We start from the raw sequence: 115343 nt of genomic DNA, 5'->3' as shown, positions 1-115343 counted from the left end.
ACCCCAGCCCGCAGCACCCGGCTCCTGCAGGCCATGCTCGCGCCCGGCCACCAGCCGCGCGCGGAACTGGTGGAGTGGATGACGCTGGTCGCGCGTCACTCCCGCTCCAGCGGAGCCCCCGGGACGGCCGACCTGCCCTCGCGAGCGGTTCCCCGACTGGTCGCCACCGGCGTGCACGACACGTTCCTGCCACCGCGACGATTCGCCCCTGTCGTCCGCGCAACGCTCGGTACCGGCCTGCACGTCATCCCCGACGCCGGCCACCTCGTCGTCGAGGAACACCCCGACCGTCTGGCGGCCCTCGTATGAGCCGGAACCCCGGCCACGACGGCCACGACGGCCTGCCCGCCATCGCCGTCCTCGGCGGGTGGCATGAGCTCGCCGTTCGGGGACTCGCTCTGGAAGCCGACTCGTTCAGCATCAGCTACATCGTCACCCCGACGCTGCCGCAGTCCGTACTGCTCGCCCTCGACGCGGAGGACGACCTCGGCAACACGTACGTGGACTGGGGCGGCGTCTACGACACTAGCCCGGACCGCCGCCGCACCCAGGGCACCATCACCGCCCGCCCTGCACCCCCGCCCACCGCACGCCATCTCCAGGCAAGGCTCACCTTCCTCAGGGACGGCGAGGAGTTCCCGTACGACCTCTCCCTGGACCTGTCCTGAAGCGGGGCCCTACCTGAACTCGGCCAGCCGGGGGCGCAGGCCGAGGAGGGTCAACCCGGCCACGAGCAGCAGCGCCGCGCCGGCCGCCGGGGCCAGCGTGGTCAGCGCCTCGCGTCCCTTGTGGACGGCCCGGTCGAAGTACCGCTGGTTGATGGCGGTGACCTGGTCCAAGGCCTTCATCCATTCCCCGAAGTGGGCGTTGGACGTGTCGGGCGCCCAGCCGACGCAGAACACCGTGGCCTCCTGCGTCTTCCCCTCGGTCACCAGCCGCCGGAAGGTCCGGTCATCGCGCTGGTAGACGGCGTACGCCTCGACGGTCTTCTCGGCGGCGTCCCGCTCCCCCGCGAAGGTGATGTTGTCCAGCTCGCGCCGGTACTCCCCGGTGAACTGCTTGTCGCTGTTGTTCTTCCGGTACGCGGCCCAGGTCTCGTCGAGTCGGCGGTCGTAGGTGGCGAGTCCGGCGCCCGCGAACCCGTACAGCTGCTGTGACTTGTCGAGGAAGGACCGCTCGTACCTGGGCCGGCGGTCGGGGTCCAAGAGGTAGCGGCTCTCGTCCGCGTTGGCGTCGTAGCCGATCGCCTTGGACCGCGACAGTGCGATGACTGAGTCGAACGAGTCCCGTCGAGCCACCTTCATCTGCTCGTAGTTGATCGCGAGCAGTTGCCCACCACACAGCACTGCGACGACCGCGCAGAGGGTGGCGGCGATCAGTCCCGGGTTGAAGACCCTGTGGAAGCGGCGGGCGAGACCGATCTGGAGCAGGACGAGCGCTGCGACCAGCAATACCCCGAGGACGGCTTCAGCGGTCCGCTGCACCGTGAGGTCGCTCCTCGCCGCATCGTACTGCCGCTCGTACACGTCGTTGTTGGCGTCGACGAGCTTGCGTGCCTCCGGCAGCAGCCGGTCTGCGAGAAGGTCGGTCGCGGCGCGGTAGTCCTCCCGGGCGGCGTCCTTCCCGCCGGGGTGGCTGTCGTTCTCCAGCGCCCGCCCGATCAGCTCCTGGTAGTGCGCGAAGTCGTCGGTGAGCCTCACGACGGTCGCCTCTGTGGCCGGGTCGCCCTCCGAGGCGGCGCCGAGCGTGCGCAGCGAGCTGCTGATGGTCTGCTGAGCGTCCTTGTAGAAGCCGTTGGCCTTCGTGTAGGACTCGTCCAGGCGGCCCGTGCCGGAGCCCGAATCACCACTGGAGAGGAGGATGTTGGCGGCCTGCGCGTCCATGTCGTTGAGCGCGAGGTTGAGCTGGGTCGCGGAGATGGTGCGGGGCACGTCACGCTGCGCCGTCTGGTTCCAGCCGGCGGCCGCTCCAGTCGCCGCGACCACGAGCAGAATCAGCAGCCCCGTGGCGAGGAAGTACGCACGCCGCGCGGGCGAGGCGCAGCCGGCCGGGCAGGGTGCCCCAGTAGCGATCGGCGAGCCGACGGGTCGGCCGGGCGATCCACACAGTGAGGGGAGTCCGTCGCCGCGCCCTTCCTCCCTCCGGTTCGTCTCCTTCACCCGATCCAGTGGCCATCCAGCCTGGAACGTCCGGTACGGGGATCTCCGCGGAAGATTCCGGGGCCCCCGCTCCCTGACTGGTCTCGGTACCGGCGGTGATCGTCACACGCCCCTCCAGCCTCACACCCGGGCGCTCGTACGCCCCGCGTGCAGGCCAGCATCAGGCTCAACTGTTCGAAACAACCGGCACGTTGACGACACTCATGCGCAGAAAGATCGGCATTTTGACGGGCCCTCGATGGCACCCCGATTCCGCACTCCGGAGACGTCGGCACCTCGCCGCCATGGGCCCGTCAAAAAGCCGCGCCACGGCGTCAGTAGTTCGTCAGGGTTCGGCTCGGACTGCTCCAGCCGCCGTAGCGTCGTCCTCATGGGACGACGCTTCACACTGGCTGCGACCGGTGCGCGTGCCGAGCGCGCGAACCCTGCTGGACCGTGGGTATACGACATCCACTGGGCAGGTGAGAGACGTACGGCGATCCGCGCCGCCTCCCTGCTGTTGGCGACCCTGCTCGTGGTGGACACGGGCGTCGGCTACCTCAGCCTTCCCCGCGCCGCCCTGTGGACCGGTTTGGCCGCCCTCTTCTTCTTGATCCTGCTGCCGCCCAAGGTCTTCGCGCGTCCCGGCCTGCTGACCGTCCGCGGAGTGCTGGTCGAGCACAGCGTCCGTACCGATTCCCTCGTCTCGGTCCACTGGTTCGACGGCGTGGCCCAGCGCATGCTCCTGCGGGACGTGGATGGCAGCGTGGTCGAGATCGACCCCACCGTCCTCACCCGCAATCCTGCTCTGTGGCGGCGTCTCGACGCGGACACCGTCACGTCGCTCCAGCGTGGCACGCTGGTGTGCGGCGCGACCGCCCTGCACCAGCTTGCAGAGCGCATCGACCGTGAAACGGCGCGGACGGTCTTCAAGGTCTCCGGCTTGCACTGACCGGTGCTCGGGCACCGGGTGCTCCAGGGCCATTTGCCGACCACTTCGTCCTTCCATCCGGGATCATTCGGCGGCGTCCTCATGCTGCGCGTGCACGGGCCGGGCTTTCTGCGCCTACGCTCCGGCCGTGTTCAACGTGACGGGTCTGCTGAAGCGTCTTGTGATCGGCCGGGCGATGCGCAGCGAGGAGCTGGGCGAAACCCTTCTGCCCAAACGCCTCGCGCTCCCGATCTTCGCCTCCGACCCGCTGTCCTCGGTGGCGTACGCCACGCAGGAGATCCTGCTGGTGCTGACGCTGGGCGGCCTCGCCTATCTGCACTTCACGCCGTGGATCGCGCTGGCGGTCGTGTTGCTGATGACCGTGGTGGTGCTCTCGTACCGGCAGGTCGTGCACGCGTACCCCAGCGGCGGCGGATCGTACGAGGTCGCCTCCACGAACCTGGGGCCCTCCGTCGGTCTCGTGGTGGCCGCCTCGCTGCTGGTCGACTACGTGATGACGGTGGCCGTGTCGGTCGCCTCGGGCGTGGACAACATCATCTCGGCGCTGCCGAGCCTGGCCGAGCACCGGGTGGGAATCGCGGTCGGCTTCGTCGCCTTGCTGACCGCGATGAATCTGCGCGGCGTCCGCGAATCCGGGCGGGCCTTCGCCACGCCGACGTACCTCTTCATCGGCGGCGTGCTGATCATGGTGGGGACGGGACTCTTCCGCTACCTGCTGGGCGACGCCCCGGTCGCCGAGAGCGCCGCGTACGGCATCGAGCCGGACCCCGCCGACGCGGGCCTGGCAGGGTTCGCCCTGCTGATGCTCGTGCTGCGCGCCTTCTCCAGCGGCTGTACGGCCCTGACCGGCGTCGAGGCGATCTCCAACGGCGTGCCGGCCTTCCGCAAGCCCAAGTCCGTCAACGCGGCGAAGACCATGCTGGCCATGGGCGCCATCGCCATCACCATGTTCGTGGGCGTCACCACCCTCGCGATGGTCGCCAAGGTGCACATCGTCGAAGACCCCTGCCGGCTGACCGGGCTGGCGGACTGCGAGGCGTACACCCAGCGCACCGTGATCGCCCAGCTGGCGGCCTCCGTCTTCGGCGGCTCGGACAGCTTCGGCTTCTACTTCATGCAGGCGGCGACCGCGCTCATCCTGATCCTGGCGGCCAACACCGCCTACAACGGCTTCCCGCTGCTCGCCTCGATCCTCGCCCAGCACCGCTATCTGCCCCGGCAACTGCACAACCGCGGCGACCGGCTGGCGTTCTCCAACGGCATCCTGGCGCTCGCGACCGTCGCCGCAGTGCTGCTGTGGGTCTACAAGGCCAACGTCACCGACCTCATCCACCTGTACATCCTGGGCGTGTTCACCTCCTTCACGCTCTCCCAGCTCGGCATGGTCCGGCACTGGAACCGCGAGTTGCGCACCGAGACCGACCCGGCGGTGCGCCGCAGCCATCAGGTCGCCCGGTCCGTCAACGGCCTCGGCGCCTGCGTGACCGGCCTGGTCCTGGTGATCGTGCTGGCCACCAAGTTCACCCAGGGCGCCTGGCTCGCCGTACTCGCCGCGCTCGTGCTGTGGGTGATGATGCGTGGCATCCGGCGCCACTACGACCGTACGGCGGCCGAGCTGACCGTCACCGATCCGCGAAGAGAGCTGGCACCACCGCCCCGGGTCTTCGCGATCGTGCTCGTCTCCACCATCCACAAGCCGACCCTGCGGGCCTTGTCCTACGCACGGGCCTTCCGCCCCAACCACCTGGAAGCGCTCACCATCTCCGTGGACCGTGAAGCGGCGGAGTCACTGAAGCGGCAGTGGGAGGAGTACGGGATCGAGATCCCGCTGAAGATCCTCGACTCCCCATACCGCGAGATCACTCGTCCCGTCGTCGAGTACGTCCGCTCGATCCGGCGGGAGAGCCCGCGTGATGTGGTGGGCGTCTTCATCCCCGAGTACGTCGTCGGCCACTGGTGGGAGAACCTCCTCCACAACCAGTCCGCGCTGTGGCTGAAGAGTCGACTGCTCTTCACCCCGGGCGTCATGGTCACCAGCGTCCCGTGGCAGCTGACCTCCTCTTCGCACGCCGACCACCCCGCGGCCCGCGCCCCGGGCTCCGTCCGCCGCGGAGAACCCACCCGGAATTCCGAGACCCCGCGGTAACTGCCTCGTGCCCTCACGTCACCCGGTCCGGGCTCCCGTACGAGGTCACGCAGCCTCTCCCCTGGCGAGCGTCAGACGGCGAGCGGGGCCGGTCGCGTAGTGGACGTATTCGCGGGTCAGGCGGAAGCCCGCCGACCAGGCGAGGAGGCGGCTTGGGCGGTTGTCGCGGGAGCAGGTCCAGCTCGGCGTACGGCCGCGGGCGGCGATGTCCTGGCACAGGGCGGTGACGCAGGCGAGCGCGAGGTGTTGCCGACGGTGGCCGGGGTCCGCGAGGGCGGCGACGTCCTCGTAGCCGCTGCCGAGGAAGTACGTGCAGGCCACCGAGAGGGCGCGGCCCCGGTGGAAGGCTCCCCAGCCGAGGCCGGAGGCGGCGAGCTGCTCCGGGCCGCCCCAGGTCCTGTGGATCCAGGCCGCCTCGGGGCCGAGAGCGACGAGTGCCGGCGCGTCCTGCGGGGTCAGCCGGCGCACCGTGATCCCGGGTGCCGGGCGGGCGGCCAGGGCAGGCGCCCGGTGTACGTAGACCATGCGCTCCCACGGATCGACGCGCGCGAACGCGCCCCCGAGGGCGGGCAGGAAGCGGGCCGGGGCCTCGATGTAACTGCCCGCGAAGGGAGCGAGGGCCTCGGGAGACAACACACCAGGCTCTCCTCGCAGCAGGACGTGATCCCCGCTGGAGACCGCCACGACCCGCGGGTCCACGGCACGGTCCGCCCACCACTGACCGGCACCGGTGGCGAGGACGTGCTCGGGGAGGGCCGCGACGCCCGGGGCCCCGCCGGGGAACCAGCGGGCGAGGGCGGGGAGACGGGTGGGAAGGAGCTGGATCACGACGGATGCCGCCTAGGTGGAAGGGAAGAGGTGCGGGGGCGGCCCGGGACGGTGGGCCGCCCCCGCGGGGGAACCAGCGCGAGCGGGAAGGCGACGCTGGCCGGCCTTGCGGCCGTGGTTGGCTTTGTTCGGGCGTCGGGCTTGCGCCCTCAGGCAGAGTGGCCGACGAGCACGTCAGCGAGCTTGTTCAGCCGCTTGACCGTGCGCTCCTCGGTCGCGCCGGAGGCGGGCTCCATCCGCTCGCTCCGGTCGTAGTAGGCCCCGTTGACGATCTCGACGGCTGGGTCGCACAGCCTCGCGACGTGGGCGGCCCCCTCGGACGGCGTCGCGCCTTCGTGTCCGTACAGCGGCCTCAGGGCGGTTTCGCACACGCCCGGGTTCACGGAGACGGCGGTCACACGCGGGTCGGCGGCGAAGACCGTGAGCGCCAGCTGCGACTGCGCGTACGCGGCGAGGCGGGAGTAACGGCGGGTCCGGTTGGGGTCGTTCCACATGATGGAACCGGTGCGGTGCATCGAGGAGGAGACGTTGACGACGCGGCCGCCCGGGTCGGTGGTCAGTACCGGTTCCAGCAGGTTCGTCAGCAGGTAGTGGGCGAGGAAGTTGACCTGGAAGGCGAGCTCGTTGCCGTCCGGGGTGACGGTGTGGCGCTCCGGCGCCGCGACGGCGGCGTTGTTGACCAGGACGTCGAGGTGCGGGTACCCGGCGGTGATCCGGTTCGCGAGTCGCTCCACCTCGTCGAGGTGCGCGAAGTCCGCCGCACACGGGCGCAGCATGTCCGCGTCGACGTCGGCGGTGGCGATGAGGCGGTCCACAGCTGCCCGGGCCTCCGCAGGGGTACGGCCGTGGAGGAGCACCGTCGCACCGCACTCGGCGAGCCGGCGGGCGGTCTCGTAGCCGATGCCGGAGGTGGCGCCGGTGACCAGGATGGTACGGCCGGACAGGAAGGAAGACATGAGTGGTTCCTGGGGAAGGGCACGGCGGCCGCCCGTTGCGGGAAGCGGCCGTGCGGTGAAGGTGAATGGGTATCGCGTACGGGCGTCAGCACGCCCGGCGGTACGCAGTGATCACGGCCGGGCCACACATGGACGGGCCGGGAGTCAACGGGTGCTAGCGCACCGGAAGGTGAGCAGGGCACTTCGCCGGCGGCACCGACGTGATCCCTGCACGGCTCCGCCATGACGGTGGCCGGTCATCGTGACGCTGACCAATGTTCACGTCATCCATCCAACCGGCGTGCGGCTGTGGGCTCAAGAGCCCTGATGGCCCTCTGACGAGCCATTGACGGACTTCAGCCGAGGCCGGGGACGGTGGACACCACCAGGTCGATGAGCTTGATCCCGACGAAGGGCAGGACGAGGCCGCCGAGCCCGTAGACCGCCAGGTTGCGACGCAGCAGGTCGTGGGCTGAGGCGGGCTTGTAGCGGACGCCGCGCAGGGCGAGCGGGATGAGAGCCACGATGATCAGGGCGTTGAAGATGATCGCCGAGGTGATGGCGGACTGCGGGCTGTGCAGGCCCATGATGTTGAGGGCTCCGAGGCCAGGGTAAGCCGACGCGAACATGGCGGGGATGATCGCGAAGTACTTCGCGACGTCATTCGTGATGGAGAACGTGGTGAGCGCGCCTCGGGTGATGAGGAGCTGTTTGCCGATCTCGACGATGTCGATGAGCTTGGTGGGGTTGGAGTCGAGATCGACCATGTTCCCGGCTTCCTTGGCGGCCGAGGTTCCGGTGTTCATCGCCACGCCCACATCGGCTTGCGCGAGCGCCGGGGCGTCGTTCGTGCCGTCGCCCGTCATCGCTACGAGCTTGCCGCCGGCCTGTTCCCGCTTGATCAGCTCGAGCTTGTCCTCGGGGGTGGCCTCGGCCAGGTATTCGTCGACGCCTGCCTCGGCGGCGATTGCCCTGGCCGTCAGCTCGTTGTCCCCGGTCACCATGACCGTGCGGATCCCCATGGCGCGCAGCTCCGCGAAGCGCTCCCGGATGCCGTCCTTGACTACATCCTTGAGGTGGATGATGCCGAGGACGCGCGGCCCGTCCCAGTCGTGCACGGCGACCAGCAGGGGAGTGCCCCCGGACTCGGACACGGTGGCCGACCATGCGACGGCTTCCGCCTGCACGGTCCCACCGCGCATCGCCACCCAGTCGCAGACTTGAGCAGTTGCGCCCTTGCGGATGGCACAGCCGGCGCCGTTGTCCCAGCTCAGGTTGATCCCGCTCATCCGGGTGCGGGCGCTGAACTCGGTGAAGCGGGGGTTACTGAGGTCCTCTTGGGCGGCCGGCTGGAGCCCATACTGGCCGGCCAGGGCCACGACGGAGCGGCCTTCGGGCGTTTCGTCGGCAAGGGAGGACAGCTGCGCGGCGTCCGCGAGCTTGGTCTGATCGACGCCGGGGAGCGGGATGAAGGCAGCGGCTTCCCGGTTGCCGAGGGTGATGGTGCCGGTCTTGTCGAGGAGGAGGGTGTTCACGTCGCCAGCCGCCTCGACCGCTCGGCCGGACATCGCGAGGACGTTGCGCTGCACCAGGCGGTCCATGCCGGCGATGCCGATTGCGGAGAGCAGGGCGCCGATGGTGGTGGGGATGAGCGTGACGAGGAGCGCCACCAGGACGGTCGTCGACTGCGCGGCGCCCGCGTACGCGGCCATCGGCTCGAGGCTGACCACGACCAAGATGAACACAACGGTCAGGGCGGCCAGCAGGATGTTCAGCGCGATCTCGTTCGGGGTCTTCTGCCGGGACGCACCCTCGACCAGGGCGATCATCCGGTCCAGGAAGCTGTTCCCGGGGCGCGAGGTGACCCGTACGACGATCGAGTCGGACAGGACCGTCGTACCGCCGGTCACTCCGGACCGGTCGCCACCCGACTCCCGCAGGACCGGGGCCGATTCACCGGTGACGGCCGACTCGTCCACCATGGCGGCCCCGTCGACCACGTCCCCGTCGGCCGGGACCAGTTCACCCGCCTCGACGAGGACGAAGTCGAAGGGCTGGAGCTCGGCCGGAGTCACCGCCTCGGTCTCGGCCCGGCGCAGGTTCGCCCCGTAGGTCCAATGGTTCAGCCGCAGCGCGACCGTGTCCGTACGTGCCTTGCGGAGCGACTCCGCCTGCGCTCGCCCCCGGCCCTCCGCGACCGCCTCGGCCAGGTTGGCGAACAGGACCGTCAGCCACAGCCAGACGCTGATCACCCAGGTGAAGACGGACGGGTGGATGAGCGCCGAGAGCGTGGTCAGGACGGATCCGACCGCGACGACGAACAGCACCGGCTTCTTCACCAGCTCACGCGGGTGGAGCTTGTGGACCGCCTCGCCGACGGAAGCTGCCAGCCGCTCGGGCTCCAGCATGTTCGCCTGCCCGGAGCGTTTGCGGGACGGGCGGGTAGGCGGTGTCCGCGGCGGGGTTCCGAGGCCTGGAGGAACGTGCTGCGCGGCGGCGCGAGGCATGAAGGGACCTTCTCAGTGGGATGTGGGATCGACTGGGCCACCCGGCCGGGTGGGCAGGGGTGCGGGTGAGGGGTGTCGCCGCCGGGGAATGTCACCATGGACCCCCTCGGCCGTCACGTGAGCATGGCTCCCCGGCGGCGCAACAGGCAGGAAACTACTGCCCGCTCGGGGGGTAAGACGCATACAGGCCAGGGAATTGGCACCTTCTTGATGGCAGCGCACGAGAAGTGTCAAACCACCATCAAGGGCACGTCAATGTGCGTCGGCAGTGACGCGGAAGCGCAGTCGGCAGATCACGGCGTCGGTGTCGCGGCGGACAGCGTGGGCCACAACCGCGCCGCGCTGGTTCTGCAGCAGCCGCTGCCAGAGACGGGCGGGTTCGGTCTCCGGAATGAGGACGGTCACCTGCGCGTCCGGATGGCTCCGGACGAGCTCCCGCACATAGCCGGACACTGGGCGGCCGAGGGAGCGCGTCTCCGAGGGGAGTTCGATGAGGTCGACGCCGGGATTCCACAACTCCCAGTCACGCCGGATGGCTTCGGCGCTCTGACGGTCCTCAGGTGTGGGGTGGGTGACGGTGACGGCGAGGACTTCGTCGCCGAGGGAGCGGGCGGCGGTCAGGGCCTGACAGGTCAGTCGGGACAGACCGGAGACGGGGACCACGACCAGCGAGTGGGCCCGGTGCGGGGGCTGCGGGACGCGGCCGAGTTCGAGGCGTTCGCCGATCTCGGTGTACGCGCGGTGGACGCGTCCGAAGCCGAGGACGATCAGCGGCAGCGCGAGCACGATCAGCCAGGCGCCCTCGGTGAACTTGGTGGCGGTGACGACGACGGCCGACACACCGGTCAGCAGGGCGCCGAAGCCGTTGAGGGCGGCCTTGGCCTGCCAGCCCTTGGGCCGTTCGCCGTACCAGTGCCGGACCATGCCGACCTGGCAGATGGTGAAGCCGACGAAGACGCCGATGGCGAAGAGCGGGACGAGGGTGTTGGTGTCGCCGCCGGAGAGAACGAGCAGAACGGCCGATACGAGTGCCAGCCAAACGACCCCGTGCCGGTGCACCTGGCGGTCCGCCTTGAGGGCGAAGACGTGCGGCAGGTGGTTGTCGCGGGCCAACAGGCTCATCAGCACCGGAAGCCCGCCGAAGGAGGTGTTCGCGGCGAGCGCCAGCAGCACCATGGTGGCGAACTGGACTATGTAGAAAGCAGCGTTGTGCCCAAAGGACGCGTCCGCAAGCTGGGCCAGGACGGTGACGCCCTCAACGGGCTGTAGGTGGAAGCGGCCGATCAGCACCGACAGCCCGATCAGCATGACGCCGAGCAGCGCACCGAGAGCCACCTCGGTGCGCTGGGCCCGGCGGGCAGCCGGGGCACGGAAGGACGGCACGGCATTGGCCACGGCCTCGACGCCCGTCAGGGCCGAGCAGCCCGCGGCAAAAGCCTTCAACAGCAGCAGCGCGCCGACGCCGGTAGCGCCCTCGCCGAGCGCGGAGGCATGTCCGGCCGCGGAGGCGGTGCTGACCGGGCCGTCGCGGAAGAGACCGACCGTGATCATCGCCAGGATCGACCCGACGAAGAGCGCGGTCGGTACGAGGAAGGCCTTGGCGGAGTCCACGACCCCGCGCAGGTTCACGGCGGTCACCAGCACCAGGACCGCGAGGCAGATCCAGACCCGCTCCCCGTGCAGCCCAGGGAAGGCCGAGGTCAGGGCGGCGACGCCGGCGGTGACGGACACCGCGACGTTCAGCACGTAGTCGAGAATGAGCGAGGCGGCCGCGACCAGGCTGGTGCGCCGGCCCAGATGCCGCTTGGCGACCGCGTACGAGCCTCCCCCGTCCGGGAACGCTGCGATCACCTGCCTGTACGAGGCAACCAGTACCGCGAGCAGGGCGGCGATGGCCAAGGTGACGGGGAGGGTAAAGCCCATGCCGTAGGCACCGGCCGCGGCCAGGACCAGGACGACCGCCTCGGGCCCGTACGCCACGGACGCCATCGCGTCGAGCGACAGCGCGGCGAGGCCCTGGAGGGCAGTCAGCTTGTGCCGGTCCCCGGCCCCGGAACCGCCGGTATCAGGAGGCTCCTCCTGGGCCGACCCCTGAGTGACCGTGGTCGGTTCTCCTGCGTGCATGGCCATTTTTCGCCGATCCCTCCGAATGAGCAAAGTCAGGACAGCGTCGGAGCCGTAGGGGTCGGCCGCCAGCACCCTTGGCGCATTTCATACGACCGCCCCCGCACTCTTCACGTGTTCCATACGTATGGGCGCTTGCGGCGTAAGGGGTCCGTCAAGAGGGGCTGCCTCGCGTTGCCCCGGCTCCGCGGAGATGCATGCTTGATCTGGGCGGAACATGCCTGACCAGGACGAAGAGGAGAAGCTACTGATGAACGCGGAGAACGTGGTCGGCCTGCTCATCGCCCTCGCGCTGCTGGGCTATCTCGTGGTCGCTCTGATCAAGCCCGAGAAGTTCTGATCGGCGCCCTGCATCACGATCGGCTTGTCCGGACGGGAGGCCTCAGATGTCCGGGTACTGGTTCCGGCTCCGCGACCGCGTCGCCTTGGTGGCGGCCCTCGTGGCCCCCTTCTTGGTGGCGCTCGTCCTCGTGCCTTTCCGTGCGGGTCTTTCGGCGACGAACGAGGCGCTGATCCTGGTCGTCGCGGTGGTCGCGGTCGCCGCCATGGGCAGCCGCGCAGCGGGTGCACTCGCCGCGCTCTCGGCGGCCGCGTGGTTCGACTTCTTCCTGACCGAGCCCTACCAGCAGTTCGCCATCTCTGACCGTGCGGACATCGAGACGGCTGTCCTGCTGCTCGTCGTCGGCTTGATCGTCTCGCAGCTGGCCGCGCGTGCACGCCGTCTCCAGGCGGTCGTGGTCACCGACGCCGCGCATCTGTCGAGTCTCCAGGGAACCGCTCGGCTGGTCGAGGACGGCGGCACACCGGAAGCGGTGGTCGAGTACGTGCGCCGGGAGCTCGTCGGGCTGCTGGGTCTGCGCGGCTGCCGCTTCGAGTACGGGACCCTGATCGGGCACCTGCCGCGCCTGGAGCACGGCGGCGGCCTGTGGCTGCGCCGCCCGGGCCGGATCACCGAGTACGCCGACTGGCCGGACGGGGAGACCGAGCTGCGGGTCGTCGGAGGCGGCCACTACTACGGCCGCTACCTCCTCGACCCGCACCCTGGCCGCCCCCTGCCGCCCGAGGAAGCCCGTCTGGTGGCCGTCGCGCTCGCCGCCCAGGCCGGCAGCGCCCTGGACTCGGCCGGCCTGTCCCACCAGGGCTGACCGGGTCCGACAGGCCCATTCCCGTAAGAGTGGCGTTAAGGGTTCCCGTGCGCCCGTATGGACCCCGTCAAGGTGTCTTAACACCCGGCTGAAGACACGGTTATCTCGTCATCGGCCGTCTGGCCGATTCTTTTCCTTCCCTCTTCATCCAGGAGCTCACGGTGGCCGATCTGGCCTTCGTCGTCACCACGGTCGCGGTCTTCGCGTTGGTGGCACTCATCGCCCGGGGGGTGACCAAGCTGTGAACGCCGAAAACATCATCGGCCTCGTCGTGGCCGTCTCCCTGCTCGGATACCTCGTCCTCGCCCTTGTGTACCCGGAGAGGTTCTAGCCACCGATGAGTCCCGTTCTCGCTGGTGTGCTCCAGCTCCTCGCACTGATCGCCGCGCTCGCACTGGCCTACCGCCCGCTGGGCGACTACATGGCCCGCGTCTACTCCTCCGACAAGCACTACAAGCCGGAGAAGTGGATCTACAAAGCCATCGGCGCCAATCCGAGCGCCGAGATGCGCTGGCCCGCCTACCTGCGCGCCGTCCTCGCCTTCTCCGCCGTGAGCGTCCTCTTCCTCTACGCCCTCCAGCGGGCCCAGGGCATCCTGCCCGGCTCGCTCGGCTTCGTGGCGATCGACCCGGACCAGGCCTTCAACACCGCCGCGTCCTTCGTGTCGAACACGAACTGGCAGTCGTACTACGGCGAGCAGGCCATGGGCCACGTCGTACAGACCGGCGGCCTCGCCGTGCAGAACTTCGTCTCCGCCGCCGTCGGCATGGCCGTCGCGGTGGCCCTCGTACGGGGCTTCGCGCGCTCCCGCACCGGGGAGCTGGGCAATTTCTGGGCCGACCTGGTCCGCGGTGTCTTCCGTATCCTGCTGCCGATCTCGGTGATCGGCGCGATCGTCCTGGTCGCGTGCGGTGCGATCCAGAACTTCGCCGGGATCCACGAGGTCGGCCAGTTCATGGGCGGCTCGCAGCAGTGGAACGGCGGGGCGGTGGCCTCGCAGGAGGTCATCAAGGAGCTGGGCACCAACGGCGGCGGCTACTTCAACGCCAACTCCTCGCACCCCTTCGAGAACCCCAACCCGTTCTCGAACCTCTTCGAGATCTTCCTGATCCTGCTCATCCCGTTCGCGCTGACCCGGACCTTCGGCCGGATGGTCGGAAACCTGCGCCAGGGCTACGCGATCCTCGCGACCATGGCCACCATCTGGCTCGGCTTCGTCGCACTGATGATGTGGACCGAGTTCGCCGGTAACGGCCCGGCATTCGACATCGCCGGCGGGGCGATGGAGGGCAAGGAGACCCGCTTCGGTATCGCCGCGTCCTCGATCTTCTCCGTGTCCACGACCCTGACGTCCACGGGTGCCGTCAACTCCTTCCACTCCTCCTTCACCGGTCTCGGCGGCGGCATCCAGCTGCTGGGCATGCAGCTCGGTGAGATCGCGCCCGGCGGTGTCGGTTCCGGCCTCTACGGCATGCTGATCATGGCGATCATCGCGGTGTTCATCGCCGGCCTGATGGTCGGCCGCACCCCGGAGTACCTGGGCAAGAAGATCGGCACCCGTGAGATCAAGTTCGCGGCCTGCTACATCCTCATCACGCCCGCCCTGGTGCTGGGCTTCACCGCGGCGGCGATGGCGCTGGACACGCCGGCCAACTCGATGACCAACACCGGGGCGCACGGCTTCTCGGAGATCCTGTACGCCTACACCTCGGGCGCCAACAACAACGGCTCCGCCTTCGCCGGCCTGAACGCCGACACCCAGTGGTTCAACAGCACCATCGGCATCGCCATGCTGCTGGGCCGTTTCCTGCCCATGGTCTTCGTCCTGGCCCTGGCCGGCTCGCTGGCCGAGCAGAAGCCCGTCCCCGAGACGGCGGGCACCCTGCGCACCGACAAGCCGCTCTACACGGGCCTGCTCGTCGGCACGATCCTCATCGTCACTGGACTGACCTACTTCCCGGCCCTGGCGCTGGGTCCGCTCGCCGAAGGGCTCGCGTCATGAGCACCACCACCCCCACCCGCGCACCACACGAAGACATCCCGACAGGTCACAAGCCGGCCGGGCGGGTCGGCGGCGGTCTCTTCGACCCCAAGCAGCTGCTGAAGTCCTTCCCCGACGCGATCCGCAAGCTCGACCCCAGGATCATGATCAAGTCGCCGGTCATGTTCGTCGTCCTGGTCGGGTCGGTCGTCACGACCGTCCTGGCGATCAAGGATCCGACGGACTGGTTCGGCTGGGCGATCACCGCCTGGCTGTGGCTGACCACGATCTTCGCCAACCTGGCCGAGGCGGTGGCCGAGGGCCGCGGCAAGGCCCAGGCAGACACGCTGCGCAAGGCCAAGACCGACTCCGTCGCCCGCCGCCTCACCAAGGACGGCAAGAGCGAGGAGCAGGTGCCCGGCGCGGAGCTGCGCATCGGTGACCTGGTGGTCTGCGAGGCCGGGGACGTCATCCCCGGCGACGGTGACGTCGTCGAAGGCGTCGCCTCGGTGGACGAGTCCGCCATCACGGGCGAGTCCGCCCCGGTGATCCGTGAGTCCGGTGGCGACCGCAGCGCGGTCACCGGCGGTACGAAGGTGCTGTCCGACCGGATCGTCATCAAGATCACGACGAAGCCGGGCGAGACCTTCATCGACCGCATGATCGCCCTCGTCGAGGGCGCGGCACGGCAGAAGACGCCCAACGAGATCGCGCTCAACATCCTCCTCGCGTCCCTCACGATCGTCTTCCTGCTCGCGGTCGTCACCCTGCAGCCGTTCGCGATCTACGCGGATGCCAAGCAGTCCATGATCGTGCTCACCGCCCTGCTGGTCTGCCTCATCCCCACCACCATCGGCGCCCTGCTCTCCGCCATCGGCATCGCCGGCATGGACCGGCTCGTCCAGCGCAACGTCCTCGCCATGTCCGGGCGTGCTGTCGAGGCGGCCGGAGACGTCTCCACGCTGCTGCTCGACAAGACCGGCACCATCACCCTCGGCAACCGCCAAGCCTCAGAGTTCGTCCCCGTCAAGGGCACCACGGCGGCGGAGCTCGCCGATGCCGCCCAGCTCTCGTCCCTCGCGGACGAGACGCCCGAGGGCCGCTCCATCGTCGTTCTGGCGAAGGAGAAGTACGGCCTGCGCGAACGCCACCAGGGCGAGCTGGCGCACGCCGAGTGGATCCCGTTCACCGCCCAGACCCGCATGTCGGGTGTGGACGTCGACGGCAAGCAGACCCGCAAGGGCGCGACCGGCTCGGTCGTCGCCTGGGTCAAGGAGCAGGGCGGCCGGGTTGCCGAGGACGCGCAAGCGCTCACGGACCAGATCTCCCAGGCCGGCGGCACCCCGCTGCTGGTGGCGGTCAAGGACGACAAGGGCGCCCGTGTGCTGGGTGTCATCCACCTCAAGGACGTGGTCAAGGAGGGCATGCGCGAGCGGTTCGACGAGCTGCGCCGCATGGGCATCAAGACGGTCATGATCACGGGTGACAACCCGCTGACCGCGAAGGCCATCGCGGAGGAGGCCGGTGTCGACGACTTCCTCGCCGAGGCCACCCCCGAGGACAAGATGGCCCTCATCAAGCGGGAGCAGGCCGGCGGCAAGCTCGTCGCCATGACGGGCGACGGTACGAACGACGCCCCCGCGCTCGCGCAGGCCGACGTCGGCGTGGCCATGAACACCGGCACCTCGGCCGCGAAGGAGGCCGGGAACATGGTGGACCTGGACTCCAACCCCACCAAGCTCATCGAGATCGTGGAGATCGGAAAGCAGCTCCTCATCACCCGGGGCGCTCTGACCACGTTCTCCATCGCCAACGACGTCGCGAAGTACTTCGCGATCATCCCGGCCATGTTCGCGGTGGTCTACCCGGGCCTGGACAAGCTCAACATCATGGGCCTGTCCTCCCCGAACTCCGCGATCCTCTCCGCGGTCATCTTCAACGCGCTGATCATCATCGCGCTCGTACCGCTCGCCCTCAAGGGCGTCCAGTACAAGCCGACCAGCGCCGACAAGATGCTCCGCCGCAACATCGGGATCTACGGACTCGGCGGCCTGATCGCCCCGTTCATCGGCATCAAGATCATCGACATGCTCATCACCCTCATCCCCGGAATCGGCTGATCACGCGATGAACAACTCCGTATCCAGCACCCTCCGCCTGATCGGCGCCGGCCTGCGCGCCCTGCTCGTCCTCACGGTTATCTGCGGGGTCATCTACCCGCTCGCCGTCACCGGGATCGCCCAGGCCCTGTTCAACGACAAGGCCAACGGCTCCGAAATCAAGGACAAGAGCGGCCAGGTCGTCGGCTCCTCCCTCATCGGGCAGAGCTACAACCTGCCCAAGCAGAACCCCGACGACGCCGAAGAAGCGGTCAAGCCGGACCTCAAGTGGTTCCAGCCCCGCCCCTCCAACGGTCTGGGCAGCAACAGCGTCAACATGCAGTACTCGCTGATCCTGTCCGGCGCCACCAACCGGTCCGCCGACAACGGCGCGGTCAACGGCAAGTGCACCAAGGACGCTGACGAGGGCACCCTCTGCGCCCAGGTCATCGCCGCCAAGGACGCCGTCGTCACCGACAACTCCACCGCGGACTACAAGGTCAACCCCGAGGACGTGCCGGCCGACGCCGTCACCTCCTCCGGCTCCGGCCTGGACCCGGACATCTCCCCGGAGTACGCCAAGCTCCAGATCCACCGGGTCGCCGAGCAGAACAAGCTCGACGTCAAGCAGGTCGAGAAGCTCGTCGCCGACCACACCACCGGCCGGACCCTCGGCTTCATGGGTGAGTCCCGCGTCAACGTCCTCGAGCTCAACACCGCCCTCAAGGCACTGACCAAGAGCTGATGATTCCCGTAGCAGGGGTCCGGAGTCGGCGGGACGTGGCTCGTTCGCGTCCCGCCGGCTCCGCCCCGTACCCATTGAAAGAGGAAGGCCCCACACCGATGATCAAGGTGCTGGTGGTGGAAGACGATGCTCAGCTCGTCCGCGCACTCAAGATCAACCTGCAGGCGCGGAAGTTCGAGGTGGAGACGGCTTCCGACGGAGGGAGTGCCGTCAGACTTGCCGCTGCCCGCAAGCCGGACGTCATCCTCCTGGATCTCGGTCTGCCGGACATGGACGGCATCGATGTGATCAAGCGTGTCAGGGAGTCCAGCAGCGTACCGATCCTCGTCCTCTCCGCCCGCCACACTTCCGAGGAGAAGATCCTCGCCCTGGACGCGGGCGCCGACGACTACGTCACCAAGCCGTTCAGCATGGACGAGCTCCTCGCGCGCCTGCGGGCCTCTGTCCGCCGCCGGGAGATCCCGGCACCCGCCGACGCGGTCTCCGTGGTCACGACCGACGAGTTCACCGTCGACCTGATCGCGAAGAAGGTCAGGCGGGGCGATCGCAGCGTGCGCCTCACCCCGACCGAGTGGCACCTCCTGGAGATCCTTATCAGCAACCCCGGCCGGCTGATCAGCCAGCGACAGCTGCTGCTCGACGTGTGGGGGCCCACGTACTCCGAGCACACCAACTACCTGCGGGTCTACATGGCCCAGCTGCGCCGCAAACTGGAAGCGGACCCCTCGCACCCGAGGTACCTGATCACCGAGCCCGGCATGGGCTACCGCTTCGAGGGATGACGTCATGGGACGCGGCAAGTTTCGGATCTACCTGGGCTCGGCCCCCGGCGTCGGCAAGACGTACGCGATGCTCTCGGAGGGCCACCGACGGGTGGAGCGCGGCACCGATGTCGTCGTCGCCTTCGTCGAGCATCACAACCGTCCGCGCACCGAGGTGATGCTGCACGGCCTGGAACAGATCGCACGGCGCGAGATCGAGTACCGGGGCAGCACCTTCACCGAGATGGACGTCGACGCGATCCTCGCGCGGCGCCCCGCCGTCGCGCTGGTGGACGAGCTCGCACACACCAACGTCCCCGGCTCGCGCAATGCCAAGCGCTGGCAGGACGTGGAGGAACTCCTCCAGGCCGGCATCGACGTCGTCTCCACCGTCAACATCCAGCACCTGGAGTCCCTGGGCGACGTCGTCGAAACCATCACTGGCGTCCGTCAGCGCGAGACGGTCCCCGACGAGGTGGTCCGGCGGGCCGACCAGATCGAGCTCGTCGACATGTCCCCGCAGGCCCTGCGCCGCCGCATGGCCCACGGCAACATCTACAAGCCCGACAAGGTCGACGCGGCCCTGTCCAACTACTTCCGCCCGGGCAACCTGACCGCCCTGCGCGAACTCGCCCTGCTGTGGGTCGCCGACCGCGTGGACGAGTACCTCCAGGAGTACCGGGGCGAGCACAACATCCGCTCCACGTGGCAGGCCCGCGAACGCATCGTCGTCGGCCTCACCGGCGGACCGGAGGGCCGCACCCTCATCCGCCGCGCCGCCCGCCTCGCCGAGAAGGGCGCCGGCGGCGAGGTCCTCGCCGTCTACATCGCCCGAAGCGACGGACTGACGGCCGCCTCGCCGAAGGAGCTCGCGCTCCAGCGGACGCTGGTCGAGGACCTCGGCGGCACGTTCCACCACGTCATAGGCGACAACATCCCCGACGCGCTGCTGGAGTTCGCCCGCGGGGTCAACGCCACCCAGATCGTGCTCGGCGTCAGCCGCCGCCGCTCCTGGCAGTACGCCTTCAGCCCCGGCGTCAGCGCCACCGTCGCACGCGAATCCGGACCCGACCTCGACGTCCACATCGTCACCCACGACGAGGCCGCCAAGGGCCGCCGCAGCCTGCCCGTCGCCCGCAGCGGACGGCTCGGCCGCTCCCGCCTCATCTGGGGCTGGATCGTCGGCATCGCCGGTCCCGCGCTCCTCGCGCTGCTCCTGAGCCAGGTCGTCCCCGAGCTCGGGCTCGCCAACGACATGCTGCTCTTCCTCACCTTCACCGTGGCGGCAGCACTCCTGGGCGGTCTGCTCCCCGCCCTGGCTTCGGCGGCCTTCGGGTCGCTGCTCCTGAACTACTTCTTCACGCCGCCGGTCCACAAACTCACCATCGCCGACCCCAAGAACATCGTCGCCATCGCGATCTTCGTCGGGGTCGCCGTCTCCGTGGCGTCCGTGGTCGACCTGGCCGCCCGCCGCACACACCAGGCAGCGCGACTGCGCGCCGAATCCGAGATCCTCTCCTTCCTGGCCGGCAGCATCCTGCGCGGCGAGACCGCCCTCGACGCCCTGCTGGAGCGAGTGCGCGAGACGTTCGCCATGGATTCCGTGGCACTGCTGGAGCGTGGCAGCGAAGTCGACCCGTGGACCTGCGCGGGCAGTAAGGGCACCGGTCCGGTCAGCCGCCCCGAGGACGCCGACGTCGACATGCCGATCGGCGAGAACATGGCGCTGGCCCTGACCGGCCGGGTGCTGCCCGCCGAGGACCGCCGCGTGCTCGGCGCCTTCGCCGCCCAGGCCGCCGTCGTACTCGACCGCCAGCGACTGGTCGGCGAGGCCGAGGAGGCCCGTCGTCTGATCGAGGGCAACCAGATCCGCACCGCGCTCCTGGCCGCTGTCAGCCATGACCTGCGTACTCCGCTGGCCGGGATCAAGGTCTCCGTCACCTCGTTGCGCTCCACCGACGTCGACTGGTCCGAGGAGGACCGGGCCGAGCTCCTGAAGGGCATCGAGGACGGCGCCGACCGCCTCGACCATCTGGTCGGCAACCTTCTCGACATGTCCCGCCTCCAGACCGGCACCGTCACCCCGATCATCCGGGAGACCGACCTCGACGAGGTCGTCCCGATGGCCCTGGCCGGCGTACCCGATGACAGCGTCGACCTCGACATCCCCGAGACGCTCCCGATGGTCGCCGTCGACCGCGGCCTGCTGGAACGGGCCGTCGCCAACATCGTCGAGAACGCCGTCAAGTACAGCCCCGGCGGCCAACCCGTCCTCGTATCCGCGAGCGCCCTCGCCTACCGCCTCGAACTACGCGTCGTCGACCGCGGACCCGGCGTCCCCGACGAGGCCAAGAACCGCATATTCGAGCCCTTCCAGCGGTACGGAGACGCACCCGCCGGCGCCGGCGTCGGGCTCGGCCTCGCGGTCGCCCGGGGCTTCCTGGAAGCGATGGACGGCACCTTGACCGCCGAGGACACCCCCGGCGGCGGGCTGACGATGGTCATCACCCTGCCCGTCAAGGACGGGGTGCAGCCGGGACTCCCCCATCTCCCGGCCGACGCCACGACCTGACCCGGCCGGCCCGCGCCTTCGGGGACGGACTCACCATCCGGGGTCGGGAGTGGCCGGGTCAGCCCGACGTGCCGGGTGGGGCTGGACGCCGGTCATCAGGACGTCCAGGCCCCGCCGGGTCGTCGCGAGCACGACCCGGTCGCCGGCCCGCAGGACGCGGCCGTGCGGCGGGCGCCAGTCGAAGCCGGTCTCCCGCGGCAAGTACAGACCGCCCAGCGTGTCCGAAGAGGAAGTCGGACGGTACGCCGCCGAGCCCTCCGACGAACCCACCGCCAGCACGCGCCATTCGTTCCGCTTGAACGCCTCGTGGATCGAGAACCCCTCCAGCTCGGGGTGCCCGCCCACGTCCACCACAGTGAACAGCAGCACCCCGCGCTCGACCGGCATCACGCCCAGGACGTGGCGGCCCATCATCGCCGCCGCGAACGAGGGCGCCGCCAGCGCCGACACACTGCGGCTGCGCGTCGGCGCGTGCGGATACGAGGCGCGCAGCGTGTGCGAGACGGTGGCCGCGAAGTCGTCGTCGTAGAGCCGCATGACCACCCTGATGTCCGGATTGGCCTCGCGGGCGGCCATCACGATGTCCAGGTTGGCGCTGTCGTCCCTGCTGAGCACGAGGAGCGACTTCGCCCGCCGGATCCTCGCCAGGTCGAGGACGCGCGGGTCCGTGGCGTCGTCCAGGAGCAGAGGGACGCCGAGTTCGCGGGCACGGGCGACGCCGCGTGCCCGCGGGTCGCGTTCGATGACGACCACCTTGTGGTGGGTGGTCCGCAGCCGACCGAGAACCCGCGTGCCGATCTTGCCGAGGCCGACCAGGACGATGTGGTCGCCGAGGGTCTCGGTGGGCGGGTGGGCGGCGGCAGCGGTCCGGAACGCCTCGCTGGCGTTCATCGTCGCGGCCACGACGAGGGGCAGTACTGCCAGCCCGACGAAACCGGCGACGAGTTGGAGCACCCGGCGCGTCGGCTCCTCGTCCGTCGCGGGGTCTCCCATGGTGAAGATGTCCAGCATCGGCAGATAGACCGCCTTCCACAGCGGTATCCCGTCGACCAGCGTGAGCGTGGCGAGCGACAGCAGCACCACGACGGCGGCGAGGAGTCCGAAGACGGACATGACCTCGCGCGAGACGAAGACCTTCCAGGGCAGTTGCGTGAGCCGGTCACGGAGCCAGCCGCCCGGCCTGCGCGCGTCGGCCGGTGCCTCCGGGACCTGGTCGTGGGTGACCTCCTCCAGCATCAGCCGGCCCTGAGTGAACTGCCGGTGGTACGAGGTGACCGTGTCCGGGAGGAGCTGCGTGCCGTCGGCACCGGGAGTCTCGGCGCTGTCCTGGCTGCGCGGATCGTCTCGGTCCGTCCCTGAGAAAACCGCCAGCGTGGCGAGGTCCGAGGCGTGCGGCGCCTCGCCCGCCGGACGCACCACACCGCGGAACACCTTGCCGTCGACCTGGAGGGTGTGCCCCTGGCCGAGCGCGGCGGCCGCGACCAGCTCGGGCACGGCAGTGTCGGCGTCGGAGAGCACGGTGGTGGAGGCGTCGACGAATCCTTCCTCCAGGTCCGGGGTGCGAGCGGCAACGGCACGGTCCAGGAGTTGTTCCAGGTGACGGCCGCGCTCACGGTGGTACATCCGGATGACCAGCCGGATCGACGGGTTGATGCTGCGGGCGAGCAGCGCGGCCATCATGTTGGTCTGGTCGTCGCCGTAGGTGAGGGCGAGCGCGGCGGCCCGCTCCACCCCCGCCGCCCGCAGGGTCTGATCATCGGGGCGGGCCGAAATGATCAGTTCCACGGGCGAGTGCGGGTTGTGGTGCAGTGCGTCGATCTCCCCACCGTGCTCATCACGACGGGACGGCAGCACCACCGTGACGGTCTCACCGCACACGGCGTCGAGCTCGACCGCGAGCCGACGGGCCAGGCCGTCGTCCCCGCAGATCACCATGTGCTGAGAGCGTGGAGCAACATACGGCAGTAGAGGGATAGTTGAGGTCACATCTGATCAGAATGGATCGGCTGCGCCACGGTTGCACTCGCACGCGAGTTCGCCGTCAATGTTGCGTATGTAAGCGATGCCGGGAGGGAATGGCGGGCCGGCCGGACGATGTCCATGACGACGGGAGACCATCGCCACGGCTGTGGTCGGCGCCCATCAGCCAGGCCCCACAGCACGCCCTGCGAGGGGCGGAGGAACGCCGGGCAGCGACAGGGTCATGGTCAGGCCGCCTCCCGGGGTGTCCTCGGGCGTCAGCGTGCCGCCCATCGCCTCGGTGAGTCCCCGGGAGAGGGCGAGCCCGAGCCCGACGCCCGTGGTGTTGTCGGTGTCGCCGAGGCGCTGGAACGGCACGAACGCGTTCTCGCGGTCCGCCTCGGGGATTCCGGGCCCACGGTCGACGACCCGGAACTCCACACGGTCGTCGAGCGCGCTGGCCGTCAACAGAACGCGCTGTCCAGGTGGGGTGTGCCGGGCGGCGTTGCTGAGCAGGTTGGCGACCACGCGCTCGAGCAGAGGTGGGTCGGCCAACACCGCAGGGGCCTCTTCCACGCTCCGGATGTCGATGACGGGCGCATCGGCGGGCATCCCGTCCAGTGCGGCGGGCAGCACTTCCATCAGGTCCGTGGCTCGTAGGTCCAGCTTCAAGGCCCCGGCCTGCAGGCGGCTCATGTCGAGGAGGTTCTCGACGAGGCGGTTGAGCCGGGCCATCGACTCGTCGGCGGTGGCGAGGAGTTCACCCCGGTCCTCCTCGCTCCACGCCACGTCACGGGCGCGCAGCGATGCGATGGCGGCCCAGCCGGCCGCGAGGGGGGTGCGTAGATCGTGGCTGACCGCCGCGAGGAGGGCTGTACGCATCCGGTCGGCTGCCTTGACGGGTTCGACCTCGGCGGCCGCCTCGGCCAGCCGGGCCCGTTCGACCGCGACCGTGACGTGCGCGGCGAAGGCTGCCAGGACACGCCGGTCGGAGGCGGACAGCGGACGCCCCCGCAGGACGAGATACCCGCCCTGGCCCACCGGGACACACACGGACGAGGTGTTCTCCGTGGCCGATTCGGCGGTGAGCTCGACGGAGTCCATGGCGAAGGTCTCCCTGGTCCGTTCGAGGAGCGCGGGAACGGCCTGGTCCCCCCGCACGATGGAGCCGGCGAGCGAGGAGAGCGTCTCCGCCTCGGCCGTCGCCCGGGCGGCCCTGCGCGACAGCCGCAGCGACCGGTCGATCGTCGCGGCGACGGTCCCCGCCACCACCGCGAACACCACCAGCGCGAGGATGTTGTTGGGCTCGGCGATCGTGAACTCGCCGACCGGCGGGATGAACCAGTAGTTCAGCAGGAGCGAGGCCGTCACGGACGCGACGAGGGCCGACACCACTCCGCCCACGCAGGCCACCCCGACCACCGTCACCAGGAACAGCAGCGCCTCACTGGTGAGGTTGAGGCTGCCCCGGGTCTGATCGAGTAGAAGGGTGAGCGGGAGCACGAGACCCAGTACCGGTCCGGCGATCAGGCGGGAGTTCGGCAGAGTCCGCCGTCGCGAGGGCAGCAGTCTTCCGTGTCCCGCCCGTTCGTGCGTGACCATGTGAACGTCGATGTCCTCGGACAGTGCGACGATCGTCTCACCCGTACCCCGCCCGGTGAGGAAGCGCTCTACGCGACCGCGTCGGCTCGTACCGATCACCAGCTGGGTGGCGTTCTCCGCGCGGGCGAACTCGGTGAGCGCCGTGGGCACATCGTCGCCGACCAGGGAGTGGTAGGTGCCGCCGAGGCTTTCGACCAGCGCGCGCTGGCGGACCAGCGCTGAAGCGGACGCTCCCGCGGCCAGGCCGTCACTGCGCGCTATGTGCACGGCGAGGAGGTCACCGCCCGCCGAGCGGGCGGCGATCCTGGCCGCCCGCCGGATGATCGTTTCTCCCTCGGGTCCGCCGGTGATGGCGACCACCACCCGTTCCCGGGTCTCCCACACTCCCCCTATGCCGTGCTCGACGCGGTACTTCTGCAGTGCCTCGTCCACGCGCCCGGCCACCCACAGCAGCGCCAGCTCCCGCAGCGCGGTGAGGTTTCCGACCCGGAAGTAGTGGGACAGGGCCGCGTCGACCTTCTCCGGGGCGTAGATGTTCCCGTGCGCCATGCGCCGTCGCAGCGCCTCGGGCGCCAGGTCGACGAGCTCGATCTCATGAGCCCGGCGCACCACTTCGTCCGGAACGGTCTCGTGCTGCCGGACCCGGGTGATCTTCTCGACGACGTCGCCCAGGGACTCCAGATGCTGAATGTTGACGGCCGTCACCACGTCGATCCCCGCCGCGAGGAGCGCCTCCACTTCCTGCCAGCGCTTGGCATGGCTCCCACCGGGAACGACGGAGTGGGCCAGTTCGTCGACGAGCGCCACCTCGGGCCGCCGTTCCAGGACGGCCGCCAGGTCCATCTCGGCGTACAAGCCTCCCCGGTACGTACGTTCCACGCGTGGCAGGACCTCCAAGCCGGCCAGCTTCTCCTCGGTCAGGCGGCGTCCGTGACACTCGACGAAAGCCACGACCACGTCCGTACCCCGGTCCGCCCGCCGCCGCCCTTCATCCAGCATCCGGTACGTTTTGCCCACGCCGGGGGCCGCCCCGACAAAGACTTTCAGTCTTCCGGGCCGGACAACCGCCTCCGCCACGTCACGTGCCTCCTCACGCCGAAGAACGCCCCGGTCCACGAAGGGGCTCCCCTGAGTGGCAGAGGCACACAAGTCCTGCTCACGCACATCATCGGGCGAAATTCCGCCGGATCGCGGTTGAGCGCGAGCACATTGACGCTGTCCTGACACAGTCCATGCGGATATGGTGAAGGCGGTGTGCCGGGAAGTCTGGTCGGCGTGACGGGTCACGTGGCCCCGATCTCGATTCCAGGGGTCCAAGGGGCGGCATGCGCAGCGTTGGTACGGTCTTGTTTCTCGTCGTCCTCGCCACCCTCGTCGCGACTGGTGCGCGCCGCTGGCGCATACCGGCTCCCTCCTTGCTCGTCGTCGCGGGCCTCTTCGTCGCCCTGCTGCCCGGGGCCCCCGAGATACACATCACCCCGGAGATCATCGGCCTCGTCGTCCTGCCGCCCCTGCTGTACGCCAGCGCCGAGGAGCTGTCGTGGCGCGAGCTGCGTGCGGTGTGGAAGCCGGTGTCCGTGCTCGCCGTGGGTCTCGTACTGGCCTCGGCCGCGGTGGTGGGATTCGTGGCCTCCGCGCTGACTCCCCTGTCCTGGCAGATGGCGCTGGTCCTCGGGGCTGTGCTCGCGAGTACCGACCCGGTGGCGGTCACCGCGCTCGGCCGGCGGCTCGCGCTGCCGCCCAGGGTCCAGGTCATGGTCCAGGCCGAGAGCCTGTTCAACGACGCCACCTCCCTCGTCCTCTTCCGGGTCGCGGTGAGCGTTGCGATCGCCTCCTCCGCGGTCTCCTGGGGCAGCGCCGGCAGTGAGTTCGCCCTGCTTGCCGGAGGCGGCACCCTGATCGGGGCCGCGATCGCCGGCGTCGTGATGCTGATCCGGCGCCGCATCGAGGACCCGGTCCTGGAAACGGTGGTCGCGCTCGTCACCCCGTACGCCGCCTACGTCCTGGCCGAGACCGCCCACACGTCCGGCGTCACCTCCGTGGTCGTGGCCGGCGTCCTCGTGGGCGGCAGCGGCGATCGCCTGACCAGCGCACGCATCCGCCTCCAACTGCACGCCGTCTACGGCACGGTGGTCTTCCTCCTCGAAAGCGTGGTCTTCAGCCTGATCGGGCTCTCCCTGCCGGGCCTGATCCGCGAGCTGGGCGACGAGAACCGGCTCTGGCCGGTGTACGCACTGGCCCTGGCCGGCACCGTCATCACGGTACGGGTCCTGTGGATCTTTCCGCTCTCCGCCCTCCTCCAGGGGAAGAACGGGAAGGCCAAAACCAACTGGCGGATCCCCGCCGTCCTGTCGTGGGCGGGAACCCGGGGTGTCATGCCTCTCGCCGCAGCCTTGTCCATCCCCATCGCCGCTGCGGACGGATCTCCGCTGGCTCAGCGCCCTTTGGTGCTGGTCCTGACCTCGTCCGTCGTGGTCGTCACCCTCGTCGTCCAGGGCTTCACCCTCGCCGCGGTCGTCCGCCGCTCGGGGATCGGCCTCGAACCGGATCACACCGAACGCGAGGAGGTCGGCGCGCGACTGAGTCTGGCCGAAGCGGGTCTGCGCCGGCTGGACGAACTGTCCGGGCTCGAGGCCGCACCCGAGGCGGTACTCGATCGACTCCGTCGTGCCCTGCAAGCCCGCCGCGACCACGCCCACGACAGGCTCGGCGACGACGAGGGGCCGTACGAGTCCGCCGACCAGGTCTACCGACACCTGCGCCGCGACCTGATCAATGTCGAGGCCGCTGAACTCCGGCGCCTCTACGACGACCACCACATCAGCGACACCACCCGCCGACAGCTCCAGCGCACGCTCGACCTGGAAGAGGCACGGCTCTCCGACCTGTGAAAGACCCTCCACGAATAACCGCGTCAACATCGCATCAATATTCCGGAAAACCGCGCGGGAGCCCCTCCAGCGGAGAGACGGGGAATCGGCCATCTCACCCATCCGGGGCTCTTGCCGCTGCACGGCGAGACAAGGCCTGCAGGAGCGCTGCCTGGAAGGTCTCCGTTCTGCCGCGTGTTCCGCCGATTCGGTGTCCTCAACGGGAACCGGCCATCCGATCCGGCCCTATTGCAGCGCCAGGAAGCGGATCCATAGCCTGATGGCGCATCGAGAGTCCCTTTACTCGAACCCCGCTCGAACCGAATGAGTCGGCAGGGGAAGGCTCGCACAAGCCGCGGAAGGGATCACCATGAGCATGCGCAGTACACGCCCTTTACTTTCTCTCTATCGAGCCATTTACACGGCAGGCGTCGTCGCCCCTCTCATGGCGGCAATGCTCGCGTTATGGTTCGGCCTCAGCCGCCCGAGCTGGACCGGGCTGATCATCGCGGCGGCTCTCATCGGACTCCTGCTCTTCATCGCACGAAGGCGCCTGGCGGAATTCCGCTCATTGCATCACCTGCCGGGGCCGAAGCCTTCGTTCTTTCTCGGGAACACGGTCGACCTGTTGGCCGGCGGGCACGGCGGCCGGCACGAAACGCTCCAGGCCCTGCACGCCGAGTACGGGCCCATCGTTCGACTCCATTTGGCGTGGGGAAGCTCCCCCTTCGTGTCGCTGTCGTACGTGTCCCCCAACCTCTACAAGAAGGACCTGGACTCGCACCGTCGGGCCGACCGCACTGTGCTGGCCCGCAGCCTCATGGGTGTGGAGGGAGGCGAGCTGCACCGTTCCCGCCGGCAGGTGATGTCACCGTCCCTGACGAATCGCCGCGTCGCGGAACGGGCTTACGTCCTGAAGGACGTGTCCAGCGTGTACGTGGACAAGTGGAAGCACGTGGACGAGACGTACGACGGCCTGCAGTCCGACCTGCGCGACTGGAGCGTGAACTGCCTCAGCGCCTTCCTCTTCGGTGACGACTGGCATGTGCAGGCGGATCTGCACGAGTACCACCGCGCGCTCGGCGCCATCGAGGAAGAGGTGAGCTTCCGGGCGTTCCACCCGTTCTTCGTCAGGTGGATCTTCCCGAGGCGGCGGCGCCGGGTCAGGTCCGCGTATCGCCAGGTCGCCGTCGTCCTCGGCGCGGTGATGAGCCGCCGCGAGCAACGCGTTCCCCCCTCCTGTCCGGCACACCAACGGCCGGACGACCTGCTCGACCGGCTGACGCAGTCGCCCTGGTCATCCGAGGACCGCGTCGAAGAGATGATGTCCCTGGTGCTCGGCGGCGCCGATCCGATGTCCTACGTCCTGTCGCAGGCGCTGGTCATGCTGTCCCTGGATCCGCACGTGCAGGAAAAGGCGCGCAAGGCGATCGAGGCGGCCCCTCCGGAGGACGGCGACACCATCCCGGAGCCTTACGTCCGAAACATCGTCTACGAGACGCTGCGGCTCTTCCCGCCGGTCCCGTTCAGCGCGAAATTCACGAACGACCTGACCCTGGAGGAAAGAGGCGGGAACATCCCGCCGGGCACGGTCGTCATGTGGATGAAGAACGCCATCGGAAAGAATCCGAGCATTTTCAGCGAGGCGGACCGCTTCAACCCGGACCGATTCTCGGCAGACAGTACAGAGCACGACACCATCAACGATTTCCTTCCCTTCGGCGCCGGCCCTCGGCACTGCATAGGAAACCGGCTCGCCGAGCAGCAGTGCGCCGTCATGCTGACCGAGATCCTGAAGAACTTCTACGTCGTTCCGGACGAGAGCATCGAGGTGTCGTTCCACTCGACGATCTCCGTAGTGCCATCGGCCGTGCCGGTCAGGCTGGTCGAGCGCTGAAAGGATCCGATATATGACAGAGACTGGCAGGTCCGCACCGATCGCTCTGCATCGCGCCGAGGGTGAGGGAGAGGCGCTTTGGTTTCTTGATTTCCTTGCGACGGTCAAGGGTTCGTCGGCGGAAATGAACGGGGCGGCGTCCGTCATCGAACACCTCGGCCGGCGCGGTTCAGGCTCGCCACTGCACGTGCACCACAACGATGACGAGTGGTGGTACGTACTCGATGGGGAGATGGCCTTCTGGGTGGCGGGCCAGGTCATTCAGGCAAAGACCGGGGCTTTCGTCTACGGCCCCCGCCATGTGCCCCACACGTTCCTCGTGACCTCTGACGAGGCCAGGTTCCTCCATGTCACGGAGCCCGGAGGATTCGACGGGTTCACGCGTTCCCTCGGGAGGCCCGCGCGCGCCCTGGAGATTCCGTCGGAAGAGATCGCCCCGCTGGACCTTGAGCGGCTGCCCGCCATCGCCGCCGAGTACGGAATCGAGGTGCTCGGACCTCCCGGCATCCCGACCGCGATCCCCGACTTCGGACACCAGAAGGAGACCCCGTGACCATGCCCTCACCGCTCTCGGACCCGTCCATCGTGCCCGACCCCTATCCCGTCTACACCGACCTCGCTCAGCGCGAACCGGTCCACTGGTCCGAAGGCCTGAACGCCTGGGCGGTCATGAAGTACGCCGACTGCGCCGCCGCGCTGAAGGACCCCAGGCTCAAGGCCGAACGGATGGAAGAGGTGCTGGACGTGAAGTTCCCGGGCCAGCCGCTGCCGCCCGAAAGCATCTACCACCGGTTCACCAAGAACGTCATGATGTACACCGACCCGCCGCGTCACGACGCGCTCCGCAGGTCCACGCAGGCGGGCTTCACCCGCGCCGCCCACGAGCACTACAGCCAGGTCATCGAGCGCGTCGCGACCGACCTGGTCGCCTCGGTCCCCGTCCGCACCAAGGAGATCGACGCGGTCTCCGCTCTGGCCGCCGAGCTCCCCGTGCGCTCGGCCGTACGAGCCTTCGGTGTGCCGGAGGAGGACCTGGACTTCGTCATACCGTGCGTGGACACCCTCATGACGTACTGGTCCGGGCCCCAGGACCAACCGGTGCAGCTCGACCGTCTCCTCGAACTCCTCACGGACCTGCACACCTACGCGTCGGAGCTCGTCGAGGGCAAGCGCGGCAAAGTCGTCCCGGACACGGTCATCGCACGCCTCGCGGCCGCCCAGGACCACCTGACCGAGACCACGCCGGAGCAGACGGTGCACCAACTCGTGCTGCTCTTCATCGCATTGTTCGCCCCCACAACACCAGGCTCCCTCAGCAGCGGCATGCTCTCCTTCGCCCACAACCCGGATCAGATCGCCCGCTTCCTGGCTGACTCCGCATGCGTCGACAACACGGCGAACGAGGTCGTCCGCTACAACGCGTCCAACCAATTCACCTGGCGCGTCGCGAAGACGGACGTCGAGGTGGCCGGCGTACGCATCGGGGCGGGGCAGAGTGTCGCCCTCTTCCTGGGCGCGGCAAACCGGGACCCCGGCGTGTTCGAGCGGCCCGGCGCGTTCGATCTCGACCGGTCCAACAGCGCCAAGCATCTGTCCTTCGGCCTCGGGCTCCATTCCTGCCTCGGCAGGCAGATCGCCAACCTGCAGCTCAAATGGTTCTTCGTCGCACTACTCGCACGCTTCCCCGGCATCCGGCTGGCCGGCGAGCCCACCTGGAACCCGAACCTCGAATTCCGGTCCCTGCAGTCGCTGCCTCTCAGGCTCAGCTGACGGGAGCCACCCCGGCGCCCCCCGCCTCATGCGAGGAAACCGTGAACTCCAACGCCCTTCCCACCCTCACGTCCGCCCACCCTGCCACCGCCTCGGGACCTGACGGCATCGCTGTCACGGACCGGGACGAGGCCGAGGAGTTCCTGCGCCAGTTCCATGCCGAGCATCCCCGCCAGTCCGTCCCGCTCGACCGGCGCCTCCACCAGGTGCGGGCCGCCATCGACGACGCGGGCACCTACCGCCACACCCCGGGCGAACTCGCCTTCGGTGCCCGCGTCGCGTGGCGCAACTCCAGGCGCTGCATCGGCCGCCTGTACTGGAACAGCCTGCGTGTCCTGGACCGCCGCGACGCCACCCATCCGGAAGAGATCCACCAGCACCTGTGCGAACACCTGCGCCAGGCGACCAACCTCGGCCGCATCCGCCCCGTGATCAGCGTCTTCGCCCCCGACACACCCGGCCGACGTGCCCCCCGGGTGTGGAACGACCAGCTCATCCGCTACGCCGGCCTCCGCCGCGACGACGGCACGGTACTGGGCGACGCGGCGTACGTGGGCTTCACCGAGCTGGTGCGCAGGCTCGGCTGGCAGGGTCCCAGTGGCCCTTTCGACGTACTGCCCCTGGTGATAGACACCGCTGATGACAAGCCCCAGCTCTTCGACCTGCCGCGGGATCTGATCCTGGAGGTCCCCATCACCCACCCGGACTGTCGGCGAATCGACGATCTGGGCCTGCGCTGGCACGCCGTACCGGCCATCTCCAACATGCGCCTGCGGGTCGGCGGCATCGACTACCCGCTCGCCCCGTTCAACGGCTGGTACATGGGCACCGAGATCGGCGCCCGCAACCTCGTCGACGAGGACCGCTACAACCTGCTGCCCACCGTCGCCGCCTGCCTCGGCCTGGACACCAGCAGGGAGAGCACGCTGTGGCGCGACCGCGCACTGGTCGAACTCAACGTCGCCGTCCTGCACTCCTTCCATACCGCGGGCGCCCGGATCAGCGACCACCACACCGAATCCCGCAACTTCCTCACCCACCTGGGCAAAGAACAACGCCACGGCCGCTCCGTCCCCGTGGACTGGAGCTGGATCGTCCCCCCGGTGTCAGGCGGCATCACCCCCGTCTTCCACCGCTACTACGACGACGCCGACCAGCGCCCCAACTTCTACCCCGACGACCGCGAGCCTGACGATGCGTCAGGCCAGGACGGGTGCCCCGTTCGACATTGACCCAGGCCGTTGACTCAGAGGTCGACCACCTCGGATCCGGGGAGCACTGGATTTCAGCGCAATGGCGAGGCCAGCGAGATAGTGCACCGAAGGCACGGAGATCCCTCGGCAACGGAAGACCACGACCACGCGCATCACCCAGCACCAGGGCTCCGTCGTTCTGGCTGAGCATCCGGTTTGATCACGTGATGCCCCAGGGCGACGAGTGGCGGACGACGTCGCCAGAACGACGGTGCCCTGAGCCGGCACCACGCGGGAAGGCCACACCGCCTCGACGTCAGTTCCGCGTCAGCGCCCCGCCCAGGAGGCGTCAGGACTGCGTCAGGGCCCTATCGCGCACGCCTAAGATGCCGTTCGCTGGTGAGGTTGAAGTCCTCATGAGGGGTAAGGGCGAGTACGGGTGAGTACCGAGACTGTCGTAGGCATCGTCATCGCAGTGAGCCTGGTCGGATATCTCGTCCTGGCATTCCTCTTCCCGGAAAAGTTCTGAGCAGTCGGTCCCAGACGCGGTGGCCTTGCGGCCGGGCCTGGGGCGCACTGCCTGCCAGCCCCAAGAACCGCACCTCCCTTCGCCGGGCTGGCCGGGCGCGGCGACGGCGCTGGGGCCGCCACCTGAGCACCTCCTCAATCGGGGAATTCCGGGCATGGGCGATGGCGTGCCGCGATCACTGGTCCAAAGGGTTCATCCGGCGGGTATACCCTGCTCGACGGCCTATGTCCCGCGCGTACCGAAAGGCAGGTGAGACCCACGATGTGTGGTGAACCTCCTAGTCGCACGCCGCGGGACGCTGCCACGACCTGCCCCTAGGCGGATCGGAAGGCGGTGTCAGCGGCGTGCCCTCGTGCATCCCCAACGCCTTCTCCTCCCTGCCTGCCGAAGGACTCCGTCGTGTCCGAGCGTCGTCACCTGCGTGCCCTGCGCGCGTTCAAGAAGCCCGCCAAGCGCCCCTCCCAGCCCCGCCCTGCCGCCGAGCAGCGCGGACCGGCCGCCGCGGCCGAGCCGCAGGCGGTCCGCGAGTCCAGCGTGATCACTGCCGCGATCTACCGCGACGGAGTCCGCACCAGTACCCATGACTCGCTCGCCGAGACCTTCGGCAAGCTTCGCGAGGAGGACGGCGGGATGGCCTGGATCGGCCTGCACCGGCCGACCGAGGCCGAGCTGCTGTCCGTCGCCGAGGAATTCGACCTGCACCCCCTCGCGGTCGAGGACGCCCTGGAAGCCCACCAGCGGCCCAAGCTGGAACGCTACGGCGACACCCTGTTCGTCGTCCTGCGCGCCGCCCGCTACCTGGACGACGCCGAAGAGGTCGACTTCGGCGAGCTGCACATCTTCGTCGGACCCGATTTCGTGATCACTGTCCGCCACGGCGCCGCCCCGAACCTGGCCGCTGTCCGGCGTCGCATGGAGGACAGCCCGGATCTCCTCAAGCAGGGTCCCGAGGCCGTGCTGTACGCGATCCTCGACGCGGTCGTCGACGACTATGCGCCGGTGGTGGTCGGCGTGGAGAACGACGTCGACGAGATCGAGACCGAGGTCTTCCGCGGCGACCCGAAGGTCTCCCGCCGCATCTACGAACTCTCCCGGGAAATGGTGGAATTCCAGCGCGCCACCAGACCGCTGATCAGGATCCTGGAAGGGCTGACGGCCGGATTCGAGAAGTACGGCATCGACGAGGAACTGCGCCGCTACCTGCGCGACGTCGCCGACCACGCCACCCACGTCACCGAGCGCGTCGACGGCTTCCGCCTCGCTCTACAGGACATCCTGGCCGTGAACGCCACGCTCGTCACCCAGCAGCAGAACGAAGAGATGAAGCAGCTGGCCCACGCCAGCCACGCCCAGAACGAGGAGATCAAGAAGATCTCGTCCTGGGCGGCGATCCTCTTCGCACCGACTCTGGTCGGCACGATCTACGGCATGAACTTCGAGACCATGCCCGAGCTCAAGTGGGCCGTCGGCTACCCCTTCGCCCTGGCCCTCATGGGTGTGGTGTGCCTCAGCCTGTACGTGGTCTTCAAGCGCAGGGACTGGCTCTGAACCCGTAAGGAGGGAGATCAGCTGTGCGCAAGCACCTTCCGAAGCTGTTCGTCGCCGCGATCGCGTCCTGGATCGCGTTCATCGTGATCTGGATCTACCTCAGCGGATAGGGTCTCGCCCTCCCGGTCGCCCGGCGAGAGCGGGTCAGAGCCAGCCGTTGCGGCGGAAGCCCCGGTGGATGACGAAACAGGCGACGGTGATGACGCCGAGGACCAGGGGATAGCCGTAGGTCCAGCGCAGTTCGGGCATGTGGTCGAAGTTCATGCCGTAGACCCCGCACACCATCGTCGGCACGGCGATGATCGCGGCCCAGGCCGTGATCTTGCGCATGTCCTCGTTCTGGGCGACGGTCACCTGCGCGAGGTGGGCCTGCAGGATGGAGTCGAGCAGCGCGTCGTAGGAGGCGATCTGTTCCGTGGCCCGGGTCAGGTGATCGGCCACGTCACGGAAGTAGGCACGGATGTCCGGCTCGATGACGGGCATGGGCTGGGTGGCGAGCTGCTGCAGCGGCCGGTCCAGCGGCGCCGCGGCCCGCTTCAGTTCCAGCAGCTCCCGCTTGAGCTGGTAGATCCGGCCCGCGTCGCCCCGGCCGCTGTGATCGCTGAAGACGGCGGTCTCCACGGCGTCGATATCGCTCTGCACCGCGTCCGTGACGGCCAGGTAGTCGTCGACCACATGATCCGCTATGGCGTGCAGGACCGCGGCCGGCCCCTTGACCAGCTGCTCCGGCGTGGCTTCGAGAACCTCCCGCAGCGGGCCCAGAGAGCCGTGCCCACCGTGCCGGATCGTGATCACGAAATCCGCGCCGACGAAGGCCATCAGCTCGCCGGTGTCCACCACCTCACTGGTGGCCGTCAGCTCCCCGTGCTCGACGTAGCGCACGGTCTTGAAGACCGCGAACAGCGTGTCATCGTACCGCTCCACCTTGGGCCGCTGATGCGCGTGGACCGCGTCCTCGATCGCGAGCGGGTGAAGGCCGAACAGCTCGGCGAGGCCGGCGAACTCCTCCTGGTCCGGCTCGTGCAAACCGATCCAGACGAATCCGTCCCCCGACTTGCGTACCCGCCGCAGGGCCTCGTCCGCCTCGCAGTCACCGTGCTGCCGTACGCCGTCGACGTAGACCACGCAGTTCACGACCGCACTGCCCAGCGGCGACCGCGCCGGGTGGCTGAGGTCCACGGCACGCCGGTAACTGCGGCGCACCGCCTGACGGATGTTGCTGAACATCGACACTACGACTCCTTCGGCGGACCACCGGCCAGTCTGACGCCACGCGGAAGACCTTCCGACCGTCACGGAACGTGTTCGGCAGGGAAAGCCCGACAAGGTATCAAGCGTGGGCGGAGTCCGGCCTCGAACAGTGGACAAAGCCACCCTCCGCACCAGGGCTGCAATCTGCCACGAGAGGCGACTTTCCACTAATGACGATCCGTCAGAAATCCAGTCGGGCAAGCGTCGAGCGAGCGTCAAGATATCACCTGTAACGCCCACAACGCACATAATGCGCACCGACAAACCTGCAGGTCAGGCACCCTTCGCCAACGGCTCCAGGATCGCCACGCACTCCATGTGGTGCGCCATCGGGACAAGTCGAGGCATCCGATGCATGGGAGCTCCGTCGAAGCTGACGCCCAGTGCCGCCCAGTGACGGTCGTGGGTCCTACATGGGGGGTGACAATGACGCACGGTTCCCCCTCCGGCTTTCCCCCTCCGGCTTCCACTCGAGGCCGCAGCGAACCGTTGGTTGCGCCCCTGGGCGGAGCAAGATCCGGGCCAGCTACGGGCCAGCACCGCACGATCGACGACGGATCCCTCTATTTTGCCTGGTCAGGAGCGGCATGGTGCGTGTACCACCAGCACTCGAAGAACTTATTAGTAAGTTATTCCCCCAAGAAGATCGGCTTCTTCTAAACTTTGAGCACGGTGCCTGACCTGCGCAATAGGCAGGTCAGGCACCGTTCCCTGGTCCCGGGACGCCACAGAAGTCGGGTGATTCCAGAGTTCACTTTCCTCCGGTATCCCACGTCATAGAGAAGATCCGGGCCATGCGCGGGCCAGCGCGATCGCCGTTCCACCGCACATACCAGCAGACACAGGCCGTCTTCGCTGCCCGCACTGACCTTGAATGCGTGATGTCGGCCTCGTCGGGGTCAGCTCTCCATGCTCAGGCCGGTTCCCGCCAGGCATCCGCCGACCAGGTGTGGTCGGTACTGGATCTGCTTGCGGCTCCGTTTCACGGCTTCGCCAGCTGGTCAAGGTTGGCGGCAGCGAGGTTGCCGACCATGCCCAGAAGCAGAGCGCGAACCCGGTGGTGGCCAGGGCCAGCACGGCTCCCGGCCGATGCTCCGCCAGGCTCCGGCTCCGTACGTCGGTTCACGGGTCGTCCTCCTGACGCAGATGCGGCCTGAGACCCGTACGTACGTCTCCTCCGGCCGCCCGCACTGATGGTCCCACCATGCCGCGAGACCCTGGCGCCGGACACGGGACGAACAGTCCCGGTCGGGGACCGTTCGGCGCTGCCGTCTCCTGACCCGGCGCCGGCCGAGCCCGCCGACGCATCGAGCCGGACGCCGGCTACGGCTCCAGTTCGATGCCGACCTCCGGCGGCCGGTGGAGCGTGTTGTGGACGGTACAGCCCGAGGCGACGGCGAGGAGACCGGCGCGGCGCCGTTCGGGCAGTTCCGGGGGCGGCACGATCACGATGCGTACGGTGGCCACCCGGGCGGGACGGTCGGCGGCCATCGTGAACTCCGTGCGCACCCGCAGTCCCTCGCGCGGCAGGCCGTGGCGGAGCAGGTAGCGTCCCGCGTAGAAGGCGACGCACGTGGCCAGCGAGGCGGCGAACAGCTCGGTTGGCGTGGGTGCGGTGTCCTTCCCGCCCGCGTCCACGGGCTGGTCGACCAGGATTCGGTGGCCGCGGACGGCGACGGCGTACGCGTCGCCTTCGACGTGGACGACATCGAGCCGGTGCGCTTCCTCCGGCCCCTGCGTGGCGCTCTTCTCCCGTGCCGTGTCCGTCATGACCGGACCTCGCTTTCGGCTGACTGCCGCCACTGTGGACCCACGGCCGGCCTCCGGGCATGGGCCCTTCGGGTCCCCATCGGGCCCTGTCGGGCCCTGTCGGGCCCTGCCGGGCCCCTCACGCCGTGTCGGCTGGAACGGGACGCTGGAGACCACGCCCAGCTGGACGCGTGCGACACGCCAAGGAGACACGCCACGACTGCCCGGGTCTGGACGAATCCCAAGGAAAGCCTCGGGGCGGCCGTCTGGGCGTCGGGACCTCCCGGCAGCCGGTCGTCCTCCTACGGGCCGACGGCGCGGAGCCCGGCACGCGGATGCACGCACCACAGTCCGAGACGTCCTCCGGAGGGTCAGGTTGCCCGCGCAGGCCCCCCACCTCGGCGGGCCAGCGCTCGGATTCGGCTCAGTCGTCCCGAGGGGTATCAGGGTGTCCGCCGAGCGGGTAGGGGCGTGCGGTGCCCTGGACGCGGACGGTGACCTGGTCGCCGACCGTGGGCGGGTCTGCGGTCGGGTCGAAGATCCGGGCGGCCACGGGGGTACCGTCGGCCAGGCGCAGGGCGAGCACCGCGTCGTGGCCGTAGAAGTCGCGCCGTACGACGGTGGCGGCGACCGCGTCCGGGGTTCCGGGCGGGGCGAGGGTGATCTGCTCGGGTCGCAGGAGCACGCACAGCGGGCCGGGCGGCAGGGCGCCGTCGGCGAGCGTGACCGGGAGGGCGCCGAGCGGGGTGCGGGCCCGGTCGCCGTCCAGTACGGCGGGCAGCCAGACCGCGTCGCCGACGAAGGAGGCCACCCATGGGCTTGCCGGTGCGTGGTAGAGGAGTTCGGGCGGTCCGCTCTGGATGATCCGGCCTTCGCGCATGACGGCGACCTCGTCGGCCATGGACAGGGCTTCGGCCTGGTCGTGCGTGACCAGGACGGCGGTGGCGCCGTCGGCGCGCAGGGCCTGCCAGACGTCCTGGCGCAGTTCGGCTCGCAGGGCGGCGTCGAGTGCGTTGAAGGGCTCGTCGAGGAGTACGACCGGTGGCCTGGGCGCGAGGGCGCGGGCGACCGCGACGCGCTGCTGCTGGCCGCCGGAGAGGTGGTGCGGCATGCGGTCCTGGAATCCGGACAGGCCCACGAGGTCCAGTACGGCGGCGGCCCGGCCGGCCCGGCGGGCGGCCCGGTCCAGTCCGTAGGAAACGTTGCCGAGGACGGACAGGTGCGGGAAGAGCGCGCCCTCCTGGGGGACCACCGCGATCCGCCGCCGCTCGGGCGGCACCGAGGTGTCGGCGGTGGCGACTCGGCGGCCGTCGACGCGGATCTCGCCCGCATCCGGCGTCTCGAAGCCTGCGATGCAGCGCAGCAGCGTGGTCTTGCCCGAGCCGGAGGGGCCGAGTACGGCCATCAGTGAGCCGGAGCGGACGGTGAGGTTCACACCGGCCAGCGCCTGGATGCCGCCGTAGGCCTTGCGGACCTCGCTGATGCGCAGTTCCGCCATGTCAGCCGCCTCCCCGGATGAGGACTCCGGTGCGCGCCGACAGCCACCAGGTGGGCACGGCGGCAATGAGCACCAGCAGGGCGGCGTAGGGCGCGGCGGCGGCGTAGGCGGCGACCGAGGTGTGCGTCCACAGGCCGGTGGCGAGGGTGTCCATTCCGGTGGGGCGCAGCAGCAGGGTGGCGGGCAGCTCCTTCATGCAGGTGAGGAAGACCAGGGCGGCCCCGGCGCCGAGGCCGGGTGCGGCCAGGGGGACGGTCACCGTGCGCAGTACGTGGGCCCGCCTGCGGCCGAGTGAGCGGGCGACCTCCTCCAGGGCGGGTGGCGCCTGCGCCGCGGCGGCGCCTACCGCCGCGACCGCGAGGGGCAGGAAGAGCGCCGCGTACGCCAGGGCGAGCAGCCAGACGGTCTGGTAGAGCGGGTAGGCCACGTTGATGCCGAAGAACACCAGGGCGAGGCCGATGACCAGGCCGGGCAGGGCGTGCGAGAGATACGCCAGGCGGTCCAGGCCGACGGGGAGCGGGCCCGGTACGCGGGCGGCGAGCAGTCCCACCGGCAATGCGAGCACCATGGTCAGGCCGGTGCCGAGCAGGGCCACCCCCAGTGAGTTGCGCGCCGCGGTGGCGAGTTCGGCGAGGGATCCGGGCCGCGAGACGCCCTCGAGGGACCAGTGGAGCAGGCTGGCGGCGGGCACGCCGAGGGCCGCCGCGATCACACCGGTGAGGCCGAGCGCGGCCGGCCACCGCAGGGGGCCCAGGCGGAGCCGGGCCGGCGGGCGGGGCGCGCCGCCGCCGAGCCGGGCGTAGCGGGCGCCGCGCCGCCGGGTGAGCTGCTCGGCCAGCAGCAGGAGCACAGTGAGGGTGACGAGGACGGTGGCGAGCACGAGCGCGCCGGTGCGGTCGAAGCCGAGGTTGATCGCGGTGAAGATGGCCCGGGTGAAGACGTCGACGCGGACGATGGAGACGGCGCCGAAGTCGGAGAGGACGTAAAGCGCGACGAGTAGCGCGCCCGCGCCCACCGCTGGGCGTACCTGGCGCAGTGTCACGCCGGCGGCCGTGCGCCACGGGCCGCGCCCGAGCGACCGCGACACTTCCTCCTGCGCCGGGTCGACGCCGGTCAGCGCGGCCGCGACGGGCAGGTAGACGTACGGGTACGAGACCAGGGTGAGGACGAGTGCCGCGGCCCAGAACCCCTCGAAGTCCTCCACGGTGGACACCCAGGCGAAGGCGGCCACGTAGCTGGGGACAGCGAGTGGCAGCGCGGCGAGCACCCCGAACAGCCGCCGCGCCGGTATGTCGGTACGTGTGACCAGGAAGGCCGCGGCCACGCCGATTACGGTGCACGCCACGGTGACGACCGCCGCCAGCGCCACGCTCCGCACGGCCAGTGCCGCGGTGCGGGCCGTGAACAGCTCGTCGGTGATCCGGCCCCAGCCGGCCTGGCCGACCCGCACGCCCAGGTACGCCAGCGGGATGAGCGCGACCCCCACCGCCAGCGTCGCGGCGGCCGCCAGCGTCGGACGCGGCACCAGCCGCCGCACCCGGCGTCGGACGAGGGCCGGCGACGACATGCTCAGACCAGCCCCGATTCCTTGATCATTTTGACCGTGGTCTCCAGATCGGCCAGGTCGCCCAGGTCGATGTCCGGCGCGTTCAGCGAGGACAGCTTGGGCAGGCCGGGCGCGCTGTCGACGCCGGCCGCCAGCGGGTACTCGTATGTCTCCTCGGCGAAGTAGGTCTGCGCCTCGCGGCCCAGCAGGTAGTCGACGAAGGCCCGCCCGTCCGGATCCCCCGCGGACCTGTCGAGCACGCCCACACCGGAGACGTTGACGAGGGAACCGATGTCTCCGTTCGGGAAGAAGTGGTTCTTCGCCTTCAGGGCGGCGACGGTGGTGCCCTTCTCCTTGGCCAGCTCGTGGACGTAGTAGTGGTTGACCAGCCCGGCGGCGAGCCTGCCGGAGTCGACGTCGGCGACGATGGGCGCGTTGCCCTCCCTGATCTGCGCGTTGTTGGCCTTCAGCCCCGCGAGGAACCGCTCGGTCTTCTCCTTGCCGTGCTCCACGCGCATCGCGGTGATGAACGCCTGGAACGAGCCGTTGGTCGGCGCGACGCCGACCTTGCCCATCCACCGGGGCTCGGTCAGTTCGAAGACCGACGTCGGCAGGCCGGCCGCGGGCACCTGGTCGGTGTTGTAGACCAGTACGCGCGAGCGCCCGGTGACCCCGACCCACTCTCCGCCCTTCGCCCGGTAAGCCGTCGGCACCTTCTCCAGTACCTCGGCCGGCAGCGGGGCGAACAGCCCCTTGGCCGTGACGGCCCCCAGCGCCCCGGCATCCTGGGCAAGGAAGACGTCCGCCGGGCTCCGCGCCCCCTCCTCCAGCAGCTGGGCCGCCATCTGGGCGGTATCGCCGTACCGCACCTCGACGGTGATACCGGTGGCCTTCCGGAATTCCTCCAGCACCGGTTTGACCAGCGATTCGCTCCGGCCGCTGTACACGGTGATCTTCTTGTCGCCGCCCGCAGCGGGGCCGGCTTCCGCCTGGTCGCCCTCCGCCGATCCGCACGCCGTGACTCCCAGGGCCAGCAGGCCTCCGAAGGTCGCGGCAAGCACGCGCCGCATTCCGGGGGTACGCACGATCCCACTCCTCCGCTGCCGACCGACCGGCTACAGATTGGACATATCACCTATATTAGGACAGCCTAACCTTAACTGCAGAGGAGGATCGGATGCGCGCGGCGAGCGCGTGAATCCACGCAGGGCGGGTCAGCTCTCGGGCTGGCTGATCAGCTGCGCGATGTAGAGGGGCTCACCCAGCTTTTCGACGAGCTCCAGCTGTGCGTCGAGGTAGTCGATGTGGTGTTCCTCGTCGGCGAGGATCCTTTCGAAGAGGTTCGCCGAGGTGACGTCACCCTTGGCGCGCATGATCTCGATGCCGCGCTTGAGCCGGTCGATCGCCTCGACCTCGACCTCACGGTCCACCTGGAACATCTCCGTGACCGTCTGCCCCACCCGCACGTGGAAGAGCCGCTGATAGTTGGGCAGGCCATCGAGGTAGAGGATGCGATCGGTCAGGGATTCCGCGTGGTTCATCTCGTCGAACGACTCGTGCCGCGTGTACGCCGCGAGCTTCGTCCAGCCGAAGCTCTCCTGCATCTTGGAGTGGAGGAAGTACTGGTTGATCGCGGTCAGTTCCGCGGTCAACTGCTCGTTGAGGAACTCAAGGACCTCGGGTACCTAAGTTCCGTTCTAAGGATTTCAGCCATGCCAAGAGCCACTCTGCGCTCGCTCCTCCTCGCCGTCCCGCTCGCCCTCGCCCTGACGGCCTGCGGCACCGCCGACGCCGACAAGGCCGGCGAAGCCAAGCCGCAGGCGAAGGAGACCGCCCCGGCCGGGGGCGCACACCAGCACACCGTGCTGGAGGCCGAGATCGCCGCCAACGGCGGCGAGACCAAGGTCGGGGAGTACCGCGTCGGATACATCGTCGAGGCGGCCGAGCCGTGGTTCCAGGCGGAGCAGGACGGACAGGGCGGTCACGCCGGACACGGCAAGCTGGTGAACCGCGAGCCGGCCAAGGACGAGACCCACCACATCGAGATCATCCCGATGGAGGCCGCCACCGGCCGCATCGTCCCGGACGTCCCGATCCGCCTCGAGGTAGTCGACGCCCAGGGCCAGGTGGTCCAGGCCCAGGACCTGAACTTCTACCACGCCGAGTTCTTCCACTACGCCAACAACTTCTCCATCCCCACGGCCGGGAAGTACACCCTGCGCGCCACCCTCCAGCCGCCGGCCTTCCTGCGGCACGGTGCCAGCGGTGAGACGCCCGCGCTGAGCGAGCCGGTCACCGCCACCTTCACCAACGTGGAACTGAAGCCCGAGAGCTGACCGGTGGCCCTCACCACGGATAGACCCCTGGTCACCGCCCCGGCCCCGCTGCCCGCCGGCTGCGGGCCGGAGCGGCCCACACCCCTGTGGGTCCTCGTCTCCCTCGGCATCCTCAGCTCCGCCGTCATCGCCGGCGCCTGCTGGATGTCCGGCCACGTCCACGCCGACACCACCCTCCGGACGGCGGCCCGCTTCTTCCACGTCGCCGCCCTGATCGTCGGCCTCGGCGCCGTCCTCGCCGTCGACTGGTTCGGCATCCTGTGGCTGTTGGGCAAGCGCCGCCTGTCCGACATCACCGGCACCGCCTGCGCCCTCCAGATACCCATCTGGCTCGGAATGGCCGGCCTCGTCGTCACCGGCCTGTTCCTGCGCCCGAACCTCGACTCGCCCTTGACCCTGGTCAAAGTCGGCCTGGTACTCGCCGTGACCGTCAACGGGCTGTACGCGCACCGGATCGGCCAGCGCCTGGAACGGTACGGGGACGACGTACCGATGCCTCGCCACCTGATGGTGCAGTCGGGCCTGGCCGCCGCCGTCAGCCAGACCGGCTGGTGGGGCGCCACCCTCATCGGCTTCCTCAACAGCCAGTCCTGACCAGCAGCCCTGCCCCACCCCCGAAGAGCACGTGTTCGCCAACTACCTCATCGGCCTGCGCGAGGGCCTCGAGGCCAGCCTCGTCGTCTGCATCCTCATCGCCTACCTGGCCAAGACCGGCAACCGGCACAAGCTGCCGCCGATCTGGACCGGGGTCGGGATCGCGGTCGCCCTCAGCCTCGGCGTCGGGGCCCTCCTGCAGTTCGGCTCCACCCAGCTGACCTTCGAGGCCCAGGAGATGCTCGGCGGCGGCCTGTCCATCCTCGCCGTGTCCCTGGTCACCTGGATGGTCTTCTGGATGCGCCGCACCGCCCGCCACCTGAAGGCCGAACTCCACGGCAAGCTCGACCAGGCCCTCGCCATCGGCACCGGCGCGCTCATCGCCACCGCCTTCCTCGCAGTCGGCCGCGAGGGCCTGGAAACCGCCCTGTCCGTCTGGTCCGCCGTCCAGGCATCCGGCAACGGCGCCCGCCCACTGACCGGAGCCGTCCTCGGCCTGCTCACCGCCATCGCCCTCGGCTGGCTGTTCTACCGCGGCGCCCTGCGCATCAACCTCGCGAAGTTCTTCACCTGGACCGGCGCCCTGCTCGTCATCGTCGCGGCAGGCGTCCTCGCGTACGGCATCCACGACCTCCAGGAAGCCGACATCCTCCCCGGCCTGGACAACCGTCTCTTCGACATCAGCGCCACCATCCCGCCCGACAGCTGGTACGGCACCCTCCTCAAGGGCATCTTCAACTTCCAGCCCAACCCCAGCATCCTCCAGGCCGCATTCTGGGCGCTCTGCCTCATCCCGGTCCTCTACCTCTTCCTGCGCCGACCGGCCCCCACGGCAGCCGCACCAGCGACCGGCAGAGGGTCCGTCCAATGCCGGCACCTCCAGCGGCGACCTAGATTCGCTACAGAACGTGATCGCCGGGAGGTTCGGGGATCGCGCCGACAAGGCTGGCATCCGGCCGTCTACTGCACGCAGGAAGCCGCCTCCCCGACCGGGCACACGGCCTGTCCGGGAGGCGGCTTTCCAGCACTGACGCCCCGTCGGGGAATGCGTCCGGCGAGCGTCAAATGAGCGTCACGGGCGTCAGATCAGCGTCAAGATATCCCCCGTAACGCCCACAACGCACATAACGCGCACTGGCAAACTTGCAGGTCAGGAGCTCTTCGCGATCGGTTCGAGGATCGCGACGCACTCCACGTGTTGATCGGGAACAAGTCGAGGCATCCGATGCATGGGAGCTCCGTCGAAGCTGACGCCCAGCACACCCAGTGTCGGTCGTTGGTCCAACATGGGGTGGCAATGGCATACAGCTCCCCCTGTGGTGTCGTGGCCGACGAGCAGCAGGAGGTAGGCGGTGGAGCGCAGTTCCTCCTCGCTCATGGCCCCGCTCTCGTCACCGGCCCGTACGAGGGCGCCCAGCAGGTCGGCTCCCCCGCTCTCACCGCCGGAACGCTTCTCGGTGATCAGGGCGTCCAGCAGCGCGTACAGGGCCCTTTCGGAGCGGACCGGGTCAGGCGACGTGTCGGGGGCGATGGTGGCCATGAGGGTGTCCCTGGTCGCCGGCGTGTCCAGGTGTGCGGGGACACCGAGGATCGCGCAGATCATCCGGAACGTCAGCGGCGCCGCGAAGTCCGCGATCAGGTCGATGTGCACCTGTTGCTCGACCCGGTCCAGCAGCCGGTTGGCCACCTGGGAGATGAAGGATTCGAGCAGTGCGATCCGACGGGGTACGAACGCCGAATTGACCAGGGTCCGCAGACGGGTGTGGTCCGGGGGATCGGCGTGGACCAGGTGCCGGTTGAGACCGGCCGGCCCCGGCACGTACCCGGGAACCCGTCCGGGGTCCTTGCTCAGGCGGGGATCGGTGAGCAAGGCCCGTACGTCCTCGTACCGGGAGACGTGCCACACCGCCGGCCGGGCGGGGCGCCGTTCGACGTGGGCGGGTGCGTGGCGGCGCAGCCAGGCGAAGTACGGGTAGGGGTCCCTCACCCGACCGGCCAGCAGGTCGGGGGGCGGGCGAGGGTCGGCTTCAGCGGACACGGTTCTCCGGGGTGGCGTTGATCGACGGACACCCGACCAACGAAAGCGCCTCACGCGGGGATGCGGCAGGTCTCGGCCTTGCCGGCGCACCCGGCCACCTCCGAGCGGATCACATACGAGCCGGGCGCACTCCTCACCCGGCGCCTCGGGATACCCGGTCTTCCGACGGCAGTACGGACCCCGCACCCTTCACCCAAGATCCGGACCATTGGCGGACCAGTCTTCGGCCCACCCCTGACCAGCTGTTCCGGGCCATGCACGAGCCAGATGCTGGATCAGTCCGTAGTGCTGGCGTCGCGCTCCGACGTCTCCTCTCCTGCATCGACTCCTCGATGCTCTGGCCGGCGCGGCGGGCGCATTCGGCCGCGTCCACGCCGGAGTGCAGCCGGTCGATCTGTTCCCTCAGCGCGCTCACGAACAACGGCGGTATCGGCACCGGGCGCGTGGCCTTGAGAGCTCGCCGCTCCAGCGAGCCGCGGGCATCCCGGTGATCGCGGATGGCGCCCACCCGGACACCGGGCTGATCCCCGCACCGCAGGGCAAGGAGCAGGTCCGTCAGCACACCGGCCTGCCCGCACCCGCCCCTCCGCAATACCCTTTGGCGCCCGCTGCCCGAGATGCAGCCACCGAACATGAACGGTTCGAAGGTCAGTTGTAACGTTCTGCGCGGCTACGGCACTGAGCGGTATGAGCCATGACGACGCGCGTGCACAGTTCCTCAACTGCACGCTGACGACCAGCCCGGAGCGCGGCCGCCACACACAGGGCCTGACCGGGCACGGCCGGAGGTTCGACGCGCTGCCGTCGTGCCACCCACGCGTGACGGCGCCGAACTACTCGTCATGAGCATCTCGTACAGCCTGCAGCGCCCGGGATGCACCATCGCGCCCGGGACGGACGCGGGCTGGATCGGGGAGGCCGGGCCGGGACCCCTCGTTTCCCGAACCGGGTGCGGGTTCGGCCTCCATGAGCCAGAACATCACCAAGCCAGCAACGAAAGGCCGAAATCAATGACCGCCGAAGCCGTCGAGACCGTCCACGTCTGCGCCTACCCCGGCTGCACCAACCCGCCCGAGCCGCAGGCACCCGACGCGCAGGGACCGGCGCCCCGCTATTGCGAGCACCCGGAGCACAACGCGCTCGGCGCGTTCAGGAAGTTCCGTGCCAAGCGGCAGCAGCGCAAGGAGGACAAGCGGGCGGCAGCCGAGACCAAGAAGGCGGCCAAGGACGGGGCGAACGGCGCCGGGGCGCCGGCCCCCGGCCAGACCTGGCCCACCGCCGGTACGGCGCACGGTGCGTCGGCGCACGCGCCCGCCCCGGAAACGGTGGCCCAGCCCTCCGGACAGGTCCCCGGTGCCGAGGTGGTGCCCCAGGAGCTCGGGCAGACCTCCGCCGTCGTCGCGTCCGAGCAGGCGTCGGCGGAGGCCGAGCCCTGTGACATGGGGGCCATGGCAACGGACGACGGCGACCGCGCCGCCCACTCCCGCGACGGCCTCGTCGCGCTCATCAACCAGCTTGCCACCGATCTGCCCGCCTACATCGAGGAGCTGGCGATCATCACGGACTCCGCGGCGGCCGAGGCCCGGATCGAGACCGTCACCCGCGCCGCCGCGCAGCGGATCCTGGCCGCCGAGGAGCGCGCCGCGCTCGCCGAGGAGGCGGGCGACATGGCCGTCGCCGCGCTCGACGCCGCGACGGAGAAGTTCGCCGAGGAGAGCGCCGCGATCCACGAGGAGACGGGCCGTCAGGTCGCGGACGCCGAGTTCGTCCGGGCCGAGCTGGAGCGCTACCGCGAGCGCGTCGCACTGCTCGAGGTCCGGCTCGACGCCGTCCGCGACGAGACCGACGAACTGCGGCGCGAGAAGGCCGCCCGCTCCACCGAGGACGAGCACCCGCGCCCCGCCGAGCACCAGTGCTGACCGCTCGCCCCCCGTGTCCTCGTCGATCCGGTAGCCGAAGAAGGAAGAGGGAATCCATGCAGAAGGGCACTCTCAAGCGGTGGTCCGCCCGCGTCGCGGCCGCCACCGCGATCGCGGCGACCGCCGCCCTCATCCCCGCCGCCTCCGCCCATGCGGTCACCCCGAACACCTTCCGCCTGTGCAACTACGGCAGCGGTTACGACACCGTGGTGGAGTTCCCGAACCAGGGCGGCTACGCGTTCCGCGTGCTCGCCGGCAAGTGTCAGACCGTCAGGATCGGTCGGGGGACGTCCAACGAGCCGCTGAAGCTGCACGCGGTCCAGGGAATCTGGAAGGGGCCTCGCAGCTACGTCTTCGCCGGGTTCGGCTACGACGACAAGCGCGGCATCGACATCACCACCAGGGGAACCTACGGAGCCGTCAACTGGGGTTGGCAGTAACCAACGTTGAGGGCCGGCCCGGGGCTGCGGTCCCAGGCCGGCCCTTTGTGTCGGCCCCGTGTGCCGACGCACAGCCGAGCTGGGGCGGGCCGCCGGTCCCGGCACGAACACCGAACAGAAACGGAAAAATCCTCATGTCCCGAACCAAGCGCCCGGCCCTGTGGATCGCCACGGCCGCGGTCGTCGTCGTGGCGGCCGTCGGTCTCTATCTCTTCCAGCCCTGGCGGCTGTTCACGACGGAACGCGTGGACGAGGCGGCTCCCGTGGCCACCGGACAGGCGGCAGCCGCGGCCAAGCCGTTGGCGACGGGCAGCTTCATCTCCCACGAGCACGAGACCAGCGGCTCGGTGGAAATCCTGCGGAGCGCGGACGGCAAGGCGACGCTGCGCCTGACGAACCTGCGCGCCTCCGACGGCCCGGCCCTGCACGTGTGGCTCAGCGACCAGCCGGTCAAGCGGGAGGGCGGCGGCAACCTCGACGACGGCAAGCACGTCGACCTGGGCAGCCTCAAGGGCAACGAGGGCAATCAGAACTACGCGATCCCGGCAGGGACCGACCTGAACGCGTTCTCCACGGTGACGATCTGGTGTGAACGCTTCAGCGTGTCGTTCGGCGCGGCCGAGCTGAAGCAGCGCGCCTGACGGCCCCGGGGCGAGCGCAAAGCGGTGGAGCGGGTGGCGATGCCACCCGCTCCACCGCTTTTCCGGCCTCCTACGACACCAGGATGGGGATGAGCAGAGCCACGCAGGCGATCAGGCTCCAGAGCGCGGGGGCCGCGCTCAGCGTCTGCTCGCGACGTGCCGCCGCCCGGGCCGCGGCAGCCTCACTGCGCGTCAGGTACCACGGGCCGACCCGCTCCTCCAGCCGCTGGTACAGCAGGCCGAGCACGGCGCCGTAGGCGAGGTGGCCGACCAGGGAGGGAAAGGCCAGGGCCAGTCCGGCGCCGCTCCACCGGGGCTCGGCGCCGAGCAGCACGGGAAGCAGCGTCAGGTTGCCCAGGACCCACCAGAGGAACCCGTAGGACACGCCCCAGCCGATCCCCGAGGCCGGGTCGAAGCTGCGGCGGCGGAAGAAGACCGCGTAGGTGACGCCGACGGCCTGGGAGATCAGCAGGTGGATGACGAGGCCCACGACCGCGGACTCCGAGCCGACGAGGGCGGCGACGACCGGCAGGAATCCCACGGCAACCATGACACCGGTGAAGATCACGCCGCCTGCCAGCCCGGCGATGACGCCGTGCCAGATCGAGATCACCCGTCCACCGGCGAGGCGTCCCTCGAAGGCGTGTCGTACGTCGTCGGAGAACACCGCCCGCGACAGGCCGCCGAGCCAGCAGGTGAGCAGGGCCGTACCGGAACCGAGCAGCAGGTAGCCGGGCAGCGACGCCACGGCGGCGCGCACCGCGGCCGGCGCCCAGTCGAGCCCGCGGGCGTCGAGCAGCGGCGCGATCGTGACCGCCGCGAGCACCCACCACGCGAACCCGAAGGCGGCGCCGCGGACGAGGGCCGGGCCCGGGCCCTCGTCGCGGTCGCCGAAGACCACCGCGCAGGAGACGCCGACCAGCGCGCCGACGATCAGCCCGTTCCAGCCGAGCCCGAGCACCGGGGCGACGAGCAATCCGGCGGTCGACGCGCGCACCACCAGCCCCGGCCTGAACTGCCGCTCCCCGCCCCGCAGCAGGGCGAGGGCGGCGGCCGTGACCGCTCCGTAGGCCAGGTGGCCGAGCAGACTGGGGATCAGCGCCTGCGCCGTCGCCACGTCCCAGGCCACCGGTTTGCCCAGCAGGACCGGCAGCAGCGTCAGCGGCCCGAGGAACCACCACAGCACGCCGTACGCGAGTCCCCAGAACAGCAGCTCGCGCTGGCCGGCCACGAGCGCGCCGAAGACGCTCCCGATGACCGCCGCGATCAGCAGGTGGACGGCGAAGCCCACGACGGGCACGTCGGTTCTGACGAGCGCCGCGACGGTGGGCAGGTAGCCGATCAGCGCCATCACCCCGCCGAAGACCAGCCCTCCCACGAGGCCTGCGAGGGCTCCCGCCCCGGCGCTACGGAATCCGGCGTTACGCATGGCGGTCGTCCTTGGTGGAGAGAGCGACGTCCCTGGGGAAGACCAGGTCGAGGGTCCAGTCGGCGAGCACGCGCAGCCGTTTCTCCGCACTGGGCAGCTTGCTCAGATAGATCGAACGCCACAGGACCCAGGCGAGGAAGCCGGAGACCTGCCGCCCGAAGATCTCGCCGGCCGCCGTGCGGTGCCCGAGCGACACCAGCACGCCGAGGCCGCCGAAGCGGAACGGGACGGGCCCGCGTCCGCCGAGGACCGCGGCAATGTTCCGCGCCGCCGCCCTGCCTTCGCGAATCGCGTGCTGCGCTGTCGGAGGGTAGACCCCGCCCGCCGGGTCGGGGATCCTCGCGCAGTCGCCCAGCGCCCACAGGCCCGGTACGCCGGGGACCTGCATCGTGGGTTCCACGGTGAGCGGCCGCTGCATGACCTGCTGCACCAGCGGGTTCGGCCGGTTGCCGGCCGTCCAGGCCAGGGTGCGCGTGGGCATGGTCTCGCCGGAGTCGAGCGTGATGTCCTCGGCGGTGGCCCCGGCCACGCGCGCACCGAGCCGGAACTCGATGCCGCGGCTGCCGAGTTTGCGCTGCGCGTACAGGCCGAGCCGCGGCGAGAGCTCTGGCAGCAGCCGCTCCCCCGCGTGCACGATCACGAACCTGGGCCGCGCCCCGTGCAGTCGCGGATAGAGGTGGAGCACGTCGTGCACCAGGTCGAAGAGCTCCGCGACCAGTTCCGTCCCGGCGAATCCGCCGCCTGCCACCACGAACGTCAACAGCCTGGCCTGTTCGGCCGGGTCGGGCTCCAGGTCGGCCCGCTCCAGCGCGCCGAGCACCTGATCGCGCAACCGGGTGGCGTCCTCGACGGACTTCAGCGGGAAGGCGTGCTCGCCCACTCCCGGCAGGTCGAAGAAGTGCGGCACCGCGCCGACCGCCAGGACCAGGTGGTCGTACGGGACACGGAGCATCCCGTCCCTGCCCGCGGAGACGTACGCGTTCCGTGTTGTCGTGTCGATCGAGACCACACGCCCGTGCAGGAAGGACGCGTGGTCGAGCCCGGCACGCGCCGGGGCGCTCACGTGCCTGGCCTCCACCGTGCTCGAGGCGACGCCGACGAGCAGCGGGGTGAACAGCAGGGAGTTCGAGTCGCCTATCAGCGTCACATGGGCGTCGAGCCCGCGAGCGACCCGCCGGTCCAGTTCACGCGCGGCGCCCACCCCGCCGAAACCGCCACCGACGATCACCACGTGGGGTTTGGCCCGCTGCGGTGCCGGCCGGGGCGGGCGCCAGGCTGAAAGGGCGTGAAGGGCGAGACCGGCAACCGTGCCGAACAGAGCGGCGCCGACGAGCTCGGGGAAGCGCGACACCGCCACCGAGATCGTCCATGACGGAGTCTCTCCCGCCAGCGCGGGAGCGAGCGTGAGTGTCCAGGCCACCCAGTCGAGCAGGCCGACGAGCAGCCCGACGGAGAACGCCGAGCCGCTGCTCTGCCTGTGGTCGCCGAAGAGGAGACCCAGTACGGCTCCGAGTACCACGACGTGCGCGGCCCACGGGATCCACGGCGGATTCGTCACGCCCGCGACGATCGCGCCACCGGGCAGTCCGGCGATGATGCCGAACAAGAGTCTTCTGAACAGAGTCATGCATGTCAGAGCAGACACGCCGCGCGAGCGTTACACGCCCCTCGGGCGCGAAGGGCGCCGAGGAGGGGGGATCACTGCCGCTGCCAGTCCCTGAACGCGGTGAGCAGCTGCGCTCTGGCGTCCGGAGAGACGCCGTCCGGGGTCAGTTCGCCTGTTGTGGCGATCGTCTGCCGGAACTGATCGAGGTAGCTCTCGCACCCGTCGCACTGCGCCAGGTGGTCGACGAAGCGCCGCTCGTCGCCCTCGGGCAGGGCGCCCTCCAGGAACTCGGTCACCAGCTCTACGAAGTCAACGCAGTCCACGGTCGTTCCCTCCCACCGCGACGTCATGTGCACCGGACAAGTAGTCCTCCAGCTTACGGCGCAGCATGGCCCGGGCCCGATGGAGGAGCACACGCTGGTTTCCCGGCGTGATCTCCAGCAGGGAACAGACCTCCTCCGAGCCGTATCCCTCGACATCGCGCAGCGTGACAACCGTGCGCAGTCGGGGCGGGAGTTCGTCGAGCGCCTGCGCGATCAACTCGCGCACTTCGCCCCTCAGCACGTGGTCCTCGGGAACATGCTGGTGACGCGGTTCCTGCCCGACGATCCAGTGCCCGGGGTACTGCTCGCCGGGGCCGCGGAACCGTGAGGCGTCCACCGTCGGCCCTTCCTCCTCCGGCAACAGGCTGGCGAAGGGTACGGTCTTGCTCTCCTTCGTACCGCGCGCCTTGGCCGTGTTGACCAGGATCCGGTACACCCATGTCTTCAGGGACGAACGGCCTTCGAAGTCTCCGATCCCCCTGATGACCGCCAGCCATGTGTCCTGGACGGCTTCCTCCGCGGACGCCTTGGTCGACACGAACGACATGGCCAGCCGGACCATGCCACCCGACCAGGTGTCCAGCACCAGGGCGAACGCCTCCTCGTCGCCGTCACGCAGCCGCTGGACCAGGACCTCGTCCGGCGGCAGTTCGCGCACGCCCCCCATTCGCTTCTCCCCTTACCGACCGTCAACTGGGAGGGTCAGCTTAGGGCAGCTCGGTGAACCGGAACGCCGCCCACGCCTTCGTTCACCTCACGGTAAGAACCTTCACACCGGGGCGACCGGACTCCCGGTGGGTTCGTCAGCCTCGCCGCGCGGCACGGAAGGCACCACGCAGTTGGTCGCGCGCTCCAACGGACAGGCTCGCACCGGGCAACTCACGCGGCAGCTCGCCCAGGATCGCGATGGTCTGCCTGAACTGGTCAAGACTGGCCTCACAGCCCTCGCACCTCGCCAGGTGCGCGAGGCAGTCGAGCTCGGTCGGCTCGTCCATGGCGCCATCGAGAAAGCTGGTCACCAGCTCGACGAACTCATCGCAGTTCATGACACCTGCCTGATCTCGCGCAACGGACGGTCGACCAGAGTACCCAAGGATGGGAGGACGTGAGGACGGTCCTGCTCGAGCGCGACGACGACTTCCCGCCGGAGGCTGAGCTGGCGCCAACGGGGGAACCACTCGCACGCGAGCCCGTCGACCTGGCCTCACCCGGACGGCCTGATGGGTCGGCGCGGGTGACGAAGCAGAGGTCAAGCGGGTGCGGAGCACGCTGACGACCTTCAGTGGGAGGCACCCCATCGACCCCTGCTGACCTGGGCGAACGAGTCGGTCCGCAGGCCGTGCGCGCACAGACAGGTATCCCGCGCCCACAGACAACGCCGCTTGCTCTCCTGCCCCTAGCGTCGAACTGCCGTGTGAGTGAGACGCATTGGCGTCCGGTGAACGCGGCCGCTCATCGCGACGTACCCAAGGGAGAAGAAGTGTTGTCGAAGTCAAAGGTCCTCGGGAGAGCCCGGAGCCTCCTCGCCGGTGCTCTGACCGGCCTGATGGCCCTGCTGGTGACCCTGCTCGGACCGGTCGGCGCCGCCCAGGCGGACACCGCTCCCTTCCAGGCCCGGCGCGTCTACGTCAATCTTTGGTCGCCGCCGGGCATCGGGCTGCGGGACAGCTATTCCTACTTCCTGCAGAGCGTCCGCGACGCGGCCGGGCACGCCGGACCGGAGAGCGTGATGCTGACGCAGGACCAGGGCGTCGGACTGGTCTGGGTCACCCTGACCACCCGCAACGACCACAACCAGGAACGCCGCATCCACCTCTGGATGAACCCCGCCAACATGTACGTCCTCGGCTTCACCACCCACGACGGCCGTACGTACGAGTTCAACGACACCGGCCGAGTCGGCGGAAACGCTGGGCGGCGCCGCCCAGCGCAGCCGGGAGCAGATGTCGGTCGGCTACTACGACATCCACCGTCCCCTGCCGGGCTGGCAGGTCGCGCTGGAGAACGCCTGGGGCTCCCTCTCCAACTACTGGCGGCGCCTGCTGAATCCGCAACTTCCCGACACGGCGCCCTACCTCCCCGGGGTCGCCGACTCCTACGGGATCGACAACGTCCGCCGCTACCTGTCCATCGCCAACAGCGGAGGCTGAACAGCCGCGCCTTGTCACTGGCACCGTCACCCGCTTGACTTCGTCCCGGGCCAGTCCGCTGAGCGGCGCCAGGGTGGAGAGGAATCCGACTGATGATGATCGACAGTGCGGTCATAGCGCCCGCCGAGCGGGCCGAGGCGATCCGCGAGGCCATCTGGAGCAGCGTGGTGCGGGTGGAGATCACGCATCAGCCGAACCCACGGCTGATCCGCACGGTGGGGGCGATCAGCGGGATCGGGCCGCTGCAGGTCTGCTCTGTCCGTGCCAACGCCACCACCATCCGGCGTACGCCCTCGCTCGCCCGCGACGACATGGAGCCGAGCCTGTTCGTCGGGTTGCAGGTCACCGGGAGCAGCATGGTCGTCCAGGACGGGAGAGAGGCCGTGCTGCGGCCCGGCGATCTGGCACTGTACGACACCACGCGCCCCTACACGCTGTTCAACAAGGACGGCATCCACCAGCACTTCTTTCGCATCCCGCGCGCTGAACTCGCGCTACCCGCCGGGCTGCTGGACCGTGTCACCGCGGTCCGCTTCAGCCGCAGCGACCCGCTGGCCGACCTCACCGCCACCTGTCTGCGGCGTATCGCCCGCCACCAGGCCCGTCCCGCTCCCTCCACCGAGTACAGCATGGACGGGGCGGGCCGGCCGGGCATCGAACTGCTGCGTGCCCTCATCACGGCCCGACTCGGTGACCACCGCAGCGCCTCCGAACCCCTGCACGACACCCTGCACCTGCGGATTCTGGACTACGCCCGCGCCCACCTGGGCGACCACGACCTGACCGCGGCACGCATCGCGGCCCATCACCACATCTCGCGCCGCTGCCTGTACAACACCCTGTCGCGCAAGGGCATCTGCCTGGGCGACTGGATCCGGACACAGCGCCTGGAACGCTGTCGTGACGAACTCGCGGCACCCGCCGCACGGCACCGGCCGATCGCCGCCATCGCCTGGCGCTGGGGCTTTCCGAACGCCGCCCACTTCAGCCGCACCTTCAAGCACGCGTACGGCCTCACCCCGAGCGATTGGCGGGCCCTGCACACCGCACCGTGATGCGGGCCCCGCCCGCTCAGGTGTCGTGGTGGGCGACCGGGACCGCGGGTCGGAGCCGGTGGCGCCGCCACTCGCTCGGGGTGACCCCGTAGGCCGAGCGGAACCGCCGAGTGAAGTGACTGGGGCTGGTGAAGCCGCAACGGGTGGCCACGGCGGATACGGGCAGGGCCGCGTGGCGGGGCGAAGCCAGCAGGCGGCACGCCGCCTCCAAACGCTCGCCTATGAGCCACTGTTCCAGGCTGATTCCCGCACGACCCAGGACCACGTAGAGCTGCCTCCTGGATATGGCGTGCTCCACGGCGATGCGCTCCGGGCCGAGGTCGGGATCGGTGAGGTGGCGGCGTGCGTAGGCCGTGATCCGGGCCACCAGCGAGCTGTCCATGGCCGCTCTGACGTGCCGGTCCTGCTCGTCGTGCGCCGCCGATGTCAGCAGGGCCCGCACGAGTTCGGTGGTGGCGTTCGCGAGGGCGGGGGCTCCGGGGTCGGCCTCCAGCAGGCCCGGATCCCGCCAGAGTGCCCGCAGGTGCCCCAGGAGCAGGTCGTGCAACGGGCTGGCCCGCAGCCGTACGGAGGCCCGTACCACGGTGTCGACCGGCACTCCGAGATACTCCATGTCCATGGTGATGGCCTGCGAGGCCCCGTGTCCGGACCAGCCGTAGGTGCGCGGCGCGAGCTCGTGGAAGACACAGATGTCGTCCGGCCCCAGGGTGAACCTCCCGCCCGCCTGTTCGGCTCGGTGGACGCCCCTGGTCTGGAGGGAGACCGAGACCACCGGACGGTCCCGGTGCCCGCGCACGTGCCTGGCCGTCCGCCGGACCTCGAACCCCGAGCACCGTACGTCGAAGAGGTCCAGCCCGCCCACCCGCCATCCTTCGATCCGGGCACGCATCCCCGTCTCGGGCTCCTCGTGAACGATGTCGTTCGGCACGGAGGTGTCCGTCATCGCGTGGTGGAACGCGTCCACCCTCTCGCGCGGTGCGAAGTCCTCCAGCTCCAGCAGCAGCACGGACTACCCCTCCATCACGGTTGTCGGAATCCGGTGGTGCTCATCCTCCCGGGGAGGCTGCCGGCCCACTTGCCTCTGCGTGCCCACCCCTGTGCTCCAGTGCCCTCTGCCGGAGCCCTGCACCGAGGGTCAACTCCCTTGCGCGGACAGGCGACCGTGCACTCTCCCAGCCGTCTAGCTTCGGACTGCGCCCCAGCTCGACACGGCGTGGGGCGTACTCCCCCTGCGTACCCCCCTTGATGCGACGAGAGGTCCGATCCATGACCGACCACACCCCTGTCACGCCGGTACTGGAGCCGGCCGCCGCCGACTTCGCGGAAGCGACCGGGACACCGCCGTTCCTGTTCCAGATCCCCCCGGCCGAGGGCCGCAAAGCCGTCGACGCGGTGCAGTGGGGCGGCGAGATCGCCAAGCCCGACGTGGACGAGGAGTGGGTGACCGTCACGGGCGGCCCCACCGGCGAGGTCAGGGCCCGGATCGTCCGACCTGCCGGGGTGAGCGGCGCCCTGCCCGTCGTGCTCTACATCCACGGCGCGGGATGGGTGTTCGGCAACGCGCACACCCACGACCGCCTCGTCCGGGAACTGGCCGTCGGCGCCCGGGCCGCCGTCGTCTTCCCCGAGTACGGACTGTCGCCCGAACACCGCTACCCCGTCGCCATCGAGCAGAACTGGACGGTGGCCCGCTGGGTGGTCACCGACGGCTCCGGCCACGGCCTGGACCCCGCCCGCATCGCCGTGGCCGGCGACTCGGTCGGCGGCAACATGGCCGCGGCGCTGACCCTGATGGCCAAGGAACGCGGCGGACTCGCCCTGCGCCAGCAGGCCCTCTTCTACCCCGTCACCGACGCCGCCTTCGACACCGGCTCCTACCACCAGTTCGCGGAAGGGTACTTCCTGCGCCGCGACGGGATGCGGTGGTTCTGGGACCAGTACACGACGGACGAGGCCCAGCGGGCGGAGATCACCGCCTCCCCGCTGCGCGCCACCACCGAGCAGCTGACCGGTCTGCCGCCGGCCCTGGTGATCACCGCGGAGGCGGACGTCCTGCGGGACGAGGGCGAGGCGTACGCGAACAAGCTGCGAGCCGCGGGCGTGCCCGTCACGGCGGTGCGCTACCAAGGCATCATCCACGACTTCGTCATGCTCGACGCGCTGCGTGGGACAAACGCGGCGGCGTCCGCGATCGAACACGCCGTCCGCGTCCTGGAGCGAGCGCTGGCCGATGACTGACCCGGAACCGGCGCCGGAGGTGCCCCCCGGGCTCGGCTCGACGGGCGGGGGCCGGCACATGGAGCCCGACCTGCGCCGGATGACGCGCATCAACCTGCGGCCCATCGCCTCGCCCATGCCGCTGGGCTTCTATTCCGTGGCCATCGCCTCGGTGATCGTCGGCTGCTTCCAGATCGGGCTCTTCGGGGAAGGCTCGCACCGCGCCGTCGGCCTGGCCATCCTGCCGGCCTTCGTCCTGCAACTGCTGGTGAGCTACTTCGCGTTCGGGGCCCGTGACGTGCTGGCGGCGACCCTCATGGCCTGCTTCTCCGGCTTGTGGCTGGTGAACTCCCTGACCCTGTTCGTGGACGCGCCGGGCGGGACCCGGGTGCTGGGCGTCCTCAACGCCGTCTTCGCCCTCTTCGCCGTGCTGATGGCATCCGTCGCGACCCCCAAGCGGGCCCTGTGGCTGGTGCTGTGCGCGGCGGTCCCCCGCTTCGCCGTGGCAGCGCTCGCCAACCTCACCGGCGTGGACTGGCTGGGCACCGTCTCCGGGGTCCTCGGGCTCGTGCTGGCGGCCGTCGCCCTGTACACGGCCTTCGCCCTGATGCTGGAGGACATGCGCGGCGAGCCGGTTCTCCCCATCGGCCGCAGTGGTCCCGCGCATCACGCCGTCGAGGGCGATCTGACGGTCCAGTTGCGCAATCTCGAGCGGCAGGCCGGCGTACGCCGCACGCTCTGACCCCCTGGCCCTTCTGCCACTTCCCCTTTCGAAAGCGAGCACCGTGAGCAGCAGCATGCCCGTCGGCGGCATCACCGCCGTGTCCGGACCGGCCGAGCGTCCGGGGGACGGCCAGGCCGCCGACCTCGTCCTGCGCAATGCACGCATCCATACACAGGACCCCTCCCGGCCGGCCGCGACGGCGATCGCCGTGCGTGATGGCCGGATCACGGCCCTGGGCGACGACGCTGACGTCGCCCGCCTGGTGGGACCGGCCACCCAGGTGGTGGACGCCCTCGGCCGGCGGGTGGTCCCAGGGCTCAACGACTCCCACCTGCACGTCATCCGGGGCGGCCTGAACTACGTACTGGAACTGCGCTGGGACGGCGTCCCCTCCCTTCGGCAAGCCCTGGCCATGCTGCGCGAGCAGGCCGGCCGCACCCCCAAGGGCCAGTGGATCCGGGTGGTCGGCGGCTGGACCGCCGAGCAGTTCGCCGAACGCCGGATGCCCACCGCGGCCGAACTCACCGCCGCCGCACCCGACACCCCGGTGTTCGTCCTGCACCTGTACCAGTCGGCGATCCTCAACCGGGCCGCCGTGCGCGCCGCCGGATTCACCCGCGACACCCCGGACCCGAGGGGCGGGCAGATCGTCCGGGACCGGAACGGCGACCCCAACGGCCTGCTGCTGGCCGCCCCGAGCGCGCTGATCCTCTACTCCACCCTCGCGAGGGCCCCCGCGCTCGACGCAGCCGACAAGATGGTCTCCACCCGGCACTTCCTGCGCGAGCTGAACCGGTTCGGCCTGACCTCGGCCGTGGACGCGGCCGGCGGATTCCAGAGCTTCCCCGAGAACTACGCCACCGTCACCGAACTGGCCCGCGCGGGCGAGCTCAGCGTACGCATCGGCTACCACCTGTTCCCGCAGACCGCCGGCCAGGAGCTGGCCGACCTCGAACGCTGGACCGCGACCGTCCGGCCGGGCGACGGCGACTCATGGCTGCGGCTGAACGGCGCCGGCGAGAACCTCACCTGGGCTGCCGCCGACTTCGAGAACTTCTCCGAGCCGCGCCCGGAACTCGGCTCCTACGAAGCCGAGTTCGAGAAGGTGGTCCGGCTGCTGATGGAGAACGGCTGGGGCTTCCGGCTGCACGCGACGTACGACGAGACCATCGGCCGAGACCTCGCCGTCTTCGAGAAACTGGCTGCTGACGGACTGTTCCCCGACGGCAACAGCTGGTTGTTCGACCACGCCGAGACCGTATCCTCCCGGAACCTGGAGCGGATCGCGGCACTGGGCGGCGGGATCAGCGTGCAGAACCGGATGTCGTTCCAGGGCACGGCGTTCGCACAGCGCTACGGGGCCGAGGCCGCCGCGCTCGCCCCACCCGTCACCGACATGCTGCGACACGGTCTGCCCGTCGCAGCGGGCACCGACGCCACGCGCGTCTCCTCGTACAACCCGTGGGTGGCCCTGTACTGGCTGGTCACCGGCCGGACCGTCGGCGGCGCGGCCCTGCGGCCGGCCGACCAACTGCTCTCCCGCGAGCAGGCCCTGGAGCTGTACACCCTCGGCGGGGCGCGGCTCACCGGGGAGGACGAAGACAAGGGCACCCTCTGCGAAGGGCGGTTCGCGGATTTCGCCGTCCTGTCGCACGACTACTTCGCCGTGGCGGCCGATGACATCCCGCACATCGAGTCCCTGCTGACCGTGGTCGGCGGCCGGATCGTGTACGCCGCCGGTGAGTACGAGGACCTCGACGAGGCCGTCCCGCCGGTCAGCCCGGCGTGGAGTCCCGTCGCGCACTTCGGCGGCTACCAGGCCTCGCCGCCGCCCTCGGTGGCCGGCGCCCGCCAGGCCGATCTGCTGGCTGAGGCGGTCACCGCCTCCGAGCAGCACCGGCAATGGAGGGTCGCGCGCGGCTTCGTCCCCGAGGAGTCGCCGCCCGCCCTCTTCGATCCGTGCTTCGTCCTCTGACCCGCCCGCCTACCCCGCCCACACACCCGGTCCCTTCCCCGTCCCCTTCCCACACCGTTCACCTTGAGAGGAACTCCTCATGTCCGACTTCAACTTCGACCTCGACACCGTCACCGCCGCGCCCAGCCGCGATCTGCTCACCCCCGACAACGCGATGATGCTGTTCGTCGACCACCAGCCGCAGATGTTCTTCGGCGCCGCCAGCACCGACCGCGTCGCCGTCATCAACGCCACCGTGGGCCTGGCCAAGGCCGCCCGGGTCTTCGACGTCCCCGTCGTGCTGTCCACCGTGGCCGCCGAATCCTTCTCCGGACCGATCCTGCCGCAGCTGCGCGAGGTCTTCCCCAAGCACGACATCGTCGACCGGACCTCCATGAACGCGTGGGAGGACGAGGCCCTGGTCGAGGCGGTCAAGGCCACCGGCCGCCACAAGATAGTGCTCTGCGGCCTGTGGACCGAGGTCTGCCTCGTCCTGCCCGCCCTCTCCGCCCTCAACCAGGGGTACGAGGTGTACGTCGTCGCCGACGCCTCCGCCGGCGTCACCCCGGCAGCCCACGAGCACGCCATGCAGCGGATGACCGCCGCCGGCGCCGTGCCCGTCACCTGGCTGCAGGTGCTCCTGGAACTCCAGCGCGACTGGGCACGCACCGAGACCTACGTCGCCACCACCGACGTGGTCAAGGAGCACGGCGGCGCGTACGGCCTGGGTGTCGTCTACGCCCACTCCATGATCGACCCGCACGCCGCCGGCTGACCGGACCTCTTGACCATGGACACCGACACCGGACTGCTGCTCCTCCGCCTCCTCGCGGGCCTGCTGATCGCCGCGCACGGAGTACAGAAGGTCAGCTTCCTGCTGGGCGGCAGCGGACTGGCGGGCGGCACCGAGGAGTTCCGGCACGACGGCTTCCGCGGCGGGGCGCTCACCGCCCTCGCCGCGGGGGCCGGCCAGATCGGCTCCGGCCTGCTCCTGGCCGCCGGAGCCCTCACTCCGCTCGGCGCCGCCGGGGCGATCGGCGTGATGACCGTCGCCCTCACCGTCAAGTGGCCCCACGGCCTGTGGGTGCAGCACGACGGCTACGAGTACCCCCTCGTCCTCATCGCAATCGCCACCACGCTCGCCGTCACCGGTCCCGGCCGCTTCTCCGTCGACCGCTCACTGGGCCTACCGCATTGGCCCGGCTGGTCGGCCGCTGCCGCGCTGGCGGCCGGGGTGGCCGGCGGCCTTGCCGTACGCGCCCTGCTGCACGCCCCGGCCGTACCCGCACCCCCGGCTCCGCCGAGTTCCCCGTGACCGCAGCAACCCAACACGTCTCACCTTCGCCCCCCGCACCCGGAAGGACCCCGACGATGACCGGCCGCCCCATGAGCCGACGCCACACCCTGAAGACCGCCGCCGGCGCCGCGGCAACGCTGACCATCGCCGCGGCGCCTCCGGCCGCGGCATCCGCCGCTGGACCCGGCGCCGGGCAGGGACAGGCCGGGAGGCCGACCGTGGTCCTGGTCCACGGCGCTTTCGCCGACGCCGCCAGCTGGAACCCCGTCACCGAACGGCTCCAGCAGTACGGTCACCCGGTGGTCGTCGTGGCCAATCCGCTGCGCGGCCTCACCCACGACGCCGCCCAGGTGGCCGCCCGGCTCGCGGCCGTCCCCGGACCCGTCGTCCTGGTCGGCCACTCCTACGGCGGGGCGGTCATCACCCAGGCCGCCGCCACCGCTCCCACCGTCAAGGCCCTGGTCTACGTCTCCGCCTTCGTCCCCGACGCCGGAGAGGTCCTCGGCGAGCTCGCCGCACGGTTCCCCGGCTCCCAGCTCGAAGCCTCCCTCGACCCCGTACCCGTACCGGGACCCGCCGGCACCACCGGCGTCGACCTCTACATCCGGCCCGACCGGTACCACGAGGTCTTCGCCCAGGACGTTCCGCGCACCACCACCCGGGTGCTGGCCGCGGGCCAGCGCCCGCTCAGCGGGTCCGCGTTCACCGACCGTGTGAGCGGCGCGGCGTGGCACACCGTGCCGTCGTGGACCCTGATCTCCACCCGGGACCGGGGCATCGTCCCCGAACTCCAGCGGTTCCAGGCCTCCCGGGCCCGGTCCCGGACGGTCGAGGTCCCGTCCTCCCACCTGCCGATGTACAGCAGGCCCGACGCCGTCGTCGCACTGATCCGATCGGCTGCCCGCACCATCGCCGCCTGATGCCCCGCCACCTCTGAGGAGCCACCCTTGTCATCCCCCGAAACCACTGCGTCCTACGCACGTGACCTCGCCCGCGTCGAGGCGGCCAACGCCACCGGCCGCATCCCCGTCGTCTTCATCCACGGCCTGTGGCTGCTGCCCACCAGCTGGGACCGCTGGGCCGCCGTCTTCGAGGAGGCCGGCTTCGCGCCCGTCACCCCCGGCTGGCCCGACGACCCGGAGACCGTCGAGGAGGCCAACGCCCACCCCGAGGTCTTCGCCGGCAAGAGCGTCGGCCAGGTCGCCGACCACTTCTGCGGCCTCATCGGCAGACTCGACCGCAAGCCCGTGGTCATCGGCCATTCCTTCGGCGGCCTGATCACCCAGATCACCGCCGGACGCGGCCTGGCCCGGGCATCCGTCGCCATCGATCCGGCGCCCTTCCGCGGCGTGCTGCCGCTGCCCCTGTCCTCGCTGCGGGCCGCGAGCGCGGTCCTCGGCAACCCGGCCAACTACCACCGGGCCGTCCCCCTGACGTACGAGCAGTTCCGCTACTCCTTCGCCAACTCGGTCGGCGAGGAGGAAGCCCGCGAGCTGTACGACACCTTCGCCGTCCCCGCCCCGGGAGAACCCCTCTTCCAGGCGGCCGCGGCGAACGTCAACCCGTGGACCGAGGTCAAGGTCGACACCACCTCCGCCGACCGCGGACCGCTGCTCATCGTCTCCGGGGAGAAGGACCACACCGTCCCCTGGGCCATCGCCAACGCCTCCTACAAAAGGCAGGCCCACAACGCGCACGCGGTCACGGAGATCGCCGAGATTCCCGGCCGCGGCCACTCCCTGACCATCGACCACGGCTGGCGCGAGGTCGCCGACACCGCCCTCACCTTCGTCCGCCGGTTCACCGACCCGGCCTCGTAACGCAGCGCGGAACGGGACTGGCCACGTCCAGCCGCAGCGGACCCGCAACGAGACGGCTCGCCTTGCGGCGGCGCGAGGCCCTCCGCCAACAACCATCGGTGCGGGCCCGGTCATGGACCAACAAGGCGACCTCGCTCCCCGCCAACCAAGATCCGGGCCATCTCCGGACCGGCCTGCTCCTTCCAAGCAAGCAACTGTTCGCCGGCCATGTGAAAGATCATCACGTGTGGCCGCTGGATTCGGTGTGCTCCGGGGACCGGCACTCTCGGTAGCGTGACCATCTGCTGCACGGGGTGTCCATGTGTCCGGCTGGTCCGTGCGGGGCTTTCGACGGAGAGTGATGAGGCTGCAATGAGTGAACTGACGAAGCCCACGGTCGACGTTCCGGAGGGTGACGCTCCTACCGAGCTGACCATCCGGGACCTGGTCGTCGGGGACGGGGCCGAGGTGAAGCCGGGCATGGTGGTCAGGGTCCACTATGTCGGGGTGACCTTCGAGTCCGGGAAGGAGTTCGATGCCTCCTGGGACCGGGGCGAGCCGTTCAAGTTCGCCCTGGGCAGCGGCAGGGTCATCAAGGGCTGGGACCGCGGGGTGAAGGGGATGAGAGTCGGCGGTCGGCGCGAGATCATCGTTCCCCCGCGTCTCGGCTACGGCAATCAGTCGCCCTCGCCGTTGATCCCGGCGGGCTCGACCCTGGTCTTCGTGGTGGACCTGCTCGACTCGTATTCCAGCACAACCGGGTGGAGCAAGGCCTGGTGACCCTGGCCCGGCAGCCGCGCTCGGCGGACGGGGCTTTTGCCGTCAGGCGGCTTCTGTTCGCTCTTCGACGCAGCAGCAGGAGCCGCGCCACCACCGCTGGCGGCGGTGGCGCCGGACGGGCAACGAGCTACCGCCGCTCGCGAGCACCCCGGCGAGGCGTCTCCCCGCGCCGCCGCGCGCCGGCCCGGGCGAACCCGTCCGGCACGGCCGCGGCCCTCCGGGCGGTCGGCCGAGCTCACCCCCGTGAAGCTCGACCCCGACCCGGCCGGTGCCCGCCACCACCACACCCTCGACACTTCAGTGGTGACGAAGCATTGGTAACGTACACCAGAGTGAGTGTCCGGCGTCAACCAAAGTGTTGCCGGGGCCAGCCCGATGGGCTTCGAGAAACACTGTGGTGGGCAAAGGCTCGGCATCACGTCAAGGAGGTCGTGTACGTGGAGGATGACCAGTCACCCACCTTCGCCCAACTCCTGGACCACCTCTTCCGCGAGGTGCACCCCCCTTCCCGGGGGCCCTACACCTACGCGGAGGTCGCCGAGGGGATCCGCAAGGCTGCGACCGGGGAGGGGCGCGGGGTGACGGCGAGCGCCATCCAGCAACTGCGCACCGGCGCCAAGCGGAACCCGACGCGACACACCATCAAGGCCCTGGCCGACTTCTTCGGCGTACCGGCGGGCTACTTCGTCGACAGCGCGGCGGCCGAACGCACCAAGGCGGAGATCGACCTCCTCGCCGCCATGCGCGATCAGGACGTCCGCAAGGTGGCCCTGCGCGCCAACGGCCTGAGCGTCGACAGTCTGAAGATGCTGTCCACCGTGATCGAACAGGCCCGGAAGCTCGAGGGGCTCACCACCGACGACCCCGCGCAGGACCTCAACCTGGACGACTGAACCGGCGCACCGGGTGGCGATCACACGGTCCCCGACACGACAGGACCCGACCCGCCCCGACCCGACACCCCCTGTGGTCGCTCAACGACAAGGGGGTATCAGGCGTTTCCCGGCACAGGCCCGGCATCCCCGGCGGCACGGGCCGACCGCGGCGGCACCCCGCCCTCGAATCGGTGTCGCGAACATGTCAGCATTGGGGCGCGCGTACCAGGCTTCGAGGGAGAGGTTCGCCCCGGCCGACCACCCCCGCCCGGCGTCACCAGAGTGAGGACATGGACCTTGAGCAGCTTCGCGCCACGTGTGAGGCGCGCGTCGAGGCACTTCAACTCCCGCACCGCTTCAGCACCCGCGACCTCCGCGACGCCGTGGCCGAACAACGCGGACGCCCCATCATCCTGCGCCCCCTGAGCACCCTGGGCGCCATGGACGCCCCGTGCGGCATCCGCCTGGAGACCCCGGACGCCGACCTGTTGTTCTACGAGGAGGCCACCTCCCCCCTCCACCAGAACCACATCCTCGCCCACGAGATCAGCCACATCATCTGCGACCACCCCGGCAGCCTGGAACTGGACCAGGACACCCTGCGCGCGATCGGGTTCAACCCGACCCTCGTCCAGCGCATGTCCGGCCGGACCAGCTACACCAGCGAGGACGAACGCGAGGCCGAGGTGATGGCCAGCGTGATCCGGCAACTCATGTACCGGGGACGCGAAGGCCCGTCGAGCCGGCCGGCCAGCGGCACCGAGAGCTGGGACGCGCTGTTCGCCAAGCCACACAGGAAGAAACGCCACCGGAAATGATCAACATCCTCTTCACGGGCACGGCCGTCGTGCTGCTGTGCTTCGCCGCCTACTGGGTGGCGCGAGGGCGCGGCGGACACCGCCCCACGGGCACCTGGGCGATGGCGGCGCTGCTGACCTCGTTCGCCCTCGCCTTCGCCTCGTACGCCCCCGCCGTGGAGCGCGCGGTCGAATCGGTGGTCCCCCACGTCGCCCGACTCCTCAGCAACACCTTCACCCTGACGGCGGCCACCTCGGTCCTCGCCTTCCTCTTCCAGCTCAATCTGGACCGCGAACGGGCCCACCGGCAGATCCGGCTGCGCGTCATCGCCCTCGCGATCTGCGTCGCCGGCATGACCGTCTTCTTCGCCGCCGAACAACTCGCCGGACGAAACCCGGTGTTGTACGCGTGCTACGTGCTCATCTACGTCTCCTACCTGGGGTACACGGCCAAGGACTTCCTGCTGCAGACCTGGGCCCAGTCCAGGCGCTCGACCCGCCGCAGTCAGCGCTGGGGCCTGCGCACGACCTCGGTCGGCTGTGGCTTCGCCCTCGTCTACGCCGCCTACAAGCTCTTCGCCCTGGTCTCGATCGGCCTCGGCTTGGGGCTCGTTCCCGACGGCGCCCGGTGCTCGACGCCGCTGACCCCCTTCCGCTGCACGTTCAGCGTGACCGCGCCCGCCGTCGCCGTCCTCCTCATCACCGTCGGACTCACCCTCCCCGCGCTGCTGTGGCCGCTCAGCCAACTGCGCCGCCGTCGCTGGGAACGGAACTCGTTCACGGCGCTGGAACCCCTGTGGCGGGAGGTCACCTCGGCGGTCCCCGAGGTCGTGCTCGACCCGGGCAACACCGAGGCCGACGCCCACGACCTCGACTTCCACCTCCACCGCCGGGTCATCGAGATCAACGACTGCGTGCTGGCCCTGCGCCGGTACCGTCAAACGTCGGTACGGGACGCCGCGGCCGCCGAGGTCGCCCGCCGGGGCACGGCCGACACCCCCGAGGGCGACGCCGAGGTGGAGGCGGCGGTCATCGCCGCGGCCGTGCACGCGAAGCGCGCCGGACTACCCCTCGACGGCGACGAGGCCCCGCCCGCCGCCGGCACCCGCTCCCGCAAGGGCGACCTCCCGGCGGAGACCGCGTGGCTGCTGCTCGTGGCGCAGGCCTACGCGCGGCACCCGGCGCCCGAGAACGCGGGCGCGGCCTCGTGACCGCCCCGCGGCAGGACCCCCTGCGCGACCCGCGCTTCTTCGCCGACCCCTACCCCACCTACGACCGGCTGCGCGAAGGCTGCCCGGTCCAACGAGTCCCCACCGGCTCCGGCGGACACCACGCGTACCTGGTCACCGGCCACCCCGAGGCCCGCGAGGCGTTCACCGACCCCCGCCTGTCCAAGGACACGGCCCGCTTCTTCGCCGACCGGCCCTCGAACCGCGACCTGCACCCGGCGATCTCCCGCAACATGCTGGCGAGCGACCCACCCGAGCACACCCGCCAACGGCGGGTGGCGACGCCCCTGTTCACCACCGGACGCGTCCGCGAACTGCGCCCGTACATCACCCGGGTCGTCGACGACCTCATGAGCGCGTGGCGGCCGGGCACGGAGGTCGACCTGGTGGCGGACCTGGCGGTACCCCTGCCCGTCACCGTCGTCTGCGAGCTGCTGGGGGTGCCGGAATCCGACCGCGCCACGCTCGCCGGCTGGTCCCACGACCTCTTCGACGCAACCGACACCGACCGCGTCGACGCCGCGTCACACCGGATCGGCGACTACCTGACCCACCTCGTCGACGCGGCCCGTGCCACCCCCGGCGACGGACCGCTCCACTCCCTCCTGCGCGACTGCGACGAGGGCGGCCTCGACCGGGACGAGACCGTCTCCCTGGCCGCCCTCCTCATGGTCGCCGGGCACGAGACCACCACCCACTTCATCGGCAACGCCGTCCTGGCCCTGCTCCGGCACCCGGAGGCGTTCGACCGCCTGCGCCGGGACCCGGACCTGATCCCCGGTGCCCTCGACGAACTGCTGCGCTTCGACTCCCCGGTGAGCGTGGCCACCTTCCGTCACAGCACGGAGGACCTGCGCGTCGGCGGGGTCGACATCCCGGCGGGCTACCCGGTGCTCATCGCCCCCGGGGCCGCGAACCGCGACCCGGCGGCGTTCCCCGACCCGCACCGCCTCGACCTCGACCGCGACGCCGGCGGCCACCTCTCCTTCGGCCACGGCATCCACCGCTGCCCGGGCGCCCCCCTGGCCCGGGCCGAGGCGGAAATCGCCCTCCGCGCCCTGCTGACCCGGTTCCCGAACGCGCGACTGGCCATCCCCTCGGAATCCCTGACCTGGCGCCGAACCCGCCTCACCCGCGGCCTGACCACCCTCCCCCTCGCCCTCGCCTGACCCACCCCAACCCCTGCGCCCGGCGGCTGGTTCGGCCGCCGGGCGCCGGACTTCCGCGGGGCCCGCGCCCGGGTGGGACTGTGGTGGGACTGTGGTGAGGCTTACGGGACGGGCTGCTGCTGGGTGACGCAGTGGATTCCGCCACCGCCGGCGCCGAGGCGGTCGATGTTGAGCTGTTCGACGACGCGGCCGGGGAAGAGCCGGGTCAGCGTGGCCTTGGCGGCGGTGTCGGCCCGGGTGTCGCCGAACTGGGCGCTGATGACGGCCCCGTTGCACACGTAGTAGTTGGCGAAGGAGGCGAGGAAGTCCGGGTGGGTGGAACGGATCTTGTAGTAGTCCGGGCCCTGGAGCTTCTCGACGGTCATGCGGGCGCCGCCCGCGGTCGTGGCCGCGGACAGGATCTGGAACTGCTGGCGCGCGTCCTTCGCGTAGACGTCGTTGTCCGAGGCCAGCGGCATCTGGACGAGGGCCTTCCCGGGCGCGAGGAAGCGCGACGTCGCGTCGACGTGGTCGTCGGTGATGTCCTGACCGTACACACCGTCGAACCAGATGACCTTGGAGGCGCCGTACGCGGTGCACAGCGCGGCCTCGATCTGCGCCTGCGACTTGTTGGGGTTGCGGTTCTTGTTCACGAGGCTGCTGCGGGTGGCCATCAGGGTGCCCGCGCCGTCCTGCTCGACCGCGCCGCCCTCTCCGACCAGACCGGCCGCGGTGAAGGGGACGCCGGCGTAGGAGGCGATCCGGCCGGCCACCAGGGTGTCCTTGGCGTGGGCCTGCTTCTTGCCCCAGCCGTTGAAGTTCAGGCCGACCGCGTCCAGGCCGCCCGCCCCGTCGGTGCGGAAGACCGGGCCCGTGTCGCGCATCCAGCAGTCGTCCACGGGGATGGTGGTGACGACGGTGACGGTCGGGCCGCACAGGGAGCGGGCCTTGGAGGCGCTGCCGGAGTTGGCGCAGATGTAGACCGGCTCGTACTTGGCGATGGTCCGGGCGATGAGGGCGATGTCCGACTGGACGCCGCTGAGCTTGCCGCCCCAGATCGAGGTGCTGTCCGGCCAGGCCATCCAGGTACGGGTGTGGCGGACGTCCTCGATCGGCACCTGGAAGGTGCCCGCCGCCGCGAGCGCCGGGCAAAAGGCCGCCCCGGCCCGGCCCTCGGCCACCGCGATCGCCGCGGCCGCGGCGGTGAGGCCGGCGGCCGTCAGGAAGCGGCGCCTGCCCATGCCCTCGGCGGGCGGGCCTGCTGCGTGATCGTTCATGGGGTCTCCTTGGGGATCTGATGGTCCAACTGCCCCGCCTGGCTGCGGGGTTGACCGGAAAGCTAAAACTGGCCAAGCGCTCGGTCAATAGTTTGGACGAGGTCATTCCGGAAGATCGGGGAAAGCCGCAGGTGGCGGCCCGCGGGCTCGTTAGAGTGACGCCATGGCAGCTTCCGCGAAGAACCCACCGGACCTGTCCGCTCCCCCTGCCCCCGCACGGCGGCCCCGGGCCTCGGCCAAGGGCGAGCAGACCCGGGCCCGGCTGATCGCCGCCGCGCGGACGCTGCTCGCGGGCGGGATGAGCGAACGGTTCACCACGCGCAACGTGGCCGCGCTGTGCGGCGTTTCGCACGGGATGTGCCACTACCACTTCCAGGACCGGACGGACCTCGTCCTGGCGGTCATCACGGACATCCGCCCGGAGTGGATCCATCCGCTGGAGGAGGCGGTCGCCGGTCCCGGGTCGTTCGCGGAGCGCGCCGAGCGGGTGGTCGAACTGCTCTCCCGGCCCGAAGGCGCGGAACTCTCGCACCTCCACTCGGCGTTGCACTGGCACGCCCTCAACGACGCGCGGGTCCGGGAGAGCCTGGAGGCGGAGTACCGGCGCTGGCGCGGCTGCTTCGTCGCGCTGTTCCGGGTGCTGGCCGACGAGCGGGGCGGGGACGTCGATCCTCGCCTGCTCGGCGAAGCCGTGGCCGCCGCCGTGGACGGCCTGGCCGCCGTGGAGTCGCTGGGTGCCGAGGTCGACCCGGAGCCGGTGCTGCGCACGCTGATCCGTACGCTCGCCGCCGGCGCCTGAGCCCGGACCCGGCTGACTCCGGCCCCACGCCGGCTACAGCGCCGCGGACCCGCGCCGGGCTACAGCGCCCGCCGCGCCGCGGCGATCGCCTCCGGATCCCAGCCCGGACGGGGCACGGACTCGAGCAGCAGCCGGGTGTACGGATGCCGGGGCGCGGCCAGGACCTCCGCCGTGGCGCCCTGCTCGACGACTGCGCCGTGGCGCATCACGACGATCTCGTCGGTGACGCACCGGACGACCCCGAGGTCGTGGGTGATGAAGAGGTAGCCGATCCCGGTCTGCTCCCTGATGTCGGCCAGCAGGTTGAGGATCTGGGCCTGCACGGAGACGTCGAGCGCGGCGACCGCTTCGTCCAGGACGAGGACCGCCGGTTCGACGGCGAGGGCCCGCGCGATGGCGACGCGCTGGCGCTGGCCGCCGGAGAGCCGGCGCGGCAGGGCGTCGGCGGCCCGGGTGCCCAGGCCGACCTGGTCGAGCAGTTCGCGTATCCGCTGCGCGTGGTCGCGGCCGGGGAAGTGCAGGCTCAGGGTTTCGCGCAGGGCCGCCTCGACGCTCGTGCGCGGATCGAGGGAGAGGTACGGGTCCTGGAAGACCATCTGGATCTCGCGGGCGCGGGCCAGCCGGGCGGCCCGTCCGCGGGAGCGGCCCGTCCGGGACCGGCCGCGTACGAGCACCTCCCCCTCGTCGGCGTGCTCCAGCCCGACGACGATGCGGGCCGTGGTCGTCTTGCCGGAGCCGGACTCCCCCACGATGCCCAGCGATCCGCCCTCGGGGAGCGCGAAGGACAGGTCGTCCACCGCGCGGACGGCTCCGAAGGCGCGGTGCAGCCCCCTGACCTCCAGTACGTGCTCAGGCTTCGAGGACATCGACGGTGCTCCCTTCGAGCCGGTCGCTGTGGTGGCAGGCGGCCCGGTGGTCCGGCCGGTCCGGCGCGGCGGAAGGCAGCGGGGCCCGCTCGTCGCAGACCTCCGTGGCCAGCGGGCAGCGGGCGGCGAAGGCGCAGCCGAGCAGCGGCTCGCGCAGGTCCGGGGGCTGGCCCTGGATGGCGGCGAGCCTGCCCCGGGGGCCGTCCATCCGCGGGCTGGAGGCGAGGAGGGCGGCTGTGTAGGGGTGGCGCGGGCGGGTGAAGAGCACCTCGGCCGGGCCGGTCTCCGCGATGCGCCCGGCGTACATGACGTAGACCCGGTCGCTGATGGCCGCGGCGAGGTCGAGGTCGTGGGTGACGAACAGCAGGCCGGTGCCGAACCGTTCGCGCAGCCCGGCCAGGAGGGCGATGACCTCGGCCTGGCTGGTGACGTCGAGGGCCGTGGTGGGCTCGTCGGCGAGCAGCAGCGCGGGATCCCCCATGAGGGCCGCCGCGATCACGACGCGCTGGAGCATGCCGCCGGAGACCTGGCCGGGGTACTTGCGCAGGACGGACCCGTCCAGGCCCACGGCCCGCAGGAGATCGACCGCCCGGGCCGTGGCGTCCGCCGCGCTCATCGCGCCGGTGAGCGTGACGCTCTCGGTGAGGAAGTCGCCGATGCGGCGCAGCGGGTTGACGGCGGCGCGCGGGTCCTGGAAGACCATGGCGACCGTGCCGGCGCGTACGCCGCGCAGCCGGGCGGGGTCCATGGCGAGCACGTCCTCGCCGCCGACCCGGACCGAGCCTTCGACGACGGCGCCGGGCGGCAGCAGGCGCAGCGCGCTGCGCGAGGTGATGGTCTTGCCCGCGCCGGACTCGCCGACGAGGGCGACGGTCTCGCCGGCGGCGACGGTGAGGTCGACGCCGTCGAGGACGGGCCGGGCGGTGCCGGGGAGGGTGACCCTCAGCCCTTGGATGTCGAGCGTGTGCGTCGGCTTCATCGGTCTCTCCTGGCGACACGGTCGGCCCACCGCTCGCCCACCACGTTGAACGCGACCACGGTCAGCACGATGAAGACGCAGGGCAGGATCGCCGACAGCGGGTAGCCGTGCTGGATGGCGGTCTGGCCGTCGAAGACCATGCGGCCCCAGTCGGGGGTGAGGGCGGGGACGCCGAGTCCGAGGAACGACAGCCCGGCGAGGTCCATGAGGGCGTAGCCGAAGTTGATCGTGGACTGGGCGAGGACGACGGGGGCGATGTTGGGCAGGATGTGGCGCAGGCAGATCTGTACGGCCGAGTGGCCCTGGACCTGGTATGCGCTCACGTAGGGACGGGCCCGTTCGGCGAGGACCAGCGAGCGGGTGAGGCGGCTGACGTAGGGCAGGTAGGCGACGGCGAGGGCGATGACGGGGGCGAGCAGGCCCTCCCCGTAGACGGAGATGATCAGGATCGCCAGCAGCATGCCGGGGAAGGCGAAGACCAGTTCGGTGCTGCGGGACAGGACGGAGTCAAGCCAGCCGCCGCGCCAGGCCGCGGCCATCCCGATGGCGATGCCGACGACGGTGGAGAAGGCGACGACGCCCAGCGGGCCGAGCAGCGAGGTGCGCGCGCCGAGGAGCAGCCGGGAGAGGGTGTCGCGGCCGGCGGCGTCCACACCGAGGGGATGTGCGGCGGAGGGCGCGGCGAGGGCGTTGCCCAGGTCCACGGCGTTGGGGTCGTGGGGTGCCAGCCAGGGCGCGCACAGCGCGGCGAGCACGACCAGGGCGACGAGCGCCAGACAGACGAGGTGGAGCGGGGAGCCGGCGGCCCGGATCCGGGAGAGGCCGGGGCGGCGGGTGAGGACGGCGGTCACGCGGCGGCCCCCCTCGTTCCGAGGGTGACCCGTGGGTCGACCAGGGGCAGGAGCAGGTCCACGACCAGGTTCACGATCATGAAGAGGGCGACGATGATCAGGGAGATCGCCTGGACGGTCGGGAAGTCCTTGGTGGTGGTGGACAGTTCGAGGAGCTGACCGATCCCGCCGATGCTGAAGGCGGTCTCGACGAGGATCGTGCACACCAGGAGGGTGGAGACGATGAGTCCGCCGGTGGTCAGGACCGTCCCGAGGGAGTTGCGGAACACGTGGCGCCGGATGACCTGGCGTTCGGGGACACCGCGGCTGCGGGCGACGGTGACGTGTTCGCTGTCGAGGGCTTCGAGCATGGCCGCGCGGGTGACCCGGGCGAGCATGCCGATCAGGTAGAGGGCGAGGGCGACCGCGGGGAGGGTGAGGTGCCAGAGCATGTCGACGAGGCCGTCGCCGGCGCCGCTGCTGGGGAACCAGCCGAGCTGGACGGCGAAGAGACCCTGGAGCAGGACGGCGGCGACGAAGGAGGGGGTGCCGACGGCGAACGTCGTGGTGACGAGGATGGTGGAGTCGGTGGCTCCGCCGCGGACGGCCGCGATCCGGCCGAGCAGCAGGCCGACGGCCACGACCACGACGAGGGCCATGGCGATCAGCAGCAGGGTGACCGGGAGCCGGTCCGCGAGGAGGCGCGAGACGTCGGTGCGGTAGGTGATGGAGCGCCCGAAATCGCCCTGCACCACCTCGCCGAGCCAGCGGAAGTACCGTACGAGGAACGGGTCGTCCAGGTGGTACTGGGCGTTGATCGCGGCGAGCGCCTCCGGGGAGGCCGACCGGCCGGCGAGCAGGAAGCTCGCCGGGCTGCCCGGCGCCAGGTACATGGCGCCGAAGACCACGAACGAGGCCGCGAGGAGGGTGGCGGCCATCTCCGCGAGCCGTCGTGCGGCGAATCGGACGAAGCTCACTCGGAGGCCCCCACGTCGGCGGCCCACGGGTAGTACATGTACGAGATCGAGGTGGGGGCGCCGGTGATCCGCTTGCCCAGGAACACCGCGGTCGGCCATTCGGCGACGGGGATCCACAGCAGCTGCTCCGAGGCGTGGTGCTGGAGCTTGGCCTCGATCGCCAGCCGCTGCTCGGCCGGGTAGAGGGCGGAGGCCTGGTCGACGAGTTCGTCGTACTGGGGGTCGCTGTAGCCGGCGAAGTTCATGTACGCGCCGGTCTTGAAGTTCTGCAGCAGGTCGAGCGGGTCGGTGATCGAGTCGTAGTAGGTGAGCGGGAACATGTCGATGCCCTCGCGCGCCTGCGGGTCGGTGAACAGGGCCGTGAAGGCGTTGGGGGCGATGGTCTTGAGCCGGATGTCCAGGCCGATCCGGCTGCCGGCGGCCTGGACGGCGGTGGCGAGGAGGGAGACGTCCTGGCCTATGGAACTGGTGGCCACGGTCAGGGTCTTGCCGGTGGCGCCGGCCTCCTCGATGAGCGCCTTGGCCTTGTCGATGTCCTGGCCAGTGGGCGGGAGGTTGTCGAAGGCGGTCTTGAGCGTGTGCTCGGGGGCGGCTGCCCAGGCGGCCCGGGTGGTGAGGGAGTTGGTGACAGTGCCCGCGCCGCCGAGGCCGGCCTTGACGAATCCGGTGCGGTCGAGCGCGAGGGAGAGGGCGCGGCGGACGCGGACGTCGCCGAGCGGGCCCTGCATGTTGGTGATGTTGACGTTGACCGTGCTCAGGCCCTCACCGAAGTAGAGGGTTCCGGTGCCGCTGCCGCGCAGGCGGGCGTAGCTCTCGGTGGGGATGAGGTAGCCGCCGTCGACCTCGCCGCTGAGCATGGCGTTGGTGCGGGCGGAGGGATCGGTCAGGACGCGGAAGACGGCCTTCTTGGACTTGGCCTTGGTTCCCCAGTAGCTGTCGAAGCGGTCCAGTTCGATGGACTGGCCCTTGTTCCAGGTGCCGAGTTGGAAGGGGCCGGTGCAGGCGAGGCCGCCGGTGGTGCCGTAGTCCTTGCCCGCTGCCTCGACGCCCGCCTTGGAGGCGACCACGCCGGCGGCGGTGGCCATGTACTGCGGGAACTGGGAGTCGGGCTGCTTGAGCTTGACGGTGACCTGGAGCGGGCCGGTCTTGGTGACGGCGGTGACGTTCTGGAAGACCTGGGCCCAGGCGGCGGCGTTGTCGGGGTCCATCTGGCGGCCGAGGCTGAAGACGACGTCGTCGGCGGTCATCTCCCTGCCGTCGTGGAAACGGACGCCGGGGCGGAGGTCGTAGACCCAGGTGGTGGGGTCGGGGTTGGTCGCCTTCTGGGCGAGGCCGGGCTCCGTGGTGAGCGACGGCGTCCAGCGCATCAGGCTCTCGCACACGTTGGACAGGATGGTGTTCTGCGGGTAGTCGAAGGCGACCGTGTAGTCGAGGGTGGGCGGCTCGGCGTAGACGGCCCAGCTGAAGGAGTCGATCTCGCCGCGGGCCGGGGGTGTGGAGACGGAGAGGCTGACGTCGGTGACGCCGCCGCCGTTGCCCTTGGGCGGGCCCGAGCAGGCCCCGAGCACGGCGAAGGAGGTCAGGACGGCGGCGGTGAGGGTCGCGGTGCGGCGGCCGGCCCGGCGTCGGGGGCGTCTGCTCGTGCGGGGTGGGGAGGTGGTCATCGTCGCGCTCTCTTTTCCGTGAGGGATGCGGGGGTGGAGGAGCGGGCGGACCGCCGGGGCGGACCGCCGGGAACGGCCGGTTCTCGGGTCAGACGGTGGCGTCGGCGGTGGTGCCCGCGGGGTGTGCGGGGCGGGCGGGGCGGGCGGGGCGTGCGGGGGTTGCAGGGCGTACAGGGCGTGCGGCGGGGATCTGCTGGGTGATGCAGTGGACGCCGCCGCCGCCGAACGCGATGGCCAGGGCCCGCACCCCGACGACCTTGCGACCGGGGTGGGCCGAGGCGATGACGGCGAGGGCGGCCTCGTCCTGGGGCAGCCCGGCGACCGGGACGACGACGCCGCCGTTGGCGACGTAGTAGTTCAGGTAGGACACCTCGATCTCGCCGTCGGCGAGGTCCGCGAAGACGGTCTGCGGGACGTCGATGATCTCCAGGCGGCGGCCGCGGGCGTCGGTGGAGGCCTCCAGCACGGCGCGGTTGGCGCGCATCCGGGCGTAGTCGGGGTGGTCGGGGTCGTCCGGGAGGGAGACGACGACCGTGCCGGGGGCGGCGAAGGCGCAGACACCGTCGACGTGGCCGTCGGTCTCGGTGTCGAGGAGACCGCCGTACGGCAGCCAGATGACCTTGGTGACGCCGAGCCGGGACTTCAGCTCGGCCTCGATCTCGCCCCGGTTCATGCCGGGGTTGCGGTTGGGGTGCAGCAGGCACTGCTCGGTGGTGATCAGCGTGCCCTCGCCGTCGACGGTGATCGCGCCGCCTTCGAGGATCATGTCGGAGGCGATCCGGTCCGCCCCGACGTGGTCCAGCAGCAGGGCGCTGATCCGGTCGTCGGACTCGAAGGGGTGGTGCTTGCCGCCCCAGGCGTTGAAGCGGAAGTCGACGCCGGCGCGGTTGCCGTCCCCGTCGAGGACGAAGAGCGGGGCGGAGTCGCGGAACCAGGAGTCGTCGAGCGGCAGCTCGATCACCGTGACGCCGCTGACGCCGGTGACGCCGTCCCCGCAGCGGTCGCGGGCGTCCGCGCCGTGGCCGGGCGGGGCGACCATCGTCACGGGCTCGAAGGCGGCGATGGCGCGGGCGACGTTGGCGTACTCCTCCTTCGCTTCGGTCAGGACGCTCCCCCAGAGGTCCTCGCGGGTGGGCCAGGCCATGAGGCAGCCCTCGTGCTCGGACCACTCGGCAGGCATTCGGTATTCGGCCATCGGTGTCTCATTTCTTGTGTGGGCGGAGTCTTCCACCCGACTGAAAATTCAGTCAAGGCCTGACGTGCGCGGATATCGGAGGGGCGGGTGCGCACCGGGGAGGGGAGCCTCAGAGGAAGTAGAGGCGGTTCAGGGAGACCTGCTGCGCCGGCTCGGAGCGCAGGGGCTCTCCGTCGAGCGTGACGAGACCGGTCCGTGGGTTCACGTCGACTTCTCCGAGGCGGTCGTTGCCGACCATGTCCTTGGGGCCGATGCCCCGGGTCCCCCGCACGGCGACCCGGCGGCGGCGGGTGGCCATGGCGTCGTACGGGGCTCCGAAGGAGCCGGACTCGGCCGCGGCGCGGCTCACGAACGCCACCGAGAGGTCGGCGGGGGCGGCGCCGTGGGCGCCGAAGAGCGGTCCGAGGACGAGGGGTTCGCAGGTGTCGGTGGCGGCGTTGGGGTCGCCGGTGACGCCGTAGGCGGGGAAGCCTGATTTGAGGACGAGCTGCGGTTTGGCGCCGAAGAACTGGGGGCGCCACAGGACGATGTCGGCGAGTTTGCCGGTCTCGATGGAGCCGATCTCGTGGGCCAGGCCGTGGGCGATGGCGGGGTTGATGGTCAGCTTGGCCATGTAGCGCAGGACCCGGGCGTTGTCGTCGCCCTCGCCGTCGCCGGCCAGGGGGCCCAGCTCGCCCTTCATCTTGGCGGCCATGGCGAAGGTGCGGCGGATCGTCTCGCCGGCCCGGCCCATGCCCTGGGCGTCGGAGGAGGTGATGCCGATCACCCCGAGGTCGTGCAGCACGTCCTCGGCGCCCATGGTGCCGGCCCGGATCCGGTCGCGGGCCATGGCCGCGTCGCCCGGGAGGTCGGGCTTGAGGTCGTGAACGGAGACGATCATGCCGTAGTGCTCGGCCACCGCGTCCCGGCCGAAGGGCAGGGTCGGGTTGGTGGAGGAGCCGATGACGTTCGGCACGCCCGCCATCTTCAGCACGTTGGGCACGTGCCCGCCGCCGCAGCCCTCGATGTGGAAGGCATGGATCGTGCGGCCGTCCAGGACCCGCAGGGTGTCCTCGACGGAGAGACACTCGTTGAGGCCGTCACTGTGCAGCGCGACCTGTACGTCGTACTCCTCGGCCACCCGCAGGGCGGTGTCCAGGGCGCGGGTGTGAGCGCCCATGTCCTCGTGCACCTTGAAACCGCAGGCACCGCCCTCGGCCAGGGCCTCCACCAGCGGAGCGGCGTCCGAAGAGGAACCCCGGGCCAGGAAACCGATGTTCACCGGCCAGGCATCGAAGGCGTTGAAGGCGTGCTTCAGCGCCCACGGGGAGTTGACGCCGACGCCCCACACCGGGCCGAACTCCTGACCGATGACCGTGGTGACGCCCGCGGCGAGCGAGGCCTCCATGATGCGCGGGGAGAGCAGGTGCACGTGGGTGTCGACGGCGCCGGCGGTGGCGATCAGGCCCTCGCCGGAGACGATCGAGGTACCCGTGCCGACGACGACGTCGACGCCGTCGAGGGTGTCCGGGTTGCCGGCCCGCCCGATCGCGTGGATACGGCCCTCGCGGATACCGATCGACACCTTGCGGATGCCCAGGACCGCGTCGATGACCAGGACATTGCTGATGACGACGTCGCAGGTCTCGCGGACGGCGGCGGCCTTCAGGTGCAGGCCGTCCCGGGCGGTCTTGCCGAAACCGGCCAGGAACTCGTCACCGGGCTTCTGCGCGTCGTACTCCACCCGCACCGTCAGCCCGGAGTCACCGAGACGCACCCGGTCCCCGGCGCGCGGGCCGAAGACGGAGGCGTACTCGTGCGGGTCGATGTGCCGGCTGCCCGGTGCGCAGTGATCGGCGTGTCGGGTGGGTCTGCTCATGTCGCGGTTCCTTCCGGGGCGCCCGCACCGAGGTAGCCGCAGGCCGCGGCCCTGCGCAGGGCTTCGGCCTTCGCGCCGGGGGCGTCGAGCGGGCCGTCGACCAAGCCGGCGAAACCGATCGCGATCCGGTCACCACCGATGGGGATGAGGCCCACCTCCACGGTGGCTCCGGAGTCGAACCGGGTGGACGACCCGGCCGCGACTGCCAGGCGCATCCCGTACGCCATGGCACGGTCGAAGCTCAGGCGCGGGTTGGCCTCGAAGAAGTGGAAGTGGGAGGTCACGCTCACCGGCACCGCCGCGGTGTTGCTCACCACGAGGGTCACGACGGGGGCACGTGCCTCGACGCTGTCCGAGGCGGGCAGTACGGCGCCCGGTGCGCCGTCGTCACGGTCCAGCTCGCCGAAGGGCTCACTGATCACCGCGAGCCGGGTTCCGTCCTCGAACACCGCCTCGACCATGACCTCGGTGACGATGTCGACGACGCCCGGCAGGATGTCGTCCGGGCCGAGGACGCTTCGGCCTCGCGCGAGGGCGTCGGCGAGGCGGACGCCGTCACGAGCCGCCTCGCACACCGTGTCGGCGATCACGGCGGTCGCCTCCGGAACGTTGAGCCGCAGGCCGCGTGCGTGTCGGGCCCGGGCCAGTTCCGCGGCGGTGAACAGCAGGAGCCGGTCGCGTTCGGTGGGGGTCAGGGCCATGAGGCCCACCGGGAGTGCGCCCCGGCGGCGGGGCACAGACCCCGGCCGATCGAGAACTTCATGATCATTCCTTCCTCCGGAAGGCGGATGCGGCGGGCCACGGAGGCCGGCGCTCCGCCGTCGGGGGTGCGTGGGCGCGGCGCACGGACCGCGAGGTGGGGGCTTTGTGCGCGCGGCGAAGAAGACGAGGAACGAGAGCGATCCGGGGGCGCGGCCCCGGGGACGGGGCCGGGTCCGCGGGGCGGGCCCTACGGGCCCCGCAGTGCCGCGGCCGGCTCGCGCCCTCACTCTGGCATTGACTAAAAATTCAGTCAATAGATGGGGCGGCGAAACGTGCCGTCCCACGGAAGGACAGGGCCGTGCGGGGTCGATCAGCGTCCGGGAACGCCCGTGTCAGTGCTGCTGGAGCCCGGCCAATTCGGCGTCGATCGCGCCGCGCATCAGCTCCCGCGCGTGACCGATTCCGGTGCCACCGCTGAGCCAGCGCATGCTGAGCCCTTCCAGCAGGGCGGTGAGCCGTTCGGCCGCGGCGGCCAGCGACGAGGCCGGCGCCATCGGCTGGACCTGGCCCAGCAGCGCGGCGACCTCCTGGACCCATACCAGGGCGGCCCTGGCGAGATCCTCGCGCAGCACCTCGTCGAAGACGGCGCTCGCCCGCAGTTCACCCCAGGCCGAGCTGTTCTCCCGTACCTCCACGGTGTCCTGGAGCTCCAGCAGGAGCGTTTCCTCCAGCTCCTCCCGGGGGGTGAGCGGCGGATCGTCCGGGTCCCGGTCCGTGGTGTAGCGCTCGGCGCGGTCGTTGATGAATTCGAGGGTCTGGCGCAGGACCCCCGTACGGTCCTTGAAGTGGTAGTAGATCAAGGCGGTGGAGACGCCGGCCTCGGCCGCGAGTTCTTCCACGCGCAGCCCGCGGACGCCGCGCCGGGCGATCACCCGGGCGGCCGCTTCGAGGATCTGAGTGCTGCGAGACGCCATGGCCCGCACCTTACCGGGGCGTTCCGGAGGGGGTGCGGGCGACCCGTCACCGGACGTACGGGCCCCTGCGGGCGCCGATCGCCCACCGGCCGCGGTTCGCTCCCGCTGCCGGGGCCCGGTGGACATCACACCTCCGGCGGGGTGGCGGCCGGGTGCGACTGCGTGGCGCAGTGGATGCCGCCGCCACCGGCCGCGATGTTGTCGATGCCCACCTGGACCAGGCGGTGGCCGGGATAGGCGGCCTGCAGGATCGCACGGGCCAGAGCGTCGGCGGGGCCGTCGCCGAACTGCGGGGCGATGACCGCGCCGTTGGCGGTGAAGTAGTTGGTGTAGGAGGCCAGGAACTCCGCTCCGCCGCCGCGGATGCTGCGGCGGTCGGGGCCGGGCAGTTCCGTGATGGCGAGACTGCGGCCACGGGCGTCGGTGGCGCTCTCCAGGGCCCGCTTCGTCTCCTCGTAGACGGCGACCCACTTCCGGTCCGCGCCGGCTCCGGGCTTGTCCAGGATGACCCGCCCCGGAGCCGTGAAGCGGGCCAGGCAGTCGATGTGGCAGTCGGTGATGTCCTGACCTGCCAGACCGGGCACCCAGATGACCTTGTCGATGCCGAGCGCCGCCTTCACGGCCTGCTCGACCTGGTCCTGGCTCATGCCCGGGTTGCGGTTGGCGTTCACCAGCGAGCTGATCGTGGCCAGCAGCGTTCCCTCGCCGTCGGCCTCCAGCGAGCCGCCCTCACCGACGAATCCCGCCGGGATCCGGCGCACCTGGTACTCGTCGAGGAGGACGGCGGCCGCCGCGGCGTCGTTGGCGAAGGGCTGGGCGTACGGCGTGCCCGTCTTGCCCCAGCCGTTGAAGTGGGTGTCCACGCCCGCGACGGCTCCCGGGCCCACCACGAAAGTGGGGCCGAAGTCGCGGATCCACAGGTCGTCGTTGGCGATCTCGATGACGTCGATGGCGTGGTGGGCGCCGCGCCCGCAGCGGTGGCGGGCCTCGGCGGCCTGACCGGGGCGCGCGAGCACCACGACCGGCTCGAAGCGCGATATCTCGTACGCGACGTCGGCGATGTCTCCGCGCACCGCGTCGAGCTTGCTGTCCCAGACGGAGGAGAGGGCGGGCCAGGCCATGTAGGTACGGAGGTGGCGGCCGGTCTCCGCGGGCATCCGCAGGGCTGCGGCGCCGGTCTCGCGGGTGGCGTCCGCCTGCGCGGTGGCGGGGAAGGCCGGCCCGAGGGCGGCGAGCGGCAGCGCCGCCGCCCCGAACCGGAGCAGCCGACGGCGGGTGGTGCTGGGCATGTCCATGGGTCTCCCTGAGGGGTGAACGGGCGGGATGACTCGGCATCTTTGCGTTAACTGAAAATTCAGTCAAGACGACCGGCTCCACGGCGCGGCGTCGCCTACCCGGGACGCCGGGACCGGGCCCGGCCATAGCCAGGGAATTCAGCTCCGGCGGTACTGGTCCACGGTGATCGTGACCGATCCGTCGGCCGCGGCCTCGACCAGTCGGACGATCGCGATCTCGCTCCGGTCCGGACTGCTCACGCAGAACGGCCGCGCCTTGGCGAGCCCACCGAACGGCAGGGCGGCGGCCGGTCGCGTCTCGATGCCGTGCACGCAATCGGCCGCGGTCAGCTCCCCGCCGTCGGCGACGAAGGCGTCCGACTCCTCGGACGGCACGAACGCCTGACCGTCGCGCGCCAGGTACCAGGTGGCCGTCTCCGCGGCCACCACCTTCCCCGCCTTCAGATCGAACTCGTAGCCGGAATCGGGGGCGGTGAGCTCGGCGTTCGCGTAGCCGGGCAGGAAGGCGGGGGCCGTGGGCGGCGCCGATCGGGCGGCGGGACCGGCGTCGGGGCCCGCCCCCTCCCCGTCGGGATCGTCGAGGTAGTACACGGCTCCGGCGCAGGCCAGCAGGGTGGCGACCACGGCCAGGGCCACCGCGGGCAGGCGCCGCCGCCCGTGCCGGGACGCACGGTGACCGGACCCCGGGGCAGCGGCCTCCACCGGCACCGAGGCGGCGGGGACGGGCGCGGAGACCGGCGCGGGTGCCGGTACCGGTACTGGTGGGGCGACCTGTGTGTGGGGGGCGGGACCGGGCCCTGCGCAGGAGCCGGGGCGGACCTGGCCGGGGCGGGAACGGGCGCCGCCGGGGCCGGATCCCGGTACGCGGCCGCGGCCGTCGGGGCGCAGGAATCGACCCCGGCAGGCGCGGGGGCGGGCGGTGCCGCCGGGATTCCGGCGGCCGGGCCCGGGTGCGCGGACGCCGCGCCGGTCGCGCGGAGGTACGCCGCGGCGGGCCGGGCGGCGCCGTCCCGGCCTCCGACCTCGTCCCGGACCGGGCTGGGCAGCCAGCCGTCGGTGAACTCCGGCCGGGAGCCCACCACGGGGTGCGCGTGCACGGACGCGATCAGCTCGGCGGTCGCAGGGCGGTCCTCGGGGCGTTTGGCCAGACACCATGAGATGAGTCCGTGCAGGTCACGGGGTACGTGGGTGAGGTCGGGACGCTCGTGGACGATCCGGTACAGGGCCGTGGACTCCGACCCGTTCCCGAAGGGCGTCGCGCCGCCCGCCACGTAGGCGGCCAGCGTGCCGAGCGCGAAGACGTCGGTGGCCGGCGTCACCTGGAGGCCCAGCGCCTGTTCGGGCGCCATGAAGGCCGCGGTGCCGATCCGCAGGCCCGTGCCGGTGAGCGCCGCGGCGTCGGCGGCGCGCGCGATGCCGAAGTCGATCACCCGGGGCCCGTCCCCCGCGACCAGCACGTTGGCCGGCTTGAGGTCCCGGTGGACGACGCCCGCCCGGTGGATGGCCTGGAGCGCCTCCGCGATGCCCGCGACGAGCAGCAGGACGGTGCGCACCGGCAGGGGTCCGTGCCGCCGCACCACCTCGTGCAGCGAGGGGCCGGGCACGTAGGCGGTGGCGAGCCAAGGGGTGCGGTGGTCGACGCCGGAGTCGACCACCTGGGCGGTGAACAGGCCGTGGATCCGGCGGGCGCTGGCCACCTCCTGGGCGAAGCGTTCGCGGAACTCGGGATCCGCGGCGAATTCCCTGCGGACGGCCTTCAGGGCGACGGGGCGGCCACCGGGCGTGTACGCCAGGTAGACCACTCCCATGCCGCCGGAGCCGAGACGAGCGTGGAGGCGGTAGCCACCGATCCCGTGGGGGTCGTCGGCGGACAGCGCCGTGGTGGTGGGCTGTATGCCGGGGAGCTGCTCGGACATGCGGTTGCTCTTTCAACGATGCGGCGAGGACCTGGGCGCATCGTGCCGCTAACTAAATTTTCAGTCAATGTGTGACAATGCGAGACGCACACGGCAGGAGGGATCACACAGTGACCGACCGCAGACGGGCCATCCTCGAGGGCGCCGCACGCGTCATCGCACGTCAGGGCGTCCGAGGACTGCGGGTGGCGGACCTGGCGGCCGAGGCCGGCGTGTCCACCGCCCTGGTCTACTACCACTTCGAGGGTCGGCCGGGCATCCTGCGGCACGCCCTGGCCTTCATCGGGGACCGGGCGGACCGCTACACCGCGGCGTCGGGGAGCGAGGCCGAGGCCCGCCCCTCGGATCCGCGCCGGCTCCTGGAGCAGACCCTGCTGAGGGAGTTCCAGGACCTCCCCGAGGTGCGCGAGAACAGCACGGCCTGGGGAGAACTCCGGGCCCACACGGTCTTCGATCCCGAACTGCGGGACGACCTGGCCGCGGCGGGTGCCGCCTGGGTGGCGGAAGTCGCAGCCCCCCTCGCCGAGCTCTGCCCCGCCGCGCCGCACGCCGCCGTCACGGCCGCCGCAGAGCGGCTGACCGCCCTGCTGGAAGGGCTCAGCGTCCGCTGGCTCAGCGGACTGCTCTCCCTGAAGCACGCCCACGTCCTGATGCGCGAGGCGATCGGAGTGGAATTGAGCCGACTCGGTTTCCCATCAGTTGCGGATTGACTGAAATTCCAGTCAGTGTCAGAGTGGCGACACCTGGCCGCATCGCTTTTCGCGCATACCGGCCGTTCGCGGTGCGGAGTGCGCACCCTTGTCCGTAAGGACCGGTTTGTCGGCCTATCGCCACCGTCGCGCCCGCCCTGGCCGCATGCATCCCTTCCGCCAGTCCACGATCGGAGTCTCCGTGTCCTTCACTCCCCCCACGCGTCGGACCGTCCTTCGCACCCTCGCCGGAATCGGCGCGGCCGTCCTCGGCTCCTCGGCCTGCGGACCCTCCGACGCCGGAGCACCGGCCGGTGCCACCGGCGCGCCCTCCCAGCCCGCCACCGCGGGCGGCAAGCGCCGGCTGGGCGCCGAGTGGGAGAGCCACACCCGTACGTTCATGTCCTGGCCGGCGCTGTCGTCGGTCTGGGAGGGAGACCTGCCCTACGTACGCGAGGACATCGCGCGGATCGCGCGGGCCGTCGGGGAGTACGAGGCGGTCGTCATGATGGCCCGGCCCGACCAGGCGGACGCGGCGCAGCGGGCGTGCGGCTCGCAGGTCGAGGTGATCCCGCTGGCCGTCGACGACCTCTGGGCCCGCGACACCGTCCCCGTCTTCGTCGAGCAGGACGGCAAGGTCGTCGGGGTCGACTTCAACTTCAACGGCTGGGGCAACAAGCAGGAGCACAAGAACGACGGGGTGGTCGGCCGCACCCTGCTCCAGAAGTACGGGATCCCCCGGATCCAGGCTCCGCTGGTCGCGGAGGGCGGATCCTTCGAGCCCGACGGCGAGGGCACCCTGCTGATCACCGAGAGCTCGATCGTCAACGACAACCGCAACCGGGGCAAGAGCCGGGACACGATCGAGGCGGAGCTCAAGCAGACCCTGGGTGTCGAGAAGGTGGTGTGGCTGGCCGGCGTACGCGGCGAGGACATCACGGACGCCCACGTGGACAGCCTCGTTCGCTTCACCGCACCCGGTGTGGTCCTGCTGGACCGCGCACACCCCGGTACCCCGCCGGACTCCTGGTCGCGCTCCGCCGACCAGGCGAAGTCCGTCCTGTCGCAGACGACGGACGCCCGCGGCCGGCGCTTCGAGGTCATCGATCTGCCGCAGCCCGACCTGAACAGGATCACGGGCGAGGGCGACGACTTCGTGTCGACCTACGCCAACTTCTACATCGCCAACGATGCCGTCTTCATGCCCAGGTTCGGGGACCGCAAGGCCGACGACCGGGCCCGCGCCATCCTGCAGGAGCACTTCCCGAAGCGGGACATCGTGCCGGTCGTGATCGACACGATCGCCTCGGGAGGCGGCGGCATCCACTGCTCGACCCACGACCAGCCCGGCAAGCCGGCCGCCTGATCGCCCACGCCGCGTCACACCGTGTACACCGCGGGCCGGGCCGATGCCGACCGGGTGGACGTCGAGGCGGCCCCTCGTGACCACGTCGTCACGCTCCCGACCGCGACCGCGACCGGGACCGGGACCGCAACCGCGGTGGCGATGACGGTGACAGTGGTGTGCGCGCCCCGTCAGCGCAGTTGGCGGCGGACCAGGTCGTGGAAGAGGCCGTTCGTGTCGGCCAGCAGTTCGGCGGGTGGGCCCTGCTGGACGATCCGGCCGTCCGACATGGCGATCACGCGGTCGGCGTCCATGATCGTGGAGAGGCGGTGGGCGATCACGACGCGGGTGGCGCGCAGGGCGCGGGTGGATTCGATGACCACGCGCTGGGCTTCGTTGTCCAGCGCACTCGTGGCCTCGTCGAAGAACAGGATGCGCGGCTTGCGGATCAGGGCCTGGGCGATCATCAGCCGTTGGCGCTGGCCGCCCGAGACCGTGCCGCCGCCGTCGGACAGCATGGTGTGCATGCCCATCGGCATGGCCTTGATGTCCTGCGCCAGGCCCGCCATCGCGGCGGCTTCCCACGCCTCTTCGAGCGAGAACGTCCCGGCGCCGCAGATGCAGTCGAGGATCGAGCCGGTGAAGGGCTGGGCGTTCTGCAGGACGACGCCGCACTGGCGGCGCACGGCCGCCCGGTCGAGCGCCGCCAGGTCCTGGCCGTCGTACAGCACGCTGCCTTCAGCGGGCTTGTCGAAGCCGATGAGCAGCCGCAGCAGTGTCGACTTTCCGCAGCCACTGGCCCCGACGATCGCGACGAACTCGCCTTGGTCGACCCGGAAGTTGACGTCGTCCAGTACGAGCGGACCGTCGTCGCCGTAGCGGTAGGACAGGTTCTTGGCCTCGATGGCACCGGTCAGCTCGCCCGGTCGGGTACTGGAGCGGCCCACCTCGGGGGTCTCCCGCAGCACCGGCTTGATCTGCTCGAACATCGGCAGCACCGCGGCGGCCGAGATGAGCGCACCGGTCAGCTGTGTGACCGACGACAGCAGCATCGTCAGCGCGGTGCTGAAGGTGAGGAACTCGCCGGCGGACATGGCACCGCGAGCCGGTCCGGCCAGCAGCACGAACATCACCAGCGTGCACAGCGGCAGATAGACGGCGCCCAGGACGGTGATGACGTTCTGTATCCGGCCGATGCGCTGCTGCAGGTCGCGGGTACGGGCGAACTCCCGGGCCCAGGCTGCGTACGCGAAGCTCTCGGCTGCGGCGACCCGGAGCTTGGGCAGGCCGCGCAGGGTCTGGAAGGCCTGGTTGTTGAGCCGGTGGCCGAGCTTGATCAGGCGGCGCTGGTAGCGCAGCTGCCACAGCCCCAGGCCCAGGAAGACCCCCGCGATGACGACCAGCATGGCGAGCGCCGCCATCGCCAGCGGCACGCTGTAGACGAGCAGCAGGACGAGGTTCATCGTGCCGACCGCGCCCGACTGCACGCAGACCGGGCCGATGCCGGACAGGACGCGGCGGATGGCGCTGATGCCCATCGCCGCGCCGGCCAGTTCGCCGGTGGAACGGCCGGCGAAGAACTTCGTCGGCAGCCGCAGCAGCCTGTCCCACACCGCCGGCTGCAACGTGGCCTCGATGCGGCCCTCCATGCGCAGGAGGGAGGTGTTCTGCAGCAGCATGAAGACGGCCGAGACGATGCCGGTCGCGATCAGGGCCAGCCCGGTCTGCACGATCAGGCCGTTCTCGGCCTGTGGGACGTACCGGCCGAGGACCTGGCCGGTGGCGATCGGCACCAGTGCGCCCAGGACCACCGCGGCCAGCCCGCCCAGGAGGAGGCTGCGCAGCTCCGGGAAGGTGCCGCGCACGCTGAAGCGGAGCAGCGCCGGGAGGCTCACCCGCCCGTCGGGCAGGGGGCGGTAGAACATGACGGCGCGCGGTTCGAAGGCGGCCTCGTTGGTCTTCCCGATGCGCTCGCGCGTGCCGGTGGCGGGGTCGACCGCCTCGTAGCGGCCGCGCCGCCACAGCAGGGCGACCGGCGTGCCGTCCTTCTCCCGCCGGCCCACCAGCGGACCGGTGTCCTCCCGCCACCAGCGCCCGCTGAGCCCGACCGCGCGGGTGCGGATCCGCGAGGCGAGCGCGATGCGTTCGACGGGGTCCGTCTGCTCGGCCGTGGGGCCGGCCGCGCCCGGTTCGGACAGGGTGATGCGGGCCGCGTCGGCGACCACGCGGCACACGGCGAAGGTCGCGTCGGCGCTCCCGCTCCGGTGGGGACCCCGGCCGGAGCGGCCTATGGACGCCAGCAGCGTCCGGTCCGCCTGGGTACGGGCAGCCCGGCCCGCCTCGATTCCGGCCGCCGTGCGGTCCTCGTGCGTGCGCTCGAGCTGTTCGATCCAGCCGTCGAGGGCGTACAGCAGTCGGTACTGCTGGTCGACCATGCCCTGCCACATCGCCGCGTCGACGAGGAGGGTGCCCACCGCCTCCGTCTCGTACACGGCGCCGTACTGCACGCTGCCCGGGGTGACCTGCATCCACAGGATGTCGTCATCGGCGCCGCCGTGCCCCGGGGTGGCGCTGCCGTCCAGCGGGGCCTGGTAGAGCACGCGCAGCCCGCGGCCGATGCCACGCGCGAAGGCGTCCTCGAGCGGGCTCGGTTGTCCGGCGGCGGCGCCGTACTGCCCTGGGGCGGCGTACCACGGCCCGCCGTTGAAGTGGTCGCCTTGGAACTGGTTGCCTTGGAACTGGTCGCCGTGGAACTGGTCGACGTACTCCGGGCGGTACAGCTCCCGCAGTTCGATGCGGCGCAGCCGGCACCCCTGCAGGGGCCGGCCGACCAGGGTGTGGTCGGGGCCCTCGGCCGGGCCCAGGAGCAGGGTGCCCGGCTCCAGTCGGCCCAGGAAGTGCCAGTGCCCGGCCTGCGCGGCGTCTACGGCGAACAGGTCCAGCTCGCCGTGCACGACGAGCCACAGGACGAGCGGGCCCTCCAGGGACAGGCTGCGCACGCCCGTGCAGTCGACCGGCGAGCCCAGTCCGCCCAGGGCCGCGACGACGGGGTCCGGGGCCGCACCCGGCCGGCCGGCGGTGGCGGGACCGGCGGTGGCGGTGGCGTGGTGCGGGTACGGGTGCGGATGCGGATGCGTCACCTCAGTGCTCCTTGACCAATGCGGCGTACGCGCCCTGCACCGCGACCAGATGCTCGTGCCGGCCGCGTTCCACGACCGTGCCCCGGTCGAGGACGACGATCTCGTCGCTGTCGCGCACCGTGCTCAGCCGGTGGGCGATGACCACGCAGGCGCAGCCCCGGCGGCGCAGGTTGTCGATGATGACCTGCTCGGTCACCGCGTCCAGGGCGCTGGTCACCTCGTCGAGGACCATGACGCTGGGGCGGCGCACCAGCGCCCGGGCGATCTCCAGGCGCTGGCGCTGGCCGCCGGAGAAGTTGCGGCCGTCCTGCTCGACGCGGCTGTGGATGCCTCCGGGGCGACGCGCGACCACGTCGTGGACGGCGGCGTCCTCGAGGGCGGCGATGACGGCCTCGTCCGGGATCGACGGGTCCCACAGCGTGACGTTGTCACGGACGGTGCCTTCGAAGAGGAAGACGTCCTGGTCGACGAAGGAGACGGAGGCGGCCAGCGCACCGCGCGGGATGTCCTCCAGCCGCATCCCGTCGATGCGGATGGCCCCCTCCCAGGGGGTGTACAGGCCGGAGATCAGCCGGGAGACGGTGGACTTGCCGCTGCCCGAGCCGCCGACGAGCGCGACCTGCTGCCCGGGGCCGACCGAGAGCGAGAAGTCCTTGAGCAGCGGGGCGTCCAGGGGGCTGTAGCCGAAGGTGACGTGCTCCAGATCCACATGGCCCTTGAGGCGTCGGGTGCCCGCGGCGGGCTCGCGGCGCGCGTAGACAGGGGCGACGGGAAAGTGTTCGACGTCCTTGAGGCGGGCGACGTCGGCCGCGAAGTCCTGGATCCGTCCGGCGACGCCGCCCAGCCGGGAGATCGGCGCGGTGAAGCTGGTCACCAGCGCCTGGAAGGCGACGAGCAGACCCACGGTGAGGTGTCCCTCCACCGCCCGCAGGCCGCCGATCATCAGGATCAGCGCACTGTTGAACGCCGCCAGCGTGGGCGCGACGATCGCCAGCCACGCGCTGGGCACGCCGAGCCGCTGCTGGACGTCGAGGGTGACCGCGTGCTGTCCGGCCCAGCGGCGGAAGAAGCCGTTCTCGCCGCCCGTGGCCTTCATCGTCTCGATGAGCTGGAGGCCGCTGTAGGAGGTGTTGGTCAGCCGGGCGCTCTCGGCGCGCAGCTTCTGGGTACCGGTGGCCCTCAGCTGGATCACGACGCGCAGGGCCACGACGTTGAGCAGTGCCACGGCCACACCGACGAGGGTGAGCTGCGGATCGTACGTCCACAGCAGTACGGCGTAGAGCACGACCACCACGGCGTCCACGCCCGCGGCGGCGAGGTCCCGGGCGAGGGTCTCGGCGACCGCGTCGTTGGACTGCAGGCGCTGGACCAGGTCGGCCGGGTTGCGCTGGGAGTAGAAGGCGACCGGGAGTCTGAGCAGGTGCCGGAAGAAGCGGGCGCTGCCCAGGGTGGAGGAGATGATGCGCCCGCGCAGCAGATTGGCCTGCTGCAGGGCGGTGAGTGCCGCGGTGAGGACGAGCGTGACGGCCATCGACGCGAACAGCACGCCCAGCAGGGACGTCTGCTCCCCGATGAGGAACATGTCGATGTACGTGCGGCTGAGGGCCGGCACCGTCGCGCCGACGGCGACCAGGAGGAGGCTGGAGAGCACGGCGGCGGCCATGGTGCCCGAAGTGCCCCGCAGGCGGGCGGGCATGGCTCCGAGGACGCCGGGCTTGCGGCCGCCCCGGCGGAAGCCGTCGTCGGGCTCGAAGGTGAGGACGACACCGGTGAAGCTGGTGTCGAACTCGTCCATGGGGACGAACCGGCGGCCCTTGCCGGGGTCGTTGACGTACACGCCCCTGCGGCCGAAGCGGCGGGCCGTGCCGTCGTAGACGACGTAGTGGTTGAACTCCCAGAAGAGGACGGCCGGGGCGCTCACCTCGGCGAGCGCGGCCAGGTCCATCTGCATGCCCTTGGCCTTCAGCCCGTAGCCGCGGGCGGCCTTGAGGAGGTTGCTGGCGCGGGAGCCGTCGCGGGAGACGCCGCAGGCGATGCGCAGTTCTTCGAGGGGGACGAAGCGGCCGTAGTGGCCGAGCACCATGGCCAGGGCGGCGGCGCCGCACTCAACGGCCTCCATCTGCAGCACGGTGGGGGTGCGCACGGGGCGGGGCGTCCGGCCCCTGGGGGCGGGCGCGGATCTGCGGCGGGCGCCGCCCTTGGGCTCGGGGCGGTGGCGGCTGCGTCCGGCGGGAGGGAGCTGCGGGGTCTGCGGCGGTACCCCGGTCCGCGGCGGCGCGGTCACGGCAGCAGCCAGTCGACCGGGCGCCGCGCGGCGAGGTGGACGGCGCCGGTGACCGGCGTCCTCGAGTCGACGGTGTACGGGGGCCCGTCCGCGGAGGACCACCGGTAGCCGGACGTGGTGGAGGAGGACCGCTCCAGCTGTACGACGACGGCGACCGGGGCGCCGTGGCGGGAGAACTGTTCGGCGAGCCCGCCGTCGCCGAGGAAGCCGCCGATCTGCGCCGGTGTCTGGGGCGCTCGGCCGACCGCCTTGACGTGGCCGCGCAGCATGCCGAACTGCTGCTGCGGGACGGACTGGACGCTCAGGTCGACCCGGGCGCCCACGGGGATCGCCGAGCCGCTCCCGCCCGGCACGTACAACACGGCCACCAGCGGGTCCTCCGGATTCTTCACACGTTCCACGGTCGCCACGTCCGCGCCGGTGGCGACGACCGAACCCACCTTGGCCACCAGCGCCGTCAACCGGCCGCCGGTCACCACGCGTACGGGTCGGTCCCCCTGCTCCGTGCGCACGGTGAGCAGGGGCGCACCGGCGTCCAGCAGTTGGCCCTCCTCGGCGAGGACTCCGGTCACCTGTCCCGCGACCGGGGTCTGCAGCACGTAACTGCCCTCGGCCTGGGTGAGGAGGCCGGGTGCGCTCAGTTTGGAGGACACGGTGCCGGTGAAGGCCCAGTAGCTCGCGGCGGCCAGGACGATGACCGTGACGGCCAGGACGAGCCGCCCCTGCGGGCGCGCGAAGCCGACGGGCAAGTCGAGTTCTTCGGGCGATTGCAGCTTGGAAAGAGCCTTTTGGCGAAACTGCACGGACTATTCCTTCAACTGCATTCGTACCGGTCGGGCATGCGGGCAGCCAGGAACCCCGGAGCCGTGGGGGATACTCCGGGGTTCATGGGGATATCCCGATCAGAGACCGGCGCGACCGGTGTTCACCGAAACGCCGGTGATGCCCGTGACCAGGCCGGGGACGTTGGAGACGAGACCGGTCGCGGCCTGGACGGTGTGGAGGGAGCCCACGACGCCCACGACGTCGCTGACGTCGCTGGTCACGGCGCCGGCGAGGCCGCCGGACACGCTGATGATGCCGCCGGAGACGGCGTCCAGCTCGGTGTCGGCGATCTCACGGGTCTCGAGGTCGTTACGCATGACGCGCACCTTTCATTGGGGGGAGGAATTCCTGCCTGCGGCGGCCAGGCGGCCTGAACTCGGCTGCCCTTTCCGACTGCGGCAATGCGCAAGATGAAAGCACGCGAACGGACGGCGCACCCAATCCCGTTGACGTCTCATCAAGCACAGATGGCCGCCTCTGACGACTGACGTGCAGCTTGATTCACCGAATGGTGACGGCTTCTTCACAGGATCGAGTAACAGATATGGGCCGCCCGCTGCTTACAAGGAACGAAACGGGGCGGACACCCATCAATCGCATCGGGCATATCCGGCATTCCGCAGGGCGGCGGAGGCGGACTGCCGGGATCGCGCACACGTTGTGCAGGTTTCCGGAAGGCGCGAGGAAGGTGCGAGGAGTGACGGACTCGCCACGCTCGGCTCAGACCGGCTGCGCCAGGACCTCTGCGAGCCGGTCGAGGCCCCAGTCCAGGTCTTCCTCGTCGATGACCAGGGGAGGGGCCAGGCGGATGGTGGTGCCGTGGGTGTCCTTCACCAGGACTCCGCGGTCCAGGAGTCGGCGCGCGACCGCGCTGCCGCTGCCGTGGCGCGGGGAGACGTCGACGCCCGCCCACAGTCCCCGGCCGCGGCTGCCCTCGATCAGTCCCGCCCCGGTCATCTCGTGCAGCCGGGCGTGCAGCCGGGCTCCGAGGTCCGCGGACCGCTGCTGGAACTCGCCGGTGCGCAGCATGGCGATGACTTCGAGGGCGACGGCGCAGGCCAGGGGGTTGCCTCCGAAGGTGGAGCCGTGCTGGCCCGGGCGCAGGACGCCGAGCACGGCACGGGAGGAGACCACGGCGGAGACGGGGACGAGGCCTCCGCCGAGTGCCTTGCCGAGCAGGTACATGTCGGGGGTGACCTGTTCGTGGTCGCAGGCGAAGGTCCGGCCGGTGCGGGCCAGTCCGGACTGGATCTCGTCGGCGATGAGCAGGACGTCGCGTGCGGCGGTGAGTTCGCGGACGCGGGCGAGGTAGCCGGGGGGAGGGACGCGTACGCCGGCCTCGCCCTGGACCGGTTCGATCAGGACGGCGACGGTGTCGTCGGTGAGGGCCGCTTCCAGTGCGGCGGCGTCGCCGAAGGGCACGGTGTCGAAGCCCGGGGTGAAGGGGCCGAAGTCGGCCCGGGCGTCGGGGTCGGAGGAGAAGGACACGACCGTGGTGGTGCGGCCGTGGAAGTTGCCGGCGGCGACGACGATCCGTGCGCGGCCGGGGGCCACGCCCTTGACCTGGTACCCCCATTTGCGGGCGACCTTGACGGCGGTCTCGACGGCTTCGGCACCGGTGTTCATGGGGAGGACCGCCTCCATCCCGCACAGGTCCGCGAGTCCGGCGCAGAAGTCGGCGAACCGGTCGTGGTGGAAGGCGCGGGAGGTGAGGGTGATCCGGTCGAGCTGTGCCTTGGCCGCGGCGATCAGCCGGGGGTTGCGGTGGCCGAAGTTCAGGGCCGAGTACCCGGCGAGCAGGTCGAGGTGACGCCTGCCCTCGATGTCGGTGGTCCAGGCTCCCTCGGCGGAGGCGAGGACCACCGGGAGGGGGTGGTAGTTGTGCGCACTGTGGGCTTCGGCGGCGTGAACCGCTCGGCCGGTCACGGACCTCGCGGCCGTGTGGGCGGTGGTGGACATGGTGACTCCGGTCTGTGAGGCGCCTGACAAGGCGACGACGGTGCGGCGAGGCGGCGAGCGGCGGCCCGGTGATCAGGGGCGGGCCTGCAGGAAGGGCAGGGCGCGGGGGTGGACCTCGCGGGTGTCACGGCGCAGCAGGTCCGCGTACGTCTCACGGCGGACCGCTTCCCGGGCCCGGCCGTCCCGGCAGAAGACGACCGGGAGCCTGCGCGCGCCGTTGTAGTTGTTCGCCAGCGAGTAGCAGTAGGCGCCGGTCGCGGGGACGGCGACGATGTCACCGGGGTGCGGGGAGCGCAGGGGGACGTCGCGGATGAGGGTGTCGCCCGACTCGCAGTGGCGGCCGACCAGGTCGCAGCTCTCGCCGCCGCCGACCCGGTCCACCAGGGTGGCCTCGAACCGCTGGCCGTACAGCATGGGTTCGAGGTTGTCGGCCATGCCTCCGTCGACCGCGACCAGCGGGCGCTCGCCCGGCTTGACCGTGACCACGCGGTAGAGGGTGACGGCGGTCGGCCCCACCAGGGACCGCCCGGGTTCGACGATCAGCCGGGCGTCGTGCGGCAGGTGTTCGCGCGCGGCGTTGGTGAGGGTCTTGACGTACTCCTCGATGGTCGGGGGCCGGTCGGAGTAGGTGTAGCGGACGCCCAGGCCGCCCCCGAGGTCGTACACGCGGTGGCCGTCGAGCCCGGGGAGGGCGGCGATGGCCTCGACGGCGTGCCGGAACGGCCCGGTCTCCATGAGCTGGGATCCGACGTGCACGTGCAGACCGTCGAGGCGCAACCGGGAGCTGCTGCGGATGCGGGCCGCGGCCTCCGCGGCCTGGCGGCCCGTCAGGCCGAACTTGGAGCCGCGGTGTCCGGTCTGCATGGCGGCGTGGGTGTCGGCGTCGACCTCGGGGATGACGCGCAGGAGTACGGCCTGGCGTCCCTCCGTGACCAGCTTCTCCAGGCGGTCCAGGTCGTGCAGGTTGTCGATCACGACGGTGCCCACGCCCGCGGCGACGGCCATGGCGAGCTCTTCGTCGGTCTTGGCGTTGCCGTGCATGACGATGTGCTCGGGGTCGGCTCCGGCTGCCAGCGCGGTGACCAGTTCGCCGCCGCCCGCGATGTCGACGCCCAGGCCTTCCTCGACCAGCGTGCGGACCACTTCGGTACAGGGGAAGGACTTGGACGCGAAGACCGCTTGGCTGTTCGGCCAATGCTGGTCGAGGACGCGGCGGTAGGCGCGTGCCCTGCTGCGCAGAGCCGCCTCGTCCACCACGAGGGCCGGGGTGCCGAACCGCTCGGCGACCTCGGCGAGACTGCACCCACCGACCCTGAGCCGACCGTGTTCGTCCAGGTGGGAGCCGTCCGGGAAGAGTTCGAGCAGGTGGGTGCCGACGGTGGCCGCTGGTCGGTCGATGAGCATGGAACGTGCTTCCGTTCGGTTCGGCGGGTGTTCTCCTGTGGATATCCTGGCAACGCTCCGGCGCGAGCGCCGCTGCCGATCGGCCTACGAAACGAGTCCTCCATTGTCCGATCTCACAATCGCCTTGGACGGGTCCGCCACCCTGGGCGGCGTACTGGACGGCGCCGGGCCCGCGGGCCTGCGCCTGCTCACCGCCCCGGCCGGTCTGGGCGTGCCCGTGCGCGGCACGGTCATCTACGACGCCGGCGACCGGATCGCGGAGTCACCCGGCGGGCTTCTGCTGCTGGTCGGCGTCGATCCGGCGGACCCCCGCGTACTCGCGCTGCCCGCCCAGGCGGCCGCCCGCGGCTGCACCGTCGTCGTCATCAAGCGCCGGGGGCAGACCGCCGCGCCGTTCGTCGGCGAGGCCGAGCGGCACGGTGTCGCCGTGCTGGCCGCCGAGGACGACCTGCCGTGGCGGAACATCGACGCCGTGCTGAGCTGCGCCCTCACCGGTGCCGGCGCGACGGCCGTGCTCGGGGCGGTGCCCATGGGAGGCGAGCTGTACGCGCTCACGGACCATCTGGCGTCGGTGGTGGGGGGTGCGGCCGTGGTGGAGGACCTGGCCCGGCGCGTCATCGCGTACTCGAGCGTCCCGGGCGTCCGCATCGACGCGCCTCGCGAACGCGGCATCCTCCAGCGCCGCATCGAGAACCTACCGGAGCTGCCCGAGCAGCCGCGGCAGTACCAGCGCGTGCTGGCCTCGCAGACGGTGGTGAGGTTCCCTGTCATCGGCGCGGAACTGCCGCGGGCCGCCGTCGCGGTGCGCGCCGGCACGCTGCCGCTGGGCACGTTGTGGGTGATCGAACCGGAAGGCGGCATCTCCGAGGAGGGCGTGGCGGCTCTCGCGGAGACCGCGCGGCTCGTCGCCCCTCACCTGCTGCGGCTGCTGAACCTGCCGGAGGCCGAACGGCGGCTGCGCCGGGACACCTTCCTGGCGCTGCTGGACTCGGGTTCGGCGCCGGAGGAGGCCTGCGCGCTCCTCGGGATCCGTACGGGGATCCCCTTCCGGCTGCTGGCTTTCGCGCCGCCCGGGACGGCGGCGGGCGGGGAGCCGTTCCCGGTCTCGGCCGCCGCCCTGGCCACCGTCCTCGAACACGCGGAGTCCGAGCTGGCCCGGCATGCGGCGGCGCACCGCCCGGACGTCACCGTCGCGGCGGCGGGCGGGGTGGTCTTCGTCCTGCTGCCGTACTCGACCGAGGGGGGGTCCGGCCTGCGCCTCGCCGAAACCGCACTCGCCACGGTGCGGCGAGCGGTCTCGCCCGGTATGCGTGCCGCGCTGAGCCGCCCGTGCCGGGACGCGGCTGCCTCGGCCTCCCTGCGCAGGGAGGCCGAGGCGATTCTGCGGGCCACGGTGGACGCTCCGGCCGGAGCGCCGGCGGCGACGGTGGCCGACGTCCGCCACCGGATCCTGCTCGACCGGATCGGGGACGAGCTGGAGCGTGACCCGTGGCTCCGGCTGTCCGGGGTCGACGAGCTGGTCGTCCACGACGCGGAACAGGGCACCAGTTACGGAGCCTCGATCACGGCCTGGCTGGACGAGCTGGGCGACATCGCCACGGCAGCGAACCGGCTGCGGGTGCACCCGAACACGCTGCGGCACCGCCTGCGGCGTGCGCGGGAGCTGTTCGCCCTGGACCTCGACGATCCCGATGTCCGGCTGGCCGTCTGGCTGGAGCTCAGGCGGTCGGCCCAGCCGCCGCCTCCGGGGCCTCGGGTGCCGTGACCGCGGACGGCGCGGGGGCGGCCGCCGACGCAACGGGCGTCGTGGTGCCGGGCGTTGCGGTGCCGGCCATGGCGGTGGCGGCCGTGGCGGTGCCGGCCGTGGCGTCGTCGGGCTCCCCGCCGGCTCGTTCCAGCCGGGAGTGGCGCCGGCCGAACCCGAGGTAGAGCCCGGCGGCCAGCAGCAGCCACGCACCGAACAGGGTCCAGGTCAGTCCGGGCAACAGCCACGCCAGGTACAGGCAGGACACGGCGGCCAGCACCGGCACGAGCGGATGCAGCGGCAGCCGGAAGGGGCGCGGCGCGTCCGGGTTCGTGCGCCGCAGGACGACGACGGCCGCGGCGACGGCGACGAACGCCATCAGCGTGCCGAGGCTGGTCAGGTCGGCCAGCTGCTGCAGCGGCACGAAGGTGGCCAGGAGACCCACGCCCGCCCCGACGATCCAGGTGTTGCGGGCCGGGGTGTGCCGCTTGCGGTCGACACGGGAGAACACCTGGGGAACGAGGCCGTCACGGGCCATGGAGAAGAGGATGCGGGTCTGCCCGAAGAGCGTCACCAGCACCACGCTGAAGATCGACACGACCGCTCCCGCGGACAGCACCAGGGCGGGCCATCCGGTGCCCGTGACGGCGCGGAGGATCTCGGCGAGGACGGCGTCACCGGCATCCGCCTGCTCGCCGAACCGCGCCGAGTCCTGGGCGCCGACGCCGGCCAGGGCGACCGCCCCGTACAGGACGGTGACGGCGAGCAGCGTGAGCAGGATCGCCAGCGGCACGGTGCGGCGGGGGTTGCGGACCTCTTCGCCCGCGGTGGACACCGCGTCGAAGCCTATGAACGAGAAGAACACGCCGGACGCGGCGAGGGTCACCCCGGCCACGCCGTGCGGGGCGAAGTCGCCGAGCCGGTCGCTGTCGAAGGCCGTCAGGGCGACGGCGACGAAGAGGACCAGGACACCGATCTTGACGCAGACCATCACCGTGTTGACGATGGCCGACTCCCGGGTGTCGCGTACCAGCAGCAGGGAGCACAGCAGCACCACCGCCAGCGCCGGCAGGTTGAACACGCCGCCGGCTCCGGGCGGCTGGCTGATCACGTCGGGGAGCGTGAACCCGAAGAGGGCGTCGGTGACCTCGTTGAGGTACTGGCCCCAGCTCACCGCGACGGTGGCGACGGCCACGCCGTACTCCAGGATCAGGCACCAGGCGACCAGGTACGCGGCCCCCTCGCCCAGCGAGGCGTACGCGTACGAATAGGTGCTGCCGGCGACGGGCACCGCGCCCGCCAGTTCCGCGTAGCACAGGGCCCCCAGGCCGGCGACGACGGCCGCCAGCGCGAACGCGAGCACGACGGCGGGCCCTGCCTTGGGCACGGCCGATCCCAGGACGAAGAAGATCCCGGTTCCCACGACGGAGCTGATGCCGAGCATGGTCAGCTGGCCCAGCCCCATGGTGCGCCGCAGCCCGCCGTGCTCGCCCTCCTGGTCCGCCTCTCACACCAGCTGGTCGAGCGGTTTGCGGCGCATGACCGCTCTTGTGAACGTGGGCATCGATGGTGCTCCTCAGGGATCCGTGCGCCCGGGCACTCGGGCGCTGCACGGATCCTGTAGGTCCGAAAGGACCGGGCCAACGGACCAGCCTCCTGTGCTCGGCGGGTGGCATTGGCCGATCGGCCATAGACAGGGCGCGGGCGAGTGCCGCCGGACCGGCACGGCAGCGACGAGGGTGAGCAGTGCGGCCGTGGCGACCACGGCGACGAGGACGGCGTACAGGTGCGCCGCCGTCCGCAGGCCGTACAGCTCCGTCAGGAGTCCCGCGGCCACGGCCGGCCCGCTCATCGCCACGTAGCAGAGCACGTGGTACGCGGCCAGCGTCGTGCCGCGGTCCGGCTGCGGGACCGCGGCGAGGACCATGCGCAGCGAGCCCTGTGACACCGCGCCGAAGGCGGCGCCGGCCAGGAGGGCCGCGGTGAAGACGGCGGGCAGGCTCACCAGGTGCATGCCCGTCAGGGACAGGGCGACGGCGACGGGAACCGCGGAGCAGCCCAGCAGTGCGGCGGTCACCGGGCGCAGCCCGCGGGTGGCCCAGACCGTGAGGGCCGCCGACAGGCTGAGGGTGAAGAAGACCAGTCCTCCGGCCGTCTGCGGGGCGTTCGGGGCCACGAGGCGGACGAACGCCGGGCCGAGGGAGGAGTAGAAGCCGCCCAGGGCCCATACGGCGACGACTCCCCCGCCGCTGATCACGAGGGCCCGGCGGGCCACCGGGGAGACGGCGACGCGGGGGCGCAGCGAACGCCATGCCCCGGCGTGGGGGTGGGCGGTCTCGGGCGAAAGGGCGACGGCGGCGGCCTGCCCCAGGAACACGAGCATCAAGGCGAGGTACACGGTGACGGTCGGTCCCGGCGCGTGGCGGATGAGCACGGTGGCCGCCAGGACGCCGGCGGCCATCCCGGCCGGCGGCGCGATGCTGTTGGTGAGGGCGGATCCGCCTCGGCGCCCGGGCTCGTCGAGGTCGACGAGGGCGGCTCCCGCCGCGCTGGCGGCGGCGCCGGTGGCGATTCCTTGCAGGACGCGGGCGGCGATGAGCGTTCCCGCGCCGTCGGCGCTCGCGAACGCCGCCATCGAGGCCGCTTCCAGGGCGAGCGCGGCCACGAGGACCGGGCGCCGCCCGACGTGGTCGGACAGACCGCCGGTGGTGAGCAGGGCCGCCAGCAGGGCGAGGGTGTACGCGCTGAAGACCACCGTCACGGACAGCGCGGACAGCTCCCACCGGTCCTGATAGACGGGATAGAGGGGCGTGGGCGCGCTGGAGGCGGCCAGCAGGGTGATCAGGACGGATGCGTTCAGCACGAACGGCAGGCGCTTCGTCATCGAACGACAACTCCCGACTCAGGACAGAAGATCAACTTTGAGCACGCTACCGCCCGCTCCACCATTAACGCAATTTATTCGCTTTAAGCTGCCACCGTGAAGCAAGAACTTTGCTTTAAGCTGCCGGCATGAGTCGCAAACCGATGGTCCGCCCGGGCGGCCGCAGCGCCCGCGTGCAGGAGGCGGTCCACACCGCCGTGCGCGAGCTCCAGGCCGAGGTGGGCCGCCCCGAGCTGACCGTCCCGCTGGTCGCGGCCCGCGCCGGCGTCACCCCTTCGACGATCTACCGGCGCTGGGGCGACCTGCAGGAGCTGCTGTCGGACGTCGCCGTGGAGCACCTGCGGCCGGACGCTCCGCCGCAGGACCACGGAGACCTCTCGGCGGACCTGCGGAGCTGGTCCGAGCAGTTCATCGAGGAGATGGGCTCCCCCATCGGCCGGGCCTACCTTCGCGACGCCCTGCTCGGCGCCCCCGACGGCGACAACGCGGCGCGGTGCTCCGCGTACGCGGCCGAGCAGATCGACGTCATGCTCGCCCGGGCGGCGGAGCGCGGCGAGGACGCCCCGGACGTCGAGTCGGTCCTCGACCGGGTCGTGGCGCCCATGATGTACCGCATCCTCTTCCGTCCCGGCGACCTCACGGCCGCCTATGCGCGCCGGCTCGTACAGGAGGCCCTGGACGGCCTGGACGGCCCCGGCACCTCCCGCTGACCGGTCGCTTCACTTCGCCGGGGCATCTCGCCGAGCAGCAGGGCCCGTTGCGCCAAAGGTCGAGATCGGGGTCGGGGTCGGGGTCGAGATCGGGGTCGGGGTCGGGGTCGGGGTCAGGCTCAGACTCCGGCCACCGCGCCCCGGCCGGGCACCGGATCGAGCCGGTAGCCGTCTCCGGCGGTGACGACACGGCCGGCGGTCGGCGGGGGAAAGTGGGTGCCGAGGACGAGGGCGCCGGTGTCGGCGAGCGAGGCCAGCAGCGAGCGGCGGGTCACCTCGGCCCGCTCGGGGTCGATGTCGACGCAGCTGCCGATTCCGGGACGTGCGAGCTGGACGGGGTGATGGACGCAGTCCCCGGTGATCAGGGCCGTGGCGCCGCCGCTGCTCAGCCGGACGGCGAGGTGACCGGGCGTGTGACCCGGGGTGGGCACCAGGCGCAGACCGGCGGCGATGTCGACGCCCTCGGCAGGCACGTCGACCGGATCGAGCAGCCCCGCCGCCTCGACCGGATGCACGGAGTCGCGGAACATCGCACGCCGCGCCTCCTCCATGTCGTACGCCGCCCAGAAGTCGTACTCCGCCTTTGCCGTGAGGTAGCGGGCGTTGGGGAAGGTCGGCACCCACGCGCCGTCCACCTCCCGCGTGTTCCAGCCGACGTGGTCGGTGTGCAGATGCGTCAGCACCACCACGTCGACGGATTCCGGAGTGAACCCCGCCGCCGCAAGACGTGCGAGGTAATCGGTGCGCAGGTTGTGCCACGCCGGGTTCGCGCGGGTCTTGCCGTTGCCGATGCCGGTGTCGACGAGGACGCGCAGTCCGTCCACGACCAGCGCGAAGCTGTGGCTGTCCAGGCGCAGGACCCCGTCCTGATCCGCGAAATCCGGTCGGAGCCAGCCCTGTTCGGCGACGACGTCAGGGGTGGCGGCCGGCAGGAGCCAGGGGCCGGTCTCCGGCGGCAGGGGGACCTCGTCGATGCGGTGGACGGTGACGTCGCCGATCGTCCAGGACGGGGCAACGGCGAGCGGTGCTGCGTGCACGAGGAGGGCCTTCCTTCGTCTGCGGAGGGCCAGCGCCCACCTAAACGCGATTGATTCGCTTTAAGTACCGTAGACTCCGTCACCAGCTAACGCAACCTCTTAGCTTTAGTGGGCGGTGATCGCCCTGCCGCCGCCCCGCCGCCCCCTCCTCAGCCCTATCAGGAAGGCCCCACATGTCCGCCGCTGATCTCACACCGCCGGAGGCGGCCCGCTGGGCCGCTCGATCCGGTCTCCCCCTGCCGAACAAGCGCCACGCGCCCGTGGCGGCCACCGCCGACCACATCCGTTCCGTCGTCTCCGTCCTGCGCGAACTGGACTTCGGGGACACACCGCCGTCCTTCGCGTACCGCGCGGGAGGGGAACAGCACGATGCAGCCGTATGAATTGACCCTGGCCGACGCCGCCGAGGCGGTACGGACCCGGCAGGTGTCGCCGGTCGAGCTGGTGGACTCGGTACTGGAGCGCATCGAGCAGGTCCAACCGCGCCTGCGGCCCTACTCCTTGGTCACGGCGGACCATGCACGGCAGGCAGCGCGACGCGCGGCCGACGAGGTGATGAGCGACAGGGCGCGAGGACCTCTGCACGGCATTCCCGCCGGGTTGAAGGACCTGATCGACGTGGCCGGCACGGCCACGTCCGCGAGTTCCCGGGTGCGTGACGGTCACCGGGCGGTGGCCGACAGCACCGTCGCCGCACAACTCTCCGCGGCCGGCGCGGCGTTCGTCGGCAAGACCCACACCCACGAATTCGCCTACGGCCTGACCACGCCTCAGACCGGCAACGCCTGGGACCCGGGGCGGGTCGCCGGCGGGTCCAGCGGCGGGTCGGCCGTCGCCGTGGCCGCCGGAGCGGCCACGTTCGCGCTGGGGACCGACACCGGGGGCTCGATCCGGGTCCCCGCCGCACTGAACGGGGTCGTCGGCCTGAAGCCGACGTACGGGCTGGTACCCCGCCACGGCGTGACCTCCCTGTCCTGGTCGCTCGACCATGTCGGCCCCCTGACCCGCACGGTGGAGGACGCCGCGCTGGTCCTGGCCTCCCTGACCGGCCACGACCCGCGCGACCCGGCGTCCGTGCCGGCTCCGGCCGTCGACTAGCGGCCGGGGCCCGGCACGGATCTGACGGGACTGCGCGTCGGCGTGCCGGTCAACTACTACTTCGACCGCGTGGCCCCGGAGATCGAAGCCGCGGTGCGGCACGCGATCGACCGGCTGGAGGCCCTCGGCGCACGGCTCGTCGAGGTCGAGATCCCGATGACGCGCTACATCCAGGCGACCCAGTGGGGGCTGATGGTGCCGGAGGCCACCGCCTACCACGAGCGGACGTTGCGCGCGGTGCCCGATCTCTACGGGGCGGACGTCCGCGTCCTCCTGGAGGCCGGCGAGCTCATGACCGCCGGGGACTACCTCCGCGCCCAGCGAGCCCGCACCCTGATGCGCCGGGCCTGGCTGGACATGCTGGACGGGGCGGACGGGGTGGACGTGATCGCCGCGCCCACCGTGCCCCTCACCGCCGCGAAGGCCGGACAGACCACGGTGACCTGGGGCGACGGCACGGTGGAGAGTGTCTCCGACGCCTATGTGCGCCTGTCGGCACCGGCCAACGTGACCGGTGTGCCGTCGCTGACCGTGCCGGTCGGCCGGGACCCGCACGGCATGCCGATCGGCATGCAGCTCATGGGGAAGCCCTTCGGCGAGGCCGTACTGCTGCGTGCGGGGCACGCGTACGAGCGGACCGGCACCGCCTCCGGCCTGCACCGGCCGCCTGGGGGTTCTCGGCCGCGCGGCGCCGCCCCACCGCTTGGCTACCGCGCCCTGCGCACGCTGCGGACGTCCTCCTTGCCCACGCCCTCCTTGCCCACGCCCTCACTCACGGCCGCGTCCGTCATACCGGGCAGCACCACCGCGATCCAGCCGGGCCGGTCCGGGAACAGGCCCGGCGGTCGCAGCGGCCAGGGCGTGAACGGTCCGGCAGGTCGTCCGCCCGTGCTCCACGTCCCGCCCGTCCCGCCCGTCCTGCCCGTGCCGTCCGTCCCGTCCGGACGGGGCGACGCGGCTCGCGACGACGGCTTCCCCGCGGTCGTGAACGGCGGTACGTCCTGCCCGCACCGCGCCCCCTCGGGCGGCAGCGCCCCGGTCAGGACGTACCGGACCACATGACGCTTCACACAGGTGCTCGGGTTGTCGAGCGCGGTGTGCCCGTGGCCGTCGAGCGTCAACAGCCGGGCCCCGGCGAGTTCTGCGGCCATCGCCTGCCCGGCGCGGTAGGGGGTGGAGGGGTCGTACACCGCGTTGACCACCAGCACCGGGTGCGCGGGCGTCCGGTTCCACGGGCCCGCATACGGGTCGGCGGCGCGGGCCGGCCACGCGGCGCAGGGCTCGTTCGCCCACGCCCACCACCGGCCGAGCGCCCCGGCCTGCCGCACGGCCAGGTCCTCAAGTCCGGCGTAGTGCCCGGGAGAAGCGGGATTGGGGCTCTCGGCGCACATGACCGCGAGCGACTGCTCGAACCCGGGATAGCGGGCGGACCCGGACGGCGCCGGCGACTCGTCGGGCGCCCGGCCCTGCCACAGCGACTGGAGCGTGTCGGCCGTACCGCTCCAGCCCGGGTGCACGGAGTACAGGCCGCCGCGGACCTCGCCCACCGCGCGGGCGTACGTCCAGGTGCCCACCGGCTCCTTGGCGAGGCGCGCCAGCAGGGCGTCGTACTTGGCCCTGGTCGCCGCCGGGCTCCCGGCGGAGAAGGGGCAGCCGGACACCGGGGCGCGGCCGCAGAGGTCGAGGAACTGCGCGAGGGTGGCGGCGGAGCCGAGGTGCGAACCGAGGCGCAGGAAGGTGTTCAGCCCGGGCTCGCCTCCGGCACCACGGTTCACCCACGCCCGTGGGTCGACGTTGCCGTCGACCACGAGCCGCCCGACCCGGTCGGGGAACAGGTTCGCGTACGTCGCGCCGAGCAGCGTGCCGTACGAGATGCCCCAGTAGCGCAGCCGTTCCTCCCCGACCGCCCGGCGGAGCAGGTCCAGGTCGCGCGCGGTGTCGGCGGTCGAGATGTGGCGCAGGAGCTGCGGATCGCGCCGCTCGCAGCGCTGCGCGAGGTCGGCGTACGCGGCGACGTACGCCCGCTGCTCCTGGGGGCCCACGGGGAACGGCGGGACACCTTCGTGCCAGGCCGCGGCCTCGCCGGCGGTGTCGAAGCACCGCACCGCCGTGCTTTCCCCGACGCCGCGCGGGTCCCAGCTGACGATGTCGAAACGGTCCTTCAGCTCCTGCGGGAACTTGCCGTACAGCTCGGGCAGTCCGACGGTCCCGGGGCCACCGGGCCCACCGGGGTTGAAGAACAGCGATCCGGCGCGCCGCCCCCGGTCGGCCGCCGCGTGACGGATCAGCGCCAGGTCGATCGTTCGGCCCGACGGGGCGGCGTGGTCCAGTGGCACCTTCGCCACCGCGCACTCGAAGCCCGCCTGGGCCGGCTGCGTACACGGCCGCCAGCGCAGGACGAGGCCGTCGCCGCTGTCGCCGCCGCCGGGACCGCCTGCCGACGCCACACCGGCCGCCGACAGCAGCGCCAGAACGGTTCCGGCCGCCACAGCCGCAACGCCTCGTAGATGTGTCGATATGCCGAAGCCGCGCATCGCCGGCCCCTTCCGTGTACGGGAACGGGCCTCACGTCGCGTGGGCAGGCCCCGCCTGCCATCACATCCGCGGGGGGTGCGCCGCACAACCGGCACGGGTCCGAACGGGTGCGGGACGGCGTCGGGTCGGCGTCGGGCCGGAACGGCGTCGGGTCGAGTCGGATCAGGTCGGATCGCGGTCACACGATGTCGGGCGCCGACTCCAGGACTCGCTTGAGGTTGCGCAGGGTGGTGCCGATGTTCCTGCGCTGGAACTCGGCGAAGGTGTGTCCCCGCGTCGCGACCCGGTCGAAGGCGTTGGCCGCGAGGTCCGGCCACGAGCGGCGGTCGTCGGTCCACGTCTCGGTCACCCGGGTGCCCTCCGGGACCGGCTCGAACCGGTACTCCCAGGTGGCGATGGGGCCGGGAATCCGCGGGCGCCGGACCCCGATGGCGTGCACCCGGAACCGGAACAGCCGGTCCTGCTCGACCGCCGTCACCGTGCAGCGCGTGGTCCAGCGGAAGGGTCCGCGCTTGTTCCGCCCGTCGAAGACCATTCCGACGCGGGTCTCGCCGGCGCCTCCGTGGACGGTGGCGCCGAGGTTCTCCGGGCTCCAGTCACCCATCCGCGCGGGATCGGAAACGTGCCGGTAGACGTCGGCGGGACGGATCTGGACGACGATGCTGTCGGACACCGTGAACGTACGAGGCATGGCTCTCCCCTCTCGGCGGCCGACGCTACCGTCCCGGCGCACCTCTGACTACCTCGGGGTAACTTCATCAGTTGCGTGCCGGGGATCGCGTGTATCGCGGGCGTATCGGAAATCGGATACGCCACCGCAACCGTCTTCCGTGTCCCATGGGGGCATGAACCACAACGCATCGCTGCCCGCACCGCCCCGCCGCACGCGCAGGGTCGTGCTCCTCGGCCTGGCGGTCCTCGCGTTGGCGAGCGCCGTGTTCGTCGTGCGGCGGCCGCTCATGATGTCCGCTCCGGCGTGCATCACCGGGCGGTGGCACGGCTGCCTCGACACGTTCAACGGTGTGGTGCTCATGACACTGGTCGCGCTGCCGTTGGCCGTGCTGGTGGCGTGGGCTCTGGCGTGCCGTCGGCGAGCCCGCGGTGTCACACCGGCCTGGCGGACGTCGCTGGCCGAGGTGGGCATGGTCCTCGGGACGGTGCCGTTCCTGTGGATGACCATGATGCCGGGCGCCGCGGCCGGCATCGTCCCCGGCCGGGTGAGCCTGGTACCGCTGCGGGACCTGCTCGTGATGGGACCGCTCGGGATCGTCGGCAACCTGCTGGTCTTCGCGGCACTGGGGTTCTTCGCCCCGATGCGGTTCGCGGCGGTGGCGTCCGTGCCGCGGGTCCTGGCGCTCGGGGCGGGCTGCTCGGTCCTGGTCGAGACGGCACAGTACGTCCTGCGGCTGGACCGGGTGTCCTCCGTGGACGACGTACTGGTCAACGCCGCGGGCGCCGTGCTGGCCGCCCTCGCGTCGCGCCGCTGGTGGCGCACCGCGGCGCGGGCGCCGTCGGAACAGCCGCGCCCCGTGCCGGCGCCGACTGCGACGCCGGCAGGCTGAGTCGCGTGTCCGGCGTGCACGCGCTGTGCATACGACGGCGATATGCGGTGCTGCTTAGGCTTCGGACATGCGCGTACTGATCGTCGAGGACGAGCCCTACCTGGCGGAAGCCGTCCGTGACGGTCTGCGGCTGGAGGCGATCGCCGCCGACATCGCCGGCGACGGCGACTCCGCCCTGGAACTGCTCGGCGTCCACGCCTACGACCTCGCGGTCCTCGACCGCGACATCCCCGGCCCCTCCGGCGACGAGGTCGCCCGGCGCATCGTCGCCTCCGGCAGCGGCATCCCGATCCTCATGCTCACCGCTGCCGACCGGATCGACGACAAGGCCTCCGGGTTCGGGCTCGGCGCCGACGACTACCTCACCAAACCGTTCGAGCTGCGGGAGCTCGTGCTGCGGCTGAGGGCGCTCGACCGCAGACGCGCGTACGCCCGGCCCCCGGTCCGCGAGCTCGCGGGCCTGCGGCTCGACCCCTTCCGCCGGGAGGTCTTCCGCGACGGACGCTACGTCGCGCTCACCCGCAAACAGTTCGCCGTGCTGGAGGTCCTCGTCGCCGCCGAGGGCGGGGTCGTCAGCGCCGAAGAGCTGCTGGAACGGGCCTGGGACGAGAACGCCGACCCCCTCACCAACGCCGTGCGCATCACGGTCTCCGCCCTGCGCAAACGGCTCGGCGAACCGTGGATCATCGCCACGGTGCCCGGCGTCGGCTACCGGATCGACACCGGTACGGCCGCCCCCGTCGCCCCCGGCCGCACGCGTGGATAGGCGCCCGGGGCTCAGCGCCCGACTGAAACTCACCCTCAGCTACGCCGGGTTCCTCGGCCTCGCCGGCACGCTCCTGCTGGCCGTGGTGTGGGTGTTCCTGCTGCGCTACGTGCCCGACACCTCCCAGGGTCTTCTCGGGATCTCGCCCAACCGCTACCTCCTCGTGCGCACCTTCGCCCCCGCCGCGGCCGTGGCGATGGCCTTCCTGCTCGTGTTCGGCCTCGTCGGGGGATGGATCCTCGCCGGGCGGATGCTCGCACCCCTCACACAGATCAGGGATGCGGCACGGATGGCCGGGAACGGGTCGCTGTCCCACCGGATCCGCATGAAGGGCCGCCAGGACGAATTCCGTGAACTCTCCGACGCGTTCGACTCGATGCTCGAACAACTCGAGTCCCACGTCGCCGAGCAGCAGCGGTTCGCCGCGAACGCCTCCCACGAACTGCGCACCCCGCTGGCGATCTCGCGGACGCTCCTCGACGTCGCCCGCGAGGACCCCACGCGGGACCGGGGCGAACTCATCGAACGCCTGCACGCCGTCAATACGCGGGCGATCGACCTCACCGAGGCCCTCCTGCTGCTCAGCCGCGGCGACCGCGCAACCTTCCGCCCCGAGAGCGTCGACCTCTCCCTCGTCGCAGAAGAAGCCGCCGAAACGCTGCTCCCCCTCGCCGAACAGCGCCGGATCACTCTCGACGTCACCGGCGGGGCGGCCCGGACCAGCGGCTCCGCGGAGCTCCTGCTGCGGATGGTGACGAACCTCGTCCAGAACGCCGTCGTCCACAACCTCCCCGCCGGCGGCAGCGTGACCGTCCGCACCGAGGCGCACGGCGACACGAGCGTGCTGCGGGTCGAGAACACGGGCCGCCGGCTCCCACCGGAACTGGTACCGACCCTCACCGAACCCTTCCAGCGCGGAACGGAACGCGTACGCACCGACGAGCACGCCGGCGTCGGCCTCGGCCTGGCCATCGTCAACAGCATCGTCCGCGCCCACGACGGGACCCTCGACCTCGTCCCCCGCCCCGCCGGCGGTCTCCTCGTCACGGTCCGGCTTCCCGGCACGCCGTAGGGGTGTATCACCGGTGAGGACGGGGGCGGCGGCTATTTCACCGAGCCCGCCATCACGCCCTGGACGAAGTGGCGCTGGAAGGCGAAGAACACGATCAGCGGGACCACCAGGGACAGGAACGCCCCCGGTGCGAGGACGCCGATGTTGCTCCCGAACTGCCTCATCTGGGACTGCAGCGCGACCGTGAGCGGCTGGGAGCCGCTGTCCGCGAAGAGCAGCGCCACGAGCATGTCGTTCCAGACCCAGAGGAACTGGAAGATGCCCAGGCTCGCGAGGGCGGGACGGCCGAGCGGCAGGACGAGCCGGGAGAAGATCCGCCACTCGCTGCCGCCGTCCATCCGGGCGGCTTCCAGCATTTCGCGCGGTATCTCGGCGAAGTAGTTGCGCAGCAGGAAGATCGCGAACGGCAGGCCGTAGGCGACGTGGAAGAGGACGACGCCGGCGATCGTGCCGAACAGTCCGACCGCGCCGAAGAGTTTGGCCACGGGCAGCAGCCCGATCTGCACGGGTACGACCAGCAGTCCGACGACCACCAGGAAGAGTCCGTCCCGGCCGGGGAAGTCCAGCCACGCGAAGGCGTATCCGGCCAGTGCCGCGATGGCGACCACCAGGACGGTGGTGGGCACGGAGATCAGGATGGTGTTCCCGAAGGCCGCCGCGATTCCGGAGTCCTTCAGCAGGGCGCCGTAGTTGTCGAGGGACAGCTGGGCCGGGTCGGTGAGCGCGGTCCACCAGCCGTCGGAGGCGTTGTCCTGTTCGGAGCGCATCGAGGACAGGAACAGGCCCGCCAGTGGGGTGATCCAGACGAGGGCGACCAGGATCAGCACGCCCTGGACGACGGAGCCCCCCAGCAGGCGCGAGAGCCGGCTCCCGCGGCGAGACCCGGGCGCGGACGGGGTGGGGACGGGCCGGGCGGCTGCCGCCCGGCGGGACGGTGGGCGCTCGATGGTGCTGTGGCGGCTCATGCTCCGCTCCTTCGGAAACGCCGGATGTTGAAGACCATCGCCGGGACGACCAGCAGGAGGAGCACCACGCTGAGCGCGCTGCCGAGCCCCTGGTCGTTGCCTCCGCCGAAGGAGACCAGCCACATGCGGGTGGCCAGCACGTTCGCCTCTTCCTGGACCGGTCCGGGCGCGATGATGTAGACGAGGTCGAAGACCTTCATCACGTTGATCACCAGGGTCACGAAGACGACGGTGAGCACCGGTGCGAGCAGCGGCACGGTGATCCTGCGGAAGATCTGGCCCTCGGTGGCGCCGTCCATCCGCGCGGCCTCCAGCGCGTCGCGCGGGATGGCCGCGAGGCCGGCTCCGATCAGGACCATCGCGAAGCCGGTCCACACCCACAGGTAGGCGGCGATGATGGCCGGCGTCACCAGCGCCGGGCTGAGCCAGTTCACGCCCTGGTAGGGGGCCGCGAAGTTGGCCGCGGGCAGCCTGACGGCGTACTCGCCGTCGGCCAGCCCGGTGAGGCGGAACGACCCGTCGTCGGCCGTGGTGGCGGTCGCGGCCACCCGGCCGTCCCGTACGGCCTCGACCGTCATGCCGGGCAGGCCCTTCTCGCCCGGGTCGACGGTGCCGGGCGTACCGGCGCCGCCGGGGGCGAAGTCGAGGTAGACGGCGCCCGCGATGGCGTCTGCGGCGGTCGCCGCACCGGCTGCCGCACCGGCCGCGGCCTTCGTTCCGGCGGGCAGCGTGTCGGGGGCCACCCCGACGAATCCGAGGCTGACCGAGCGGCCGGGACGCACGGTCTCCCCGGTGCTGTACGGGCCGCCCGCCCTGCCGGTCAGACCGTGGCCCTCCCGGGCACGGGCCGTCGGGTAGGCGGCCGGGTCGGCGAAGGCGTCGTGGACGCCGACGACGGCGGCGTTGAGCACGCCCCGGTCCGGGTTCTGTTCGTAGGCGAGCCGGAAGATGATGCCCGCGGCGAGGAACGACACGGCCATCGGCAGGAAGAGCACCAGCTTGAAGGCGGTGGCCCAGCGCACCTTCTCGGTGAGCACGGCGAGCATCAGCCCGAGTCCGGTCAGCAGGAGCGGCGCGACGACGACCCAGATGGTGCTGTTGCGGATGGCCTTGAGGGTGGCCGGGTCGTGGATGATCGCCGCATAGTTGCCGGCTCCGACGAAGCGGTCGCCGCCGGCGTCGAAGAAGCTGCGGCCCACGGAGAAGACGACCGGGTAGACCACCAGGGCGCCGAGCAGCAGCAGGGCCGGCAGGACGAAGACGACGGCGAGGCGGCGTTTCTTTCTCTGCGCCAGGCGCCGCGGGTTCGCCGCGGCGCGGGCGGTGAGGACGTCAGCCATGGGGACCGCCTCAGTTCCCGTACGCCTTGGCGGCTTCGGCCTCGAGCTTCGCGGCCGTGCCCTGCGGGTCCGACGGGTCGCGCAGGAAGTCCTGGAGGAGCTTCCACTCGCCCGCGCCCTTGGTGCCGCCGAACGCGGCCGGCGCCTGGTCCGACATGTCGAAGCGGATCGAATTGCCCGCCGCGATGAGCGAGTTGGCGGTGCTGCGGGTGGTGTCGTCGCCGTACGAGGCGAAGTCGACCTCGTTGTTCGGGGACAGGAAGCCGCCCGCGCCGGCCCAGATCTCGGCCGCCTCGGCGCCGGACAGGAACTCGACCAGCTTCGCGCCGGCCTTGCTGTTCTTCGCGTCCTTGAGGACTACGGCCGCGTCACCGCCGCTGACGACCGGCGCCCGGCCGCCGTCGACCGAGGGGAACGGGAAGAACTTGGCGTCCTGCCCGAGCTTCTTGCCGAACTGGCCCTTGGCGATGCCGCCGACGAAGTCGCCCTCATAGACCATGCCCGCCTTGGGCTCGGGGCCGAAGACCTGGGCGACCGACGAGGGGAAGTCGGTGGCCAGGGCCGTCTGGGCGCCGCCGGCGACGAGCTGCTTGTCCTTGAACAGTTCGCCGAGGGTGGTCAGCGCCCTGACGACGCTTTCGTCGGTCCACTTGAGCTGGTGCCGGGCGAGCTGGTCGTACTTCTCCGGCCCGGCCTGGGAGAGGTAGATGTTCTCGAACCAGTCGGTGAGGGTCCAGCCGTCCTCGCCGGCTATCGCGAAGGCCGGGCGGCCGGAGTCGGCGAGGGTGCGGCCCGCCTTCAGCATGTCGGACCAGCTCTTGGGCTCGCTGACGCCGGCCTGGGTGAAGGCCTCGGGGGTGTACCAGACGGTGGACTTGTGGGCGGCCTTGAAGTAGAGGCCGTAGTACGTGCCGTCGACGGTGCCGTAGTTCTTCCACACCGGGGCGAGGGTGGTGTCCGCCGTCTTGGCGGTCTGGTCGGAGAGGGGCTGGAGCCAGCCCTCCTTCGCGAACTGCTGGAGCACGCCCACCTGGGGGACCATCACCACGTCGGGAGCGTTGCCGCCCTCGATCTTGCTTCCCACGAAGGTGGAGACGTTGTCTCCGGAGGGGACGAAGACCGTCTTGGCGCCGGTCTTCTCGGTGAAGGCGTCCAGGACCTTCTTGAAGTTCTCCTGCTCGCTGCCGGTCCAGACGCCGGCCACGGTCACGGTCTGGCCGCCGAGTTCGCCGCCGCTCGCGGGTCCGGTGGTGCCGCCGCAGGCGGTGGCGCCGAGGGCGAGGGCGAGGGCCGCGGTGGTGGTGGCCGTGGTCCGTCGGGTCGTCGTCATGCTGGGTCGTCGCATCGTGGGGTCCTTTCGAGAAGTTCAGGGGCAGGGACAGGGGCGGGACAGGGTCAGGGACAGGGGCGGGAGGGCGGGTCGGAGGCGGGTGCCGGGGGGCTCACGGGGCCGGGCACTCGGCCGTCCACCAGGCGGCGGTCGCCGCGGGGAGCACACCGTCACCGCAGGGGCCGCTGGCGAGCAGCGGGGTGCCGGGGACCGGGGCGGGCACCGGCTCCGTGCCGAAGTTCACCGCGCAGACCAGGCCGTCGCCGCGGGCGATCGCCAGTACGTGCGCGGGCGCGTCCAGCCAGCGCAGGGTGCCGTCGCCGAGCTGCGGCAGGGTGCGCCGCAGCTGGAGGCCGTCGCGGTAGAGGTGCCAGAAGGAGCGGGTGTCGGCCAGGGCGCGGTCGGTGGCGTGCTCGGCGAACCACTCGGGCTGCGGCAGCCACGGCTTGGCGCCGACCGCCTCCCGGCTGAAGCCGAACGGGGAGGCGTGCCCGGACCAGGGCAGGGGCACGCGGCAGCCGTCCCGTACGTGCTTGCGGCTGCCGGTGCGGCGGAAGATCGGATCGGTGAGGACCTCGTCGGGCAGGTCGAGGACCTCCGGGAGGCCGAGCTCCTCGCCCTGGTAGACGTAGGCGGCGCCGGGCAGGGCGAGCATCAGGAGGGCCGCGGCGCGGGCGCGGGCGGCTCCCAGTCCGCTGCCCTCCACCCCGGGCTCGCCCGCGTAGCGGGTGACCGTGCGGACCTGGTCGTGGTTGTTGAGGACCCAGGTGACGGTGGATCCGGTGCCGGCGATGTCGCGCATCGCCTCGGTGATCGTCGCGCGGAAGGCGTCGGCGTCCCAGGGCGCGCTGAGCAGGTCGAAGAAGAACGCCTGGTGCAGTTCGTCGGGGCGGACGTACTCGGCGTGCTCGCGTGCGGTCGGCACGGACACCTCGCCGACCAGCAGCCGCTCGTGACCGTCCCGGGCGGTGTACTCCTCGCAGAGCGCGCGCCAGCGGCGCCATACGTCGTGGACCTCGGGCTGGTTCCAGGCCAGCTGGTTGACGGCGTCGCGGGCCCGTTCGTCGGCCCCGGGGTCGTCCGAGTCGGGCAGTTCGGGGTGCTTGAACAGTCCGGCGGCGACGTCGATGCGGAAGCCGTCGACACCACGGTCCAGCCAGAAGCGCAGTACGCGTTCGAAGTCGTCGCCCACGGCGGGGTCGCGCCAGTTCAGGTCGGGCTGCTCGGGAGTGAAGAGGTGCAGGTACCACTCTCCGGGGGCGCCGTCGGGCCCGGTGGTCCGGCTCCAGGCGGGGCCGCCGAACATGGCGTGCCAGTTGTTGGGCGGCTGCCCCCCGTCCGGGCCGCGGCCGGGTGCGAAGTGGAAGCGGGAGCGCTGCGCGCTGCCCGGGCCCGCGGCGAGCGCGTCGCGGAACCACGGGTGCTCGCTGGAGCAGTGGTTGGGGACGATGTCGAGCAGCAGCTTGAGCCCGAGCCGGCGGGCGTCGGACACCAGCAGGTCGAACTCGGCGAGGTCGCCGTATACGGGGTCGACACCGCAGTAGTCGGCGACGTCGTAGCCGTGGTCGTGCTGCGGCGACGGGTAGAAGGGGCTGAGCCAGATGCCGTCGACACCGAGCTTGCGCAGGTAGGGAAGCCCGGCCCGGACGCCGGCCAGATCGCCGACTCCGTCCCCCGTGCTGTCGAGGAAGCTGCGGACGTAGACCTGGTAGATCACCGCGTCGCGCCACCAGGAGTCGGCGGAGGTGGCACTGCGGGAGGGGTGGCCGATGCCGGCCGGAAGGGTGCTGAGCATCTCGCGTCGACCTGTTCTGCTGAATGCGAGGGCGCCCCAGATCGGTGCGCTGTTATGCATGCATGTTAAGTACTGCTGACCGGAAGGTGTCAACGATGTGTCCAGAAACAGCGAAAAGCTGGGGTGGTTTGTTCGTGAATGCCCGGGTGCATGAGAAAGGGTCTCTACTTAACATGTAAGTAGAGACCCTTGGAGAGTGACGGAGTGGGGACAGTCCGTGCCGGGAGATCAGCCCTTGCGGGAGATCGCCCCGAGTTCGCGCGCGAGCCGCGCCGCCGCCTGCTCGGGCGTCAGGCGCAGCGCCATCACGTCCTGGGCCACGGCCTGTACGGCGAGGCTCACCTGGTCGTAGCGCGGACTCTTGGGGCGCGGTACCGCCGACAGCACGCTCTGCCGGAGCGTGGGCAGGTACGGATACGCGCGGATCAGCTCGGGGTCCTCGTACAGCGCGGCGCGCACCGGCGGCAGCGAGCCCTCGGTGAGCACCCGCCGCTGGACCCGTTCACTGGTGAGGTAGGAGATCAGGTCGGCCGCCGACGCCGGATGCCGCGCATGACTGCTGACGGCGAGGTTGGAGCCGCCCAGCACGCTGGTGCCGGGTCCGTCGGGCCCGGGCAGCGGCACGGCGCCGAACCGGCCCGCGACCTTCGAGCCCGCCGCGCTCGCGTCGGCGTACACGTAGGGCCAGTTCCGCAGGAAGAGCAGCCGGCCGTCCTGGAACGCCTGCCGGGACTCCTCCTCCTTGTACCCGAGCGCCTCGCGGGAGATCCAGCCGTCGCGCACGCCGTCGGCGAGGAACCTCAGACCGGCGCGCGCCTCGTCGGAGTCCACGGTCACCCGGGCGCCGTCGTCGCGCAGGATCGAACCGCCCGCCGAGTGCACGGCCTCGGTGGCGTTGACGGTGAGCCCCTCGTACGGCAGGAACTGGCCCGCGTAGCCGTCCAGCCCGTGCTTCGGCGCGATCGTGCGCGCCTGGCGGACCAGTTCGGCCCAGGTGCGCGGCGGCTGCTCGCCCTCGCGGTCCAGGATGTCCTTGCGGTAGTAGAGCAGTCCCGCGTTCGTGACGTACGGGACCGCGTACAGGCGGCCGTCGAAGGTCGCGGTGTCGACGACCGGCCGCAGGAAGGAGTCCAGGGGGAAGCGGTCGCGCTCCAGCGGGGAGATCCATCCGGCCGCCGCGAACTCGGACGTCCAGGCGACGTCGATGTTCAGCACGTCGAACCGGTCGCGGCCCGATCGCAGTTCGCTGATCATCTGGGCCCGGGTCTCGTCGGCCGAGTCCGGCAGTTCGACGAGCGTGACGCGCTCGCCGGGGTGGTCGCGGTTCCAGTCGCCGAGCAGGGGGGAGAGGTAGTCGGTCAGGTCTCCCGCCGTGACGAGCGTCAGGGGGCCGCGGCCCTCGGAGGCCGTGCCCGTGCCCGCGTCGGCGCGGACGCCGAAACCGGCGTATCCCGCCAGCACCACCGCCGCGACCAGGAGAGCTCTACCCGCGGCACGCATCCACCGCATAGATTCCTCCCAGTGCACGATCCGGCTGCGCCGCCGACCATCGTGGCCCATATATACCCGTTAGGCATGGGCGATACTAGACGCCCAGGCAGACAAGACGGACTCGGACGCCGATCGGTCCGGTGCCGGGTGAACAGTTGACTACGGAGCGGGAAGGAGGGGGCGAGTGCGGCTGGCGCTCCTTGCACTCCTCACCCGTAGCCCCGCGCACGGTTACGAGCTGAAGCAGGACCTTGAGAAGCTCCTGGGCGCCGCGTACCCTCAGCCCAACGTCGGCCAGATCTACGTCACCCTCGGCCGGCTGGAGAAGAGCGGCCTCATC

97 protein-coding genes and 4 pseudogenes (2 of these 101 cut by a window edge) are annotated in these 115343 nt (G+C 71.0%); 51 read left to right on the top strand and 50 right to left on the bottom strand.

Features of this window, described 5'->3' with window-relative positions:
• Positions 1-309: the final stretch of an alpha/beta fold hydrolase gene (locus OG534_RS32615; RefSeq protein ID WP_326592862.1), read on the top strand. The gene continues 519 nt to the left of window position 1, outside the view; only the last 309 of its 828 coding nucleotides appear in the window; its start codon lies beyond the left edge, outside the window; it ends in the stop codon at positions 307-309.
• Complete coding sequence (locus tag OG534_RS32610; protein ID WP_326592860.1) at positions 306-668, top strand: hypothetical protein; 363 nt, start codon at positions 306-308, stop codon at positions 666-668. The genes OG534_RS32615 and OG534_RS32610 overlap by 4 nt, the downstream gene beginning before the upstream one ends.
• A gap of 9 nt (positions 669-677) precedes the next feature.
• Here the strand turns inward: OG534_RS32610 and OG534_RS32605 are convergent, their stop codons facing one another.
• Entirely contained in the window at positions 678-1985 is a 1308-nt protein-coding gene (locus tag OG534_RS32605) for a hypothetical protein (protein ID WP_326592858.1), read from the bottom strand.
• 544 nt (positions 1986-2529) lie between these two features.
• On the opposite strand from OG534_RS32605, the gene OG534_RS32600 reads away from it, so the two are divergent.
• Both OG534_RS32600 and OG534_RS32595 read left to right on the top strand, forming a co-directional pair.
• On the top strand, positions 2530-3090 hold the full coding sequence (locus OG534_RS32600; protein WP_326592856.1) for a hypothetical protein: 561 nt from the start codon (positions 2530-2532) through the stop codon (positions 3088-3090).
• Positions 3091-3265: 175 nt separating this feature from the next.
• Positions 3266-5236: an APC family permease gene (locus OG534_RS32595; protein WP_442807259.1), complete on the top strand. Its 1971-nt coding sequence runs from the start codon at positions 3266-3268 to the stop codon at positions 5234-5236.
• A 45-nt stretch (positions 5237-5281) separates the two neighbouring features.
• Here OG534_RS32595 and OG534_RS32590 read toward each other — a convergent pair whose 3' ends face one another.
• From OG534_RS32590 to OG534_RS32575, 4 genes are all read right to left on the bottom strand, one after another.
• Positions 5282-6064, bottom strand: coding sequence for a GNAT family N-acetyltransferase (locus OG534_RS32590; RefSeq protein ID WP_326592852.1), 783 nt, complete (start codon positions 6062-6064; stop codon positions 5282-5284).
• A 149-nt stretch (positions 6065-6213) separates the two neighbouring features.
• Positions 6214-7020: an SDR family NAD(P)-dependent oxidoreductase gene (locus OG534_RS32585; RefSeq protein ID WP_326592850.1), complete on the bottom strand. Its 807-nt coding sequence runs from the start codon at positions 7018-7020 to the stop codon at positions 6214-6216.
• A 335-nt stretch (positions 7021-7355) separates the two neighbouring features.
• Positions 7356-9506: a potassium-transporting ATPase subunit KdpB gene (kdpB, locus tag OG534_RS32580; protein WP_442807179.1), complete on the bottom strand. Its 2151-nt coding sequence runs from the start codon at positions 9504-9506 to the stop codon at positions 7356-7358.
• Between the two features lie 252 nt (positions 9507-9758).
• Positions 9759-11636, bottom strand: coding sequence for an APC family permease (locus tag OG534_RS32575; RefSeq protein WP_326592846.1), 1878 nt, complete (start codon positions 11634-11636; stop codon positions 9759-9761).
• A 244-nt stretch (positions 11637-11880) separates the two neighbouring features.
• Here OG534_RS32575 and kdpF (OG534_RS32570) point away from each other — a divergent pair, with 244 nt between their 5' ends.
• The 8 genes from kdpF (OG534_RS32570) to OG534_RS32535 all read left to right on the top strand — a co-directional run bounded on the left by kdpF (OG534_RS32570) (position 11881) and on the right by OG534_RS32535 (position 20933).
• Entirely contained in the window at positions 11881-11970 is a 90-nt protein-coding gene (gene kdpF, locus OG534_RS32570) for a K(+)-transporting ATPase subunit F (protein WP_326592844.1), read from the top strand.
• 46 nt (positions 11971-12016) lie between these two features.
• The gene (locus tag OG534_RS32565; RefSeq protein ID WP_326592842.1) at positions 12017-12775 is read left to right on the top strand and encodes a DUF4118 domain-containing protein; all 759 of its coding nucleotides are present in this window, start codon (positions 12017-12019) and stop codon (positions 12773-12775) included.
• 241 nt (positions 12776-13016) lie between these two features.
• Complete coding sequence (gene kdpF, locus OG534_RS32560; protein WP_033223114.1) at positions 13017-13106, top strand: K(+)-transporting ATPase subunit F; 90 nt, start codon at positions 13017-13019, stop codon at positions 13104-13106.
• A 6-nt stretch (positions 13107-13112) separates the two neighbouring features.
• Complete coding sequence (kdpA, locus tag OG534_RS32555; RefSeq protein ID WP_326592840.1) at positions 13113-14777, top strand: potassium-transporting ATPase subunit KdpA; 1665 nt, start codon at positions 13113-13115, stop codon at positions 14775-14777.
• Positions 14774-16876, top strand: coding sequence for a potassium-transporting ATPase subunit KdpB (gene kdpB, locus OG534_RS32550; protein ID WP_326592838.1), 2103 nt, complete (start codon positions 14774-14776; stop codon positions 16874-16876). Before kdpA ends, kdpB (OG534_RS32550) begins: the two co-directional genes overlap by 4 nt.
• 7 nt (positions 16877-16883) lie before the next feature.
• Positions 16884-17600 carry a potassium-transporting ATPase subunit C gene (locus tag OG534_RS32545; RefSeq protein WP_326592836.1) on the top strand — a complete coding sequence of 239 codons (717 nt, stop codon included), beginning with the start codon at positions 16884-16886 and terminating at the stop codon, positions 17598-17600.
• A gap of 98 nt (positions 17601-17698) precedes the next feature.
• Positions 17699-18382: a response regulator gene (locus OG534_RS32540; protein WP_326592834.1), complete on the top strand. Its 684-nt coding sequence runs from the start codon at positions 17699-17701 to the stop codon at positions 18380-18382.
• 4 nt (positions 18383-18386) lie between these two features.
• Positions 18387-20933 (top strand): sensor histidine kinase KdpD, encoded by a 2547-nt coding sequence (locus tag OG534_RS32535; protein WP_326592833.1) that lies wholly within the window; start codon positions 18387-18389, stop codon positions 20931-20933.
• 30 nt (positions 20934-20963) lie between these two features.
• Here the strand turns inward: OG534_RS32535 and OG534_RS32530 are convergent, their stop codons facing one another.
• Both OG534_RS32530 and OG534_RS32525 read right to left on the bottom strand, forming a co-directional pair.
• Positions 20964-22868 (bottom strand): NAD-binding protein, encoded by a 1905-nt coding sequence (locus OG534_RS32530; RefSeq protein ID WP_326592831.1) that lies wholly within the window; start codon positions 22866-22868, stop codon positions 20964-20966.
• A gap of 207 nt (positions 22869-23075) precedes the next feature.
• Positions 23076-25571, bottom strand: a complete 2496-nt coding sequence (locus OG534_RS32525; protein ID WP_326592829.1) for a sensor histidine kinase — start codon at positions 25569-25571, stop codon at positions 23076-23078.
• Positions 25572-25819: 248 nt separating this feature from the next.
• Here OG534_RS32525 and OG534_RS32520 point away from each other — a divergent pair, with 248 nt between their 5' ends.
• The 7 genes from OG534_RS32520 to OG534_RS32490 all read left to right on the top strand — a co-directional run bounded on the left by OG534_RS32520 (position 25820) and on the right by OG534_RS32490 (position 34301).
• On the top strand, positions 25820-27385 hold the full coding sequence (locus tag OG534_RS32520) for a Na+/H+ antiporter (protein WP_326592827.1): 1566 nt from the start codon (positions 25820-25822) through the stop codon (positions 27383-27385).
• 349 nt (positions 27386-27734) lie between these two features.
• Positions 27735-29261 (top strand): cytochrome P450, encoded by a 1527-nt coding sequence (locus OG534_RS32515; protein WP_326592825.1) that lies wholly within the window; start codon positions 27735-27737, stop codon positions 29259-29261.
• 13 nt (positions 29262-29274) lie between these two features.
• Positions 29275-29814, top strand: coding sequence for a quercetin 2,3-dioxygenase (locus tag OG534_RS32510; protein WP_326592823.1), 540 nt, complete (start codon positions 29275-29277; stop codon positions 29812-29814).
• Positions 29815-29816: 2 nt separating this feature from the next.
• The gene (gene txtE / locus OG534_RS32505) at positions 29817-31031 is read left to right on the top strand and encodes a 4-nitrotryptophan synthase (protein ID WP_326593977.1); all 1215 of its coding nucleotides are present in this window, start codon (positions 29817-29819) and stop codon (positions 31029-31031) included.
• 41 nt (positions 31032-31072) lie between these two features.
• The gene (locus OG534_RS32500) at positions 31073-32263 is read left to right on the top strand and encodes a nitric oxide synthase oxygenase (RefSeq protein WP_442807178.1); all 1191 of its coding nucleotides are present in this window, start codon (positions 31073-31075) and stop codon (positions 32261-32263) included.
• Positions 32264-32663: 400 nt separating this feature from the next.
• A complete protein-coding gene (kdpF, locus tag OG534_RS32495; protein ID WP_326592821.1) occupies positions 32664-32753 on the top strand; it encodes a K(+)-transporting ATPase subunit F in 90 nt (29 codons plus the stop codon).
• A gap of 399 nt (positions 32754-33152) precedes the next feature.
• Positions 33153-34301: a magnesium and cobalt transport protein CorA gene (locus OG534_RS32490; RefSeq protein WP_326592819.1), complete on the top strand. Its 1149-nt coding sequence runs from the start codon at positions 33153-33155 to the stop codon at positions 34299-34301.
• A 144-nt stretch (positions 34302-34445) separates the two neighbouring features.
• Here OG534_RS32490 and OG534_RS32485 read toward each other — a convergent pair whose 3' ends face one another.
• From OG534_RS32485 to bfr, 7 genes and pseudogenes are all read right to left on the bottom strand, one after another.
• Positions 34446-35528 carry a magnesium and cobalt transport protein CorA gene (locus OG534_RS32485; protein ID WP_326592817.1) on the bottom strand — a complete coding sequence of 361 codons (1083 nt, stop codon included), beginning with the start codon at positions 35526-35528 and terminating at the stop codon, positions 34446-34448.
• Positions 35529-36451: 923 nt separating this feature from the next.
• A pseudogene (locus OG534_RS38765) lies at positions 36452-36582 on the bottom strand (IS630 family transposase); the annotation flags it as partial.
• A 293-nt stretch (positions 36583-36875) separates the two neighbouring features.
• Positions 36876-37322: an OsmC family protein gene (locus OG534_RS32480; RefSeq protein WP_326592815.1), complete on the bottom strand. Its 447-nt coding sequence runs from the start codon at positions 37320-37322 to the stop codon at positions 36876-36878.
• Positions 37323-37725: 403 nt separating this feature from the next.
• Complete coding sequence (locus tag OG534_RS32475; protein ID WP_326592814.1) at positions 37726-38799, bottom strand: ABC transporter ATP-binding protein; 1074 nt, start codon at positions 38797-38799, stop codon at positions 37726-37728.
• Between the two features lies 1 nt (position 38800).
• Positions 38801-40366 (bottom strand): ABC transporter permease, encoded by a 1566-nt coding sequence (locus tag OG534_RS32470; protein WP_326592811.1) that lies wholly within the window; start codon positions 40364-40366, stop codon positions 38801-38803.
• Positions 40367-40368: 2 nt separating this feature from the next.
• Positions 40369-41430: an iron ABC transporter substrate-binding protein gene (locus tag OG534_RS32465; RefSeq protein ID WP_326592809.1), complete on the bottom strand. Its 1062-nt coding sequence runs from the start codon at positions 41428-41430 to the stop codon at positions 40369-40371.
• Between the two features lie 129 nt (positions 41431-41559).
• A pseudogene (bfr, locus tag OG534_RS32460) lies at positions 41560-42027 on the bottom strand (bacterioferritin); the annotation flags it as partial.
• 30 nt (positions 42028-42057) lie between these two features.
• Between bfr and OG534_RS32455 the strand changes: the two are divergent.
• From OG534_RS32455 to efeU, 3 genes are read left to right on the top strand one after another with little or no spacing between them, the layout of a single operon-like run.
• Complete coding sequence (locus OG534_RS32455) at positions 42058-42681, top strand: iron transporter (protein WP_326592807.1); 624 nt, start codon at positions 42058-42060, stop codon at positions 42679-42681.
• Positions 42682-42684: 3 nt separating this feature from the next.
• On the top strand, positions 42685-43275 hold the full coding sequence (locus OG534_RS32450) for a hypothetical protein (protein WP_326592805.1): 591 nt from the start codon (positions 42685-42687) through the stop codon (positions 43273-43275).
• Positions 43276-43306: 31 nt separating this feature from the next.
• Positions 43307-44344 (top strand): iron uptake transporter permease EfeU, encoded by a 1038-nt coding sequence (gene efeU / locus OG534_RS32445; protein WP_326592804.1) that lies wholly within the window; start codon positions 43307-43309, stop codon positions 44342-44344.
• Between the two features lie 81 nt (positions 44345-44425).
• Here the strand turns inward: efeU and OG534_RS32440 are convergent, their stop codons facing one another.
• On the bottom strand, positions 44426-45313 hold the full coding sequence (locus tag OG534_RS32440; protein WP_326592803.1) for a hypothetical protein: 888 nt from the start codon (positions 45311-45313) through the stop codon (positions 44426-44428).
• Positions 45314-46323: 1010 nt separating this feature from the next.
• On the opposite strand from OG534_RS32440, the gene OG534_RS32430 reads away from it, so the two are divergent.
• From OG534_RS32430 to OG534_RS32420, 3 genes are all read left to right on the top strand, one after another.
• Entirely contained in the window at positions 46324-47232 is a 909-nt protein-coding gene (locus OG534_RS32430; protein ID WP_326594054.1) for a hypothetical protein, read from the top strand.
• A gap of 56 nt (positions 47233-47288) precedes the next feature.
• Positions 47289-47672 carry a hypothetical protein gene (locus OG534_RS32425; protein WP_326592802.1) on the top strand — a complete coding sequence of 128 codons (384 nt, stop codon included), beginning with the start codon at positions 47289-47291 and terminating at the stop codon, positions 47670-47672.
• 134 nt (positions 47673-47806) lie between these two features.
• Positions 47807-48313, top strand: a complete 507-nt coding sequence (locus OG534_RS32420) for a DM13 domain-containing protein (RefSeq protein WP_326592800.1) — start codon at positions 47807-47809, stop codon at positions 48311-48313.
• Positions 48314-48383: 70 nt separating this feature from the next.
• Here the strand turns inward: OG534_RS32420 and OG534_RS32415 are convergent, their stop codons facing one another.
• The 5 genes from OG534_RS32415 to OG534_RS32395 all read right to left on the bottom strand — a co-directional run bounded on the left by OG534_RS32415 (position 48384) and on the right by OG534_RS32395 (position 52717).
• Positions 48384-49742, bottom strand: a complete 1359-nt coding sequence (locus tag OG534_RS32415; protein WP_326592798.1) for a hypothetical protein — start codon at positions 49740-49742, stop codon at positions 48384-48386.
• Positions 49735-51369, bottom strand: coding sequence for an NAD(P)/FAD-dependent oxidoreductase (locus OG534_RS32410; RefSeq protein WP_326592795.1), 1635 nt, complete (start codon positions 51367-51369; stop codon positions 49735-49737). Before OG534_RS32410 ends, OG534_RS32415 begins: the two co-directional genes overlap by 8 nt.
• 71 nt (positions 51370-51440) lie before the next feature.
• Positions 51441-51671 (bottom strand): anti-sigma factor family protein, encoded by a 231-nt coding sequence (locus OG534_RS32405; protein ID WP_326592793.1) that lies wholly within the window; start codon positions 51669-51671, stop codon positions 51441-51443.
• Entirely contained in the window at positions 51658-52338 is a 681-nt protein-coding gene (locus OG534_RS32400; protein WP_326592791.1) for an RNA polymerase sigma factor, read from the bottom strand. The genes OG534_RS32405 and OG534_RS32400 overlap by 14 nt, the downstream gene beginning before the upstream one ends.
• Positions 52339-52474: 136 nt before the next feature.
• Entirely contained in the window at positions 52475-52717 is a 243-nt protein-coding gene (locus OG534_RS32395; protein WP_326592790.1) for an anti-sigma factor family protein, read from the bottom strand.
• Between the two features lie 500 nt (positions 52718-53217).
• On the opposite strand from OG534_RS32395, the pseudogene OG534_RS38760 reads away from it, so the two are divergent.
• The 3 genes and pseudogenes from OG534_RS38760 to OG534_RS32385 form a co-directional block, all read left to right on the top strand.
• A pseudogene (locus tag OG534_RS38760) lies at positions 53218-53553 on the top strand (ribosome-inactivating family protein); the annotation flags it as partial.
• Positions 53554-53614: 61 nt separating this feature from the next.
• Positions 53615-53821 carry a hypothetical protein gene (locus tag OG534_RS32390; RefSeq protein WP_326592788.1) on the top strand — a complete coding sequence of 69 codons (207 nt, stop codon included), beginning with the start codon at positions 53615-53617 and terminating at the stop codon, positions 53819-53821.
• A gap of 92 nt (positions 53822-53913) precedes the next feature.
• A complete protein-coding gene (locus OG534_RS32385) occupies positions 53914-54876 on the top strand; it encodes a helix-turn-helix domain-containing protein (protein ID WP_326592786.1) in 963 nt (320 codons plus the stop codon).
• 16 nt (positions 54877-54892) lie between these two features.
• Here OG534_RS32385 and OG534_RS32380 read toward each other — a convergent pair whose 3' ends face one another.
• Complete coding sequence (locus OG534_RS32380) at positions 54893-55882, bottom strand: helix-turn-helix domain-containing protein (RefSeq protein ID WP_326592784.1); 990 nt, start codon at positions 55880-55882, stop codon at positions 54893-54895.
• A gap of 260 nt (positions 55883-56142) precedes the next feature.
• On the opposite strand from OG534_RS32380, the gene OG534_RS32375 reads away from it, so the two are divergent.
• From OG534_RS32375 to OG534_RS32320, 12 genes are all read left to right on the top strand, one after another.
• Positions 56143-57114 (top strand): alpha/beta hydrolase, encoded by a 972-nt coding sequence (locus OG534_RS32375; RefSeq protein ID WP_326592782.1) that lies wholly within the window; start codon positions 56143-56145, stop codon positions 57112-57114.
• Positions 57107-57835: an acetate uptake transporter family protein gene (locus OG534_RS32370; protein WP_326592780.1), complete on the top strand. Its 729-nt coding sequence runs from the start codon at positions 57107-57109 to the stop codon at positions 57833-57835. The genes OG534_RS32375 and OG534_RS32370 overlap by 8 nt, the downstream gene beginning before the upstream one ends.
• 55 nt (positions 57836-57890) lie before the next feature.
• Positions 57891-59792 (top strand): amidohydrolase, encoded by a 1902-nt coding sequence (locus tag OG534_RS32365; protein WP_326593975.1) that lies wholly within the window; start codon positions 57891-57893, stop codon positions 59790-59792.
• A gap of 79 nt (positions 59793-59871) precedes the next feature.
• Complete coding sequence (locus OG534_RS32360) at positions 59872-60546, top strand: hydrolase (RefSeq protein WP_326592778.1); 675 nt, start codon at positions 59872-59874, stop codon at positions 60544-60546.
• Positions 60547-60561: 15 nt separating this feature from the next.
• Positions 60562-61086: a DoxX family protein gene (locus OG534_RS32355; RefSeq protein WP_326592776.1), complete on the top strand. Its 525-nt coding sequence runs from the start codon at positions 60562-60564 to the stop codon at positions 61084-61086.
• Between the two features lie 71 nt (positions 61087-61157).
• Positions 61158-61988 carry an alpha/beta fold hydrolase gene (locus OG534_RS32350; RefSeq protein WP_326592773.1) on the top strand — a complete coding sequence of 277 codons (831 nt, stop codon included), beginning with the start codon at positions 61158-61160 and terminating at the stop codon, positions 61986-61988.
• A gap of 27 nt (positions 61989-62015) precedes the next feature.
• Positions 62016-62888, top strand: coding sequence for an alpha/beta hydrolase (locus OG534_RS32345; RefSeq protein WP_326592772.1), 873 nt, complete (start codon positions 62016-62018; stop codon positions 62886-62888).
• A gap of 351 nt (positions 62889-63239) precedes the next feature.
• On the top strand, positions 63240-63647 hold the full coding sequence (locus OG534_RS32340) for an FKBP-type peptidyl-prolyl cis-trans isomerase (RefSeq protein WP_326592771.1): 408 nt from the start codon (positions 63240-63242) through the stop codon (positions 63645-63647).
• A gap of 437 nt (positions 63648-64084) precedes the next feature.
• Entirely contained in the window at positions 64085-64540 is a 456-nt protein-coding gene (locus OG534_RS32335; RefSeq protein ID WP_326592770.1) for a helix-turn-helix domain-containing protein, read from the top strand.
• A 272-nt stretch (positions 64541-64812) separates the two neighbouring features.
• Positions 64813-65340: a regulator component gene (locus OG534_RS32330; RefSeq protein ID WP_326592769.1), complete on the top strand. Its 528-nt coding sequence runs from the start codon at positions 64813-64815 to the stop codon at positions 65338-65340.
• Entirely contained in the window at positions 65337-66530 is a 1194-nt protein-coding gene (locus tag OG534_RS32325; RefSeq protein ID WP_326592768.1) for an MAB_1171c family putative transporter, read from the top strand. Before OG534_RS32330 ends, OG534_RS32325 begins: the two co-directional genes overlap by 4 nt.
• The gene (locus tag OG534_RS32320) at positions 66527-67717 is read left to right on the top strand and encodes a cytochrome P450 family protein (protein ID WP_326592767.1); all 1191 of its coding nucleotides are present in this window, start codon (positions 66527-66529) and stop codon (positions 67715-67717) included. The genes OG534_RS32325 and OG534_RS32320 overlap by 4 nt, the downstream gene beginning before the upstream one ends.
• Before the next feature lie 101 nt (positions 67718-67818).
• On the opposite strand, the gene OG534_RS32315 is transcribed toward OG534_RS32320, so the two are convergent.
• Positions 67819-68973: an agmatine deiminase family protein gene (locus OG534_RS32315; protein ID WP_326592766.1), complete on the bottom strand. Its 1155-nt coding sequence runs from the start codon at positions 68971-68973 to the stop codon at positions 67819-67821.
• A gap of 163 nt (positions 68974-69136) precedes the next feature.
• Here OG534_RS32315 and OG534_RS32310 point away from each other — a divergent pair, with 163 nt between their 5' ends.
• On the top strand, positions 69137-69772 hold the full coding sequence (locus OG534_RS32310; protein ID WP_326592764.1) for a TetR/AcrR family transcriptional regulator: 636 nt from the start codon (positions 69137-69139) through the stop codon (positions 69770-69772).
• A 59-nt stretch (positions 69773-69831) separates the two neighbouring features.
• On the opposite strand, the gene OG534_RS32305 is transcribed toward OG534_RS32310, so the two are convergent.
• The 12 genes from OG534_RS32305 to OG534_RS32250 all read right to left on the bottom strand — a co-directional run bounded on the left by OG534_RS32305 (position 69832) and on the right by OG534_RS32250 (position 83028).
• Positions 69832-70638, bottom strand: a complete 807-nt coding sequence (locus OG534_RS32305; protein WP_326592762.1) for an ABC transporter ATP-binding protein — start codon at positions 70636-70638, stop codon at positions 69832-69834.
• On the bottom strand, positions 70622-71617 hold the full coding sequence (locus OG534_RS32300) for an ABC transporter ATP-binding protein (RefSeq protein WP_326592761.1): 996 nt from the start codon (positions 71615-71617) through the stop codon (positions 70622-70624). The genes OG534_RS32305 and OG534_RS32300 overlap by 17 nt, the downstream gene beginning before the upstream one ends.
• Positions 71614-72468: an ABC transporter permease gene (locus OG534_RS32295; RefSeq protein ID WP_326592760.1), complete on the bottom strand. Its 855-nt coding sequence runs from the start codon at positions 72466-72468 to the stop codon at positions 71614-71616. The genes OG534_RS32300 and OG534_RS32295 overlap by 4 nt, the downstream gene beginning before the upstream one ends.
• The gene (locus OG534_RS32290; protein ID WP_326592759.1) at positions 72465-73424 is read right to left on the bottom strand and encodes an ABC transporter permease; all 960 of its coding nucleotides are present in this window, start codon (positions 73422-73424) and stop codon (positions 72465-72467) included. Before OG534_RS32290 ends, OG534_RS32295 begins: the two co-directional genes overlap by 4 nt.
• Entirely contained in the window at positions 73421-75088 is a 1668-nt protein-coding gene (locus OG534_RS32285) for an ABC transporter substrate-binding protein (protein ID WP_326592758.1), read from the bottom strand. The genes OG534_RS32290 and OG534_RS32285 overlap by 4 nt, the downstream gene beginning before the upstream one ends.
• A gap of 88 nt (positions 75089-75176) precedes the next feature.
• A complete protein-coding gene (locus OG534_RS32280) occupies positions 75177-76283 on the bottom strand; it encodes an agmatine deiminase family protein (protein ID WP_326592756.1) in 1107 nt (368 codons plus the stop codon).
• A gap of 109 nt (positions 76284-76392) precedes the next feature.
• Positions 76393-78141, bottom strand: a complete 1749-nt coding sequence (locus tag OG534_RS32275) for an urease subunit alpha (RefSeq protein WP_326592755.1) — start codon at positions 78139-78141, stop codon at positions 76393-76395.
• Complete coding sequence (gene ureA, locus OG534_RS32270; protein ID WP_326592754.1) at positions 78138-78842, bottom strand: urease subunit gamma; 705 nt, start codon at positions 78840-78842, stop codon at positions 78138-78140. The genes OG534_RS32275 and ureA overlap by 4 nt, the downstream gene beginning before the upstream one ends.
• A gap of 393 nt (positions 78843-79235) precedes the next feature.
• Complete coding sequence (locus OG534_RS32265; protein WP_326592753.1) at positions 79236-79817, bottom strand: TetR/AcrR family transcriptional regulator; 582 nt, start codon at positions 79815-79817, stop codon at positions 79236-79238.
• Between the two features lie 125 nt (positions 79818-79942).
• Entirely contained in the window at positions 79943-81106 is a 1164-nt protein-coding gene (locus OG534_RS32260) for an agmatine deiminase family protein (protein ID WP_326592752.1), read from the bottom strand.
• A 144-nt stretch (positions 81107-81250) separates the two neighbouring features.
• The gene (locus OG534_RS32255; protein ID WP_326592750.1) at positions 81251-81538 is read right to left on the bottom strand and encodes a hypothetical protein; all 288 of its coding nucleotides are present in this window, start codon (positions 81536-81538) and stop codon (positions 81251-81253) included.
• Positions 81539-81552: 14 nt separating this feature from the next.
• The gene (locus tag OG534_RS32250) at positions 81553-83028 is read right to left on the bottom strand and encodes a serine/threonine-protein kinase (RefSeq protein ID WP_326592749.1); all 1476 of its coding nucleotides are present in this window, start codon (positions 83026-83028) and stop codon (positions 81553-81555) included.
• A 110-nt stretch (positions 83029-83138) separates the two neighbouring features.
• Here OG534_RS32250 and OG534_RS32245 point away from each other — a divergent pair, with 110 nt between their 5' ends.
• Both OG534_RS32245 and OG534_RS32240 read left to right on the top strand, forming a co-directional pair.
• The gene (locus tag OG534_RS32245) at positions 83139-83738 is read left to right on the top strand and encodes a TetR/AcrR family transcriptional regulator (RefSeq protein WP_326592747.1); all 600 of its coding nucleotides are present in this window, start codon (positions 83139-83141) and stop codon (positions 83736-83738) included.
• Between the two features lie 181 nt (positions 83739-83919).
• Complete coding sequence (locus OG534_RS32240; protein ID WP_326592745.1) at positions 83920-85083, top strand: agmatine deiminase family protein; 1164 nt, start codon at positions 83920-83922, stop codon at positions 85081-85083.
• 170 nt (positions 85084-85253) lie between these two features.
• Here the strand turns inward: OG534_RS32240 and OG534_RS32235 are convergent, their stop codons facing one another.
• The 6 genes from OG534_RS32235 to lysA form a co-directional block, all read right to left on the bottom strand.
• The gene (locus OG534_RS32235) at positions 85254-88202 is read right to left on the bottom strand and encodes an NHLP bacteriocin export ABC transporter permease/ATPase subunit (protein WP_442807177.1); all 2949 of its coding nucleotides are present in this window, start codon (positions 88200-88202) and stop codon (positions 85254-85256) included.
• 1 nt (position 88203) lies between these two features.
• A complete protein-coding gene (locus OG534_RS32230) occupies positions 88204-90486 on the bottom strand; it encodes an NHLP family bacteriocin export ABC transporter peptidase/permease/ATPase subunit (protein WP_442807176.1) in 2283 nt (760 codons plus the stop codon).
• Positions 90483-91289: an HlyD family efflux transporter periplasmic adaptor subunit gene (locus OG534_RS32225; protein ID WP_326592741.1), complete on the bottom strand. Its 807-nt coding sequence runs from the start codon at positions 91287-91289 to the stop codon at positions 90483-90485. Before OG534_RS32225 ends, OG534_RS32230 begins: the two co-directional genes overlap by 4 nt.
• Positions 91290-91388: 99 nt before the next feature.
• On the bottom strand, positions 91389-91628 hold the full coding sequence (locus tag OG534_RS32220; protein ID WP_326592739.1) for a hypothetical protein: 240 nt from the start codon (positions 91626-91628) through the stop codon (positions 91389-91391).
• Between the two features lie 403 nt (positions 91629-92031).
• Positions 92032-93270, bottom strand: a complete 1239-nt coding sequence (gene rocD / locus OG534_RS32215) for an ornithine--oxo-acid transaminase (protein ID WP_326592738.1) — start codon at positions 93268-93270, stop codon at positions 92032-92034.
• 72 nt (positions 93271-93342) lie between these two features.
• The gene (gene lysA, locus OG534_RS32210) at positions 93343-94674 is read right to left on the bottom strand and encodes a diaminopimelate decarboxylase (RefSeq protein ID WP_326592737.1); all 1332 of its coding nucleotides are present in this window, start codon (positions 94672-94674) and stop codon (positions 93343-93345) included.
• A gap of 103 nt (positions 94675-94777) precedes the next feature.
• Here lysA and OG534_RS32205 point away from each other — a divergent pair, with 103 nt between their 5' ends.
• Positions 94778-96439: a PucR family transcriptional regulator gene (locus tag OG534_RS32205; RefSeq protein ID WP_326592735.1), complete on the top strand. Its 1662-nt coding sequence runs from the start codon at positions 94778-94780 to the stop codon at positions 96437-96439.
• Here the strand turns inward: OG534_RS32205 and OG534_RS32200 are convergent.
• Both OG534_RS32200 and OG534_RS32195 read right to left on the bottom strand, forming a co-directional pair.
• Entirely contained in the window at positions 96393-97883 is a 1491-nt protein-coding gene (locus OG534_RS32200; RefSeq protein WP_326592733.1) for an APC family permease, read from the bottom strand. The two genes, OG534_RS32205 and OG534_RS32200, sit on opposite strands and share 47 nt — an antisense overlap.
• 111 nt (positions 97884-97994) lie before the next feature.
• Positions 97995-99302, bottom strand: coding sequence for an MFS transporter (locus OG534_RS32195; RefSeq protein ID WP_326592732.1), 1308 nt, complete (start codon positions 99300-99302; stop codon positions 97995-97997).
• Between the two features lie 128 nt (positions 99303-99430).
• Between OG534_RS32195 and OG534_RS32190 the strand changes: the two genes are divergently transcribed.
• Positions 99431-100012 carry a TetR/AcrR family transcriptional regulator gene (locus OG534_RS32190; RefSeq protein WP_326592731.1) on the top strand — a complete coding sequence of 194 codons (582 nt, stop codon included), beginning with the start codon at positions 99431-99433 and terminating at the stop codon, positions 100010-100012.
• Between the two features lie 119 nt (positions 100013-100131).
• Here OG534_RS32190 and OG534_RS32185 read toward each other — a convergent pair whose 3' ends face one another.
• A complete protein-coding gene (locus OG534_RS32185) occupies positions 100132-101049 on the bottom strand; it encodes an MBL fold metallo-hydrolase (RefSeq protein ID WP_326592730.1) in 918 nt (305 codons plus the stop codon).
• A gap of 173 nt (positions 101050-101222) precedes the next feature.
• Between OG534_RS32185 and OG534_RS32180 the strand changes: the two genes are divergently transcribed.
• Both OG534_RS32180 and OG534_RS32175 read left to right on the top strand, forming a co-directional pair.
• Positions 101223-101432 (top strand): hypothetical protein, encoded by a 210-nt coding sequence (locus OG534_RS32180; protein WP_326592728.1) that lies wholly within the window; start codon positions 101223-101225, stop codon positions 101430-101432.
• Positions 101419-102804, top strand: a pseudogene (locus OG534_RS32175) (amidase); the annotation flags it as partial. The gene OG534_RS32180 and the pseudogene OG534_RS32175, both read left to right, overlap by 14 nt.
• Positions 102805-102854: 50 nt before the next feature.
• Here OG534_RS32175 and OG534_RS32170 read toward each other — a convergent pair.
• The gene (locus OG534_RS32170; RefSeq protein WP_326592727.1) at positions 102855-104636 is read right to left on the bottom strand and encodes an alpha/beta hydrolase; all 1782 of its coding nucleotides are present in this window, start codon (positions 104634-104636) and stop codon (positions 102855-102857) included.
• A 224-nt stretch (positions 104637-104860) separates the two neighbouring features.
• Complete coding sequence (locus OG534_RS32165) at positions 104861-105373, bottom strand: SRPBCC family protein (protein ID WP_326592725.1); 513 nt, start codon at positions 105371-105373, stop codon at positions 104861-104863.
• A 154-nt stretch (positions 105374-105527) separates the two neighbouring features.
• On the opposite strand from OG534_RS32165, the gene OG534_RS32160 reads away from it, so the two are divergent.
• The 3 genes from OG534_RS32160 to OG534_RS32150 all read left to right on the top strand — a co-directional run bounded on the left by OG534_RS32160 (position 105528) and on the right by OG534_RS32150 (position 108082).
• Complete coding sequence (locus tag OG534_RS32160; protein ID WP_326592723.1) at positions 105528-106244, top strand: VanZ family protein; 717 nt, start codon at positions 105528-105530, stop codon at positions 106242-106244.
• Between the two features lie 67 nt (positions 106245-106311).
• Positions 106312-107010: a response regulator transcription factor gene (locus OG534_RS32155; RefSeq protein WP_326592721.1), complete on the top strand. Its 699-nt coding sequence runs from the start codon at positions 106312-106314 to the stop codon at positions 107008-107010.
• Complete coding sequence (locus OG534_RS32150; RefSeq protein ID WP_326592719.1) at positions 107003-108082, top strand: sensor histidine kinase; 1080 nt, start codon at positions 107003-107005, stop codon at positions 108080-108082. Before OG534_RS32155 ends, OG534_RS32150 begins: the two co-directional genes overlap by 8 nt.
• 32 nt (positions 108083-108114) lie before the next feature.
• Here OG534_RS32150 and OG534_RS32145 read toward each other — a convergent pair whose 3' ends face one another.
• The 5 genes from OG534_RS32145 to OG534_RS32125 form a co-directional block, all read right to left on the bottom strand.
• A complete protein-coding gene (locus OG534_RS32145; RefSeq protein WP_326592717.1) occupies positions 108115-109047 on the bottom strand; it encodes a carbohydrate ABC transporter permease in 933 nt (310 codons plus the stop codon).
• Positions 109044-110387: an ABC transporter permease subunit gene (locus OG534_RS32140; protein WP_326592716.1), complete on the bottom strand. Its 1344-nt coding sequence runs from the start codon at positions 110385-110387 to the stop codon at positions 109044-109046. The genes OG534_RS32145 and OG534_RS32140 overlap by 4 nt, the downstream gene beginning before the upstream one ends.
• Before the next feature lie 10 nt (positions 110388-110397).
• Complete coding sequence (locus tag OG534_RS32135; protein ID WP_326592714.1) at positions 110398-111717, bottom strand: ABC transporter substrate-binding protein; 1320 nt, start codon at positions 111715-111717, stop codon at positions 110398-110400.
• A gap of 112 nt (positions 111718-111829) precedes the next feature.
• Positions 111830-113512, bottom strand: coding sequence for a glycoside hydrolase family 13 protein (locus OG534_RS32130; RefSeq protein WP_326592713.1), 1683 nt, complete (start codon positions 113510-113512; stop codon positions 111830-111832).
• Positions 113513-113740: 228 nt separating this feature from the next.
• Positions 113741-115021: an ABC transporter substrate-binding protein gene (locus OG534_RS32125; RefSeq protein ID WP_326592712.1), complete on the bottom strand. Its 1281-nt coding sequence runs from the start codon at positions 115019-115021 to the stop codon at positions 113741-113743.
• A gap of 166 nt (positions 115022-115187) precedes the next feature.
• Between OG534_RS32125 and OG534_RS32120 the strand changes: the two genes are divergently transcribed.
• On the top strand, positions 115188-115343 hold the beginning of the coding sequence (locus tag OG534_RS32120; RefSeq protein ID WP_326592711.1) for a PadR family transcriptional regulator. It continues 351 nt past the right edge of the window; 156 of the gene's 507 nt are visible here — the first part of the coding sequence; it begins with the start codon at positions 115188-115190; its stop codon lies beyond the right edge, outside the window.

It is taken from the genome of Streptomyces sp. NBC_01294 (genome assembly GCF_035917235.1).
Taxonomy (GTDB): domain Bacteria; phylum Actinomycetota; class Actinomycetes; order Streptomycetales; family Streptomycetaceae; genus Streptomyces; species Streptomyces caledonius.
The sequence above is the reverse complement of the archived record's forward strand: the minus strand, read 5'-3'. Positions and strand labels throughout refer to the sequence as shown.

Bases quoted from the DNA above. Each gene is read 5' to 3' on its own strand.
- OG534_RS32390 (WP_326592788.1), top strand. From the start codon at position 53,615: ATGTCGGTCGGCTACTACGACATCCACCGTCCCCTGCCGGGCTGGCAG.
- ureA (WP_326592754.1), bottom strand. From the start codon at position 78,842: ATGGCCCTGACCCCCACCGAACGCGACCGGCTCCTGCTGTTCACCGCC.
- OG534_RS32180 (WP_326592728.1), top strand. From the start codon at position 101,223: ATGTCCGCCGCTGATCTCACACCGCCGGAGGCGGCCCGCTGGGCCGCT.
- OG534_RS32300 (WP_326592761.1), bottom strand. From the start codon at position 71,617: ATGAAGCCGACGCACACGCTCGACATCCAAGGGCTGAGGGTCACCCTC.
- OG534_RS32165 (WP_326592725.1), bottom strand. From the start codon at position 105,373: ATGCCTCGTACGTTCACGGTGTCCGACAGCATCGTCGTCCAGATCCGT.
- OG534_RS32145 (WP_326592717.1), bottom strand. From the start codon at position 109,047: ATGAGCCGCCACAGCACCATCGAGCGCCCACCGTCCCGCCGGGCGGCA.
- OG534_RS32425 (WP_326592802.1), top strand. From the start codon at position 47,289: ATGCAGAAGGGCACTCTCAAGCGGTGGTCCGCCCGCGTCGCGGCCGCC.
- OG534_RS32610 (WP_326592860.1), top strand. From the start codon at position 306: ATGAGCCGGAACCCCGGCCACGACGGCCACGACGGCCTGCCCGCCATC.
- OG534_RS32325 (WP_326592768.1), top strand. From the start codon at position 65,337: ATGATCAACATCCTCTTCACGGGCACGGCCGTCGTGCTGCTGTGCTTC.
- OG534_RS32410 (WP_326592795.1), bottom strand. From the start codon at position 51,369: ATGACTCTGTTCAGAAGACTCTTGTTCGGCATCATCGCCGGACTGCCC.
- OG534_RS32155 (WP_326592721.1), top strand. From the start codon at position 106,312: ATGCGCGTACTGATCGTCGAGGACGAGCCCTACCTGGCGGAAGCCGTC.
- OG534_RS32480 (WP_326592815.1), bottom strand. From the start codon at position 37,322: ATGACGGACACGGCACGGGAGAAGAGCGCCACGCAGGGGCCGGAGGAA.
- kdpF (WP_326592844.1), top strand. From the start codon at position 11,881: ATGAACGCGGAGAACGTGGTCGGCCTGCTCATCGCCCTCGCGCTGCTG.
- OG534_RS32350 (WP_326592773.1), top strand. From the start codon at position 61,158: ATGAGCCGACGCCACACCCTGAAGACCGCCGCCGGCGCCGCGGCAACG.
- OG534_RS32195 (WP_326592732.1), bottom strand. From the start codon at position 99,302: ATGACGAAGCGCCTGCCGTTCGTGCTGAACGCATCCGTCCTGATCACC.
- OG534_RS32530 (WP_326592831.1), bottom strand. From the start codon at position 22,868: ATGGTGATCTGCGGGGACGACGGCCTGGCCCGTCGGCTCGCGGTCGAG.
- OG534_RS32375 (WP_326592782.1), top strand. From the start codon at position 56,143: ATGACCGACCACACCCCTGTCACGCCGGTACTGGAGCCGGCCGCCGCC.
- OG534_RS32430 (WP_326594054.1), top strand. From the start codon at position 46,324: ATGACCGCCGAAGCCGTCGAGACCGTCCACGTCTGCGCCTACCCCGGC.
- OG534_RS32250 (WP_326592749.1), bottom strand. From the start codon at position 83,028: ATGTCCGAGCAGCTCCCCGGCATACAGCCCACCACCACGGCGCTGTCC.
- OG534_RS32385 (WP_326592786.1), top strand. From the start codon at position 53,914: ATGATGATCGACAGTGCGGTCATAGCGCCCGCCGAGCGGGCCGAGGCG.
- OG534_RS32540 (WP_326592834.1), top strand. From the start codon at position 17,699: ATGATCAAGGTGCTGGTGGTGGAAGACGATGCTCAGCTCGTCCGCGCA.
- OG534_RS32595 (WP_442807259.1), top strand. From the start codon at position 3,266: ATGCGCAGCGAGGAGCTGGGCGAAACCCTTCTGCCCAAACGCCTCGCG.
- rocD (WP_326592738.1), bottom strand. From the start codon at position 93,270: ATGTCCACCACCGCCCACACGGCCGCGAGGTCCGTGACCGGCCGAGCG.
- OG534_RS32370 (WP_326592780.1), top strand. From the start codon at position 57,107: ATGACTGACCCGGAACCGGCGCCGGAGGTGCCCCCCGGGCTCGGCTCG.
- OG534_RS32135 (WP_326592714.1), bottom strand. From the start codon at position 111,717: ATGACGACGACCCGACGGACCACGGCCACCACCACCGCGGCCCTCGCC.
- OG534_RS32420 (WP_326592800.1), top strand. From the start codon at position 47,807: ATGTCCCGAACCAAGCGCCCGGCCCTGTGGATCGCCACGGCCGCGGTC.
- OG534_RS32355 (WP_326592776.1), top strand. From the start codon at position 60,562: ATGGACACCGACACCGGACTGCTGCTCCTCCGCCTCCTCGCGGGCCTG.
- OG534_RS32305 (WP_326592762.1), bottom strand. From the start codon at position 70,638: ATGTCCTCGAAGCCTGAGCACGTACTGGAGGTCAGGGGGCTGCACCGC.
- OG534_RS32600 (WP_326592856.1), top strand. From the start codon at position 2,530: ATGGGACGACGCTTCACACTGGCTGCGACCGGTGCGCGTGCCGAGCGC.
- OG534_RS32365 (WP_326593975.1), top strand. From the start codon at position 57,891: ATGCCCGTCGGCGGCATCACCGCCGTGTCCGGACCGGCCGAGCGTCCG.
- OG534_RS32400 (WP_326592791.1), bottom strand. From the start codon at position 52,338: ATGGGGGGCGTGCGCGAACTGCCGCCGGACGAGGTCCTGGTCCAGCGG.
- OG534_RS32130 (WP_326592713.1), bottom strand. From the start codon at position 113,512: ATGCTCAGCACCCTTCCGGCCGGCATCGGCCACCCCTCCCGCAGTGCC.
- txtE (WP_326593977.1), top strand. From the start codon at position 29,817: ATGCCCTCACCGCTCTCGGACCCGTCCATCGTGCCCGACCCCTATCCC.
- OG534_RS32575 (WP_326592846.1), bottom strand. From the start codon at position 11,636: ATGGCCATGCACGCAGGAGAACCGACCACGGTCACTCAGGGGTCGGCC.
- OG534_RS32485 (WP_326592817.1), bottom strand. From the start codon at position 35,528: ATGTTCAGCAACATCCGTCAGGCGGTGCGCCGCAGTTACCGGCGTGCC.
- OG534_RS32190 (WP_326592731.1), top strand. From the start codon at position 99,431: ATGAGTCGCAAACCGATGGTCCGCCCGGGCGGCCGCAGCGCCCGCGTG.
- OG534_RS32415 (WP_326592798.1), bottom strand. From the start codon at position 49,742: ATGCGTAACGCCGGATTCCGTAGCGCCGGGGCGGGAGCCCTCGCAGGC.
- OG534_RS32265 (WP_326592753.1), bottom strand. From the start codon at position 79,817: ATGGCGTCTCGCAGCACTCAGATCCTCGAAGCGGCCGCCCGGGTGATC.
- OG534_RS32260 (WP_326592752.1), bottom strand. From the start codon at position 81,106: ATGCCCAGCACCACCCGCCGTCGGCTGCTCCGGTTCGGGGCGGCGGCG.
- OG534_RS32545 (WP_326592836.1), top strand. From the start codon at position 16,884: ATGAACAACTCCGTATCCAGCACCCTCCGCCTGATCGGCGCCGGCCTG.
- OG534_RS32455 (WP_326592807.1), top strand. From the start codon at position 42,058: ATGCCAAGAGCCACTCTGCGCTCGCTCCTCCTCGCCGTCCCGCTCGCC.
- OG534_RS32515 (WP_326592825.1), top strand. From the start codon at position 27,735: ATGAGCATGCGCAGTACACGCCCTTTACTTTCTCTCTATCGAGCCATT.
- OG534_RS32200 (WP_326592733.1), bottom strand. From the start codon at position 97,883: ATGGGGCTGGGCCAGCTGACCATGCTCGGCATCAGCTCCGTCGTGGGA.
- OG534_RS32285 (WP_326592758.1), bottom strand. From the start codon at position 75,088: ATGACCACCTCCCCACCCCGCACGAGCAGACGCCCCCGACGCCGGGCC.
- lysA (WP_326592737.1), bottom strand. From the start codon at position 94,674: ATGCTCATCGACCGACCAGCGGCCACCGTCGGCACCCACCTGCTCGAA.
- OG534_RS32280 (WP_326592756.1), bottom strand. From the start codon at position 76,283: ATGGCCGAATACCGAATGCCTGCCGAGTGGTCCGAGCACGAGGGCTGC.
- OG534_RS32360 (WP_326592778.1), top strand. From the start codon at position 59,872: ATGTCCGACTTCAACTTCGACCTCGACACCGTCACCGCCGCGCCCAGC.
- OG534_RS32315 (WP_326592766.1), bottom strand. From the start codon at position 68,973: ATGAACGATCACGCAGCAGGCCCGCCCGCCGAGGGCATGGGCAGGCGC.
- OG534_RS32310 (WP_326592764.1), top strand. From the start codon at position 69,137: ATGGCAGCTTCCGCGAAGAACCCACCGGACCTGTCCGCTCCCCCTGCC.
- OG534_RS32330 (WP_326592769.1), top strand. From the start codon at position 64,813: ATGGACCTTGAGCAGCTTCGCGCCACGTGTGAGGCGCGCGTCGAGGCA.
- OG534_RS32125 (WP_326592712.1), bottom strand. From the start codon at position 115,021: ATGCGGTGGATGCGTGCCGCGGGTAGAGCTCTCCTGGTCGCGGCGGTG.
- OG534_RS32470 (WP_326592811.1), bottom strand. From the start codon at position 40,366: ATGTCGTCGCCGGCCCTCGTCCGACGCCGGGTGCGGCGGCTGGTGCCG.
- OG534_RS32340 (WP_326592771.1), top strand. From the start codon at position 63,240: ATGAGTGAACTGACGAAGCCCACGGTCGACGTTCCGGAGGGTGACGCT.
- kdpB (WP_442807179.1), bottom strand. From the start codon at position 9,506: ATGCCTCGCGCCGCCGCGCAGCACGTTCCTCCAGGCCTCGGAACCCCG.
- OG534_RS32220 (WP_326592739.1), bottom strand. From the start codon at position 91,628: ATGCGTAACGACCTCGAGACCCGTGAGATCGCCGACACCGAGCTGGAC.
- OG534_RS32510 (WP_326592823.1), top strand. From the start codon at position 29,275: ATGACAGAGACTGGCAGGTCCGCACCGATCGCTCTGCATCGCGCCGAG.
- OG534_RS32565 (WP_326592842.1), top strand. From the start codon at position 12,017: ATGTCCGGGTACTGGTTCCGGCTCCGCGACCGCGTCGCCTTGGTGGCG.
- OG534_RS32160 (WP_326592723.1), top strand. From the start codon at position 105,528: ATGAACCACAACGCATCGCTGCCCGCACCGCCCCGCCGCACGCGCAGG.
- OG534_RS32535 (WP_326592833.1), top strand. From the start codon at position 18,387: ATGGGACGCGGCAAGTTTCGGATCTACCTGGGCTCGGCCCCCGGCGTC.
- OG534_RS32585 (WP_326592850.1), bottom strand. From the start codon at position 7,020: ATGTCTTCCTTCCTGTCCGGCCGTACCATCCTGGTCACCGGCGCCACC.
- kdpB (WP_326592838.1), top strand. From the start codon at position 14,774: ATGAGCACCACCACCCCCACCCGCGCACCACACGAAGACATCCCGACA.
- OG534_RS32140 (WP_326592716.1), bottom strand. From the start codon at position 110,387: ATGGCTGACGTCCTCACCGCCCGCGCCGCGGCGAACCCGCGGCGCCTG.
- kdpA (WP_326592840.1), top strand. From the start codon at position 13,113: ATGAGTCCCGTTCTCGCTGGTGTGCTCCAGCTCCTCGCACTGATCGCC.
- OG534_RS32475 (WP_326592814.1), bottom strand. From the start codon at position 38,799: ATGGCGGAACTGCGCATCAGCGAGGTCCGCAAGGCCTACGGCGGCATC.
- OG534_RS32275 (WP_326592755.1), bottom strand. From the start codon at position 78,141: ATGAGCAGACCCACCCGACACGCCGATCACTGCGCACCGGGCAGCCGG.
- OG534_RS32395 (WP_326592790.1), bottom strand. From the start codon at position 52,717: ATGAACTGCGATGAGTTCGTCGAGCTGGTGACCAGCTTTCTCGATGGC.
- OG534_RS32520 (WP_326592827.1), top strand. From the start codon at position 25,820: ATGCGCAGCGTTGGTACGGTCTTGTTTCTCGTCGTCCTCGCCACCCTC.